Raw genomic sequence first — 112481 nt, 5'->3', positions numbered from 1 at the left:
TCCTCGGCTTCTGCCTCTACGTCCCGCTGGTGCTGCTCGCCCGCTGGTACGTGCGCCGCGCCGAGCGCAACGAACGCGACTTCGTCCACCTCGTCGAGGACCGCTGAGCGAGTGACGGGCCCGTGAACTCCGCCTACACCGTCCCCGCCGTCGCCCTCGTCGTCGTGGCCACCGTCCTCGTCGGCGCCTTCGGCCTGCGCATATCCCGTACCACTTCGGACTTCTACGTCGCCTCCCGCACCGTCGGCCCCCGCCTGAACGCCGCCGCCATCAGCGGCGAGTACCTCTCCGCGGCCTCCTTCCTGGGCATCGCGGGCCTCGTTCTGGTGCAGGGCCCCGACATGCTGTGGTACCCGGTCGGCTACACGGCCGGCTACCTGGTGCTGCTGCTGTTCGTCGCGGCCCCGCTGCGCCGCTCCGGCGCCTACACCCTGCCCGACTTCGCCGAGGCCCGGCTCGCCTCCCAGGGCGTCAGACGGCTGGCCGGCGCCTTCGTGGTCGGGGTGGGCTGGCTGTATCTGCTGCCCCAGCTCCAGGGCGCCGGACTGACCCTGGCCGTGCTCACCGGGGCGCCCGACGCGCTCGGCGGTGTGATCGTCGCCGTCGTCGTGGTCGCCACCGTCGCCGCCGGCGGCATGCGCAGCATCACCTTCGTCCAGGCCTTCCAGTACTGGCTGAAGCTGACCGCGCTGCTCGTCCCCGCCCTCTTCCTCGTCCTCGCCTGGCAGGGCGACGGCGCGCCCCGGCACGCCTTCGACGAACCGGCCGCCTTCCGCGCCCAGCGCACCGTCCGCGTCGACCACACCCTCGACCTCACCCTGAACGGCCCGCTCACCGTCACCGTCGACGGCACCGTCGACGGCCGGACCCTGCACGGCCGGCTCACGCACCTGGCGGCCGGCACCCACCACGTGGCCGGCGGCACCCGGCTGACCTTCGCCGAGGGAGCCGCCGTCCCCACCGCGCGGCGCGCCGGCGCCGACGGCATGTCCGCCTCGCAGGCCACCGGCCGCGAGGACCGCCCGCTGTACGCCACCTACGGGCTGATCCTCGCCACCTTCCTCGGCACCATGGGCCTGCCGCACGTCGTCGTCCGCTTCTACACCAGCCCCCACGGCGTCGCCGCCCGCCGCACCACGGTCGCCGTGCTCGGCCTGGTCGGCGGCTTCTACCTGCTGCCGCCCCTGTACGGCGCCCTCGGCCGGCTCTACGCCCCGGAACTGACGATCACCGGCAACGCCGACGCCGCCGTACTGCTGCTGCCCGACCGGGTGATCGGCGGCCTCGGCGGCGACCTGCTGGGCGCGCTGGTCGCGGGCGGCGCCTTCGCCGCGTTCCTGTCCACCGCCTCCGGCCTGACCATGGCCATCGCCGGAGTGCTCACCCAGGACGTGCTGCCCACGCGGGGCGTGCGCCACTTCCGGCTCGGCACGGCACTGGCCATGGCCGTACCGCTGGCCGCGAGCGTGCTGGTCGGCGGGCTGCCGGTGGCCGACGCCGTCGGCCTCGCCTTCGCGGTGTCCGCCTCCTCCTTCTGCCCGCTGCTCGTCCTCGGCATCTGGTGGCGGCGGCTGACCCCGCCCGGCGCGGCGGCCGGGATGCTCACCGGAGGCGGCGCCGCGCTCGTCGCCGTCGCCGTGACCATGGCCGGCCTGCCCGGAACCGGCCCGCTGCACGCGCTGCTCGCCTGGCCCGCGCTGTGGTCGGTGCCGCTCGGCTTCCTCACCATGACGCTGGTGTCCCTGGCCACGCCCGGCCGGGTACCGCCCCGGACCGCGGCCATCCTGGCCCGGTTCCACCTGCCGGAGCAGCTGCGGTCGGAGGTGAAGGCGTGAGCGGCTTCCTCGCCGGCCTGTGCGCGGCGGCCCTGCCGCTGCTGGCCGCCGGCTACTGGCTCGGCCGGCGCACCGCCCGCCCGCGGCAGCTGGGCGGGCTCGGCAGCCCCGTCGAGCACGCCACCTTCCAGACCCTGCACACCGCCTCCCTGGCCGCGCCCCCGCTGCGCGCCGGACTGACCGAGGAGACGGCCCGCAAGTCCGCCCGCCGGCTGCGCTCCCTGCTCGGCACCGACGCCCTGTGCCTCACCGACCGCCGGCAGGTCCTCGCCTGGGACGGGGTGGGCGCCCACCACCGCGCCGAGATCATGGACCGGCTCGCCGGGCCCCTGGACAGCGGCCGGGGCGAGGCCTTCCGGCTCACCTGCGAGGTGCCCGACTGCCCGGTGCGCTGGGCCGTCGTCGCCCCGCTCACCGTCGACGACCGGGTGCACGGCGCCCTCGTCGCCTGCGCGCCCCGCGAGTCCGCCGTCCTGGTGCGGGCCGCGGCCGAGGTGGCCCGCTGGGTGTCGGTGCAGCTGGAGCTCGCCGACCTCGACGACTCGCGCACCCGGCTGATCGAGGCGGAGATCAAGGCGCTGCGCGCCCAGATCTCCCCGCACTTCATCTTCAACTCGCTCGCGGTGATCGCCTCGTTCGTGCGCACCGACCCCGAGCGCGCCCGGGAGCTGCTGCTGGAGTTCGCCGACTTCACCCGCTACTCGTTCCGCCGGCACGGCGACTTCACCACGCTCGCCGACGAACTGCACGCCATCGAGCACTATCTCGCGCTCGTCCGCGCCCGCTTCGGCGACCGCCTGGCCGTCACCCTGCAGATCGCGCCCGAGGTGCTTCCGGTCGCCCTGCCCTTCCTGTGCCTGCAGCCGCTGGTGGAGAACGCCGTCAAGCACGGCCTGGAGGGCAAGACCGGCACCTGCCGCATCCGGATCACCGCGCAGGACGCCGGCGCCGAGGCCCTGGTGGTCATCGAGGACGACGGCGCCGGCATGGACCCCGCCCTGCTGCGCCGCATCCTGGCCGGCGAGGTCAGCCCCTCGGGCGGCATCGGACTGTCCAACGTCGACGACCGGCTCCGGCAGGTCTACGGCGACGACCACGGCCTGGTCATCGAGACCGCCCCCGGCGCCGGTATGAAGATCACCGTCCGGCTGCCGAAGTACCAGCCCGGGGTGCACTCGGCCGGCCGGCTGCGGGCACAGTGAGCGGCCGCCTGCCTCTCAGGTGGTGCCGCGGGTGGCGATCATGCCCAGGGTGATCAGTCCCAGCACGACCCAGCCGAACCACAGCCAGCCGTTGCCGCCGAGGGCCACCGTGTAGCCCGTCACCACCACGAGGGCGCCGATGGTCAGCGCCCCCATCGCCTTGATGGAACCGTCCGTGGAACCGGGCATCGCGACACCCTCCTCGTGGTCCGCCGGACTCCATGGTGCCCCGGACGGGCCGTGAGGGACAGACGGTGAGGGTGCGCGGCGGTTCAGTTGCCGCGGGCGTTGAGCGAGGCGAGGTAGGCGTTGTAGGCCTCGAGCTCCTTGTCGCCGTCGCGGTCGGCGGCCCGGTCCTTGCGGCGGGCCTGCCGCTGCTCGGAGCCGTACCACTGGTACAGCAGGGCGAGCAGCACCAGCACGGACGGGATCTCGCTGAACGCCCAGGCGATGCCGCCGGCCGCGCTCTGGTCGGACAGCGCGTCGATGCCGAGCGAGGCGGGCGGGTGCAGGAACGTGTCCACCATGGGCGTGGACGCCATCATCAGCGCGATGCCGAAGAACGCGTGGAACGGCATGCCCGCGAACAGCTCCAGCATCCGCATCAGATGGCCCGGCCGGTTGGGGCCCGGGTCCACGCCCATGATCGGCCAGAAGAAGGCCAGGCCCACCGCGAGGAAGTGCACCATCATCGCGACGTGGCCCGTCCTCGACCCCATCAGGAAGTCGAACAGCGGCGTGAAGTACAGCGCGTACAGGCTCGCGATGAACATCGGGATGGTGAACGCCGGGTGCGTCACGATCCGCAGGTAGCGGCTGTGCAGCAGCGCCAGCAGCAGCTCGCGCGGCCCCTTGCGGCCCCGGCCCGCCGGCGGCAGCGCCCGCAGGGCCAGCGTGATCGGCGCGCCGAGCAGGATCAGGATGGGCGACAGCATGCTGATCACCATGTGCTGGACCATGTGCACGCTGAACATCACCATGCCGTAGTCGTTCAGCCGGGTGCACATCACCAGCATCACGGTCAGCACCCCGACGGTGTACGCCACCGTGCGGCCCACCGGCCAGGAGTCGCCGCGCCGCAGCAGCCGTGCCACGCCCCAGCCGTACAGGCCGAGGCCGAGCAGACAGGCCACGAGGAAGAAGGGGTCGGGGGACCACTCCAGGCCGTGTCCCAGCGTGAACGGCGGCAGGTCCGTCGTCATGCCGTGCCCGCTGTGATCCATCCGCCGGCTCCTGATTCGTGGGGGTGTGCGCGGTCCGGTGCCGTCTGCCGTGTCCGGCCCCGTCTGTCCGCAGCTGTCGTGCGCACCCAGACTAGAACCGCCCCCGGTCGCGGTCGCGACCGGGGGCGGTTTTCAGCGGGGGGCGTGTCCGCCGGGGGAGGGGTCCCTACAGCACGCACTCCGCCTCGGCGTAGCGGTCCGCGGGGACCGTCTTGAGCGTCTCCACCGCGTCGGCCAGCGGCACCATCACGATGTCCGTGCCGCGCAGCGCGGTCATCCGGCCGAACTCCCCGCGGTGCGCCGCCTCCACGGCGTGCCAGCCGAAACGGGTGGCCAGCACCCTGTCGTACGCCGTCGGCGTGCCGCCGCGCTGGACGTGCCCGAGGATGACCGGCCGGGCCTCCTTGCCGAGGCGCTCCTCCAGCTCCACGGCGAGCTGGCGGGCGACACCGGCGAAGCGCTCGTGGCCGTAGACGTCCGTGCCGCCCTCGTCGAAGTCCATGGTGCCCGGCCGCGGCTTGGCGCCCTCCGCGGCCACCACGATCGCGAACCGCTTGCCGGCCGCGAACCGCTCGCCGACCTTCCGGGTCAGCTCCTCGATGTCGAAGGGACGCTCGGGGACGACGACGGCGTGGGCGCCGGCCGCCATTCCGGACTGCAGCGCGATCCAGCCGGTGTGCCGGCCCATGACCTCCACGATCAGCACCCGCTGGTGGGACTCCGCGGTGGTCTTCAGCCGGTCCAGGGCCTCGGTGGCGACGGTCACGGCCGTGTCGAAGCCGAAGGTGACGTCGGTGACCGCGATGTCGTTGTCGATGGTCTTGGGCACGCCGACGATGGGCAGGCCGGCGTCCGACAGCAGGCGGGCCGCCTTCAGGGTGCCCTCGCCGCCGATCGGGATGATCGCGTCGAGTCCCAGCTCCGCGACATGGCCCCTGGCCCGTGCCACACCGTCGCGCAGATGCTCGGGCCGGACCCGGGAGGAGCCCAGGATGGTGCCGCCGCGGGCCAGGATCCCGCTGACCGCGTCGAGGTCGAGCTTGAGGTAGTCGCACTCCAGGAGGCCCTTCCAGCCGTCCCGGAAGCCGATGACCTCGTCGCCGTGGTCGACGACGGCGCGGTGCACGACGGACCGGATGACGGCGTTCAGGCCGGGACAGTCGCCGCCGGACGTGAGGACACCAATGCGCATAGCCCGAAAAACCTTCTCCACCTGGGCACGGGACCGGACCGCGCTGTCCGGCTCGATCACCGCCACCCTAGCGGCACCACGGGGGGCCGGCGCACGGTGCGTCCGCCTGCTGGACGTGGCCGCTCACCTGTGCGGACGGCCCGTCAGACGGGCCGTCCGCACAGGCCGCCGGGCCGGTGGACGGGCGCGGCCCGAGGGCGTCCGCAGAACCGTTCCCGCCGGTGTCCGCGCCTTCGGCCGCCCGGTCGGCGGCGGGTGTTCAGGCGGGCTGCTGGGCCGCCGCGATGCGCTCGCCGCGCAGCGCCTCGTACCAGCGGTCGTCGATCGGCGGCAGTGCGTTCACGTCGAGCGCCAGCTTCAGCAGCAGGTCCGCGATCTGCGGATTGCGGGCGAGCACCGGCCCGTGCATGTAGGTGCCGAAGACGGTGTCGTTGTACGCGCCCTCCGTGCCGTCGCCGGTGCCGTTGCCCCGGCCGAGGCGGACCTGGGCGAGGGGACGGGCGGTGGGGCCGAGGTGGGTGACGCCCTGGTGGTTCTCGAAGCCGGTCAGCTGCGGCAGGCCGAGCCGCGGGTCGATGTCGGCGAGCACGTCGCCGACGCACCGCTCGCCCTCGCCGCGCACCGAGACCACGTCGAGCAGGCCCAGGCCGGCCTCGCGCTGGCCGAGGTCGTTGATGAACTCGTGGCCGAGGATCTGGTAGCCGGCGCAGACGGAGAAGACGATGGCGCCGTTGCCGACGGCCCGGTGCAGACCGCCGTCGCGGCGCAGCCGCTCCGCCGCGAGCCGCTGCGGGCGGTCCTCGCCGCCGCCGATCAGGTAGATGTCGCCGGAGGTCGGGATCGGCTGGTCGCTGCGCACGTCGAGACGGGCCACGTCCAGGCCGCGCTGCCGGGCCCGGCGCTCCACGACGAGCGCGTTGCCCTGGTCGCCGTAGGTGCTCAGCAGGTCCGGGTAGATCCACACCAGCCGCAGTTGGTTGTCGCTCATGCAGTGATCGCCCTTCGGGGAAGGTGGCCGTGGTTCAGTTGCCGACGCGGCGGCGCAGGTCCTGGAACGCGGTGTAGTTCGCGATGACCTCGATCCGGCCGGGCGGGGCCTGCTGCACCGCCTGGTCGAGGTTCTCGCAGACCTGGAAGTGCTGGTTGGCGACCTCCAGACGCACCGCGAGGTCCAGCTTCCGGTCGCCGATCACGAAGAGCGGGTGGCCGGTCAGCCGGGTGTAGTCCACGTCCCACAGCCAGGAGGTGTCGGTGCCGTCCGCGCCGCGCGCGTTCACCGACAGGATCACCGGGGTGGGCGGCGGGTCGATCAGCGAGAACGTCTCCAGCCAGCCGGCCGGGTTCTTCGCCAGCAGCAGCCTGAGGTCGCGGCCCTGGAACTGGACGACGTCGTAGCGTCCGGCGACCGCCTGCACCTGGTACATCCGCTCCAGCGCCACCTGCGGCGGCACCCCGAAGACGGCGGCGACGGCGGCCGAGGAGGCGGCGTTGGCCTTGTTGGCGCGGCCCGGCAGCTGCAGGTGGATCGGCCAGGCCGAGCCGTGCGGGTCCAGCACGTGGTCGCCGTTGAGCGCCCAGCTCGGGGCGGGCCGGCGGAAGCCGCACTCGTTGCAGAACCAGTCCTCGCCCGGACGCTGCATCACACCGCCGCAGGACGGGCAGGACCAGGCGTCGTCCTTCCACATCTGCCCGGCGGCCACCCAGACCACGTTGGGGGAGGAGGAAGCGGCCCACACCACCAGCGGGTCGTCGCAGTTGGCGACGATCACGGCCTTGCAGCCGGCCAGGCCCTCGCGCCAGTTCTCGGCGAGCATCCGGGTCTCGGCGGCGCGGTCGAGCTGGTCGCGGGAGAGGTTGAGCAGCGCGATGCACTTGGGGTCGGTGTCCCGGGCCACGCCCGCGAGGTACTTCTCGTCCACCTCGATCACGCCGTACCGGGCGTCCGAGCCGCCCGCCAGCGCCGAGGTGATGCCGGCCGGCATGTTGGCGCCGAGGGCGTTGGAGACGACCGGGCCGGCGGCCCGCAGCGCCTCGGCGATGAGCCGGGTGGTGGTGGTCTTGCCGTTGGTCGCCGAGACCAGCACGACGTCCAGGTTCTGCGCGAGCCGGGCCAGGAGGTCGGGGTCGAGTTTGAGCGCCACCCGGCCGCCGATCACCGAACCGCTGCCGCGCCCCGCGGCACGCGATGCCGCCGCGACCGCCTTGCCCGCGGTCACGGCCAGCTTGGCCCGCGGCGTGAGCGGGTCCGAGTTGCCTGCCATCAGTTCTCGATCCTCCTTGCGTACGCGCCGCGCCTGAGCCATCCGGCAACGTGGTGTGGACCTCAGCCTATCGAGATCCACTGGTGCTCCGAATCCCGGCACCGGTCACGGCGCCCGCGCGCCCTTCGCGCGTTCAGGAGGACCGTACCCTTGCCGCCATGCGACACGGCTCGATCCCGGGCGCCCGCGGGCGCGTGCGGCCCCTGACCCTGCTCGGCGACCCGGTGCTGCGCGAGCCGTGCCGGGAGGTCGCCGACTTCGGTCCGGAACTGGCGCGGCTCGTGGAGGACTTGTTCGCCACGATGTACGCCGCGCGGGGGGTGGGGCTGGCCGCGAACCAGGTCGGCGAGGCGCTGCGCGTCTTCGTCTACGACTGCCCGGACGACGAGGACGTGCGCCACCTCGGCCATGTGGTCAACCCGCGCCTGGTGACGGCGGACGGCGTGGTGGTCCGCGGCCCGGAGGGCTGCCTGTCCCTGCCCGGTCTGGAGGCGGGCACGGAGCGCTACGACCACGCGGTCGTCGAGGGTTTCACGGTGGCCGGGGAGCCGGTCACCGTGCACGGCACGGGCTTCTTCGCCCGCTGCCTCCAGCACGAGTGCGACCACCTGGCGGGCGGCCTGTACCCCGACCGCCTGACCGGCCTTCGCCGCCGCAGGCTCCTGCGCCGGGCGGCGAAGGCCCCCTGGGCCGCGCGCGGCTGAACCGCGCGGGCCGCTCCGGCCGTCCGGGCGCCGGCCCGGGGGAGGCACGCGTCGGGACGGCGCCGGCGGGCCGGTCGTGCGCGGCGGGGCGGGCCGGTCGTGCGTGGCGGGGGCGGGCCCCGGCGGGGCGGGCGGGTCGTACCCCGGCGGGGGCGGCCCCCGGTGGTGCCCGGCGGGCGGGCCGTCAGAAGCCGGGACCGCCCATCTTGTCGCCGGCCGCCGCCAGCCGGCCCCAGAGCAGGTCGGCCAGACTGCGCACCAGGTCCGCGCGCGAGCACGGGCGTTCGCCCAGCCACCAGTCGCCGGCCGCGTGCATCATGCCGACGATGCCGTGGCCCCAGACCCGGGCCAGCTGCTGGCTGTCCGGACCGAGGTCCAGCCGCTCCTCGATGACCTGGGCCAGCTCCTCGCCCATGCGGCGCAGCAGCGGTGCGGAGTGCAGGCCGACGTCGAAGCCCTGGTCGGCGCTCTGGCCGCCCTCCGCGGGGTGCATCAGGAACCGGTACACCTGCGGACGGGCCTCGATCGCCGCGAGGTAGGTGTCCAGCGTCGACTCCACCCGCTCGCGCCGGTCCGCGGGGGCGTCCAGCGCGGCCCGCAGCGAGTCGAGCAGGGCGTCGGTGTGCCGCTTGGCGAGTGCGGCGTACAGGCCGCCCTTGTCGCCGAAGTGGCGGTAGAGGATCGGCTTGGTGATGCCCGCCTCGGCGGCGATGGCGTTCATCGAGGCCTGCGGGCCGTCGCGCAGCACCACCCGGTCGGCGGCCTCCAGCAGCTCGCGCCGTCGGCGGTCGGCGGACCGCTGCTGATCGGTCCGCTGCGTGGTGTCCATGATCTCTCCCCACCCATGCTGTGTCGGTGACGCCTGCGCAAACTAACACTGCCAGGCCCGTCCGCATCGAACGGGCTGCCGAGCGATCATGAGGAGTTGACATTTCCTACTGGTCGGTAACACAGTAGTGTTACCGCAAGTAACATGCATGTGTGCCGCTGGAGGGGACATGGCCGAGTTCACCATGGAGCTCAACGACGAACAGAAGGAGGTCCGGGACTGGCTGCACGGCTTCGCCGCCGACGTCATCCGCCCCGCGGCCGCCGAATGGGACGAGCGTGAGGAGACTCCCTGGCCGGTCATCCAGGAGGCCGCGAAGGTCGGCATCTACTCCCTCGACTTCTACGCCCAGCAGTACTTCGACGCCACCGGCCTCGGCATCCCCATGGCGATGGAGGAGCTGTTCTGGGGCGACGCCGGCATCGCCCTGTCCATCGTCGGCACCGGCCTGGCCGCGGTCGGCGTCCTCGCCAACGGCACCGAGGAGCAGATCGGCACCTGGATCCCGCAGATGTACGGCGACGCCGACGACGTCAAGGTCGCCGCCTTCTGCTCGTCCGAGCCCGACGCCGGCTCCGACGTCGCCTCTCTGCGCACCCGCGCGGTCTACGACGAGGCCAAGGACGAGTGGGTGATCAACGGCACCAAGACCTGGGCGACCAACGGCGGCATCGCCAACGTCCACGTGGTCGTCGCCTCCGTCGACCCGGAGCTGGGCTCCAAGGGCCACGCCTCCTTCATCGTCCCGCCGGGCACCCCGGGCCTCGCCCAGGGCCAGAAGTTCAAGAAGCACGGCATCCGCGCCTCGCACACCGCCGAGGTGATCCTCGACAACGTGCGCGTCCCCGGCTCCTGCCTGCTCGGCGGCAAGGAGAAGCTGGACGAGCGCCTCGCCCGCGCCCGCGAGAAGGCCAGGAAGGGCGGCGAGCGCGTCAAGAACGCGGCGATGGCCACCTTCGAGGCCTCGCGTCCGGCGGTCGGCGCGATGGCCGTGGGCACGGCCCGCGCCGCGTACGAGGTCGCCCTCGACTACGCCAGGACCCGTGAGCAGTTCGGCCGGCCGATCATCGACAACCAGGGCGTCGCCTTCCAGCTCGCCGACATGCGCACGCAGATCGACGCCGCCCGCCTGCTGGTGTGGCGCGCCTCGTGGATGGCGGTCAACGGCAAGCCGTTCACGGCCGCCGAGGGCTCGATGTCCAAGCTGTTCGCCAGTGAGACCGCGAAGAAGGTCACCGCCCAGGCGATCCAGATCCTGGGCGGCAACGGCTACACCCGGGAGTACCCGGTGGAGCGGATGCACCGCGACGCGGCGATCTACACCATTTTCGAAGGGACCAGCGAGATCCAGCGGCTGGTGATCGCCCGCACGGTCTCCGGGATGCCGATCCGCTAGGCCGGCGGGTCGCGCGGGCCGCCGGCCCGCGCGACCCGGCGCCAGGCGGTGACAGCGGTGCCGGGTGCCGGTCACGGCCGTGCCGGGTGCCGGGGACCGGCGGTGCCGGACCCGCCCTGCGCGGGCCCGGCGGCGCGTCGCGTGGCGTGTCCGGTTCAGCGATGTCTGAGCGGCGTCAGCTGCTCGATGTCGTACCGCCTGCGCAGCGCCTCGATCGCCGCGTGGTCCGGCGGGCCGCCGTCGCCGAGGATCTCCAGCAGCTCCTCGAAGTACCGCTCGTGATCGGGGGGCGGGGACGCCTGGAAGAACATCTTCGCCGGGGCGTCGGTGGGGTTGGCGAAGGCGTGCGGGCAGCCCGGGGGCACCACGATGACCGTGCCCGGGCCCGCCCGCACCACCCGGCTGCCGGAACGGGACTCCCATCGCTGCCAGCGGTCGGGGGTCCGCACCCGGGGTTCGAAGGCGAGCACGTCCAGCTCGCCCTCGAGCACGTAGAACAACTCCTCGCTGCGCGTGTGCACATGCGCGCCCACGTCGAAGCCGGGCGGGACCTCCACCTCGAAGGTGGAGGCGAACCGCGAGTGCGAGCCGGTGACCTTGAAGGTCACGCGCTGGGCCGGAGTCTCGACGACCCGGCCCCGGCCCGGCGGCACGAGCAGCCCCTCTGTCCGGGCGATCCGGTCCGGGCCCGGCGGTACGAGCAGCCCCTCGGTGGTCATGGCGGCCTCACCACGTCACGGGAAGGGCCTCGGGCCCGCGGATCAACGCGCCCTTGCGGAACGGCACCCGACCGGGCGGCACCGCCAGCCGCAGTCCGGGCAGACGGTCCAGCAGGGCGTCGACCAGCAGGTTCGACTCCATCCTGGCGAGCTGGCCGCCCGGGCAGTAGTGCGGGCCGAAGCCGAACGCCACATGGGGGTTGGGGCTGCGCGAGAAGTCGATCGTCTCCGGGTCCGGGAAGACGTCCGGGTCGCGGTTGGCGGCCAGGTACGACACGTAGACCGCGTCGCCCGCCCGGATCCGCACCCCCTTGATCTCCACGTCCTCCAGGGCGATCCGGGACAGCCCCACCGCGTTGCGGTGCGGGATGTAGCGCAGCAGTTCGTCGATGGCCTGCGGCCGGATCCCCGGGTCGGCGCGCAGCCGCGCGGCCAGTTCGGGGCGGGTCAGCAGGATGTAGAACATCTGCCCGCAGTTGTTGGTCACCGCCTCGCCGCCGATCTGCAGCAGCACCGCGAGCCCGACGGCCTCCTGCGGGGTGATCTCGCCGCGTCCCACGGCCGCCCCGAGCAGGGAGGTGACGTCCTCCTCGGTGCTGTCCGTGCGCGCCTCGACGAGCTCGGCGAAGTACGCGCCCATCTCCTCCTTGGCCTGCTCGCTGACGTCGGCGCCGTGCGCGGAGGACAGGATGAGCTGCGTCCAGGTGTGCATGGCGTGCCGGTCGGCGGCGGGGACGCCCATCAGCTCGCAGATCACCGCGATGGGGAACGGGCTGAGCACCGCCGCGGTCAGGTCGGCGGGCGGCCCGTCCCGCAGCAGTGCGCGGACCAGTTCGTCCAGCGTGCGCCGGGCTCCGGCCCGCACCCGCTGGACGCCCCGCGCGGTGAAGGCGGGAGCGACCGCGCGGCGCAGCCGGGTGTGGTCGGGCGGGTCCAGGAAGCCGACCGCGCCCCGGGTGGGGATGAAGTGCGGGGCCAGCCGGGTGACCTGGCGGTCCATGACGGCCGCCCGGCCGAACCGGGGGTCGTTGGTGACGAACCGCACGTCGTCCATGCGGGTCACCAGCCAGGCCCAGCCCTCGCCGTTGGGCAGTTCGACGCGGGTGACCGGGCCCTCCTCCATCAGCTCGGCCAGGACCGGGTCGAAGTCGACGCCGGGGAGGTCGGGCACCGGCCAGTGCCGCACCGGGGGCAGGGTCTCGGTGAGCGTCTCCTCGCTCATGCCCCCTCCCCGGATTGCCAGCGGCCCAGGGACATCTCCGCGGTGATGCCCGGACCGAACCCGGCGAGCAGCCCGCGCGCCTGGTCCGCGGCGCCGCCGTCGTCGAACAGCCGGCGCAGCGCGTCCAGTACGACGGCGCTGGCGATGTTGCCGTACTCGGTGAGCGTGGCCCGGCTGAACCGGAAGGCGTGCGGGTCGACCTCCAGGAACTTGCTGAGGTCGTCCAGGATCCGGGGGCCGCCGGCGTGGATGACGTAGAAGTCCAGGTCGGTGGCGTCCCAGCCGTGCACTCCGGCCAGGTCCTTCAGGGCCGGGGCGAGCGGCTCCATGGTGGCGGGCACCCGCTTGTCCAGCAGGAAGTGGAAGCCGGTGGCCCGGACGTCGTACGCGATCCAGTCCTCGGTCTTGGGGATCAGGTACGAGCCGTTGCGCTCGAGCCGGACGCCGGTGCCGCCGGTGCCGCGTACCGCGGCGGCCGCGATGCCGTCGCCGAACAGCCCGTTCGACAGCAGCGAGCCGACGCCGAGGTCGGTGGGCTGGTAGCACAGCGAGCAGAACTCGCAGGCCACGATGAGCGCGTTGGCGTCCGGGTAGGCCGAGCAGAAGTCGTGGGCCCGGTTGATCGCCGCGCCGCCGGCCGCGCAGCCCAGCTGGGCTATGGGCAGCTGGCGGGTGGTCGAGTCGAAGCCCATCTCGTTGATCAGCCACGCCGTGAGCGAGGGCATCATGAAGCCCGTGCACGAGACGTAGATGATGACATCGATGTCCGTGGTCAGGAGTTCGGCGTCGTCCAGCGCACGCTGGACGACCGCGGGGACGCGGGCCTTGGCCTCGCGCTCGTAGAGCTTGTTGCGGTCCTCGAAGCCCGGGTGCTTGAGGGTCTCCTCGATGGGCTGCACGATGTGCCGGGTGCGCACACCGGTGTTCTCGATCAGCCGGAGGGCCAGCGGGAGTTGCGGATGGTCCGCGTGGCGGGAGCGTGCGAGCTCCAGCGTTTCCTCCATCGTGATCACGTGCTCTGGAACGGACACCGAGGGTCTGCACAAAGTCGCCATGAGCCGTGCCTGCTTTCGCCTTCCGGAAGGCCGGTAGCCCCCCGGTCAGAGGGTGTTGCACCCAGAAGGGTGGTCCACCCACGATCGCCCGGGAGGGCGACGATCTCGCGCCGGACTACTCCAATCCGGCGACACGCGGCCGGGCTCGCGCGGTGCCCGACGGGGCCCGCGAGCGAGCGGCGCCGGACCCTCGGCGTCAGGAAAGACGCAGGTCAGCGGCGTGCGTGCGAACGGACCGCCGTCCCGTGCCGGGTGGGCCGGACCGGTACGCGCCGCAGCACGCCGAACCGCCCGGCGCGCGCCGCGCCCGGCCCGTGGACGGGGCCGTTCGCGCGATCGCCGTCGACGGGCGGGCCGCGCGGAGGCCACGGGGGCACCGCCGCGCGGGGCCGGAGGGCACCATCGCGTGGGCCCAGCGGGGGCCCTCGGGCGGGGACGCACACCTTCGGGCGAGGCCACCGGGGGCCGCCGCGCGAGGGCCGCTGCGGAGGTGCCCGCGCTCGCCGCGGCACGGGCGGCGGCGGGCCGGCCGGGCCGGCCGTGGGGGCGGAGCCGAGCCCGGGAGCCGGGGGAGCCGGTCCGGGCCGACGAACCGGCCTTCGGTGGCCTGCCTGGGGGCCGTGGCGGTCGAGATCGGGCCTACGGGGCGGACGGGGGCCCGGGGGCCGGCGGGCGCCGCCTCCTTCCGGGCCGCTCGGCCGGGCGCGCGTGCACGGGCTGTGCGGAGGTGACCGGAGGCCGGTGCCCACCGGACCGGTGACAGCGCCGGCGGTGACGGGGACGGCGGGACCGGTGACAGCGCCGGCGGTGACGGGGACGGCGGGGGCGGTGACGGCGGTGACGGGGACGGCGGTGACGGGGACGGCGGGGGCGGTGACGGCGGTGACGGGGACGGCGGTGACGGGGACGGCGGGGGCGGTGACAGTGACGGGTCACGGAAGGAACGCCCCCGCGCGTGCGGCGACGGCGGGTCCAGGCGCACCGTGCCGTCGTCCTCTTCTGAACGCCCCAGCGCGTGCGGCGACGGCTCAACACACATACGGCCGGGGCCACTTGCGGTCGGCTCGCCCCGGCCGGGCCCGGCCGCGCGAGGGACCCGGCGGACTCGCGGCGGCCCCGGAGGACGGGCACCGCCGCGGCCGCTCACCCGGAGGCCGCCCCGCTGCTGTGGGCGATGCACGCGACGTCGATGCGGTCCGCCAGCTTGGCCAGTTCGATCGTCAGGGCGGCCACCGTGTCCTCGTCGAGACCCTCCTGGCCGGCCTCGACCAGACGCAGCCACCTGCCGCCCACCGTCCGCAGCAGCTTGCTCACGTCGGCCGCGGCCACCTGCAGGGCACCGCGGTCGTCGACGATCAGAGGCAGAGTCACTTCGCGGTTCACAAAAAGGATCGTAGCCGCGGAAGCCTCACGCTCCGTGCCATACCGTGGTGATGTTGCAGAACTCGCGGATTCCGTGCCCGGACAGCTCACGCCCGTACCCCGAGCGCTTCACCCCGCCGAACGGCAGCGCCGGATGGGAGGCGGTCATCCCGTTGAAGAACACCCCGCCCGCCTCCAGGTCCCGTACGAACCGGTCGACCTCGGCCCCGTCCCGCGTCCACACGTTCGAACTCAGGCCGAACAGCGAGTCGTTGGCGATCAGCACGGCCTCGTCCAGGTCGCCCGCGCGGTACAGCGTGGCGACCGGCCCGAAGGCCTCCTCCCGGTGGATGCGCATCTCCCGGGTGACGCCGGCCAGCACGGTCGGCGGGTAGTACCAGCCCGGCCAGGCGGGCCGTTCGCCGCCGCACAGCACGCTCGCGCCGGCACGCCTGGCGTCGTCGACCAGCTCCTCCAGATCGGCACGCCCGCGCTCGCTGGAGAGCGGCCCGATCTCGGTGTCCTCCTGCATCGGGTCGCCCATCTTCAGCGCCTTCATACCGGCCACGAAACGCTCGGCGAAGGCGTCGTAGACGTCCGTGTGCACGATGAACCGCTTGGCCGCGATGCACGACTGCCCGTTGTTCTGCACCCGTGCGGTCACCGCCACCGCGGCGGCCCGGTCGACGTCGGCCGAGGGCATCACGATGTACGGGTCGCTGCCGCCCAGCTCCAGCACCGTCTTCTTGATCATCTCCCCGGCGGTGGAGGCGACCGCCCGCCCGGCCGGCTCGCTGCCGGTGAGCGTGGCCGCCCGCACCCGCTCGTCGCGCAGGATGTCGTCGACCGCACCGGAGCCGATCAGCAGCGTCTGGAAGCAGCCCTCGGGGAATCCGGCCCGGTGGAAGAGGTCCTCCAGGTACAGGGCGGTCTGCGGCACGTTGGAGGCGTGCTTGAGCAGGCCGACGTTGCCGGCCATCAGCGCGGGCGCCGCGAACCGGACGACCTGCCACAGGGGGAAGTTCCAGGGCATCACGGCGAGCACCGGGCCGAGCGGCCGGTAGCGGACCAGGGCACGGGAGGCGCCGGAGTCCTTCACGTCGGACTCGGCGGGCTCCTCGTCGGCGAGCAGTCCCTCGGCGCGCTCGGCGTACCAGCGCATCGCCTTGGCGCACTTGGCCGCCTCCGCGCGGGCCTGCTTGACCGGCTTACCCATCTCCGTGGTCATGACACGGGCGATCTCCTCCCGGTCCTCGTCGAGGAGGTCGGCGGCCCGGTTCATCAGCCGGGCGCGCTCGTCGAAACCCGTGGTCCGGTACGTACGGAAGGTGGCCTCGGCGAGCTGGAGCCGGCGCTCGACCTCCTCCTCGTCCATGGCCTCGTACGTCTTGAGCGTCTCGCCGGTGGCCGGGTTCACCGTGGCGATGGACATGGCTGACCTCCCCTTCGAGCGGGCTGTGCTTCGACCTTCGCGCGCCGCGGTGCCGAACGCAACGCGTGCGGCCTCCTCAGAGCGAGTGCTCAGCCAGTCGGTCGAGAAACGCGGCCTGGGCCGTGACGATCACCTGGCGGGCGCGGTCGAGCCCGAACCACGCCACGCGGTCGATCTCCGGGAACTCCCGCACGTTCCCGGACCGGGGCGGCCACTCCATCCGGAAGGTGCCGGGGACGATCGACTCCGGGTCGAGGTCGCCCTCGACCGCCCAGGCCGTGACCACCTTGCCGTTGCGCTGCCGGACCTCGCCGAGGGGCAACGGCTCGCCGTCGGGCGGCGCCAGCCCCAGCTCCTCGCGGAACTCACGGCGGGCGGCGTCCCAGGCGGGCTCGTCCGGCTCGTACTCGCCCTTGGGCACCGTCCACGCCCCGGCCTCGCGCCTGGTCCACAGCGGACCGCCCATGTGCCCGAGCAGGACCTCCAGCCCGTCGCCGGCGCGCCGGTACAGCAGCAGGCCGGCGCTGCGCCTGCCGCGCCGGTCCCGCCCCGCGCCCGTCACGGCCGCACCTGCGGATGGGCGGCCAGCACCTGCTCCACGGTGTCCGCGTCCTCGGGGCGCTTGTCCTCGCGGTAGCGCACGAGGCGGGCGAAGCGGAGGGTGACCCCCGCCGGGTAGCGGCTGGAGCGCTGCAGGCCGTCGTAGGCGATCTCGGCGACGAGTTCGGGCCGTACGACGACGCCCCAGCCCCGCTCCTCGACGGCCAGCTCCCGCAGGCGCCCGGTCTGCCAGGCCAGCAGCGTGTCGGTCATGCCCTTGAAGGTCTTGCCGAGCATGGCGAAGCCGCCGTCCGCGGTCCGCGCGCCCAGGTGCAGATTGGACAGCCGGCCGGTGCGCCGGCCGTGGCCCCACTCGGCGGCCAGGACCACCAGGTCCAGGGTGTGCACGGGCTTGACCTTCAGCCAGGAGGCTCCGCGCCGGCCCGCGCTGTACGGCGCGTCGAGCGCCTTCACCACGACGCCCTCGTGGCCGCGCTCCAGGGTCGTGGCGAGGAACTCCTCGGCCCGCCGGGTGTCCGCCGGGCCGCCGACCAGGGCACGGGCGACCCGCATCGGCTCCGGGACCAGCCGGGCCAGCTCGGCGTGCCGCTCGGCGAACGGCAGGTCCAGCAGGTCCCGGTCGCCGACCGCGAGCGCGTCGAAGAACACCGGGGAGACCGGAACGGCCTCGGCCGCCGCCGCCACGTCCAGCCGGGACCCCACACGCCCGGCCGTCTCCTGGAACGAGCGCGGGCGCCCGTCCGCGGTGAAGGAGATCACCTCGCCGTCCAGCACGAACCGGTCCCCGGCCAGCTCCAGCGCGGCCGCGGTGACCTCCGGCAGCCGGGCGGTGATGTCGTCCAGCGTGCGGGTGTGGACGCGTACGCTGCCGCCGTCCCGGTGCACCTGCACCCGGATGCCGTCCAGCTTCTCCTCGACGGCGCACGCGCCCAGCCTCTCCACCGCCTCCGCCACCGAGGAGGCGCTCTGCGCGAGCATCGGCAGCACCGGACGGCCCACGGTGAGCCGGAACCGCTCCAGCGCCGCCGGTCCCTCGGCCAGCAGCGCCCGCGCCACCGTCTGCAGCGACCCGGCCAGCATCACCGCCCGCCGCACCTGCGCGGGCGGCGCGCCCGTGGCCTCGGCCAGACCCTCGACGGCGATGGCGTCCAGCGCCCCCTGCCGGACCTCCCCGGTGAGCAGGCCCCGCAGGAAGCGCTGCTCGTCCTCGGTGGCCGCGCCCATCAACTCGCCCACGATCCCGGACCGTTCGGCCTGCGAGCCGGGCCCTGACACCTTGCCGAGCTCGGTCAGCCGGGCATCCACCGCCCGTACCGTGAGCGTGGCCTCGGCGGCCGGCGCGACCTCGCGTCCCAGCACCTTCCAGCCCACGCCCAGCCGCCCCTGCGGCAGCCGTCCCGCCAGGTACGGAATGACGACCGGCACGTCGTCCGCGTCCGCGTCCCGGAACAGCTGCGCGAGCAGCGCGATCTTCCGGGACCGCGCCGAAGTGGCCGCGACCTCCCGTGACACCTGTGCCAGCCGGGCGAGCAGCATGCAGTCATGGTGCACCGGAGGGGACCGCTCCACACCTGCGCGGCACCCCGGGAGGGGCCCGGCTCCGGGAGGGGCCCGGCCTCGGGAGGTCCCCGGCTCCGGGTCCCGGGCTGTGGGACGGCACTGTGGGAAGCCTGCCGGGCTCTGGAACGGCCCGGACCCCGGGAGGCGGCCGCCGTGCGGGGGAGTGCGGTCAGGCGTCCTCGCCGTCCGCGCCGTCCGCTCCCTTCGCGCCGTCCGTGCCGTGCACGCCGCCGTCCCTCGCGGCCGCGCGGGCGGCGACGGCGGCGTCCAGGTCGGCGAACAGCAGTTCGCCGTTGATCGCCGCGCCCGCCCGGTAGCCACGGCTGGCCGCGTTGATCACCTGCTCGGCGAACCCGCTCGCGTTCCCCGCCGCCCACAGTCCGGGCACGGTGGTCAGGCCCCGCTCGTCGACGACGGGGTACGCGCCGAACGGGGTCTCGGTCAGCTCTGCGCCCAACTGTTCGAGCAGGCCGGTCCGCGGGACCGCGCGCGGGGCCACGAACAGCGCCTCGCAGGGGTGCACCGCACCCTGCCCGGAGGCGGTGTCCCCGGCCAGGCGCACGCCCGTGAGCCGGTCGTCCTCGACGACGAGTTCCGCCACCTCGCCGGGCACCACCTCGACCCCGGCCGCGGCCAGCCGGTCCAGGTCCTCGGCGGACAGTCGCTCCCCGGCCACCTCGTGCAGGAAGAGCGTCACGTCCTTGGACCACTGGGTCACCATCAGCGCCTGGTGGACGCTCGTCGGCGTGGTGGCCAGCACGCCGAAGGCCCGGTCGCGGACCTCCCAGCCGTGGCAGTAGGGGCAGTGCAGCACATCCCGGCCGAAGCGCGCGGCCACGCCCGGGACCCGCGGCAGTTCGTCCTGCAGACCGGTGGCGACGACCAGGTGGCGGGCGCGGACCGTGTCGCCGCCGGCCAGGGTCACCTCGAACCGCCCCTCCGCGTCGCGTCCGGCCCGCACCGCCCGGTCCCGTACCAGTCCGACCCCGTACCGGGCGATCTCCGCGCGGCCGGTGGCGAGGAACTCGGCCGGCGGCATGCCGTCCCGGGACAGGAACCCCTGCATGTGCGCGGCGGGCGCGTTGCGCGGCTCGCCCGCGTCGACGACCAGGGTGCGCCGCCGCGCGCGGCCGAGGACCAGCGCGGCGGACAGCCCCGCCGCGCCGCCCCCGACGACGACCGCTTCGTACCCGTGCCCGTCGGGTGCCCTCCGCACCGCTTCCGCCTTCTCCGTCGCCGTCTTCCCCGTCGTCGTCTTCCGCGTCTTCCCCGTCGTCCCGGTCGTCTCCGTCTTCCCGGTCATGGCCGACCACCTCCGCCGCCGACCATCGCCCGCGCCCTGCCGGATTGACAAACGTCTTTGCCGAACCTGCAATGTCGACATGACGACGGACGACGTACTGGCGGGTGTGGGGCCGAGGCTGCGGCGCATCCGCAAGGAGCGGGAGGTCACCCTCGCCGCCCTCTCGGAGACGACCGGCATCTCCGTCAGCACGCTCTCGCGGCTGGAGTCCGGGCTGCGCAAACCCAGCCTGGAGCTGCTGCTGCCCATCGCGCGGGCCCACCGGGTGCCGCTGGACGAACTGGTCGGCGCGCCTCCGGTGGGCGACCCGCGGGTGCGGGCCAGGCCGTTCGTGCGCGGGGGCCGCACCCACTGGCCGCTGACCCGGCAGCCGGGCGGCCTGCAGGCCTTCAAGGTGCTCGAACCGCGGCGCAGGCAGGAGCCGGACCCGCGCACCCACGAGGGCTACGAGTGGCTGTACGTGCTGTCCGGGAGGCTGCGCGTCGTGCTCGGCGAGCACGACGTGGTGCTCGGCGCGGGGGAGGCGGCCGAGTTCGACACGCGCGTGCCGCACTGGTTCGGCTCCACGGGAGAGGGGCCGGTGGAGTTCCTCAGCCTGTTCGGACCGCAGGGGGAACGCATGCATGTGCGCGCGCGGCCGTCGCGGCGTGGCGAGGACGACTGAGACCGGGTGTTCCCCGATGGGCAAGCGACCGCTTAGTATGCGATCCGTTCCAGTCCGGTGAAACGCGGTCCCCTGGAGGCGGCGCATGCAGGCATGGCGAGTGCACGAGAACGGCGAACCGGGCGAGGTGATGCGCCTGGAGGAGACCGCGCCACCCGTCCCCGGCGACGGCCAGGTCGTGCTGAAGGTGCGCGCCGCGAACATCAACTTCCCGGACGCGCTGATGTGCCGCGGCCAGTACCAGGTCAGGCCGCCGCTGCCGTTCACCCCCGGGGTGGAGATCTGCGGCGAGACCGAGGACGGCCGCCGGGTGATCGCCAACCCCGCGCTGCCGTACGGCGGTTTCGCCCAGTACGCCGTCGCCGACGCCGCCGCCCTGCTGCCCGCGCCCGACGCCCTCGACGACGCCGAGGCCGCCGCCCTGCACATCGGCTACCAGACCGGCTGGTTCGGGCTGCACCGCCGTGCGCACCTCCAGGCGGGCGAGACGCTGCTCGTGCACGCCGCCGCCGGGGGAGTGGGCAGCGCGGCCGTGCAGCTCGGCAAGGCGGCCGGCGCCACCGTCGTCGGCGTCGTCGGCGGGGCCGCGAAGGCCGACGTGGCCCGTGGGCTCGGCTGCGACGTCGTGATCGACCGGCACGCCGAGGACGTCGTCGCCGCGGTCAAGGAGGCCACCGGCGGCCGGGGCGCCGACGTGATCTACGACCCGGTCGGCGGCCAGGCCTACGCCCAGTCCGCCAAGACCGTCGCCTTCGAGGGCCGGATCGTGGTCGTGGGCTTCGCGAGCGGCACCATCCCCAGCCCCGCCCTCAACCACGCGCTGGTCAAGAACTACTCCATCCTGGGCCTGCACTGGGGCCTGTACAACACCAAGAACCCGAAGCTGGTCCAGCACTGCCACGAACAGCTCACCGAGCTGGCCGACCGGGGCGCGATCAGGCCGCTGGTGAGCGAGCGGGTGCCGCTGGGCGGCGCCGCCGACGCCGTCCAGCGGGTCGCCGACGGCGTCACCACCGGCCGTATCGCCGTGGTGCCCGCGCTGGAGAACGGAGCCGCCGCATGACCGACCACCCCATCGACGCGGCGGAACTGCGCCGCCGCACCCGCGAGTTGCTGGCCGCGCACCCGCCCGCGGCCACCGACCGCCTCGACTTCCTCAGGGCCCGCTTCGACGCCGGACTCGCCTGGGTGCACTACCCCGAGGGTCTCGGCGGACTGGGCGCTCCCCGCTCGCTCCAGGCCGTGGTGGACGCCGAACTCGAGGCGGCCGGCGCGCCCGACAACGACCCGCGCCGCATCGGCATCGGCCTGGGCATGGCCGCCCCGACCATCCTGCGCTACGGCGCCGAGGAGCAGAAGCAGCGCTTCCTCAGGCCGCTGTGGACCGGCGAGGAGGTCTGGTGCCAGCTCTTCAGCGAGCCCGGCGCCGGCTCCGACCTGGCCGCCCTGGGCACCCGCGCCGTCCGGGACGAAGGGGGCGCCTCCGGACCGGGCGAAGACGGGGGCGGGGGCGGGGGAGACTGGATCGTCAACGGGCAGAAGGTGTGGACGTCAAGCGCCCACGTCGCCCGCTGGGCCATCCTGATCGCCCGCACCGACCCGGACGTGCCCAAGCACGCCGGCATCACCTACTTCCTCTGCGACATGACCGACCCCGGCGTCGAGGTGCGGCCGCTGCGGCAGATCACCGGCGAGGCCGAGTTCAACGAGGTCTTCCTCACCGACGTCCGCATCCCCGACTCCCGCCGCCTCGGCGCGGTCGGCGACGGCTGGCGGGTCGCGCAGACCACCCTGATGAACGAGCGCGTGTCCATCGGCGGCATGCGGCTGCCCCGCGAGGGCGGCATGATCGGCCCGGTGGCCAGGACCTGGCGCGAGCGCCCGGAGCTGCGCACCCACGACCTGCACCAGCGGCTGCTGGGGCTGTGGGTGGAGGCCGAGGTCGTCCGCCTCACCGGCGAGCGGCTGCGCCAGCAGCTCGTCGCCGGCCAGCCCGGCCCGGAGGGCTCCGGCATGAAGCTCGCCTTCGCCCGCCTCAACCAGGAGATCAGCGGCCTGGAGGTGGAACTGCGCGGCGCGGAGGGACTGCTGTACGACGACTGGACCATGCGCCGCCCGGAGCTGGTCGACTTCACCGGCCGGGACGCGGGCTACCGCTATCTGCGGGCCAAGGGCAACAGCATCGAGGGCGGGACCAACGAGGTCCTGCTGAACATCGTCGCCGAGCGCGTCCTGGGCCTGCCCCCCGAGCCGCGCACCGACAAGGACGTCGCCTGGAAGGACCTCGCCCGATGACGGATCTGCTGTACTCCGAGGAGGAGGAGGCGCTGCGCTCCGCGGTGCGGGACCTGCTCACCGACCACTGCGACCCGGCGGGCGTGATCGCGCGGGTGGAGTCGCGGACTCCGCACGACCTCGCCCTGTGGACGTCGCTCGCCGACGGGATGGGCCTGGCCGGCCTGCTGGTGCCGGAGAAGCTGGGCGGCCACGGCGCCACCCACCGGGAGGCGGCCGTCGTCCTGGAGGAGCTCGGCCGGGCCGTCGCCCCCGTGCCCTACCTCACCAGCGCCGTCGTCGCCACCGAGGCCCTGCTGGCCTGCGCCGACGAGGAACTGCTGGGCGCCCTCGCCTCCGGGCGCACCCGGGGCGCACTCGCCGTAGGGCTGCACGCGGCGCCAGGGGCCGCGTTCCCGGCGGCACGGCTCGAGGGCGGCGCCCTGCACGGCGAACTGACCGGCATCGCGGACGCGGCCGCCGCCGACGTCCTGCTCGTGCCCGCCGACGACGGCGGGCTGTACGCCGTGGACGCGCAGGCGGTGACCGTCACCCCGCAGGTGTCCCTCGACCTCACCCGCCCGCTGGCCGCCGTACGGCTGGACGGCGCGTCCGGCCGCCGGCTGGGCGCCGCCGAACCCGCCGTACGGCGGGCCCTGCGCGCCGGGGCCGGACTGCTCGCCTCCGAGCAACTGGGCCTGGCCGACTGGACGCTGACGGAGACGGTCCGCTACCTGAAGGAGCGCAAGCAGTTCAACCGGCCCGTCGGCGGCTTCCAGGCGATCAAGCACCGGCTGGCCCAGCTGTGGCTGGAGGTCGCCGGGCTGCGCGCCGCCGCCCGCAACGCGGCCGACGCGCTCGCCCGCGACGAGGACGTCGACGTGGCGGTCGCCGTCGCGCAGGCCTACGCCGCACCCGTCGCCGTCCACGCCGCCGAGGAGGCGCTGCAACTGCACGGCGGGATCGGCATGACGTGGGAGCATCCGGTCCACCTCCACCTCAAGCGGGCCAAGGCGGACTCGATCGCGTACGGCACGGCGGGCGCCCATCGCGAGGCGCTGGCCGGGCTGGTCGACCTCCAGGCGCCCTGATCCCGGCGCAGGCGCCCGACCCGCCCGGCTCCCGGACACCGTCCGCCCGACGGTGTCGGGGGCGGGCCCGCCCCTGCACGGACGGGCCCGCCCCGCCGCCCCGGACCGGCGTTTCCGCCACGCACACCGACGGCGCACAGCACAGGAAGGTCTGCGGGACGGCACGCAGGACGTCGCGGGCCGTCCGGCTCGACGACGGATCCTCCCCGGGAGCCGGGAGCCGGGAGCCGGGAGCCGGGAGCCGGGAGCCGGGAGCCGGGAGCCGGGAGCCGGGAGCCGGGAGCCGGCCCCCGGGCCCCGGGCCCCGGGCGGCCCGCGGTGCGCGCCGCGCGGTCCCGGCGGCCGGGCGCGCGTGGTCGGCGGGTGCGGTTGCGGCCGCCGTACCCGACACGCCCGGCCGGGCCCGTGCGGAACCACACGAACGGCGGACACGTCTGCCGCCCGGTCCGCTCCTCCACTGCGCCACACTTGCGGCCGAAAGCCGCGAAGCGGGCGCGGCGGAGGAGGATGACGATGGCCATTTCCATCTCGGTCGTGCTGCTGCTGGCGATCCTCGCGATCATCTTCGTGCGCAACGGCGCGCTGAAGTTCTCCCACGCGCTGGTCTGCGTGCTGCTCGGGTTCTTCCTGGCCGGCTCCAGCATGGCGCCCACCATCCACGAGGGGCTGGTGGCCACCGCGCAGATCGTCGGCAGCCTGCGGCCCTGAACCCGGCCCGCCGGCCCGCCCGGCACGCCCGTCCCGAAGGCCCGCGAGACGCCGCCCCCGCTCGGACGGCCGGGAACGCGGCCGTCAGCCGCTGTCCGCAAGCGCCTGTTCGGTCCAGACGGTCTTGCCCTCGGTGGTGAACCGCGTGCCCCACGCCTGGGCGAGCTGCGCGGCGATGAACAGGCCCCGGCCGCCCTCGTCCGCCACCCGGGCGTGCCGCAGGTGCGGGGCGGCCGGTCCCGAGTCCCGCACCTCGCAGGTCAGGTTGCGGTCGTTGATGAGGCGCAGCTCGATGGGCGGGGCGCCGTGGCGGACCGCGTTGGTGACGAGCTCGCTGACGATCAGCTCCGTGTTGAAGGCGGTCTCGGGGTCCACGTTCCAGGCGGCGAGCTGGGCGCGGGTGCGGCGCCGGGCGGTCGCCACCGAGGCGGGGTCGGCGTCGAGCCGCCAGGCCGCGAAGCCCTCCGGCGCGAAGGAGCGGGTGCGGGCCACGATCACCGCCGCGTCGCCCGACCAGACGCCCTCCGGCAGGGAGTACACGATGGCGTCGCACAGCTCCTGCAGCCGCCGGTCGGCGTAGTCGGGCGCCGTCTTCAGCGGCTGGGAGGCGTCGGCGAGGTAGGCGGTGAGGACCGGATCGCTGGTGAAGACCAGCACGCTGCCGTCGGGCACCTTGAACTCGACGGTCGCGAACGGCGCGTCCTCGGTCGTGCCCAGGCACGGCCCGGCGGGGGCGTCCGGCATCGTGACCGTGTGGTCGGGGTGGACCACGACGGCCGCCAGCCGGCCGGCCGACGCCATCACGCAGGTTCCGGTCAGGGGGTCGTGGATGGCGTACACGCAGTTGGCGGTGAGCGCCTCACGGCGCACGGGGTCGCCCAGCGGCAGATTGGCCCGCTCGAAGGCGAGCTCGCCCGCCGTGTCGTGCAGCCGGGCGAGCAGCTCGTCGGGAGCGAGGTCGAACGCCGACAGGGACCGTATGACCGTCCGCAGCTGGCCCATGGTCGCGGCGGCGTTCAGCCCGCGCCCGGAGACGTTGCCCACCACCAGCGCGGTACGGGCGCTGGACAGCGCGACGGTGTCGTACCAGGCGCCGGGGTCCGCGCCCGTGACCGACAGGTAGGCCGTCTCCAGGGAGGCGTGGGTCTCGGGGCGCCGGGGCAGCAGCTGGCGCTGGACCGTGGCGGCGACGGTGTGCTCGCGGATGAAACGGCGGGCGTTGTCGATGCACAGCGCCGTGTGCGCGGCCAGCTCCACCGCCAGTTGCCGGTCGCCCGTGTCGAACGGCGGGGACTGGCCCGCACGGTACAGACTGACCAGGCCGAGCGCGGTGTCGCGCAGGGCCAGCGGCACCACGAGCAGGGTGTGGGACTGCGACTGGTGGATCGCCTCGGCGCGGTGCGGGTCCACGGACATCCACTCGGCGGACGGGCCCAGCGGCACCACGCGGGGGCGCAGGTCGGTCAGGGCCTGGGTGTAGGGCGTGGGCGCCGGCAGGCGGCGTATGTCACCGACCGGGTGGGCCTGCGGCGGTCTCGGGTGGCTGCTGGCGAACGCGGTGCGCATCAGGGGGGTGCCCGGCGGCAGCGGGGCCAGCGGGGGCTCGTCGCCGCGGATCACCGAGTCCACCACCTCCACGACCGCGATGTCGGCGAAATCGGGCACCACCGCGCCGACGAACTCCTCGCCGGTCACCGCCGGATCCAGCGTCCGCCCCACCCGCCGGCGGATCGCGTCGAGCACGCGGGTGCGGGCGCGCGCCTGTTCGCGCTCGGTGACGTCGATCGCGGTGATCGCGAGGCCGAGCACCTCTTGCCGCGGGTTCTCCAGGCGCTGGGCGGAGACCTCGAAGTGGCGCTCCTGCGGAGGGTCACCCCGGATGCGCGCCCGGACGATGCGCTTCGACAGGGGAGTACCGGTGTGCAGAACCTCCCGCAGGACGCTCTCCACGTCGTTGTCCTCGACCATGCGGTAGGCCTCGCGCACCGGTCGCCCGACGAGATGCGACAGCGGCACCCCCTGCATGGCGGGTGTGGCGGTGTTGAGCCGGACCACCCGCAGGTCGGTGTCCACCAGGTGCAGCCCGATCGGTGCGCTGGTGAAGAGGGCCTCCAGCATGGAGACCGACCTCTCGTCCAGGCGCTGCCCGGGGTCGCCGTCCGCCACTGGTCCCTCCTCACGGCCCGGCCGTCCCGTCCGGCCCGCCGCACGCGTACCGCTCACGGGGAACACGTCCAGATTGCGCCGCCCCGGGGCCCTCCGCACTCGCAGGGCCGGCCCGGCCCCGCGCGCCCGGGGTGAGCGGCACGCCGTCCAGGCCCCGTACACCCGGTGGGAGCGGCGCGCCGGTCGGGCTGGGTGTGCGGCGGGGGCCGGTCCGGCCGGGCGCGCGCGGGGGGCCGGTGACTCCGGCCGCGTCGCCCGCACACGGGGCCGGGGACGGCCACGTCACCGCGCAGGGCCGGTGACCGGCCGCGTCACGACGCGGGGGCCGGTGACCGGCCACCTCACCGCGCGGGCCGGTGACCGGCCACCTCACCGCGCGAGCCCGGACGGGATGGCGCACCGGCTCCTTCCGCAACGCGCGCGCCCCGCGAAAGCCTGAGATCCTGAGCGAGGTGAGCGCTGCCCAGGACATGACGGACAGTGGTGGTGAGCGCGGTGTCCGATTCCGGTGACCCCAAGCCCGGGAGCACGGCCGAAGGTGTGGATCCTCTGGGCGACCCCTTCCTGCGTACCCGGTTCGCCGTACCGGTGCGGCCCGCCACCTTCCTGCGCCGGCAGCGCCTCCTCGACCATCTCGACCAGGCGCTGGACACACCGCTGACGATGGTCAACGGCGGCGCGGGCGCGGGCAAGACGCTGCTCGCCGCCGACTGGGCGGACCGCCAGGCCCCGCCGGTCGCCTGGCTGACCTGCGACACCACCGACCAGGCGCCCGGCGTCTTCTGGGCCTATCTGCTGGAGGCCCTGCGGGCCGGCGGGGTGCGCGAGGCCGGCGAGATCGGCTCCCCGGCCGACGCAGGCGCGGTGGACCACGCGCTGCTCGCCCGGCTCGCCGCGGAACTGAACGGGCGGGAGCGGCCCGTGACCGTCGTCCTCGACGAGTACGACCGCGTGACCGCCCCCGAGATCGCGGAACAGCTCGGGTTCGTCCTGCAGCACGCCGGACGGGGCCTGCGCCTGGTCCTCGTCACCCGCAGCGAACCCCTGCTTCCCCTGCACCGGTACCGCGCCGACGGCACCCTCACCGAGATCCGGGACGCCGAACTCGCCTTCACCCCCGAGGAGGCGACGACGCTGCTGGAGCTGCACGGCCTGCGCCTGGGCGAGGCCGCCGCCCGCGCGCTGGTGGAGCGCACCCGGGGCTGGGCGGCGGGCCTGCGGCTGTGCGCCCTGGCCGCGCGGGAGAGCAGCGACCCCGAGACCTACCTCAAGGAGTTCGAGGCCGGGCAGAGCACCATCGCCGACTTCCTGCTGGCCGAGGTGCTGCGGCGGCAGCCCGCCGAGACCCAGGACCTGTTGCTGCGCGTGAGCGTCCTCGACCGCTTCTGCCCGGACCTCGCCAACGCCCTCGCCGGCCGCCGCGACGCCGAGCCGATCCTGACCGGACTGCACCGCGCGAACGCCTTCGTCGAGCACCTGGGCCACTCCTGGTACCGCCTTCACCCGCTCTTCGCGGAGATCCTCGGCGCCCACCTCCGGGTGCGCTGCCCGGGTCTGGAGACCGAACTGCACCGCAGGGCCGCCGAGTGGCTGCGGCACGCCGGGCCGCTGCCCGAGACCCTCGCCCACGGCGCGGCCGCGGGCGACTGGGAGTTCACCGCTCGCGCGCTCGTCGACGACCTGGCGATCGGGCAGTTCTTCACCGGCCTGCGCTCCGGCAACCTGGACGGGCTGTTCGCCCGCATGACCCCCGACGTCGCCGGTCCCGAGGCGGACCTGGTGCGCGCGGCGCGCGAGCTGTCCGGGCGCGACCTGGACCGCGCCCGGTTCCATCTGGAACACGCCCGGCGGGAGCTGGACGGGCCCGGAACCGGGCGGGAACCGGACGGCCGGAACGCGCCGGGCACCGCGGCGGCCCGGCTGAGCTGCGCCCTGCTGGACGTCCTCACCGCCCGGCTGACCGGTTCCCCCGGCCTGGCCGAGCACGCGGCGGAACGGGCCAGGCGGCTGCGGCACGACCTTCCGCCCGCACTGCTGGACCAGCACCCCGAACTCGCCGCCCTGCTGCAGACCCACCTGGGCTCGGCGCGGCTGTGGGCCGGACGGTTCGACGACGCCCGCGCCGCCCTGCGCGTGGTCGCGGAGCCCTCGGGCGGGGCGGCGACGGCGCTGCCCCGGGAGGACTCCCTCAGCCAGCTCGCGCTCATCGACCAGCTCACCGGCCGGCCCGCCCGCGCCGAACGCGGGGCCCGGGCGGCCCTGGCCGACGCGGAGCGCTTCGGCCTGTCCGAGGAGACCGGCTCGGGCCTCGCGCACCTGGTCCTGGCAGCGGTGGCCGTCGAACGCGACGAGCTCGACCAGGCCCAGGCCCTGCTGGACCTGGCGACGGCCGGCCGGCCCGGGCCGCCGGACCCCGTGACCGCGGCCTGCCTGCTCATGGCACGGGCCCGCCTGCAACTGGCCCGCGGCCGGGTCCGGGCCGCCCTGGAGACCGCCGGGACGGCCGTGCCCGCGGCGGTGGCCTCGCCCTGGGCCGAGGACCACACGGCGCTGATCGCCTCCGCCGCCCATCTGGCCGAGGGCCGTCCCGAGACGGCCGTGAAAGTGGTCCAGGAGGCCGCCGGGCGGGACACCGGCTGCGCCGTGGCCGCCGCCCGCGCCCAACTGGCCGCGGGGAACCGGGAGGCCGCCCTCGAACTGCTGGAGAGCCTGGACGCCGGGGAGCACGCCGGTCCCGCGGTGACGGTGCGCGCCCTGCTGGTCCGGGCCGAGGCCGCCGACCGGGCGGGCGACCACGCCACCGCGCACCGGCTGGCCTCGCGGGCGCTGCTGGAGGCCCGCCGGGACCGGCTGCGGCGGCCCTTCCTCGAGGCCGGCCCGTGGCTGCGCCGGCTGCTGCGCGCCGACACGCCCCGGGAGCCCGGCCGGGACTGGCCCTTCGGGCACACCGCCGCCGGGCCCGGCGCCGCGCTCCACGCGGAGCGGCCCGCCGCGCCGGTCGTCGAGGAGCTGAGCGGCCGGGAGCGCGACGTGCTCCGGCGGCTCGCGCAGATGATGTCGACCGAGGAGATCGCCGCGGACCTCTTCGTGTCGGTGAACACGGTCAAGACCCACCTCAAGAGCGTCTACCGCAAGCTCGGCGTCAACCGCCGCAACGAGGCGGTCCGCCGGGCCCGCGAGCTGGAGCTGCTGTGAGCGCCGTGTCCCGGGCCGGGGCCGGCGGCACCGGAACCCCGGCGCGCGCGGCCGGGCGCAGGGCCCACACCGACTACACGGGCGGCGTGTACGGCTCGATGCTCGCCGCCTCCGTGGTGGTCGGCGCCGGAGCGGTGGGCGAGTTCCCGCGCATCCAGCTGGCCGTGCTGCTGCTGCTCACCGGGGTGGTGTTCTGGCTGGGGCACGTGCACGCCGAGCTGTTCGGTGCGCGGCTGGCCCAGCACGGGCTGGACCGCCGGATGGTGCTGCACGTGTGCCGCGACGAGTGGCCGATCGTCAAGGCCGCCGTGCCGCCGGCCGTCGCGGTCGCCGTCAGCCCGCTGCTCGGCCTGGACCTGGCCGGCGCGGTGTGGCTGGGACTCGCCGTGGCGGTCGCCGGGCAGGTGGGCTGGTCCATGGCCGCGGCCCGCCGCGCGGGCGCCTCCTGGCGCCTGGTCGCGCTCAGCGCCGCGGTCAACCTGGTGATCGGTCTGCTGATCCTCACGTTCAAGATCGTGCTGACCCACTGACACCCGCGCGCCGCGCCGCCGGGCCCGCCGCGCCGCCGGGCCCGCCCGGCGAGCCGTATCACCTGTGCCGGGTGAGGCCCGTACGTCCCCCAGGGCGCAGGCTCACACAGGGGGCGTGGCACGCCCGTTCCCAGGCACCGCGGGAGAGCAGCTGATGCGCTACGAGATCCGCGTCGACGGGCACATGTCGGAGACGCTGACCAAGGCCTTCCCGGAGCTGGACCACGTGATGATGTCCGGTCAGACCGTCCTGTTCGGTCCCGTGGTGGACGACGCGCATCTGTACGGACTGCTGGCCCGCTGCCAGTCGCTGGGCCTGCGCGTGCTGGAACTGCGCCGCATCCCCGAGTGAGCGGCGCGGCCCGGGCCTTCGGGCAGGCGGGCCGGCGGGTGTACCGGAGCGGGCCGTCCCGCTGGTGTCCGGTGCGGGCCGTCCCGCTGGTGTCCGGTGCGGGCCGTTTCGCAACGCTTTCCGGGGTGAGCCGCACCGCAAAACCCCCTACCGGGGCGGCCGGTCCCGGTGCTGCTGGCGCAGGCCCGCCTGGATCGCGCTGGTCAGCACCCGCGCTGCGACGCCCACCAGCAGCAGTCCGCCCGCCATCTGCAGCATGGCCAGCACCCGTCCCGTCTGGGACCGCGCGGTGATGTCGCCGTATCCCACGGTGGTGAACGTCGTCAGGGTGAAATACAGGGCGTCCGTCCTGGTCAGCCGCTCGGTGAAGGAGCCGGGGACGGCGTGGTCCAGGAGGTAGTACGCGCTGGAGAACAGCAGCAGGAACAGCGGCAGGGTCGTCGCCAGCGCCTCGACGGCCTTGAGCCGGGGGTGCGGCGACCGCGTGATGACCAGGACCTCCCAGGTGAACACCAGGCCCACGCCCACCAGCCCGCTCGCGAGCACGGCCGACGTGCCGGCCGTGCTGTGCGAGTCCAGCGGCAGCAGGTAGTAGGCGAGGACGAGCCCGGTGGTGATGAGCAGGGAGCGGGCGAGGACCATGAGGGCCTCCCCCCGCCGGGCACGCGGCCAGGGGTCCCGGCGCGGCCGGGGCGGTGCTGGTTCGCTCATCTCGTGTCCCTTCCGCTCCGGGCCGGGAGAGCGTGCACGAGTCCCATCCCAGGCCACCGCGGGAAGGACGGAAACGGATCACCCGTGAGGGGTGACCCGGCGGCGGCCGCGGCGCGGGACTCTGGCCTCGGGTCCTCGCACACCGTCCCGCCGGCGGTCCGGCGACGACCCGCAACCGATCCCGCGAGGAGGAGCCATGACCGTATCGCGTGGTTCGGCGGCACATGCCGGATCGGACAGCGAGCCCGGCGGGACGGCCCCCGGCACGCCCGGGGACGCCACCGACGTACTGGCCGGACTCGGCAGCTCCTGGACCTGGATCCTGGCGTCCGCGCTGGCCACCCTGGTGCCCGGAATCATCGTGCTCGTCTGGCCGGACGAGACGCTGCACGTCCTGGCCGTGATCGTCGGCCTGTACCTGCTGGTCGCCGGAGCGTTCAAGTTCGTCGCCGCGTTCTCCCGGGAGGGGCACGGCGAACGGCTGCCGCGGCTGCTCGTCGCGGTGCTGTTCGTCCTCGCCGGAGTGCTGTGCCTGCGGCATCCGCTGCAGACCGTCGCCGCGCTCTCGCTGATCGTCGGCATCGTCTGGCTGCTGACCGGCATGCTCGGCGCCTACACGGCCCTCGCCGTGAAGGACCTGGCGCACCGGGGCGTCGTCCTGGGCGCCGCGGCCCTCGGCATCGTCGCCGGCATCGTGGTGCTGGCGCTGCCCGCCCAGTCGGCCCTCTTCCTGACCCGGCTGCTCGGACTGTGGCTCGTCCTGCTCGGCCTGGTCGAGCTGGGCGTCGCCGTCGCCTGGCGGTCGGCGCTGCGCAAGGCGCGCACGGCCCGCCTTTCCGGACCCACCACCACGGTCTGAGGCCCGGGTCCGGGCACCGCCCGAGCCGCGAGTCCGGGCACCGCCCGAGCCCGAGCCGGGCCACGGCCCGAGCCCGAGCCGGGCCACGGCCCGAGCCGCGAACCCGAGCACGGTCCGACTCCCAGGAGGATCCATGGCATCGACCGGTGCCTCCGTCCCGCCCACGCCCGACGCCGCTCCGGAGTCCGGGCACGCCCTCAGCGCCGCCCAGTTCGAGGAGTACCAGCGGTTGCGCAGAGCGGCCGCGGTCAAGCACCGCAGGCTGCGCCGCGCGGGCGCCGTGGTCCTGCTGGTGGTCACGCTGGTGCTCGCGCCCCTGGCCGTCGTCGCCGCCTGGGTGCACAACACGGTCACGGACACCGACCGTTACGTGCAGACGGTCGCCCCCCTCGCCTCCGAGCCCGCCGTGCAGAACGTCGTGATCGACCGCCTGACCAACCGGGTGGTGGACAACATCGACGTACAGGCGCTCACCGCGTCCCTGACCAAGGCGCTGCAGAACGCCGGTGCCCCGCCGCGCGTCGTGGACGGGTCCACCGCGCTCACCGGCCCGCTGCGCGGCGCGATCACCGACGCGGTGCGCGGCATCGTGGGCCGGGTCGTCACCAGCGACGCCTTCAAGCAGGTCTGGGTGGCCTCCAACCGGCAGGCGCAGACCGCTCTGGTGAACGTGCTCACCGGCGACCAGAGCGGTGCCCTGCGCGCCCAGGGCGACGATGTGCAACTGGACATCGGCGTCGTCGTCGACCAGGTCAAACAGCGGCTGGTGGCCGCCGGCTTCGAGAAGGCCTCCGCCATCCCCGCGCCCGACCGGACGGTCACGCTGTTCGAGGCCGACAAGCTGCACGAGGCCCAGGGCGCCATGCGGCTGCTCGACGTGGTGGGCACCTGGCTGCCGGTGATCACGCTCCTGTTCGCCGCGCTCACCGTGTGGGCCGCGCCCTCGCACCGGTTCATGCTGCTGGTCACGGCCATCGGCATCGGCGTGATGATGGTGGTGCTGCTGATCGCGCTCGCCGTGGCCCGCCGGATCTACCTGGACTCCGTGCCGCCGGCCACCCTGCCCCCGGACGCCGCCGCGGTCGTCTACGACACGCTGGTGCGGTTCCTGCGCAACAGCACGCGCACCCTGCTGGTGCTCGCCGTGATCACCGCCGTGGCCGCCTACCTGTACGGCCCCGGGCGGCTGGCCCGCGCGGTGCGGAAGCTGGCCGTACGGGGCACGACCGCGGCCGGCCGTGCGCTGGAACGCGCCGGTCTGCACACCGGCTCGACGGGACGCTGGCTCGACGCCCACCGGTCCTGGACCACCGGCATCGTCATCGGGGCCGGAGCCCTGGCCCTGCTGCTCTGGAACTACCCGACCGCGGGCGTCGTGGCCCTGATCCTGTGCCTGGTGCTCGCCGTCATGATCATCCTGGCGGTGCTCGCCTCCGCCGCGGGACCGGCCCGGCCGGGCCCGGGCGCGCGGGCCGACGACGCGCACCCCGCGGCCGGCTGACCGGACCGCGGCGGGCCGACCGGACCCGGCCGCGGGTGCGGCCGGGGCGGCGGCCACCACGCTCACCCGCCTCGGGTGAGGCGCCCGGCGCTTGCCGTGCGCACGCTGAGAGACGCCGGAGTGCGGCAGCCGGGCGAAGGCCCGGAACGAAGGAGAGAAATGAGCACGCAGATGAACCTCGCGTACGACTATCCGCTGCTGAGCGCCTTCTGGACGATGCTGTGGTTCTTCCTGTGGATCATGTGGTTCGTCCTGCTCTTCCGGGTCGTCGTCGACATCTTCCGGGACGACGGCATGAGCGGCTGGGCGAAGGCCGGCTGGCTGGTGTTCTGCATCGTGCTGCCGTTCCTCGGCGTCCTCGTCTACGTCATCGCCCGCGGCAAGAGCATGAGCAAGCGGGAGATCGCGCAGGCGCGCCGGCAGCAGGAGGCGTTCGACTCCTACGTCCGCGAGACCGCCGGCGGAAGCAAGTCCCACGTCGACGAACTCGCCCGGCTGTCGGAGCTGCGGTCCCGGGGAGACATCTCGGACGAGGAGTTCGCCCGGGCCAAGGCGATGATCCTCTCCGGCGGCGCCCCCACGGGAGGTACGGCCCCCGCGGCCCCCGCTCACGAGGCCCCCGACCCCTCCGTCACCTCCACACCCGGCCGCCGCTGAGCCGCCGGACGAGACGAAACGAGGCAGAAGATGGCATCGACCCACACCGCACGTCCGCACACGGCGAAGCAGGCCTGGGCCACCGGACTGACGGCCTTCGCAGCCGTCATGCTGATGATCGCCGGAGTGCTCGACATCTTCCGGGGCATCATGGGCATCGCCCAGGACGACGTCTTCGTCAACACGCGCAACTACGTCTTCCAGTTCGACCTCACCGGCTGGGGCTGGACCCACCTCATCCTCGGGGTGATCGCCGTGATCGTCGGCCTCGGGCTGTTCCAGGGATCGACGTGGGCGCGCGTGGCCGGCGTGACCATCGCGGGGCTGATCATCCTCGCGAACTTCCTCTCGCTGCCGTACTACCCGGTGTGGTCGGTCGTCATGATCGCGTTCTCGGGGTTCATCATCTGGGCCCTGTGCGTGATGCGGCCGGAGGAGATGCCCACGTCCTCGCCCAGAACCACCCCGCGCGGTCCCTGACGTGAGGGGAGGACCCGGCCCGGGCACACCACCGCCCGGGCCGGGTCCTCGGCATGCCGGCGCGGGCCGTGTCCGGGAGCCGTAACGGGCCGCGAGTTCCGGGCCGGTGGCGTGGCGGGGGGCGGGCGGTTCACAGGACGCGTGTCATGAGAAGCCGGTGCTCGCCCGGGCCGAAATAGTCGCGGTGGCAGCCGCCCGCGGAGGTGAACCCCAGTTCGCCGTAGAGCAGGACGGCCGGACGGTTGCCGGGCTCGACCGACAGCCGCACGGTGCGCGCGCCGGCCGCGCGCAGCCGCCCGAGCAGCTCGGTCATCAGCCACCGGCCCAGCCCCCTGCGGCGCATGCGGGGCGTCACGCACAGGCTGAAGACCCAGCTGACCCCCTGGTGCGCCGGAGTGGCCAGGACGTAGCCGCACAGGCCCCGTCCCCCGTCCTCCTCCAGCACGAGGAAGCCGTCCGCGAACGCGTCGACGTACTGCCGCAGGACGAAGTAGGGGTACGGATCCCCGGGGAAGGCCTCCGCGTCGAGCCGCCGGATCTCGTCCAGGTCGTGCTCGGTGGCCTTCCGTATCCGTACGGGCAGGCCGTCCCCGGTGGTGTTCCGTACCCGTACGGACCGGCGCGTCGCTGGCATCCGAACAGAATCGCCCGGTCACCGGCGGCGGTTCAAGGCCCCTGAAACCGCCCTGGGCGGCGAATGCTGCCGTGCGCCCCCCGTGCTTCCGCTCCGGCCGGCAGATCAATTACGAGCCGGCCGGGAAAGAGGAGGCGTTGATACGGTGGGGCATGCCTTTGGGACCCCCGGTTGGCCAGGCGCAGTTGAACACCGACGCTCGGTGGGACGAGTTCGATCCCCTGGACTACGTCTGGCGCAACTACCGCACCGTTCTCGACGTCGACGCGCATATCATGAGCCTCGTCCGCACCCACTTCACTGATCATTTCCGTCGTTTCCCCGGACGGCGGGTCCGCGGAATCGACGTCGGCGCCGGAGCCAATCTCTATCCGAGTCTTCTGATGCTGCCCTGGTGCGACGAGATCACCCTGCTGGACCGGTCCCGTCCGAACGTGGAATACCTGCGCCGGCAGCTGGCGGGGGACGCGTGCGACAGCGGCTGGGACGCCTTCTGGAGCGAACTGCGCACGGACGACGCCTACGCCGGTGTACCCGGGGGGCCGTGGGCCGCACTGTCCCGGATCGCCCGCGTCGAGCGGGGAAACCTCTTCCACCTCCTCGGCCGGGCGGCCCAGTGGCAACTCGGCACCATGTTCTTCGTGGCCGAATCCATATCCGGCTCGCCGGCGGAGTTCGACCGCTCGCTCGAGTGCTTTTTCGGCTCCCTCCAGCCCGGGGCGCCTTTCGCCGCGGCGTTCATGGAGCATTCCACGGGATACGAGGTGGGCGGACTGGCCTTTCCCGCGTACGACGTGAGCGAGTCGCAGATCACGGCCGGTGTCGCACGCCACGCCAGGGAAGGCGACCTGCGGATCCACCGGATCGGAAAACCGGAGGAAGTGCGTCCAGGCTATGCGTCCATGATCCTTGCTTGCGGTTTCCGCGGCGGGGGTAACCCCTGAGAAGTCCCTCCGCGGGGGCGGAGTGATCTGTGAGGGGGCACAGAACAGGGGGCACACCATGCTGATCAAGCCGCGCCAGCACCTGCTGAGCATCTGGCAGGCGATGGCTCGTCACTCCTTCGCGGACGGAGCGTGGTCCTGGGACACACCGGGCGGGCTCAGCACGGTGGCGGACGCGGAGCGGCTGCTCTGCCTCATGTACCCGGCCACCGAGATCCCCTCGCTCCGGCTGGACGACCCCGACATCACCCCGGGCGACGTCGAGCGGGCACTGAGGGCCGTGGGCGACGCCACCGGAATCCCGCGCACCCTCGTGGCCGTCCTGTCCGAGTTCATGGAACGGCACGGCAACGCGGGCCCGTCCTTCGCCGGCGGCAGCTACTTCGTCCCCGCCGACTCCGGACGGGAACTCACCCGGGAACAGCGGGAGGTACCGGTCGTCGACTCCTACTCGATGTCGGTCACGCTGTGCCTGGCCACCCTCGGCTTCCTCCGGGTCTACCGGGGCAGGACACAGCGGGCGAGCACCCGCAAACAGATCGACGCGCTGTGGGAGGCGGCCAGCACCCGGCTCACCGCCGCCATGGTCGGCCTGCTGCGCTCCTACACCGTCAACGTCGTCGACACCGGCTCCGCGCAGGGACGGGCCCTGATCCGGCTGCTCGGCCGCGGACGCCTGTCCGAACGGCATGTCCTGCAACGCTTCCAGGACCGGTTCCGGGCGCTGCGCGCCGTCATGGCGGAAAGCGTCACCCTCGGCCTTGACGCCGACGTCATCGACGAACTGCGCAACGAGAACCGGCTGTTCGAGTGCGGCTGGGCCTGGAGCCTGGTGCGCGGCGCACCCGAGGTGGAGACCGCCGAGCCGATCGGCAAGCAGGCCGACGGCATCGCCCCGCCCGTTCCGTACCTGTACTTCACCGTCGTCGCCCTGGACGGCATCCTCGACCTGTTCTCCGAACGCACCCTCGTCCTCGGCCTGCTCAGCCCCGAACAGCAGAAGCTCGCCGAGGCGCTCCGGCTGCGCTGGGAGATCACCCAGCAGTACTGGTCGGGCATCGCCCGCTTCGGCGAGGGCACCTGGCCGCTGGAGGAGATCCCCTGGCGGACCACGCTCGAGCCGCTGGAGTCCGAGTACTTCTCCCTGTCCGTCGCCGCCATCCTGGTCCACGACCTGGTGCGCCGGCGCGCCACGGACGACGATCTCACCCGCACCGTCTCGGTCATGGAACGCCTCGCCGAGCGCGGCCGGATCACCAGCGGCACCACCCGCGAGGACCCCGCCGTGGCCCTGCACAACCCCGGTGTGTCCCTCCCGCTGCTGGGCAGCGAGACCCTGGGCCCGCCCATGCAGTGGACGATGACGGACTTCTCCGCGCAGCTGCTGAAGCGGACCGTCCAGCTGTGCGCGCTGTCCCGGAACATCGCGGCGCAGGACCGCCTGCTGAAGCTCGCCGAGAGCACCCTCGACCACCTCTGGCAGCGCCGCATCGCCGACGGCGACGGCGACGGCCTGTGGGACAACGTGCACGCCGTCTACCCCGAGTCCCCGCCCCACCGGGGCCCGGTGTCCTGGAGCGTCACCGAGCGCGTCACCGAGTGCATGGTCGCCGCGCACGCCCTGTACTCCGAGCCGCCCATCCGCAGCACGGAAGTGGCATTCCTGGCCCGGGAACTGCTCAACGAGTCGGCCCACCTCTTCGGCAAGGAGCTGATGGAGCAGCCCGCCCCCGCCGCCAAGAGCCGGCAGGGGGAGGAACTCAAGGGCATCGAGGTGGACCTGCGGCGTGCCCGCCGCCTGGTCGACGAACAGCCCGGTACCGCCTACGTCCTCGCCCTCGGCGTGCTCGCCCGGCTCGACTCCCTGGCACGCGCCCGGGAGCACTCCGGTACGGGGGTGTGAGGGTGCTGGTGTTCGCCGCCTCCGACAAGGGGGGCACCGGCCGCTCGGTCACCAGCGCCAACCTGGCCTACCACCGGGCGCTGGACGGGGACGACGTCTGCTACCTGGACTTCGACTTCGGCTCGCCCACCGCGGCGGCCGTCTTCGACCTGCCCGACGTGCTCGCCGGGTCCGAGGGCCCCGGACTGCACTCCTACCTCCAGGGCAGGACCGGCGAGCCGCCGTGGGTGAACGTCTGGAACCGCACCGAACACCCCGTGCTGAGGCACCGGCCCGCCGGCTCGGGCCGGCTGGTGCTGCTGCCCGGCGACCGCACCGGCGGCGAGTTCGTCACCAGCGAGGAGAACCTGCACCGCTGCATCGATCTGCTGCTGCGCCTCAAACGCGAATTCGACGTCATCATCGTCGACCTGAGCGCCGGACGCAGTTACGCCATGGACCTGGCCCTGGCGGCCACCGCGCCCCGCAACGGGCTGTCGCGGATCAGGACCCGCTGGCTCGTCTACCACCGCTGGACCCGTCAGCACGTCATGGCGGCGGCCGAACTGTTCGCGGGGGAGCAGGGCATCCTGCGGACCGGCGCCGCCATGGGCCACGACCCGGACCGGCTCGCGGGGTCCCTGCGGTTCGTCCGCGCCGCCGTGCCCGACCTGCAGTCGCCGCTGTGGTCCCAGGCGCCACCGCAGCAGGCCGCCTGGATGCACCAGGGCGACCGCCAACTGGAGGCGCTGGCCGCCGCCCTGGGCATCGGCAAGACCCGGGTCCTGGCGTCCATCCCGCTGGAACCCGTCCTGATGTGGCGCGAACAGCTGATCACCGACGAGGACGTCCTCGACAGCCGGATCGCCGGCCTCCAGACCTGGCAGGCCATGGGGGAACTCGCCGCGCGGCTGACCGACGACAAGTACTGGGGGGAGCTGTGAGTTCCCTGAGTCAACCTCTATGCCGCCAGAGGCGTGTCCGGGTCCTGCTTGGTCTTGTTGCTGCCGCGGTGGATCTCGGGGTCGTAGCAGGTGCCGGTGCGCCAGCACGCCCAGATCACCCGCAGCCAGGAGCGGGCGAGGACGCGGGCGGCGTGGGGGTGGCGTTTCTTGGCGGCCCGGGCGTCGTTGTAGATCTTCGCGGCCCAGTCGCTGCCGTGTCTGCTGTTGTCGGCGTAGCCGACGATGGCCGGCCGGGCGCGGCGGTTGGCCGCGTAGCGGAAGGTGACCACGCGGGACTTGCCGGAGGCCCGGGTCACGGGGACAACGCCGGTCTCGGCGATGAATTGTTCGCTGGTCCTGGAGCGTTCCAGGATCGGGCCGATCTCGCCGGTGATCTGCCCGGGATTGATCTTCCCGATGCGGGGCATGGTCGCGAACAGCGGTGCGTAGGGGTGGGTTTCCACGGCGCTTGCGATGGCCTGGTCCAGGGTGCGGACGGTGGTCCGGATGCTCCGCGCGAGCTGGACCTGGACGCGGACCAGCTGCTCGATGACGGTATCGCCGAGGCGGGAGGCAGGCGCCGGCGCGGAGCGCACGCGCTCGATCAGGACGTCGCCGGGTTTGCGGCCGGGGTAGCCATGGCGTCCGCACCAGGCTTCCAGCCGTCCGGCGGTGAGCCTGGCGGCGGAGGCCGCGGTGGGATATCGCTCCAGGAAGGCCAGGGCGATGTCGCTGTCGAGGCTGGAGAAGACGGCCTTGCCGCCGGGCCAGTGCGCGTCCAGCAGGGCGGCGAGCTGGTGGACGGCGGCGACGCGGGCCGCGACGTGGTCGGCCCGCTGCCGGGTCAGGGCCTGGATCTCCACGGTGGCCCGCTCGGTCGGTTCCAGGCGGGGCAGGAAGTGCCCGTCGATGCGCAGGTAGTCGGCGAGTTTGAGGCTGTCGCCCGCGTCGGTCTTGGCCTTGGAGGCGCCCCAGCGCGGGCGCATCGCGTGGAAGGCGTTCGGGTGTACCGGCACCACCGGGTGCCCGGCGGCCGGCAGCCGGTCCACGACCAGGCCGCGGGTGGTCCCGATGGCCACCGGCAGATCCGCCGGACTGCCGTACTTCGCCAGTTCGGCCAGGGTCCGGGCGATGCCCTCCTCGGTGTGCGCGAACTCCCAACGGGTCACTCGGGCACCGGAGTTGTCCATGACCGTCACGTCATGGGTCTCGGTCGCCCAGTCCCATCCGATGTACACGAAAGAAGTACTCCTGTGTCGTGCGCGGAGCACCTGCCCGATGGTGAGGACGTCTGCCGGGAGCTCATCAACCGGCCCTCTGCGGGGCGTGTCCCTGATACCGATCAGACGGCCTCGGCCCGGCGGGGCTGGCACAACTCACAGTGGCCGTCGAGCAGCTCGCGACACAAGCCATGCACCCACCGGGACCGAGAGGTCACAACCCTACCGAAGAGGGCCGCAGAAGGGGTGGTCCTCTAATGAGCGACGCCGGCACCGCCTTCCGGGAGACCAGCGCGCAGCCGCGCACCGAGTCGGTGCCCTTCTCCCACCTCTCGCTGGAACTCGGCCATCTGTACATGGAGGACTTCGCCGACGGCCCGGGGCGGCTGGCCCGGCACTTCACCGCCGTACGCCCGTGGGTGGAGGCCGTGCGGGCCGGGGCCGTCCCGCCGGCGCCGGGCCGGCGTCCCCGCATCAGCACCTGCTTCCTCGTCGACGACTACTTCAGCCGCCTGTCCACCCCCGCCGAACTGATACCGCCCCTGCTGGACGCCGCACGGGCGGCGGGCCTGACGATCGACTACCTGGCCCGCGAGTCGGGCTGTGCCACCACCGCGGCACCCGGCCACCAGGACCCGTCCGCGCTCGCCGAGTCCGTGCTGCACCGGCTCGTCGAGTCGCCGCCGCCCGGCAGCACCGGCTACCGGCCGCCCGTCGGCCGCACCGGCTGGCTCAGCAACGGCCGGCGCACCCCCTCCCAGCGCGTCTCGCCGGCCCTCGACGCCTCCGACGTGTGGCAGCCGCCCCGCGAGACCCTGGCCCGCGGCCACTCCGTCTTCCTGGACGTCGAACTGTGGGACGGGCCGGAGGAACGGCGCACCTGGTCCTGCGCCTTCCTCGCCTCGGTGTGGCAGCTGGCCCGGCTCGGCCTGCTGCGCGACAACGGCAGGGCCGTGCCGGTCCCCGTCCCCTGGGAGTCCGGCGTCTTCCCCGCCGACTGGGACGCCCTTCCGCCGGTCCTGCGGCTCGACCCGCGGGCCGCGCCCTTCACCGCGTACGGCACCTGCAGCGTGCTCCCGGCCCGCTTCCTGCCCGTGGAACACGCCGTACGCGTCGTCCTGGACCAGGTGCAGATCGAGGCCGCCGTTATTGAGCAGGTCACCGAGCGCTCCGCCCGCGAGGGCGTGACCGTGCCCGCGGCCGTCGCCGAGCGGGTCTCCTACGTCTTCCCGCCGGGGCTCTGACATGGGCGACGGCACGGGGGCCCCGGGAGCGGGCGGGCGGTTTGCCGTCGTCTGCGGCGAGGTGCGCACCTGTCTGCTGCCCACCCGGGACGCCGTCGACGAGCGCACGGCCGAGCGGCTGCTGCGGCTGCGCGCCGACGAGCGGGTCCGCGTCTCCCGCCGCCCCAACCGGTGCGCCGTCTCCCCGGACGTCCTCACCGGAGTGGACTGCCGGCTGCCCACCGCCACGGGCGCCAAGGTGCGCGCCGTCGGCACCGTGACGGCCGGCGCCGTCCTCGTGGAGGGCCGGGTGCTGCAGGCGACGGCCCACTTCCACGCCCCGGGCACCGGCCCCGACCGCCGGCCATGGGGCTGGTACCTGGTCCGTCCGGGCGTCCTGGTTCCCGTGGGCCGGCTGCCCGCGCCCGCCGTCGCCGAGGGCTTCCTCGCCGGGAACGGGCCGGACGAGCTGGACGTGGGCGCCGTCGCCGAGAGCCTGCTGGCCCGGATCGAACGCCGGCACGAACTCCTCGACTACGACGCTCCGCTCACCTCCGCCGGCACCCGGCTGCGCTGGGCCGCGCTGCCCGCCGCCGGCGAGCGGCCGTCCCTGCGCTTCACCGTGGGCGAGGAGGGCCTGCGCACGGTGGAGCTGCGGCTGCCGGAGGGGACCCGCCCGGCCGCGGCGGCGGCGCTCTGCGAGGACCTCGCCCTGCACGACTGGCTGCTGACCACGGTCGGCGACAAGCTCGACGGCCTGCGGCTCGGTGCCGCCGACGGGGCCACCGCGCTCAAGGTGCTGCGCCCGCTCGTCGACCACCTGCTCCACCTGTGGATGCCGAGGGCGCGCGTGGAGCCGGAACTGGCACCGCTCTGGGAGTCCCTGGAACGGCAGCCCGGGTTCACCCGGCAGTGGCGGAACCTGGTCCAGCGCATCCGGGACCAGCTGGCCGTCCGGGCCGTCCCGGCGGCACACGACGAGGTGCTGAACGCACGCTGACCCACACCACCCACAACGACAGGAGCACCGACACCACGAGCACGGACACCACAGGCACGGACACCACAGGCACGGACACCACAGGCACGAACACCACGAGCACGGACACCACGAGCAGGGACACCACGAGCAGGGACACCCCAAGCACCGACACCACGAGCACAGACACCACCGGCACCAACACCAAGAGCACCAATCGGCACATGACCCGACGAAGACCTGCCGACGAGAGGTGGACATGGACGGAGAGCGGGGCACGCCGGATTCGGCCACGACGCGGGAACCGCGCATTCCACCCGTCGTACTGAAGACGCTGGTCACGATTGTGGTGGGCACGGTCGCCTACGTGATCACCAACATGATCAACCAGTCCCAGGACGAACTGTGGAAGCTCGCGATGTCCGTCGTCATCGGCGGGGCGGCGCTGATCGTGCAGTACATGGTCGACTTCGAGCAGCGGCTGGCGTCGGTGGAGACCGGGCAGCGCACCCACACACAGCGGATCCTCGACGACTTCACGCGGGTCGACGAGGTCGGCGGGCTGCTGAAGGGGCTCGACGAGTCGGGGATGAGCGCCGAGGACGTCACCCGCCTGGTCAGGAGCGCCACTCAGGTGGGGCTGCAGGGGCCGCCCATCGTGAAGGCGTTCACCCGCGCCGAGATAGCCAGCCTGTCCTCCGTCCTCGCGGCGCTCACCGGAATGACCGCCGTCTGGGAGCGGGACAACATCGAGTGGCTCATCAGGCTCACCGGATGCGCCCGCAAGACCATCGACGCCACCAGCAGCTCCGTCGACCGCGCCTTCTGGAACACCGATCCGGCGGGGCACTACATGGACGCGCAGCGGGCGGTGATGCGCGAGCACGACGTGCGGATCCGGCGCCTGTTCATCGTGGAGGCCGGCGAACAGCCCGACGACCTGGACGCGCTGTGCGAACAGCAGCGGGCCCGGGGCATCGAGGTGCGTGTGCTGCTGCTGTCCGCCTCGCTGGCCCGGGCGATCGGCGCCACCAGGGATGTGGTGATCTTCGACGACGAGCTGTTCCTGGAGTTCGTGCCGGACGTGCGCCAGCGCTATGTGAAGACCTCGCTGGACGCGGACGCCGGCCGGGTGGGGGAGCAGGTCAGACGCTTCGACGACCTGTGGGCCGCGGCCGCCGAGCCCGCCGGCCCCCGCACCCCGGCCGGCGGGGCGGGGCCGTGAACGGGAACCCAGCCCCGCCTCACCGGTCGCCCAGGCCGTCGGAGTCGCGGAGCGTGCGCCAGATGTGGGTGCGGTGCAGGACGTAGAGGGCGGCGAGCAGCACACCGGCCTGCAGGGCGACGGCCAGGAGCCAGAAGACCGCCTTGCTCTCCATCTCGTCGGTGAGGTAGGTGAAGTTCATGCCGAAGTAGCCGGTCAGGAACGTCAGCGGAAGGAAGATCGTCGACACGATCGCCAGCCGGTTGATGACGCCGTTCTGCTCCCCCGACACGAGTGAGGAATAGCTGGCGAAGGCCCGCCGCGTGGCCTCCTGCAGGGACTGGATGTCCGTGAGCACCAGCCGGCCGGTGTGCTGGAACTCCCGGGCGAGGCGCCGGCGCTCCTCCGCGAAGTCGCGGTTGAGCTGCCTGCGCGTGAACAGCTCGTCCGTCGCCTGGAGGTAGGGCAGGAGGTGGTGGTGCAGGAGCGCGGCACTCCGGCGCAGCCGGGACAGGCGGTAGACCTGGTCGGGGCTGCGCCGCTCGAACATCTCGTCCTCGAGGTCCTCCACCGTCAGCAGGTCCGCCACCGCGGCGCGGCGGAAGGTGTCCAGGGCCTCCTGGAGCAGCAGGAACAGCATGGCCGCGGTGTCGGGAGGGTTCTCCTGCCCCAGCCGTTCGACGAGGCTCTCCACCGGCTGGGCCGGTCCCCGGTGCAGCGTGACCAGGTGGCGTTCCGTCACCAGCACGTGCAGATGGGCCACCTGGCCGTCCGCCACGACGGGGACGACGAACCCGGCCCTGTCGGTGAGGAACTCGGCCCGTGCCGGCTCGCCCGCCCGGCCGAACCAGGGCGGGCACTCGGCCGCCAGACCGAGCCCGGCGGCGGGCGGCGGGACCTCGGCCGACGGATCGTCGGGCAGCTGGACGTCGACGAACAGGAAGCCGGACGCGGCGAGGCGCGCACGGGCCCCGGCCAGGTCCGTGCGCACGGCGATCCCTTCGGGCATCGACACCACCGATACGATCATCTTCCCTCACTGTCCGTCCCGGTCCCGCGTCCCACGGTGCGTGCCGCTCCCCGTCCCCGGGCCCGGACACACACAGGGACCCGGCCGGGTAGCTCGGACGGGTGAGCGCGGCCATGGGACGAGGGGCACCCGCGGGAGGTGCCGACGCGGGGCACCCGCTGGGTTTGCCGGCGCGGGGGTGCGGTCGCCGCTCCCGCGTTCGAACCACCTGGTCCGCACGGTTCACATGACCCGACGTCGGTTCGGGACTGCGGCCGGGTACGTCAGCCCGTGGCGTCGGACCGGCCCGGCTCATCGCGCACGCCGGTCCGGTCCAGGACCGCGGCGGCCAGCAGATCGCGGAACCAACGATGCCCCGGATCGGCCGTGTTGCGGGGGTGCCAGGCCATCCCGAGGTCCAGGGGCGCCACGTCGAGGGGGATCGGAAAGGTTCGCAGGCCCAGCGCGGAGATGGTGCCGGGGATCCAGTCGGGCAGGGTGAGGGCGATCAGGTCGGTGTCCCGGGCGAGCATCATCGCGGCCGTGTGGCTGGGCACGACGACCGCCGTCCGGCGCCGCAGTCCGAGGTCCGCGAGCGCGCGGTCGATCGGCCCGGTGCGCTTGCCGAGCCGGGAGACGCCGATGTGGCCGGCCGCGGCGAAGCGCCGGGCGTCGATCCGTCCGGTGAAGAGGGGATGGCCGCTGCGGGCGACACCGAGCAGCCGCGCGCTCATGAGGTCCCGGGTGTGGATCTCGGGGTCCAGATGGTCGAGGACGCCCAGCTCCACGTCGACCAGCCCCTGCCGCAGCGCGGGGCCGCCCTCCATCGCCTCCGGCAGGAAGGCCACGTCCACGTGCGGGGCCTCCGCGTGGATCCGGTCGACCAGCGCACCTGCCAGACCCGTCAGCAGCAGATCGGTGGCCTGCACCGTGAAGGAGCGGCGCAGATGCACCGGGTCGAAACCGGCGCCCGGCCGCAGCACGTCGTCGCAGCCGCGCAGCAACACGGCGACCTGGTCCCGCAGTTCCAGCGCCCGTGGTGTCGGCACCATCCGCTGACCCGCGCGGACCAGCAGCGGATCGCCGACGGCACGGCGCAGCCGGGCGAGCGCACGGCTGGCCGCCGCGGGCGAGGTGCCGAGCCGCTCGGCGGCGCGGGTCACGCTGTTCTCCTGGAGCAGGGCGTCCAGCACGCGCAGCAGGTTGAGATCCATCACCGCAGCGACCGCTCCTGAGCTTGGTTTTTGCGTGCCAGGCAAGTATTGGCTGCCGATCTTTGCATTGCTGCGGAAGTCTCCCACGCGGAGAGTGGAGCCGTCCACGACAACCGCTCGAGGAATCAATCGAGGAGCCACCTGTGCAGCAGTCACCCCGGGCCGGCCGAGAAGGCGACGTGCTGGCCGTCGTCAGCCAGAGCGGGCCCACCGTCTCGTTCCACGACGCCGCCACCGACCGCCGTATCGGCGAGATCGAAGTCCCCGCCGAGCCTCATGAGTTGTGCTTCGACCCGACACAGCGGCTGCTGTGGTGCACCACGGCGTACCGCTCGGGGTACTACCACGCCAACAGCGGCCGTGGCACCGAGCTGACCGCCATCGACCCCGACACCCGCCGCATCGTGGAGGTCGTCGACCTCGCCCCCGAACACGGCCCGCACGGCTTGGCATTGGATCCGGCGCGCGGCCGCCTCTACGTCAGCGTGGAGGGCTCGGCGGACCGCCCCGGCGGCGTGGTGGTCGTCGACACCACCGGCCGCAAGCCCCTGGGCAGGATCGACACGCAGGCACCCGGACCGCACTGGTTCGCCATCGATCCGGCCGGGCGGACGGGCTACGCGACCAACAAGGAAGCGCCGTTCGTGTCGGTCGTCGACCTCGAACAGGGCGTGCTCACGGCGAAGATCGAGGTGCCGGGCAGCGAGGGACTGGCCGTGTCGGCCGATGGGGCTTCGGTCTTCGTCGCCGCGCCGTACGCCGGCGCACCGGAGAGCGGGCCACACGGCATCCGGGTCATCGACACCCGCACGCTGTCCGTGACCGGGATCCTCCCCACGGAGGACGTCGTCGTCCCCGTGCACCTGACGTCGACGGGCAGGCTGCTCGCCGGCCAGGCCGGCCTGGTGCCCGGCCCCTCCTCCGGGCCTGGCCGCACGGTGCCGGGCCGCCTCGTCGTGTTCTCGGCGGCCACCCGGGAACGCCTCGGCGAACTCGAGGTCGGTCTCTTCCCGTTGACCGTCCACTCCTCACCGGACGGCCGCCTCGCGTATGTCTCCTGCGTCTTCTCCTCCACTCTCGACGTCATCGACCTGGAGACGCTCACGCCGCTCGCCAGGCTGGACATCGCCAAGCGCGGCGAGCCGGGGGCGCACGGCCTGGCATACATCCCGCGCCCGTCCTGACCGCCACGAGACGGCAGAGAGACACCGGGGGATCTTCATCACCGCTTCCGCCGGTGCCATCGGCCGTCTGCTCGTGACGACCTGCTCGCGGGCGACGTCCCGGCACGGCCCGTCGCCCGCGCCTCCGGCGCACGCGAATGAGGCGCTCTCGGCGGAAGAGCTCAGGTCGCGTACAGCCGGAACGGATACCGCCCGCGCGAGCGGCGTGTCCACCCGCCGTGTCGCAGCGCCGCGGCGAGCACGTCCCCGTCGCTCAGGACCGGTGATCAGGGCCTGGGCGGGGTTGTGGGGATCTGCGTCGCCCCTCGGCCGGTCGACCATGCCAGGGCAGCACGGGATCGGCAGTCGACCCGTGCAACAGAGCAACCCCAGGCCGCTGACCTGGGGTTGTCGGGTGTTGGTTTTCAGACCTGGTCTGTCGATTTCAGGACCGATCCGGGTGAAAGGAGACCCATCGCTTGGCGGATCGCGTCTTTACCGATCGACAATGGGTTGCAAGTGGAGAGGTTCGAGTCATTGCTTGGTGCTGCCGAGCAGGCCGCTCACGTTCAGGACCTCGTGACAGCCCTTTGCCCGAAGGCCGGTGGCCGGGGTGCCGGGCTTGTTGCAGGTCACCTCGATGGAGACGGCGTCGCCCTCGGGGATCTTGATGGGGGTGACCCAGTGATAGTCCTGGTTGCGGAAGGTCTCCATCGCGATAGTGGTGATCTTGCGGTCGCCGAAGGAGATCGTCAACACCCCTTCGTCGCCCTGGAAGTTGGCGACGACGATGTCCGTGACCCCGAGGATGCTGTCCTTGGGCACCGTGTAGGTGCCCGCCTTGGTCTCCCCGCTCGCCGCCTGCACGTCGATGGTCTGCGAGCTCTGCTGGCCGCTGCCGTTGCCGGTCGAGGTGCCGCCGCCACCGCCGTCCGAGCCGCCGCCGCCCGCTCCGGCCGACGCGCCCGGCCCCTGGGTGCCGGGACCGGCCGAGCCGGCGCCGCTGCCGGGAGTCCGCTGTCCGGCGGGCGTGGGCCGTGCCTGGACCGCCTCGTCGGCCGCGTCCTTGGCTGCGCTGCGCACCGCCGGACGGACCAGTGCGAACCAGGCGATCAGCAGTGCGAGCAGCGCGGCAAGCAGTGCGAGCAGCCACTTGGGGAAGATCGGGATCTGGACGAACTCGGCGTCCAGCGGCGTCCGGACAGCGGTGTCGTACGAGCCGGGTTGTTCGTCCTGGTCCCGGTCGTCGGTGGTGTCGACGGTGAACGGCCACACCACCGGGGAGCCGAACCACACCGGTTTGCCGGTGCGGACGCGCAGTCCGGCCTCCGCCGATTCGCCGGGCTCCAGCTTCGGCTTCGCCGGGTTGAAGGCGAACGCCAGCTCCTCGCCCGCCTGGCCGGGGGTGAAGCACACCTGCGCCGGGGTGTTGCCCTGGTTCTGGACCGCCAGCCGGTAGCGGCCGCGCAGCCAGCCGCGCCGGCGGCGCGGGGCCAGCTCGGTGCGCAGCTCGCGGAACTCCTTGATGTGCACGGTGGTTTCGAGGACCTGCACCGCGTCGGGGTGCTCGGCCGGCAGGACCCGCACACCCAGCGGCATCTCGCCGGCCCGGATCTCCGGGGAGCGCGGCGGCTCCAGACGGAGCGTCACCGTTTCGGAGGTGCCGGGGTAGAGCGAGACCCGGGCGGGTTCGACGGTGGTCCAGGAGGCGCAGTCCCCGACGACCTCCAGGCTGTACGCCTCGACGATGTCGCTGTCGTTGCGGACGGTCAGACTTGTCGTGGCGGTGTCACCCGGTGTCACGGTCACGGCAGGGATGTCGAGGCCGGGCGCACCAGGGCCGGAAGAGGCTGCGGAAGGCGTCACGCCTACCACCGTAGAAACACGTCCGGGCGTGCCGCGAGGAACGCGAGGGCAAGGTGCGGGCAGTCGCGATGCCCCGACAGTCACCGTCAACTCTCATGTATTCAGGGGGCATTGATGTTTCCCGTCGCAGCCCGCGCGTCGCCCTCAGGTGCTCGCCACGCCCCAGCGCCCAGCCCCCTACGAATTCATGAAACAGGTAAAACTCCCATGTCCTGTGCACAAGACAAGAGCCTGCCCGGACACCGGAGCCGGGTGACGGTGGCCGTGTACGCCGCCGATCCGGTCCTGCGCGTCGGCGTCGTCCACCAGCTGCGCCAGCGCCCCGAGGTCGACCTGCTCGACGACGCCGACGCGGCGCGGGCCCAGGCGTCACTGGTGGTCGTGGACACCGTGGACGACCACGTGACGGCCCTGCTGGACCGGCTGCGGCTCAACACCGCCACCCGCACCGGCCTCGTGGTCGGCACCCTCGGATCCGGCGCGCTGCAACGCGTCATAGAGTGCGGCGTCGCGGCGGTGCTGCGGCGCTCCGACGCGCACCAGGACCAACTTCTCCAGCTGGTCCAGGCGATAGCCGACGGGGAGGGTGTACTCCCCGGCGACCTGCTCGGCAAGCTGCTCAGCCATGTGAGCAGCCTCCAGCGCTCGGCACTCGACCCGCGGGGCCTGTCGCTGTCCACGCTGACCACGCGCGAGGCGGACATGCTGCGCCTGGTGTCGGAGGGCTTGGACACGGCGGAGATCGCCCGCAAGACCTCGTACTCGGAACGGACCGTCAAGAACGTCCTGCACGAGATAATCACGCGCCTCCAACTGCGCAACCGAGCCCACGCGGTGGGCTTCGCACTGCGCAACGGACTGATTTGACACCGGCGTTGACGCCGCAGGGGCAACAAGCCGGGGGCGACCTACGGGAAACCCGCACTGCCCGAAAGCGCACCGCGCGTTTCCCTCGGGTACGGCCCCGCCGCCCTGCCGCGCCGCGCACGTCCGGTACAGGGTGGCGGAGGCGATCCGGATGGGCACATCGGGATGCCGCACCAGACTGCGAAGGGGACCGTGATGGGAACGGCTGACCCCGGCGGCCGGTACCGCCTGGGGAGACTCGGAACGTCGTTGCTGCTGCTGATCCCGCTGCTCGGGGTGACGGCGGCCTCCGGACAGAGCAGCGCCGCCTCCGCCCCGCGCGCGGCCGACGCCACGGACACCCGCGTCGCGTACGCGGGCACCCGGCACCGCAGCCTCGGCACGGTGGCCTCGACCACCTCCAGCACACCTCTGTTCGGCGACGGCCCCGTCCACAACGATGTGCAGCCGTCCGCGCTCGGTGACCAGATGGTCTTCGCGAGCCGCCGCGACGAGAAGAACCCGCAGGTCTACCTGCGGGCCGCGGACGGTTCGGTACGGCGTCTGACCACCGGCCGGGACGCGGCGCACCCCCGGCTGACGCCGGACGGGCAGTCCGTGGTGTTCGACTCGGCCGAACCCGGCGGCACGGGCGGCGGGACGCAGCGCGACCTGTGGCTGGTACGCACCGACGGCACCGGCCTGACGCGGCTCACCGACACCTCCGCCAACGAGGAGTGCCCGACGGTCTCCCCCGACGGGCAGCGCATCGCGTACGGCAGCGACAGCGATCCGCTGGCCGGCGAGCAGATCTACGTACGGCCCCTGAACGGCGGCACCGCCACCCGGATCACCTCCCCGGCGAACGGCACGGCCTCCGAGCCGTCGTGGAACCCGGTGAACGACGACGTGAACCGGGACTGGATCGCGTACACCTCCACCACCACCGACAACGGGCAGTCCGTGCCCCGGCTGCGGATCACCAACGGGACCAGTGACGAAGCGCTGTTCGCGGGCAATTACGCGGGGTGGCGTGCCCACGGGGCATCGTGGTTGCCCGACGGGGACCAGTTGGTGTTCCTCAGCCCCGAGATCACCTGCACGTGCGAGGGCGACTACGACCACGTGTTCAAGTCGACCGCACACGCGGACACCGAGCCCGGGCTGGTGCTCAACGAGAACCGGGAGGTCCTCTCACCCACCTGGCTGGGACCGGTCAACGGCGGCGGCGTGGTGGTGGAGCGCGACTCGGCGGCCACTTCGCACGTGGTGACGCTGCAGGACGCCCGCATCGACGGGTCCGACCCACGCGACCTGAACCTGACGATCCTCAACGAGGACCCGGCGGCCGACACCAACACCGATCCCACCAAGGACCCGCTGTTCCAGCCCGCCGCCGGCTCCGACCCGTGGACCGAGCGGCAGAACTACACACCCGACGGCCGCCGGATCGTCGTCACCCGCTTCGAGACCAACGCCGACAACCAGCGGATCGAACGGATCTGGCTCGCGGACGCCGACGGCACCGACGCGCAGGCCATGCCCCTCGCGGGACGCGGCGCGACGGACTGGGACACCGACCCGACGTTCTCCCCGGACGGCAAGTACCTCGCCTTCACCCGGACGTCGCCGGGCGGCGTCGGGGACGCCGCGGGCCCCAGCCGCATCCTGATCGCCGACGCGGCGACCGGCGCGATCACCGGCCGGATCACCCCGCCGGCCGGGCAGCAGCAGGGCGAGGACGCCCAGCCCACCTGGTCCTCCGACGGCACCACCCTGGCCTTCACCCGCAACGAGGTGATCGGCGGGAGCGGCGGCAACAAGCACATCTGGACCGCGCCGGTGAACCACCTGGACCGGCAGCGCGACCTGAGCGCCACGATCTGCCCGGGCAACTGCCAGGTCATCGACGACAGTCCGGCGTTCTCCCCGGACGGCCTCACCATCGCCTTCAACCGCAAGAGCGGCGGCGGCGCAGTCGACGAACGCGACGGCATCCTCCTCACGTCCCTGTCGGGCGACGACTGCAAGGTTCTGCTGCCCACCGCCGCGCGCAACGTCCCCGGCGCCTGCCAGACGGATCTGCCGGACACCTCGGCCACCGGTCCGTTCCAGCCCCGGGACGCCGCCTGGACGGCCGACGGCAAGGGCCTGGTGATCAGCTCCCGTGCCGAGGTTGCCGCCAACAGCCCTGAGAAACTGCGCTTGTTGGACGTCGCGTCCGGCGACCTCACCCCGCTCACCGCGGAGCTCGGGGGCCGGCAGAAGGAACCCAGCGTCCAGCAGTCCGTGGACCTCGCGGTGAACGCGCCCGGCACCGTCCCGGCGGTCACCGTCGGCAAGACCACCACCATTCGTGTCGATGTCGTCAACAACGGCCCCGCTGCCTCCCCCGGCACCGAGCTGACCGTCGCCCCGCCGACCGGCGTGCAGATCACCAGGCTGACCTATCCCGGCGGCACCTGCGACGCCGCCTCACTACAGTGCACCGTCGGTGTCGTGCCGCCCGGCACCACCGTGCCGGTGACCGTCACCGTCACCGGGGCCACCCCCGGCAACGCACCGATCGACTGGTCGGTCACCGGCACCGTCCTCGATCCGCAGCCCAGCGACAACACGGGCCGCACCGTGGTGCCGGTCGTCCAGGCCACGCCCCCGACGACCCCGACACCCACCCCGACACCCACGCCGACACCCACGCCGACACCCACGCCGACACCCACCTCTCGGCCCACCGTGCCCCCGGCTCCGGGTGAGCCCGATGCCGGGCCCGGTCTCCGCCTCACCGCCCAGCCGAACCCCGGATACGTCGGCGGGCGCGTCGTGGTCACGTACACCGTGCGCAACGGCCGCAACGCGCTGGCGACCGGACTGCGGCTGCACATCGGCCTGCCCAAGAGCATTCCGAACAACGGGCAGCCGGAGGGCTGCGACAAGAACTGGGTGTGCGCGCTGCCGGACCTGGACCAGGGCGCGAGCACCGTCGTGCGGGTCGTCCTCAGCCCCAAGAAGGCCCTGACCACCCACGTCACCGGCAAGCTCACCACCACCGGGACGGACGCCGACAAGGGCGACAACAGCGCCCGGGAGCGGCTGCGCATCCTCCAGCCGCGCATCATCGCGGTGCCGGCGATCGGCAGGCCCGGCTTCGTCACCTCGGTGCGCGGCAAGGACTTCCCGCCGGGCGTGCCGGTGCGGTTCACCTGGAAGCCGGGGATCACCGCGGCGGCGGCGCCCACCATTCCGCTGCCGAACGGCACCTTCACCGGCCAGCTGCTCATCCTCGCCAAGGACGAGACCGGGCCCCGGATCATCACCGCCAAGGGCCCCGGGTTCTCCCCGGTGACGACCGACTTCCTGGTGGTCACCGGCAGCGTGCAGCCGCCGGACGAGGTGACCCGCCGGTGATCCACGAGGTCGACGAGGGGCTGCGCCGGCTGCTCGGCGAGTCCGGCCTGGAGGCGTCGGGCGTCGACGTCGTCTTCGACGCCCCCACCCGGGACTGGGCCGCGCGCCGCAGCGCCCCGACGGTCTGCGTCTTCCTGTACGACATCCGGGAGGACGCCGTCCGGCGCGGCAGCGGCTCCGGAGAGGTGTACGACGAGGACGGCCAGCTCGTGGCGCGGCGCTCCCCGCCGCGCTGGTTCGAGCTGACGTACCTGGTCACGGCGTGGGCGACCCGCCCGCAGGACGAACACCGGCTGCTGTCACAGGTGCTCGCGACGCTGGTGAGCACCGACACGCTGCCCGCGCGGCTGCTCACCGGCACGCTCGCCGAACTCGGCCTGACCGTGGGCCTGGACACCGCCGGAACCGGGTCCGACGCACCGGCCGCCTCCGACGTGTGGTCGGCCATGGGCGGCGAACTGAAGGCCTCCCTCTCGCTGCGGGTGCGGGCGCCGCTCGCCGGCATCACCAAGGCCGTCGCACCGCCGGTCACCGAAGGCCTCGTCGTGCGCGCCACCTCCCGCGGCGAGGACGCGGGGCCGGGGCGCAGGCTGCGCTACACGGAAACAAGTGACCCGGGTCCGGACGGCGGCTGCGCCGGCCCGCGTGAACGCCCGCCCGCCCCCGCCCGTCGCCGCCGCAGGGGGGACCGCCAGCCGTGACGCACACTGCCGAGGCGGACGCCGAAGCGGGACACCTGTGGGTGCGGCTCCGCATGGTCGAGGAACGGGTGCGGCACGCGGTGGCCGTCCGGCGCGCCGCCGATCCCGATCCCGACGACCCCTACCGTGGCCAGTACCTCACTCCCGAGGCAGTCGCCCGCGTCCTGGACGAACCGGGCGGTCTCGACGTGCCCGCTCACGAACCCCCGCATCCCCCGGCCGGCTCCGTCCTCGGCGGTCTCGCCGCACGATTCGGCCTGTCCTCGCTGGATCTGGACCTGCTGCTCGTCGCGGTGGCGCCCGACCTGGACGCACGGTTCGAACGGCTCTACGGCTACCTCAACGACGACCTGACGCGTCGTCGGCCCACGGTCGGGCTCGCCCTGGAGCTGTGCGGGCTCGCGGGAGCGGCGTCCGCGCGCTTCCGGCTGACCCCCGATGCGGCGCTGGTCGCGAGTGGTCTGGTGGAGGTCACCGAGCCGGAACGACCGCCGCTGTCGCGGGTGTTGGTGGTTCCCGACCGGGTCACCGGACACCTCCTGGGGAGCGCGCAGCCCGATGCCCGCCTCGCCGGGGTGCTCGGCGAGGCCCGCGAGGACCCGACCGCCGAGGCGGCGGACGTCCACCGGGCCGCGGCCGCGGCCGGCACCGGCCTCGTCCAACTGCGCAGCCGGGGCGGCGACGCCGAGGGACTGGCCGTGGCAGCCCTGCACGCGGCCGGGCTGCGCCCGCTCGTCCTGGACGCAGCGGCACTCGCCCGGCGCCCGGGCGACGTACCGGCGCTCGCCCGCGTGGCCGCGCTCGAAGCCCGCCTGACGGGTGCCGGGGTCGTCCTCGGTCCCCTGGAAGCACTGCCCGGGGAACCCGCCGAACGGGCCCGCACGCTGGGGGCGTTGTGCTCGGCGCTGCGCGGGATTCCCCTGCTCACGCACGGCACCCCCGGCTGGGACCCGCTGTGGGCTGCCGACACCCCCGTGGTCCTGACCGTGCCGGCGCCCACTCCCGAGCGGCAGGCCGCGCGCTGGCGGCACGCTCTCGACCGGGCCGCCGGTGACAGCCCTGGCCATGGCCTCGCCAACGGCTCCGGGACCGGCGACGCCGATGAGCTCGCCCGCGCGGTCGCCGCGCACCGCCTGGATTCCGGGCAGTTGCGCCGCGCCGCCGACGTGGCGGTCCGCATGGCCACCCTCGCGGGCCGCCCGGTCCTCCCCGACGACCTGCGCACCGCCGTACGGGCCCAGAACGGCGCCGGGCTCGACCGGCTCGCCCGCCGCGTGGAGCCGGGAGTCGGCTGGGACGACCTCGTGCTGCCCCCGACCACTCACCGGCGGCTGCGCGAACTCGCGCTGCGCGCCCGCCATCGCGAGCAGGTGCTCGGGCAGTGGGGGATGCGGCCCGGCGGCGGCCGGGGGCGCGGCGTGATCGCGCTGTTCGCCGGCGAGTCGGGCACCGGCAAGACCATGTCCGCCGAGGTCGTCGCGGCGGACCTGGGCATGGACCTGTACGTGGTGGACCTGTCCACGGTCGTCGACAAGTACGTGGGGGAGACCGAGAAGAACCTTGAGCGGATCTTCACCGAGGCGTCCGCGGTCAACGCGGTGCTGCTCTTCGACGAGGCCGACGCGATCTTCGGCAAGCGCTCCGAGGTGAAGGGCGCGCACGACCGGCACGCCAACATCGAGTCGGCGTACCTGCTGCAGCGCATGGAGTCGTTCGACGGGATCGCGGTGCTGACCACCAACCTGCGAGCCAACCTGGACGAGGCCTTCACCCGCCGCCTGGACGTGGTGGCGGACTTCCCGGTGCCCGACGCCGGCCAGCGTCTCGCCCTGTGGGAACGGTGCCTGGGCGACCGGCTGCCCCGGGCCGAGGACCTGGACCTCGCCTTCTGCGCGGCCCGCTTCGAACTGGCCGGCGGCTCCATCCGGGCCTGCGCGGTGACCGCGGCCTACCTCGCGGCGGAGTCCGGGAGCCCGCTCAGCATGCGGCAGCTGGTGAGGGCGGTCGCGCAGGAGTACCGCAAGCTGGGACGGCTGGTCCTGGAGGGCGAGTTCGGGCCTTACCTGGCGGACGCCCTCGACGCCTGAGACGCGGGCGGCGGGGCCCGAAGACGGCGGAACCGTCTCCCCCCGGTCTCGACACGGAAGACCTCAGACCTTCTTCCACTTGGCGCCCACTTTCTTCCACCGTTCGAGGGCGGGCGGGGAGAGTATCGCGCCTCCGTACTCTTTTTCGTGAAGGCGCTGCGCCTCCCTCAGCTTGTCCGCAACGGCCCCCCAGTCGACGGCGGGCGCGTTCGCCAAGCTCAGTGCGTCCTTCAACTCGCTCGACCGTGGCGTCATCGCGCCCTCAGGCGTGTAGTTGAAGTCGCTTCCGGACCCCGGGTCGCCTGTCCTCGTGTCACTCGCCGGTCCTATTTCCAGGTTGGCCGGCATGTTGTGCAGGGCTTTTTTGTTCGCCGCGGTCGAGTCGAGTACCGTCCGTACCTCGTCCAGGAACTCGAACAGCGGTTTCGCGTTCGCCCTGTCCCTCTCGGCCGAGGCGAGTACAGCGTCCAACTCGCTACGGGAGATCTTGTGATGGAGGGTCGTCCTGTCGCCCCAGGTCCGATGGTCCTTCCGCATGTCCGCATGTGCCGAAGTGACCGCGCTCGCCGCCCAGTCACTGCTGCCGCCGCCCGTACCCGCGAACCCGGACGCGTGTTTCGCGGTTTCGATCTCCGCGAGAAGATCCTCCAGCATCGATTCGTCATTCTTTACTTGGTCGAGCGTGAAAAGATCCCTTCCGGGTTCGATTCCGATCTGTTCGAGGATGTACTCCTTCTCGTTCTGCTTCTTTGCCTTGAATTCTTCGCTGCGTCCCTCGAAGTACTCCATTATTTCCTCGAACACGGTCTTCGAGGAAGTGGCAGCCGCGGCGGGTGGGTTGTCTCCCGCCGGCTTTTTCGTCTTCTTCTTCTTGGGGGGCATGCGCTGCACCTCGGCCGACGCCTCGGTCGTCCGGTGCGCGGCGTCGGCGGTGTGGTCCTCGACCGAGCGCTGGACCTCCGCTCCGCCCCGCATCACCTGCTCGGCCCTGCGTTCGGCCGACCTTTCGAACCGGTCGGAGGGGTCGCTGATGCTCAGGCCGCTGCCGTCATCGGTACCGGCCACGGCTCCTGTCCGCTGCTGGCGGACGTGCTCCAGTTCATGCGCGAGGGTCTTCTTGTCGATCGCGCCGCGCAACACGATGTGACGGGTGCCGGTGGTGTACGCCTCGGCCCCGACCGCCTCAGCGGAACGCCGGGCAGCGGCGCCGGTGTGGACCGCGACGTCGGAGAAGTCCTCGCCCGAGAAGCGGGCTTCCATCTCCCGCTGCAGCGAGGCGGGCAGTCGGCTGCCGGCGGACCGCACCACGGAGTTCACCGCGTCGGCGGCGCCTGGCTGCGCCGCGGCTTCCCGGTCGTGTCCCGCGCCGTGCTGATGCGCCGAGTGAGCGTCCTCGTGCACCTGGGCGGGCGCGCGTCGGGCGCGGCGGGCGATCATGCCGGTCACCGCGGCGTTGCCCGCGCCGCCCTGCGCCGCCCGCAGCACGTCGGCGCCGAGCGGGGGCGGGACGGCGGCGCCGGCCGAGGACGTCTCCCGTCGGGCGGCGGCTACGCCGCGCACAGGCTGCTCGGCCTCGGTCTTCCCGGTACGCCGTCCGGACCTCTGCATCTGCTGCCTCCTCGTCGGCGCACTTCTGCTGCAGCCCCAGTCGACAGCACAAGCCGACCGGGCGTCCAGGTCCGCACGGGCAGTGCGAGGGCAAAGGCGGGTGATGTCCGGACGGTCCGTGCGGGAGGTACGGAAAGGCAGCGGGCCTGCCCCCAACCAGGTCCCCGGGTCCCTGCCGCCCGCCGCACCCGCCCCGCAGACTCGGCCTGGACACAGGTGCCCCGCAAGGACGTGAAGGAGCAAGCATGCCGACGTACCTCACCCCGGGTGTGTACGTGGAGGAGGTGCAGTCCGGTGCCCGACCGATCGAAGGGGTCGGCACCGCCGTCGCCGCGTTCGTAGGGTTCGCCGAGCGCGGCCCCTTCCACGCGCCGACGCTGGTCACCAGCTGGGACCAGTACTCCCAGACGTTCGGTGGTTTCACCGAGGGCACCTACCTCGCCCACGCGGTCTACGGCTACTTCGCCAACGGCGGCGGCGCCGCGTACGTGGTGCGCATCGGCGGCTCCGCCGAGGACGCCTCCGCCCCGTCCGCGGCCAGCGGCCGGCGGCGTCAGGGCATCAAGGCCGTGGAGTCCGTAGAGCTCGGCGGCTTCCTGGTCGCGGCCAAGCCGGGCGTCTCCGGCGTGTCGGTGGAGATCGCCGACGCGGACGGCGAGAACCCGCCGGAGGACCGCTTCAAGGTCCTGGTCCGCCAGGGCGACCAAGTGGCGGAGACCTACGAAGCCTCCACCCGCAAGAACGTCAGGGGGTACCTGGTCAACCAGGCCCGCGCCTCCAAGCTGATCGAGGTCACCGAGCAGCGGGGCGCCGCCCAGAGCAAGCCCGCCGCCCAGACCGTGGCCCTCCCCGACGCCCCGGACGGGCCCGCCGCGAACGGCTCTGTCGAGGTGGTCCGCCTCGACCCCGCCGAGTACGTCGGCGACGCCGCGGCCCGCACCGGGTTCGCCGGACTGGAGACCATCGACGAGATCACCATGGTCGCCGTGCCGGACCTGATGAGCGCCCACCAGCGCGGCGACATCGACGCCGAAGGCGTACGCACCGTGCAGCTCGCCGTCATCTCGCACTGCGAGCAGATGGGCGACCGGGTGGCCGTCCTGGACACCCCGCCCGGGCTCTCCGCCCAGCAGGTGCGCACCTGGCGCAACGACGAGGCGGGCTACGACTCCCGCTACGCCAGCCTCTACTACCCGTGGGTGCGGGTCTTCGACCCGGCCGCCGGGCACAACACCACCGTCCCGCCGAGCGGTCACATCGCCGGTGTCTGGGCGCGCAGCGACGCCGAACGCGGCGTGCACAAGGCGCCCGCCAACGAGGTCATCCGCGGCGCGGTGGACCTGGAGGTCCGGCTCAGCAAGGGCGAGCAGGACCTGCTGAACCCGATCGGCGTGAACTGCGTACGGGCCTTCCCCGGCCGGGGCATCCGGATCTGGGGTGCCCGCACCCTCTCCTCCGACCCGGCCTGGCGCTACCTGAACGTGCGCCGCCTGTTCAACTACCTGGAGGAATCCATCCTCCTGGGCACCCAGTGGGTGGTCTTCGAGCCGAACGACGACCGGCTGTGGTCCAGCATCCGGCGCAATGTCACCGCGTTCCTCACCGAGGAGTGGCGCCGGGGAGCCCTGTTCGGCCGTACCGCCGAAGAGGCGTTCTACGTGAAGTGCGACCGCGACAACAACCCGCAGGAATCGATCGACCAGGGCCGCGTCGTGTGTGAGATCGGCGTCTCGCCGGTCAAGCCCGCCGAGTTCGTGGTGTTCCGGCTGGCCCAGTTCTCCGACAGCACCAGCCTCATCGACGAGTGACCTGCGGGTCAGCAAGGAAAGGTGACAGACAGTCATGGCAACGGGCGATGCTCTTTCCACCCACGTCTTCGGCGTGCAGCTCGGTGGCTACCTGGTCGAGTCGATCCAGGAGATCAGCGGGCTGACCGTCGAGGAGGAGGTCGTCGAGGTCAAGCAGGTCAGCGCCGAGGGCAAGCAGATCATCCGCAAGCAGCCCGGAGCACGGCAGGCCGGTGAGATCACGATCACCCGGGGACTCGACCAGAGCAGCGAGTTCACCAAGTGGATCAAGGAGACCCTGAACAACGGGGCCGTCAACACCGCGCGGCAGAACCTCACCATCGAGATCAAGGACACCGAGGGCAACACGGTCCGCCGCATCCAGCTGATGCAGGGCTGGGCCTCCAAGTGGGAGGGCCCGTCGCTGAAGGCGGGCGAGTCCGCCCCGGCCACCGAGTCCGTCACGATCACGTTCGAGGAGATCGTCGTCGAATGAGGCGCCGTACGGTCACGGCGGGCAACCTGGAGGAGATCCTCCAGGCGACGGCGCCCGCCCAGACGTCGGAGCAGCAGGCGGCGGCCACCCCGGCCGCCGCCCCGCCGCGCCGGGAGGACCACGGGCTGCGCACGGAGTTCGAGTTCGAGCTGCCGCGTGGGTACGTGGACGACGACGGCACGGTGCACCGGCACGGCTCGATGCGCCTGGCCACCGCCCGGGACGAACTGCGGCCCCAGATCGACCTGCGGGTCAAGGAGAACCCGGCGTACCTGAGCGTGGTGCTGCTGAGCCAGGTGATCACCCGGATCGGCTCGATCACGGACGTGCACGCCGGGGTCGTGGAGCGGATGTACGCCACCGACGTCGCGTTCCTCCAGGACTTCTACCGCCGGGTCAACAGCGAGGGCCACACCCGCGCCGCGGTGACCTGCCCGCACTGCGAGGGCGGCTTCGAGGTCGACCTCTCGGGTGGGCGCCTGGGGGAATCGTGACGTACGCCCTTCCCCGGCTCCGGGAGGAGATCGCGTACATCGCCTACCACTTCCACTGGCAGCGCGAGGAGATCCTCGACCTGACCCACGACGAGCGCCGACAGTGGGTCGCCGAGATCGCCCGCATCAACACCCGCGTGAACGAAGGCGGTTGAACGCATGGCATGGCGGGACAGACTGCGCCGTCGGGCCGCCGCGCCGGACACCGCACGCCGTCCGGGTGCGGACCGCTCCGGCGCCGCGGGGAACGGTCCGGCCGGCGACGGCCCGGACCAGGGCACATCCGGCGACGGTACTGACCGCGGCGAGTCCGGCGGCCGGGGTTCCTCCGTGCCCGGCGACTGGGACGGCGGCTGGCGTGGCACCGCGCCGCCGCAGCTCACCGTGGCCCGCTCCCCGCTCGGGGTGAGCGACGGGCTCGTCTTCCGTGCGGGCCTCGCCTCCTGGCAGAACCCGTCGTTCGACTCGGGTCTCGGCCACGCGGTGCTGTCCGCCGCCCCGACCGGTCTGGTGCGCGGCGTCGCCCGTCCTGCCACCCCGCGGGCCACCCGGGCCGGCGGGGGTCCACTGCTGCTCCGGGCGCTGCGCCCCGAGGGGGCGGGTGGCGAGGCGGACGGTGCGTTGGATGCCGGGAGTCCGGCATCCGTCGCCGCACGGTCTTCTCGTAGCGGTACTGGAGCGGCGGACGCAGGATCCGGGCGAAAGCCCGCGGTGGCGCGCCCTGGGGGCAACAGCCCTGTGGCGAAGAGAAGTTCGGGCGTCACCCCCCAGACCCGCGGCCTTGCGTCCGCCGAATCCCCAGCCGCGCTCCCCGCGTCCTCGCCGCCCGTCCAGCGTGCCGTGCTGCCGGGTGCCGATCCGGTCGTGACCCCCGCCGACCCGGACCATCGGACGACGGCCGCTCCGGCGATTCCCCTGGTACGGCGTGTGTCGGTGCTCCCGGGCGCAGCCGCGGGCGGTGGAGCGACCCGGCCCGTGTCGCAGGCGTCGTCCGGTTCCGGGGGCCGTACGCCTTCCGGCCCGGCCGTCCGGGCCGTCCCGGTGGCACCTTCCCTGACTGTCGCCCGGCGCATGTCCGGACCGTTACGCCGCGTCACCGCGCTGCGGCCCGCTGCCACTCCGGCACCCGGCAACGCCACCACCACCGCCGCCGTACAGCGCGCCGCCACGAGCGAGCCAACCGGCAACGCCACCACCGCCGCCGTACAGCGCGCCGCCACGAGCGAGCCAAGCCGCGCGCCTCTCGGCGCCCCGACACGCGAACTGCGCTCCCCAGCCGCGCCGTTGACGGAGGAAGCTCCGGCGCCGCACACCGCGTCCGGCCCGGCGTTGCCTGTCGTCCAGCGTCAGGCGGAGGGCTCGGACGTGGCCGGTGCGCAGGGGACGGAGCCGGCTGCCTCCGGCGGCGCCCGGGTGCGCGGTGGTCTGGGTGCGCCGCTGTCCGCGTTGCCGCCGAGTGCCGAGCTGCCCGGTGCCCCCGCCCCCAGTTCAGGCACCTCGCCCGGTCCGACGCTGCCCGTCGTCCGGCGCCAGGCGGACGACGTGGCCGACACGCCGCGCCTGCACGACAGCGGCGCGCAGAATGCCCCGGACGGCGCCCGGGTGCGCGGTGGTCTGGGTGCGCCGCTGTCCGCGTTGCCGCCGAGTGCCGAGCTGCCCGGTGCCCCCGCCCCCAGTTCAGGCACCTCGCCCGGTCCGGCGATGCCCGTCGTCCAGCGCCAGGCGGACGATGTGGCCGACACCTCGCGCCCACACGAGTACGGCGGCGCCCAGGGGACGGCCGACCGCGCCCCCAAGGGCGCCCGCGGCGGCCTCGGCGCTCCGCTGTCCGCGCTGCCGCCCAGCGCTGATGTGCCCGGCGCCACCGCATCCCGCGCTCCCGCCGTCCAGCGCGCTCCGGCACAGGGCGGCAAGCCCCACACAACTCCTTTGCCAAATAAGGCAGTTGGCGACCGGACGCCCTCCACCGCCGGAGCGGAGGTGCCGCTGCTGGGGGCAGGCGACGTAGTCCAGCGCCGTCCTGCGGACGACTCCTCTGCCGGGGGCGCCGCGTCGCCGGGCGTCGTGCACCACGGGAGCGGGTCGGCAACGCCGTTGGTGATGTCGTCCGCAGCGGCACCCGCGGCTGCCGTAACCCCGGAAAGCCCGGCAGGAGACGTACGACTGCCCGGTACGAGGTCCGGCGGTCAGGCCTCGTCCGGCGGGCAGCGGCCCCGGGCCCCCGGTTCGCCGAGCCCGGTCGTCGTCGCCCGAGCCGTAGCCGGGGCGACCGGAGGCGCTCAGCCGCACCGTGCGGCCCCGCTCACCGTCACCCGCCCCGGCGCGCCCTCCGGCCCGGCGGCACCCCGCACCCTCCAACTGCTCCCCGCCCGCCCGCTCACCCTGAGCACCCGCGCCACTGAAGGCGCGGCACCGCCCGTCGCCGCCCGCTCCGGCGGCCGTCCCGTGGTGGCGGCGCGCCGGCCGGGCGTACCGGCTGCCCCGCCGGCTGACCCCGGGCGTCCGACGCCAGGGCCGTCCCCGGTCGCCCCGGCGACCCCGCAGGTCCGGCGGGCCGTGGCCGCGCCGCCCGCCGGACGGGAGAACTCGGGCGTACGAAGCGCCAACTCGGCAGGTCCGGCAGGTTCCCCCAGCCCCGTCCAGCGTGTCCCGGTCGTCCGGCCCGCACCGCCGGGTCAGGGGCCGGTCGGCTCGGCCCCCGCCGTCCCGGCCCGATCCCTGCCGGTCACCGCCGCGCAGGCGCCGCAGCTCGCGGACCGCCCGGCGAACGTCCCGGCATCGGCTCAGCCCGTCCCCGTGGTCCTTCCGGTGACCGGCGGGAGCGGCCGGACGGCGACCCCCGTCCAGCGCGACATCACCGACACCACCGGCGCCGGCCTGCTCATGGGCGCAACGACGAAGGCGGAACGGGACCGGGCACGCGAACGTTCGCGACCGGCCGCCACGCCGTCCGCCGCCGGCCTGCTCATGGGCGGCACGGCGAAGGAAGTTCCGGCGCACGGCCGTTCGCGCTCGTCCTCCACCTCGTCCGCCTCCGGCAAGAACGCGGAGCAGCGCGCCGAGGCACCGAAGGACCCTGGTCTCGACCTGGACGACCTCGCGCGGCGCCTGCTCGACCCGATGGCCCGGCTGCTCCGCACCGAGCTGCGGCGCGGCCGGGAGCGCACGGGCCGCCCCTACGACGGACGCCGCTGAGGGCGTGGAACGTGAGCGCACGGAACGGATGACGGACGCATGACCGACAACATCTTCGCCACGAGCGTGTTCTTCAAGCTCGCCATCGGCGGCAACGACCTGGGCGCCTTCCACACCTGCTCCGGCATGGGCGCCGAGGTCGAGATGGAGAGCTACGCAGAGGGCGGCAACAACGGGTTCACCTGGCAACTGCCCGGCCGCGTGACCTGGTCGAACATCACGCTGAGCCGGCCGGTCACGGCCGATACGGCGAAGATCGCCCGCTGGCTCGACGAGACGCTGAAGCGGGTGACGCCCAAGGACGGCGAGATCGTGGCGCTGAAACCGGACCTGACCCGGATCATCAGCTGGCAGGTGTCCGGGATCGTCCCGGTGCGCTGGCAGGGACCCTCCTTCGACCCCGCCAACTCCGAGGCGGCGGTGGAGACCCTGGAGATCGCCCACCAGGGGCTGCGCCCGTCCTGACCCGCCGGCACGCACCGCTCCCACCCGCCGCCGCCCCTGAGACTTACCCCCACGCCCCCGGAAAGGAGGTCCCGACATGTGTGCAGCGCTCCGCTCCAGTCGGACCAGGGCCCAGCTGACCCTGAAGGAGCCACCGACCTCCGTCGGCGCGAAGCCCGGCGGGACGATCACGCAGCTCAACCTCCAGTTCAACCCCTCCACGCTGCAGTTGAGCAAGACCACCGAGTGGCGGCGCACCCCGTCCCGGATGGCGGGGGAGTCCGCGCTGCCCGAGTTCGTCGGCAGCGGCCCGCGCACGCTGAGCCTTGAGGTGTTCCTGGACGCCACCGCCACCCACGACAACTCCGTGGAGAAGGCGGTGGAGAAGCTGATGAAGGGGTGCGTGCCGACCAAGGCCAGCCTGGGCCGCAAGAAGCCGGCCAGCCCCTGGGTGCGGTTCGAATGGGGGACCGCCCGGACGACCTCCTTCGACGGGGTGCTCTCCAGCCTGTCGGTGTCGTACACGCTGTTCGACGTGGACGGGAAGCCGCTGCGGGCCACCTGCTCGCTGTCCATCGAGGAGGCGAGTGTCGATCCGCCGGGCCAGAACCCGACGTCCGGCGCGCGCACCGCCCGCAGCACGCACATCGTCGTGGCGGGCGACAGCCTGGCCCTGCTGGCCTGGCGGGAGTACGGCGACGCGACGGCCTGGCGGCTCATCGCGGAGGCGAACGACATCGACGACCCCATGGCGCTCGAACCCGGCACCGAACTGGTGGTGCCGGGGCTCAGCGACGCGGGCGCTGAGGAGGAGCGGTGACCACACCCGAGGCACGGGGGGGCCGGTCTTTCGCGGCGGACCCCGTCGTTGAGACGCCCGGCGAACTTCCGCCGATCTGGGCCGCCCAGCTGGTGAGCTGCGTGGTCGACGAGAACGTGGGCCTGCCCGACGCGGCGGTGCTCACCTTCCGCGACCCCGACCACGAGTTCCTGCAGTCGACCGGCATCACCATCGGCACCCCGCTCAAGGTGTCGGTGGTCACCGTGTCCGGGCAGGCGCGCGAGCGGCTGTTCAACGGCGAGGTGACCGGCATGGAGGTCGACCGGGACAGCACCGGCTCGTTCACCGTGGTGCGCGCCTATTCCAAGGCGCACCGCCTGCAGCGGGGCCGGAAGGTGGTGGCGTACCGGAACATGACGGCGTCGGCGATCGTCCGCAAGGTCGCCGCCGGGGCCGGGCTGACCTGCGGGACCGTGGAGGCCGCGCCGGTCACCTACAAGCAGCTCTCGCAGGCGAACGTGTCCGACTGGGACTTCCTGCAGTTCCTGGCGGACGAGAGCGGCGCGCAGGTGCGCGTCGACGACAAGGGCGTGCTGCAGTTCACCAAACCCGAGAAGGCGTCCGGCGCGCCCGCGCCCTCGACCCCGGCCACGCGGAACCCGATGGTGCTGGAGTACGGGCGGAACCTGCTGGCGCTGCGGGCCTCCCTGTCGGCCGCGGACGGGGCCTCGCAGGTGGAGGTGCGCGGCTGGGACGTCACCACCAAGAAGCCGCTGGTGGCCCGCAAACCGTCGGTGAACAGTGACACGGTGGTGCCGGGGCTGAGCCCGGCGCTCGCCGCCCGGTTCGGCAAGTCGTCGAAGCTGACCGTCACGGACACCCCGTACCGCACCCAGGCCGAGACGACCGCGGTCGCCGACGCCGTGGCCGATCAGGTCAGCGCGCGGTTCGGCGAGTTGGAGGTGCTGGCCGAGGGCAACCCCCGGCTGCGGGCGGGCAAGCCCGTGGCGCTCGGCAACGTCGGGCAGGCGTTCTCCGGCAAGTACACGGCGACGGCGGTGCAGCACGTCCTGGAGCCGCACGGCGGATACCGGACGACGGTGTGGGTCAGCGCCAGCCCGGACCGCTCCCTGACGGGCCTGGTGACCGGTGCCAACGCGCCGGGCCGCGGCCCGCGCATGCCGGGTCTGGCGATCGGCGTGGTGACGGACGTACGCGAGCAGGGCGGCGCTCAGAACGGCGGGGTGCGGCTGAAGTTCCCCTGGCTGGACGACACTTACGTCACCGACTGGGTGCGCACCGTGCAGTGGGGCGGCAAGGGCGGCGGGGGAGTGGTGAGCCCCGAGGTCAACGACGAGGTCCTGGTGGGCTTCGAACAGGGCCTGCTGGACAGCCCGTACGTCATCGGCGGCCTCTACAACGGCGTGGACAAGCCGTCGCCGCACGACATCCCGCTGGTCGACAAGACCACCGGTAAGGTCAACCGCCGCTCCATCGTGTCGCGTTCGGGGCACCGGGTCGAGTTGCTGGACGCGAGGGCTCCGGGCAGGTCGGGCGTCCGGCTCAGGTCCGCCGACGAGCGCCTCGAAGTGTTCCTCGACAACCGGCGCGACCGGATCGAGCTGACGGTGTACGCCGCGAAGGGCGGTACAAAACCCCTCTCCTCCGTCGTGCTCGACAAGAAGGGCATCACCCTGGACGCACGACAGGGCGAGGTGAGCGTGTCGGGCCGGAACGTGGACATCAACGGCAGGGTCGGGGTGAAGATCGGCGGCCGCACCGTGGACGTCGACGGCAGCCAGTACGTGAACATCAAGGGCCGCACGGGCGTCACCGTCGACGGTGGTCTGCTCGGCGTCCTCAAGGCCAAGCTCATCCGGATCAACTGACCTCAGTCCCCTACCTGCCGCAAGGAGCACCGCATGCCAGCCGCAGCCCGTACCGGTGACCCCACCAACCACGGCGGTGTGATCGCCACCCCGCCGCCCGGCGCGGCCCTGAAGGTGGCGACCGTGCTGATCGGAGGCCGCCCCGCCGCGGTCGTGGGCAGCGTGCACACCTGCGCCGTGCCCCCGCACCTGGCCCTGGGGCCGGGCAACGTGATCATGCCCAACCCGGCCGCTGTCACCGCGGGCATGGTCCTCATCGGCGGGCTGCCGGCCGCACGCGCACGCGACCAGACGTCGTGCGGCGCTCAGATCGTGACCGGCGCCATGAACGTCCTGATCGGGGGCGTGTGATGAGCGAGCGGTTCATCGGACGGGGCTGGGGCTTCCCGCTGCGGGTCGGGCCGACCGGCGGCATCGGCATGGTCGAGCGGGAACAGGAGATCGAGGAGGCGATCCGCCTCGTGCTCGGCACGGCACCCGGCGAACGCCCGATGCGCCCCGAGTTCGGCTGCGGCATCCACGACTACGTCTTCGCCCCCGGCGACGGCGCCACCGCCGGACGTATCGCGCAGCAGGTGCGCGAGGCCCTGGAGCGGTGGGAGCCGCGCATCGCGGTGGACGACGTGGTGGTCGCCTTCGACGCGATCGAGGACGGCACCCTCTACATCGACGTGCACTACACCCTGCGTTCCACCAACGACCGGCGCAACCTGGTCTTTCCCTTCTACACGATCCCCTCCGAGGAGGGGGCCGAGGAATTGGTCGCCGACTGATGGCCCTGCCCTCCCCCAACCTGGACGACCGCCGGTTCCAGCAACTCGTCGACGAGGCGAAGCGGTACGTGCAGCAGCGTGCCCCGGAGTGGACCGACCACAACGTCTCCGACCCGGGCGTCACCCTGATCGAGACGTTCGCCTATCTCGTGGACCAGCTGCTGTACCGGCTGAACCGGGTCCCGGACAAGAACTACACCGCGTTCCTCGACCTGTTGGACATCCGGCTGTTCCCGCCGGCCGCGGCCGCCGCCGAGGTCGACTTCTGGCTGTCGGCGCCGCAGCCCGACACAGTGGTGCTGCCCGCGGGCACCGAGGTGACGACCGTGCGCGGCGGGAGCGACGAGCCCGTGGTGTTCGCGACCACGGACGAACTGCACGTCGTGCCCAGCGAGTTGACGCGTCTGGTGACCGCGCCCCGGACCGGCGAGCAGACCGACCGGACCAGGGAGATCAACGAGGGCAGCGACGTGCCCTGCTTCCAGGCGGCACCGGAGCCGGGCGACGCGCTGCTGTTCGGCCTGCCGACGGCGGTGCCGCGCTGCGTCGTCGCGGTGCACCTGGACAGCCGCGTCGAGGGCGTCGGCGTGGACCCGCGCCAGCCCCCGCTGGTGTGGGAGGCGTGGGACGGCGGCGGCTGGCGGGTGTGCGAGACCGGCGAGGACACCACCGGCGGCCTGAACCGGCCCGGCGAGGTCATCGTCTACGTACCGGCCGGGCACACGGCGTCGGTGATCGGCGGCACCCGGGCCGGCTGGCTGCGCTGCCGCGTCACCGAGGCGGAGCCGGGCCAGCCGTTCTACTCGGAGTCCCCGACGGTGCGCGAGGCGGCGGTGTTCACCGTGGGCGGCACCATGTCCGTCGAACACGCCGAGACCGTGACCGACGTGCTGCTCGGCACCTCGGAGGGGGTCGCCGGGCAGACGTTCCGGCTCGGCCGCCCGCCGGTCCTCCTCGACGGAGAGCCCCCCGTGGTGGAGGTGTCCTCGGCCGAGGGCTGGCAACGCTGGGAGGTCGTCGAGCACTTCGGCCGCTCCGGGCCCGACGACCGGCACGTCCGCGTGGACGCCACCAACGGCGAGTTCGGCTTCCCGCCGGTGCTGCGCGAGCCCGACGGCACGCTGCGGCAGTGCGGCGCCGTACCGCCCAAGGGCGCCCAGATCCGGGTGGCCCGCTACCGCACCGGTGGCGGGCCGGCGGGCAACGTCGCGCGCGGCGCGATCTCCGTGCTGCTCAGCTCCGTTCCGTACATCGCCCAGGTCACCAACCGGGAGGCGGCGCGCGGCGGCGTCGCCGGCGAGACCCTCGCCAACGCCAAGCTGCGGGCTCCGGACGCCCTGCGGATGCAGGAGCGCGCGGTGACCGCCGAGGACTACGAGGTCATCAGCCGCCAGGCGGCGCCCTCGGTGCGCCGGGTCCGCTGTCTGCCCGCCGCGCAGGGCGGCGCGGGTGCGGTACGGGTCCTGGTGGTGCCGGACGCGGTCGCCGACGAGGGCGACGACCGGCTCCGCTTCGAGCAGCTGATCCCCTCCGACCAGGTGCTCCAGGCGATCACCGCGAGCCTCGACGAGCGACGCCTGATCGGCACCCGCCTCGTCGTCGAGCCGCCGGTCTACCAGGGCGTCACCGTCGTGGCCCGGCTCGCGGCGGCACCGGGCGACACCGCCAGAGTGCGCGACGCGGCGCTCGCCGCACTGTTCCACCACCTCAACCCGCTGCACGGCGGACCGGACGGCACCGGATGGCCGTTCGGGCGGCCGGTGCAGTACGGGGAGGTGTTCGGCGTGCTGCAACGCGCCACCGGCAACGCGCTGATCGAGGAGATCCGGCTGTTCCCCGCCGACCCGATCACCGGGCGGCGCGGCGCTCCGGTGGACCGCATCGACGTGGCCGCGGGCGCGCTGGTCTTCTCCTACCAGCACCAGGTGGTCGTCACGGCCGTCGAGCCGGAGGCGGGGGGATGAGCCGGGCCGCCGTACCCGACCTGCCGAGCCGCCACCCGATCGGCGGGCAACTGCCCGCCCTGTACGCCGACGACGACTTCGCGCAGCGCTTCACCGCCGGCCTCGACACCGTCCTCGCCCCGGTGTTCGCGACCCTCGACAACCTGCCCGCCTACCTCGATCCCCGGGTCACCCCGACGGACTTCCTGGCCTGGCTGGCGTCCTGGGTGGGCGCCGGCCACGACCCGCAGTGGCCCGTGGAACTGCGCCGCGAGGCGGTCGTCCGCGCGGTGGAGCTGCACCGGTGGCGCGGCACCAGGCGTGGCCTGGTCAAAGCCCTGCACCTCGCGCTCGGCGTGCACGCCGAGGTGACCGACGACGGCGGCGCGTGGTGGTCGAACACCGCCGGAGCCGACCTGCCGCCCGAGCCCGCCGGCGAGCCCCTGGTCCGGGTGTGGCCGGACCGCGAGGCGCAGGTGGACGTGCACCGTGTCCGCGAGATCGTCCGGGCCATGTGCCCGGTGCACACCGTCTGCCGGGTGGAGGTCCTGCCCGGCCCACCCGCCGACGAAGGGAGGTGACGTCATGCGCGCATGTCCCGCCTGCGGGGCGTCCAACAGTCCCGGGGACGACTTCTGCGGCAACTGCGGCGCGTACCTGGGCTGGTCGGACGATCCGCCGGCCGCGAGCACGCCAACGGCCACGTCGCCGGAACCGGAGCGGCCGGAACCGCGACCGAGCACACCCTCGCAGCCCCCGGCCGCCCCGGATCCCGCCCCGGCCCCCGCATCGCCTGCGGCGGACGCGTCCCCGTCCGCCGCACCTCCCCGCACCTCGTCATTGCGCAACCGGCTGACCGGCCGGGCCCGTAGCGAGGCCGGCGGGCCGAGCGCGACGCGGGCCCCTGCCCCACATTCCGGCGCCGACGAGCGTCCAAATGGCGGGCCTGGCCAGGACGACACGACGAGCCCTCCGCCCCAGGCCGGACCCGCCGACGCCCGCACCGAGCCCTCCATCCCCGAACACCGCCCGGCGAGCGGCGACGAGGAGACCCCCGAGACCGCCGAGACCCCCCGCACCGACGAAGCCCGGGAAGCTCCCCCCACCACGCCACCCGTGCCGACGACGCCCGCGCCCACGGCGGCACCCGTGTCCGCCCGCGCGGGAACGGCCGACGGGTCCGCAACCTCCGTACGCACTCCGGGAGATGAGCCCGCTCCCGACGTATCCGTTGCACCGCCACGACCCCTGCAGCCCCCGGCCGCACCCCCGCACCGCCCCACCGCACCCCCTCCGAGCACCCGGGAAGGGACAGGCCCCCGGCCTCCGGCCGCCCCCGAGGCACCGGCGCCGGAGCCCATCGTGGCGGTACAGCCCGCGAAGCCGCAGGCTCCACGCCCCGTAGTACGGCCCGCAGCGGTGACGGAGGAAGTGGAGGGGAGGCCCTGTCCCTCCTGCGGCACGCCCAACCAGCCGGACCGCCGGTTCTGCCGGCGCTGTGCGACCCCGCTGAAGCCCGCCGAGAAGGCCGACCCGCTGCCGTGGTGGCGGACCGTGTGGCCGTTCCGCCGTCGGGTGCGGGCGAGTTCGGGCCGGGGGGTGCGGCTCCTGGTGATCCTCGCCGTGGTGCTGGCTCTGTGCGCGGGCGCCGTCCTGCTGCTGCCGGCCGGACGCGCCCTGTTCGAGGACACCCGGGACAAGCTGTCCGACCCCCAAGCCCGTGACCCCGGCACGCACCAGGGCGAGCGCCGAGGTCCCCGGGCACCCGGCGAAGAACACCACGGACGGGCTGGCCAACCGCTACTGGGGCGCGCCCGCGCCGGGCGCCTCGGTGACGTACACCTTCGACAAGCCGTTCCGGATGGTCGACCTGCTCATCACCAACGGCGCGTCCAAGGCACCGGAGGAGTACGCCCGCGAGGGACGCGCACTGCAGATCGGCCTTGAGGTGACGACGCAGGACGGCGAGCGGTACGACAAGCGGCTGACCCTCAGCGACAAGCCGGGCTCGCAGCCGTTCCCCACCGGAATCAGCGACGTGAAGACGGTACGCCTGATCCTGCGCTCGGCCACCGGCCTGGCACCGGGCCGCCATCTGGCTCTGGCGGAGGTGGAGTTCTTCCAGCGGTCCTGATCGAGCGATCTCGAGCGGCACGGAGGCCAGGACTTCTTCCCCGGCAGGTGGCCCGTCCCAGCCCGGTCACGGACCACCGGTCCGGGCGGACGGAGGAGGCCCACAGCTGCGTCGGCGCGGACGGCACCCTCAACGTCGCGTACCAGGGGCAGGTCCCGTTGCGGCCGGCGGCAAAACTCGGCCTGGCGGTCGAGGACGCCCAGGGCAAGCGGGGAGGTCGTTCCCTGCGGGCTGGATGATCCGTCAGAGCTGTTCAGGAAGAGCCTACGACTGGTGGTCGAGCAACTCCTACCCCACCGACGAGTGCTTCTGGTGGGCCAACAACGCTCTGGGTGGGACCCTCAAGGATGGCAAGAAGTACTACGCATGGACCGCGCTCGGCCACGTGGCCGTCATGTCGGACCGGCTTGCTGGTCGGCTTCCGTCCAGGTGCCTCTATGAAGTCACTGGTGGGAGAGCGGTCGAGCCGGGTCTTGGTGATCTGCTTGCGTCGGTCGGCCAGCGTCATGGCCTTGGGCGGCTTGGGCAGGTCTGCGGCGGTGCGGGTTTTGGACTGGGCCACCGCAGTGGTCGACATGGAGGGCGGGTGTTGCTGGGGGGCTGCCCAGGACGGCACCACACCCGCCACAGCCAGTAAGGCCATGGCGAGGACAGCCCCGATCGCGTCTTTCGGCGCCCGCTGATACTTCGGCGGCGCGTCGTCCGCGATCACCCTGCGGACCGTGTTTCGCGATCCCAGCTTCCTCGCGATCGCCCGCACCGGCATCTGCTCGGCCCGATGAAGCCGACTGACCTCCGCCCAGTCCTCCACGCTGATTACCACTCCTCCCGGCCTGACTCAACGAGCCAGACCCGTGGAGAGGGTCAACTTCCAAGCGCCGTCCATGGTCCACTTTTCTCAGGCATTGCCGACAGGGGGCGAGGTCCCTCGCGGTGGCCTTCTTGCGCGGCCCGTTCCTGGCTGCTGTCCTCTTCGTGGTCTTCGGCAGCTCATGGGACATCGGTACGCCCGTTCCGGCCGCGAGGAGCCTTCGCTCGCGATACGGATTCGTTCAAGACGACTATGAGACGGAAGAACTCTCCCGGTGCTGCCGGCGGTTCGGGCGCTAATAAGGCGTATTTGGCGGGTCGCTGCGCTCATGAGCGGGCGGCCCGTGGAGTGATGTCCTTCGATGCCATTGGTCCGCGGCTGGTCCGGCGGTAACTCCTATGGATGTCAGAAAGTAACTCGAAGGCCCCAATTGATTACGGCGGGTACCTACCGTGTCGGGTTGCCTGGAGCGCAACGATGCCTCCAGGCAATCCGAGTTCAGGCTCTAGAAGAAGCCAAGTCTCTGAGGGCTGTAAGAACAAAGAATGTTCTTCGTCTGCTGGTAGTGGTCGAGCATCATCTTGTGCGTCTCGCGGCCGATGCCGGACTGCTTGTAGCCGCCGAAGGCGCTGTGCGCCGGGTAGGCGTGGTAGCAGTTGGTCCAGACGCGGCCGGCCTGGATCGCGCGGCCCGCCCGGTAGGCGGTGTTCATGTCCCGCGTCCACACGCCGGCGCCGAGGCCGTACAGGGTGTCGTTGGCCATCTTGATCGCGTCGTCGAAGTCGTCGAAGGAGGTCAGCGAGACCACGGGGCCGAAGATCTCCTCCTGGAAGATCCGCATCCGGTTGTCGCCCTCGAAGACGGTGGGCTGGACGTAGTAGCCGCCCTTCAGCTCCCCGTCGTACTCGACGCGTTCGCCCCCGGTGAGCACCCGCGCGCCCTCCTGCCGGCCGATGTCGAGGTAGGAGAGGATCTTCGCCAGCTGCTCGCTGGAGGCCTGGGCGCCGATCATCGTGTCGGTGTCCAGGGGGTGCCCCGGCTTGATGAGCTCGGTGCGGGCGACCGCCGCCCGGACGAACTCCGCGTAGTGGCCGCGCTGGACCAGCGCCCGGGACGGGCAGGTGCACACCTCACCCTGGTTGAGCGCGAACATCGTGAAGCCCTCGAGCGCCTTGTCCAGGAAGTCGTCGTCGGCGGCGGAGACGTCGTCGAAGAAGATGTTCGGCGACTTGCCGCCCAGCTCCAGCGTGACCGGCTTGAGGTTCTCCGAGGCGTACTGCATGATCAGCCGCCCCGTCGTCGTCTCCCCGGTGAACGCCACCTTCGCCACCCGCGGGCTGGACGCGAGCGGCTTGCCCGCCTCGACGCCGAAGCCGTTGACGATGTTGACCACACCCGGCGACAGCAGATCGGCGACCAGGCTCATCCAGTAGTGCAGGGAGACCGGCGTCTGCTCGGCGGGCTTGATGACGACCGCGTTGCCGGCGGCGAGCGCGGGCGCGAGCTTCCACGCCGCCATCAGGATCGGGAAGTTCCACGGGATGATCTGCGCGACCACCCCGAGCGGCTCGTGGAAGTGGTACGCCACCGTGTCCGGGTCGATCTCGCCGAGCGAGCCCTCCTGGGCGCGGATCGCGCCCGCGAAGTACCGGAAGTGGTCGATGGCCAGCGGGATGTCCGCGGCCAGGGTCTCCCGGACCGGCTTGCCGTTCTCCCAGCTCTCGGCGACGGCCAGGGGCTCCAGGTACGCCTCCATCCGGTCGGCGATCCGCAGCAGGATGTCGGACCGCTCGGACGCCGGCGTCCGGCCCCAGCCAGGTGCGGCGGCGTGCGCCGCGTCCAGCGCCCGCTCCACGTCCTCCGCGGTCCCGCGCGCGACCTCGGTGAACGGCTGCCCGTTCACCGGGGACGGGTTGTCGAAGTACCCGCCGCGGGCCGGGGGCACGTACTCGCCGCCGATGAAGTGGTCGTAACGGGACTGGTAGGAGACGATCGCGCCCTCGGTGCCGGGCGCCGCGTAACGAGTCATCCTGGTCTGCCTCCCTCAGCGGGCCGCCCGCCGTCGGGCGGCTCTCGGCGCGAGGGTAGGGACGCCGACGTTGCAACGACGTTGCGTTGCCCGGGCGGTCGTCAGCGGGTGGCCGGGCGGGGCCGGCCGGATGGGGCCGCCAGTTCCGCCTCCAGCGCGGCGAGACGGGAGCGGACCGCCGGGGTGGGCCGTACGGCGGCCAGGGCGCGCCACACCTCGAGGTCGTCCTCGCCCCACGGCGCGTGCGCCCAGTCCGCCAGCAGGTCGGGGTCGCGCCGGGCGATCAGCGCGTCCCGCAGGCCGTCGGCGAGGCGCCGGCGCAGCCGCACCACCGCCGGAGCCCGCGAGGAGGGCAGCAGCGGGCCCGCGTAGGCCGCCGCCGCGGCGGCGACCGCACCCGTCTCCAGCCGCCGTTCCACCACGGCCAGGTCCGGTTCGAGGGGAACGGTGAGCCGGTACGGGCGCGAGGCGAGCACGCCCCCGCCGAGCACCCGGCGCAGCCGGGCCATCTCGGCCCGCAGCGTCACCGGGGTCACCGAGTCGTCCTCGTACAGCGCGCACAGCAGCTCGTCCCCGGTCAGGCCCTCCGGGCGACGGGCCAGCAGCACCATGATCTCGCTGTGCCGGCGGCTCAGCGAGACCGCGCGGCCGTCGATCACCAGCCGGGCCTCGTCACGGCCGAGCACCGTCAGCCCGGGCGGCCCCGCGGCGGGCCGGCGCGGGGCGAGCAGCGCCAGGTGGGACTCGGCGGCCCGGGCCACGGCCTGTACGAGACCGAGGCTGTGCGGGTGCGCGAGTCCGTCGCCGCCCGTGATGTCCACGGCGCCCAGCACCCGCCCGGTGCGCGGATCGTGCACCGGGGCCGCCGCGCAGGTCCACGGCTGGACCTGCCGGATGAAGTGCTCGGCGGCGAAGACCTGGACCGGCCGGTCCACGGCCACCGCGGTGCCCGGGGCGTTCGTGCCGACCGCGGACTCCGCCCAGCGGGCGCCGGGCACGAAGTTCATCCGCCCGGCCCTGCGCCGGGTCGTCGGATGGCCCTCGACCCACAGCAGCCTGCCGTGCGCGTCGCACACGGCCAGCAGGTGCTCCCCGTCGGCGGCGAAGCCGCCCAGCAGCTCCCGGAACAGCGGCATCACCGGCGCCAGCGGATGCTCCGCCCGGTAGGCGCCCAGGTCCGCGTCGGCCAGTTCGACGCTGGCTGCGCCGTCCGGCCCGACACCCGCCCGGGCGGAGCGCCGCCACGAGTCCGCCACCACCGGGCGCACCGGCCGCGGCACCGTGCCCACCGCGGTGAACGTCTCGTGCGCACGGCGCAGCACCCGGACCCGCTCGGCTGGGTCCGCCCCCGGTTCCAGGGCCACCCATGGTTCGGTCAACTCGGCCTCCCGGACGGCGATGCGACTGCAGGACATCGTCACGCCGGGTGCGCGCCCGGACAACCTCCCGGACCGGGCTCGTTCCGACGAGGGCCGGGGCCCCGGCCGCCGTCAGGCGAAGTTCACCAGTCTGATGTAGCGGACCCAGTCCCAGTACGGTCCGGGGTCGGTGTGGTCCGTCCCGGGCACCTCGGCGTGCCCGATGATGTGCGCGCGGTCCTTGGGGATGCCGTAGCGGTCGCAGACCGCCGCGGTGAGCCGCGCCGACTGCTCGTACAGGGCGTCGGTGAAGTAGGCCGGCCGGTCCACCCACCCTTCGTGCTCGATGCCGATGCTGCGTGTGTTGTAGTCCCAGTTGCCCGCGTGCCAGGCGACGTCCGCCTCGCGGACGCACTGGGCGATGTGGCCGTCGGCGGAGCGGACGACGTAGTGCGCGGACACCTTCTTCAGCGGGTTCTGGAAGATGGCCAGGGTGCTCGCGTACGTCTCCTGTGTGACGTGAATGATCACCCGGTTCAGCGAGTAGCTCGTGGGCCGGTTGGACGCCGTGTAGTTGGAGGTGCTCGCGGGCAGCCACTCGGTGGGCGGGTAGTCGGCGAACCGGGGCAGCGCGCCGGCCCGCGCGGGCGGGAGTAACGCGTGGGGGACCGCGGCGAACGCGGCGCCCTTCAGGATCCGTCGCCTGCTGGGATGAGGTCTGAGCCCGTCCATGGGGGTGCCTTTCCTGTGGGGGAGGTACTCCTGTGCGAGGTGTCGGCTGCTCGGACGTCCGTAGCGGTCGCGGTGAGTCTCGCGCACGGGCGGGCACTCCTCGCGGAGCCGGGCCGGGAGGGGAGAGCCGGTGTCGCGCGGGCCCGGCCCGTCGCACCCGGGCCCATGCCGTGCGGTGGTCCGGCATCGGTTTCCGGCGTGCTGACTTCCCGTCAGCGTCCTCCGTCCGCCCGGCACATGGAGTCTCGAGCCGGGGGACAGTCAACGCCTCGCGTGCATCACGGTACGGCGACGGCGGGGCGGGCAGAAGGGAGCGGCCGGACTCTGTGGACGCGCGGGCGGTTGTGGACAACTTCGTCACCCACGCGGGTGAACGCGGGCGAACGCGGCTGAACGGAACCTGGATGCGGGGGAGTTCTGGTGGACGCGGGCCAGTTCGGCCCGGTGGCCGACGCTGCGTGGCCGACGCAGACGTCAAGGCCGAAGCGGATGCCGAGGCCGACGCTGCGTGGCCGACGCCGACGTCAAGGCCGAAGCGGATGCCGAGGCCGACGCTGCGTGGCCGACGCCGACGTCAAGGCCGAAGCTGATGCCGAGGCCGACGCCGGAGCCGACGCCGAGCCCCGACGCCGGAGCCGAAGCGTCCGAAGCCGGCGCGGCCCGGATGTCAGGCGCGCTCGGCCACCGCCGCCGGGTCGTCCAGGACGCCCCGCACCACGGCGTGGGCGGCACCCAGCAGCGGGCCCTGCGGGCCCAGCCCCGAGACGGAGACGGGGCAGGCGGGTCCGGCGGTCCGCCGCGCCAGCTCGGCCTCCAGCGAGGGAAGGAGCCAGGGTGCGAGTCCGGCCAGCGCGCCGCCCAGCACGACGGCCTCGGGATCGATCAGGTTGACCGCGCCGGTGAGGGCGACGCCGAGCGCCGTGCCGGCGTCGCTCAGGGCGCGCCGGACCCTCTCGTCGCCCGCGGCGGCGCGTGCGGCGAGGACTCCCACCCGGTCCTCGCCCGGCTCCAGTCCGGCCGCGCGGAGCACGGCCTCCTCGCCCGCGTACTGCTCCAGGCACCCGCGCCCGCCGCACGGGCACGCCGGCCCCTCGGGCTCGACCGGCACGTGTCCCAGCTCGCCCGCGAAACCGCGCGTTCCGCGCAGCAGGCTCCCGTCGACCACGACCGCGGCGCCGATGCCGATCTCCGCCGACACATGCAGGAAGTCGCGGGGCGTGGCGGTGCCGAGCCACAGTTCCGCGAGCCCGCCGAAGTTGGCCTCGTTGTCCACGGTCAGCGGGAGCTCGGCCGGCAGCAGCGCGCCCAGGTCCGTGTCCTGCCACTCGAGGTTGGGCGCCCGCACCACCGTACGGCCGTCCCGTGCGATCAGACCGGGCACAGCGACCGCGAGGCCGACCGGCCACAGGCCCTGCTGCTCGGCCTCGGCGACCACCTGGCGTATGAGTGCCGTCAGGTCCCGCGCCACCGGTCCGGGCCGGCGGCCCCGGTTGGTCCCGTGACGCACGGCCCGGGCACGGACCTCTCCGCGCAGATCGACCACGCAGGCCGCGAGGTGGTCCACGCCGACCTCCGCACCGACCCCGGCCGGGCCGCGCCCGCTGACGGCGAGCGCCGAGCCGGGACGTCCCACCCGGCCCGGCCGCTCCGGGCCCAGCTCCTCCAGCAGTCCGGTGCGGATCAGCTCGTCGACGAGGGTGGACACCGCCGCCCGGGTCAGCCCTATGCGGGAGGCGACGGCCGCTCTGGACAGCGGACCCTCGGCCCGGACCGTGTGCATGACCCGGGCGAGGTTCCGGCGGCGCATGCCCTGCTGGGTGTCGGGCAGCGCGCGGCCGGATGCGGCGGGGCGGGTCGTGTGCGGCGGTGCGGTCATGCCTGGGTCGTCCTCGGTGGTGTCGTCGGCGGGTGTCCGGCGTTCGGCGTCCGGCGTCCGGTGCGGTCCGCGGGCTCCGGGCCGCCGGTGCCTCGCGGCCGACGTTCCGCGAAGGGCCGGGATCCCGGTCCGTCCGCGGACGCCCGCCCCGCGGTCCGCGTCAGCGGCTTGCCGTACCCCTTTCCAGCAGCGGGGCCGCGTCGGAGAGTACCCCGGAGATCCGGGCGAGGGTCTCCTCGTCCCGCTCCACGGACTCCAGCACCGGCCCGTCGGCCGTGCGCCAGCGGCGGGCGACCGCGGCCGGGTCCTCGCCGGTCAGCACCCCGGCCGCCTGGGCGGCTGCGCCGAGCGCGACCAGTTCCCTGGCGCGGGGCACCTGGACCGGCCGTCCCGAGAGCCGCCGAACCGTCTGCTGCCAGGCCGTGCCGCGGGCGCCGCCGCCGATCAGCAGCAGGGGAGCGGAGCGGTCGGCGTCCTCGTCCAGGACCAGGTCCAGCGCGCCGAGCAGGGCGTGCACCGCGCCGTCGTAGGCGGCCTGGAGCAGCTGTCCGGGCGTGGTGTCGTGGCGCAGGCCGTGCAGCAGCCCGGAGGCGTGCGGCAGGTTGGGGGTGCGCTCGCCGTCCAGGTAGGGCAGCAGGGTGACCGTGGTTCCGGGCTCGACGGCCTCCCGGTCCAGGCCGAGCAGGGCGGCGACGCGGTCGACGGCGAGTGTGCAGTTGAGGGTGCAGGCCAGCGGCAGCCAGTCGCCGCGCGCGTCGGCGAAGCCGGCGACCGTGCCGGAGGGGTCGGCGGGGCGGTTCTCCGACACCGCGTACACCGTGCCCGACGTGCCCAGGCTGAGCACGGGTGTGCCGGGGCGCAGTCCGAGGCCGAGCGCGGCGGCGGCGTTGTCGCCGGTGCCGGCCGCCACCAGGGTGCCCTTGGAGAACGGCAGGTCGTGGCTGTCGCGAACGGTGCCGGCCACCTCTCCCGGACGCACGACGCGGGGCAGCAGGGCGGGATCGAGCCCCACATGGGCGAGGATCTCCTCGTCGTAGGACTCCGTGGCCGACGCCCACCAGCCGGTGCCCGAGGCGTCACCGCGGTCGGTCGTGCCGAGACCCGTCAGATGCCCGGTGAGGTAGTCGTGCGGCAGGCGCACGGCCGCCGTCGCGCGCGCCGCCTCCGGCTCGTGCTCGGCGAGCCACGCCCACTTCGTGACCGTGAAGGACGCGCCCGGCACGCTGCCCGTGCGCTCCGCCCACGTCTTCGGCCCGCCCAGCTCCTCGACCAGGCGTGCGGCCTGCGGGGCCGAGCGCACGTCGTTCCACAGCAGGGCGGGGCGCACCGGCTCCCCCCGGCCGTCCAGGGTGACCAGGCCGTGCTGCTGGCCCGCGACCGACACCGCGGCGGCCTCGTGGGCCGCGTCCCCGCACTGGCGCAGCGCCGCGCGCAGCGCGTCCCACCACTGGCGCGGATCGCTCTCGCGGCCCTCGCCCGACGACACGGTGTGGGGCGCCTGGCCGCTCGCCACCACGCGCCCCGTGGCCGCGTCGACGACGAGCACCTTGGTCGACTGGGTGGACGAGTCCACACCGACGACGAGCGGACCCTCGGCTGCTGACATCGGCTCTCCCTCTTTCCGCGGCTCACGGGCTCTGACCTGCTGCTTTCCCGGTCTCCCGGGTGGGACTCCCCGGGACTCGGCCCGGTCGGGACCCTCTTGTCCCTTCCCAGGGATGCGTCGGCATACTAATTTGTAAATCGCCATGACGAAATAGTCGTAAGCAAGGAGCCGCGGCATGAGCTACCAGCCCACCCCCGAGGACAGGTTCACCTTCGGCCTGTGGACCGTCGGCTGGCAGGGACGGGACCCGTTCGGCGACGCCACGCGCCGCGCCCTCGACCCGGTCGAGACGGTGCAGCGCCTGGCGGAGCTCGGCGCCCACGGAGTGACCTTCCACGACGACGACCTGATCCCCTTCGGGGCCTCGGACACCGAGCGCGAGTCGCACATCAAGCGCTTCCGGCAGGCCCTCGACGCGACGGGCATGACCGTGCCGATGGCCACCACGAACCTCTTCACCCACCCCGTCTTCAAGGACGGCGCGTTCACCGCCAACGACCGCGACGTGCGCCGCTACGCGCTGCGCAAGACCATCCGCAACATCGACCTGGCGGTGGAGCTCGGCGCGAGGACGTACGTGGCGTGGGGCGGCCGGGAGGGCGCCGAGTCCGGCGCCGCCAAGGACGTGCGCGCCGCCCTCGACCGCATGAAGGAGGCGTTCGACCTCCTGGGCGAGTACGTCACCTCCCAGGGCTACGACATCCGCTTCGCCATCGAGCCGAAGCCGAACGAGCCCCGCGGCGACATCCTGCTGCCCACCGTCGGGCACGCGCTGGCCTTCATCGAGCGCCTGGAGCGCCCGGAGCTGTACGGGGTGAACCCCGAGGTGGGCCACGAGCAGATGGCCGGGCTGAACTTCCCGCACGGCATCGCGCAGGCGCTGTGGGCGGGCAAGCTCTTCCACATCGACCTCAACGGCCAGTCCGGCATCAAGTACGACCAGGACCTGCGGTTCGGCGCCGGTGACCTGCGGGCCGCCTTCTGGCTCGTCGACCTGCTGGAGAGCGCCGGCTACGACGGCCCGCGCCACTTCGACTTCAAGCCGCCGCGGACCGAGGACCTGGACGGCGTGTGGGCCTCGGCCGCCGGCTGCATGCGCAACTACCTGATCCTCAAGGAGCGTGCCGCCGCCTTCCGGGCCGACCCGGAGGTGCGGGAGGCCCTGCGCGCCTCCCGGCTCGACCAGCTGGCGCAGCCCACCGCCGCGGACGGCGTGCAGGCGCTGCTCGCCGACCGCTCGGCCTTCGAGGACTTCGACGTGGAGGCCGCCGCCGCGCGCGGCATGGCCTTCGAGCGGCTCGACCAGCTCGCGATGGACCACCTGCTGGGCGCGCGCGGCTGACACCGACCGCGCGATCGGGGGGCACGCGCGCGTGCCCCCCGATCGTCGTGTGTCCGTCCGCGCCGGTTCGCGTCCGTCCGCGTCGTGAGTGTCCGTCCGCGCCGGTTCGCATCCGTCCGCGTCGTGAGTGTCCGTCCGCGACCGCTTCCGTCCGCCCATGGCCGGAAACGGTCCAGGAGCGCGCCGTCCGCGGCCTGAGCCGTGGTCGGTATCCGCGCGCGGGTCGCGTGCCCGGCGGTCCGGCTGCCACCCTGGACGCCATGGCCGTTCCGCCCGTCCCGCCGGGGCCGCCCGCGCCGCCCCGGCCGCCAAGGCGCAGTCCGCTCTTCGTCCTCCTCACCCTGATCGCGGCGGCCGGTGCGGTCGCGGTCATCCTGGTGATGGCCTTGTCCGGCCGGGACTCACCGGACGGCGAGGAGCCCGCCGGGGGCGGACCGAGCGAGAGCCGGCTGCCGGGTCCCACGCTGAGCCTTCCCACCGGACTGCCGACCCGGCTTCCCACCTCCCTGCCGACCTCTCTGCCCTCCGGCCTGCCGACCGGTCTGCCCAGCGGCATCCCCAGCGGCCTGGAGTCGCTGCTGCCCTCCCTGGGCGACGGCGCGTTTCCCTGACGATCCCACCGGGCCGGGCGGACCGGTGGGGCCGAGGGCTGAACGGGCCGGGCAGGCCGGGCAGGCCGGGCCCGGACGGATTGTGACCACCGCCCCCGACCCCCCATCCCCTAGGGGAACGCCCTAAGGGGCTCGCACGGCCCGGCTCGGGGAAGACTCAGGGCTGTCTGCGGGCGGGGTCCGGAACCGCCACGAGCGTGGGACCGTTCTCACGGCAGAGAGCGGCAGTGGCCGCGAAGGAGGCGACAGATGTCGAAGAACGCGAAGATCGCCGCAGGTGGTGTGGCCGTCGGTCTCATCCTGCTGATCTGGCTGCCCTGGTGGGCCGCCCTGCTGATCGTGCTGGGAGTCCCGGCCGCCGCGTACCTCGCGCTGGATCCCTCCCAGCGCCGCCGGCTGCGGCGCGTCACCCGCAAGGAGCTGGGCCGCTGAGTCACGACCGCCCGGGCGCCCTCCCGGCCAGGTCGCACGAGTCGACCACGTCCCCGCCCGCGGGCCTGCCGACGGTCCGGTCCGCGGGCGGGCGGACGCCGCGCTCCACCCAGGCCACCAGTGCGTCGAACGCCGACCGGTAGCAGGGCAGGATCGGCCGCAGCCGGTCCGGGTAGGTGTCGTACAACCCGTCCACGTGGGTACCGCCCTGGATCATGTAGTACCGGTGCAGTGCGCCCCGGCCCCTGGCGTCGACCATGCGGGTGTAGACGTCCGAGTCGGCCGCCTTGGGCAGCAGCGTGTCCAGATCGCCGTGCAGGGTGAACAGGGGCCTGCCGATCCGCCCGGTCAGCGCCACCCGGTCCACCGCCCGGTGGACGGACGCGGGACGCGAGGCGAGGTCGTACGCCCCGTCGGACGCGCACGGGGACAGGATCTGCTGGGGCGTGGTACCGGCCGAGGCTCCGGGGCAGGCCGTGTCGTAGGCGGGGTCGAACTCGGCCCGGTAGATCTTCTGCGTCACCCCCCAGTACGCCTGCTCGTGGTACGGCCACAGGAACTCCGAGCCGCGCGCGAAGCCGGCCGCGTACATGTCCTCCGCGCCCGCCTTCCCCAGCGTCCACGCCACCGCCGTGGGCAGCGAGGTCAGCAGACTCGGGCCGCCGTCGGTCCACAACGCGCCCTCCCAGTCGACGCCGCCGTCGTACAGCTCCGGGTGGTGCTCCAGCTGCCAGCGCGTGAGGTAGCCGCCGTTGGAGATGCCGGTCATGTAGGTGCGGCGCGGGGCGTGGCCGTAGCGCTGGGCGACCGCGCGTTTCGCCGCGCGCGTGAGCTGGGTCGTGCGTGTGTTCCACTCCGCCACCGCGTCGCCGGGCCGGGTGCCGTCGCGGTAGAAGTCGGCCGAGCTGTTGCCCTTGTCGGTGGCGGCGTAGGCGAAGCCCCGGGCCAGCACCTGGTCGGAGATCGCCTTGTCCGTCGCGTACTGCTTGCGCGTGCCGGGCGCTCCGGTGACCACCAGTCCGCCGTTCCAGTGGTCGGGCAGCCGGATCACGTACTGCGCGTCGTGGTTCCAGCCGTGCGTGGTGTTGAAGCCGGAGGAGTCCGGGAAGTAGCCGTCGATCTGCACGCCCGGCACCCCGGAGGGCGTGTGGGTGTCCCGGGCGGTGAGCCCCGCCTGGTCCGCGGTGTCCGTGTACGGCGTCCCGGCGAGCCCGGTGGTCGTCAGATCGGGCAGGCAGGCCGTCCGCTGGAAGGCGGCGCCCGGCACTCGCAACCGCTCCTGGTGGACGCAGTGCGCCCCGTCCCCGTCCTCTGCCCCGGCCGCGGCCGAGGACGGGGACGGCGACAGCACGATCGCGGCCATCACGGCGGCGGCGACGGGCGGGACACCTAGCGACAGGCGCATGACAGCCTCCAGGGCAGGACGGGACGGGGGCTCCGCACGACCGCGGAGTCCGCAGCGCCCCATCGTGCTGGGGTGACACCGCGTCATCCATGGGGTGGCACCACATGGAGAGCGGACCCGGCATAGGGAGGAAGAACATGCCGCGCAGGCCACGACCCGTTCACTGGAAGCACGGCACGCGCCGCCGGGCACTCAGAGCGGGCGTACCGCCAGCTTGTCGAGCGCCTCCAGCAGGCCGGGCAGCTCCGGACCCCGCCCGATGGGCAGGACCTCGCCGGGCTCCTCGTCCAGGAGCACGAAGGCGATGTCGTCGGTGCGGGCCACCATCGACCAGCCGGGACCGTCCGCCCGCAGCGTCCGCGCGTCGCCCGGCGCGAACGAGGACCTGACCCTGCCCAGTGGCGGCGGCGAGTCCACGTACCCGCGGGCCTCGGCCAGGACACGCCGGATGCCGCGGTGCTTCGGGGCCGCCTCGTCACCGGGTCCGGCGGACGTGCCCGACGCACCCGGGGTGCCCGCCTGCTCCGCACCGTCCGGCGAGGTCTCGCCGGACCGGGCGCCGCCGCCCGGAGCGATGAAGGAGGAGTCGTCGATCTGCTCCCGCCACACCGCCCACTGCAAGGCGATCTCGTCCGCGCCGAGCCGGCGCTGGGCCGGCCCCCAGACGCTGGTGTCCGGCGGTGTCAGCCGCGGCCCGTCCGCCGCGTCGGGGGCCGGGTCGTGCGGCGCGGGCACCCCGGGCGCCGCGACCGCGACCGCGAGGGGCCAGCCGGGCAGGGCGGCGACGACCGAGCGCTCGTCGGGCGACAGGTCGTACTCCATGCCGCAGTCCCAGGACGCGATCGCCACGGCGACCAGGGACACGTCGTCGACCACGACCGTCCACCGCGCGCCCTCGCCGTCCTGACCCAGCACCAGGCCGTATCCGTCGGCCAGCGGCGCCAGACCGAGCGCCGCGCAGGCCTCCGGATAGTCGTCGCCCAGCACGCTCGGGAACTGCGCCGGCGTCAGCAGCACCGCCGTGAGCACATAGAGCGCGTCGTCCGCGGCGGCGACGGCGTCCTCGTCCGTCCCGGCCATTCGTGCCTCCCCATCGGTTCGTCCATCGGCGCGCACCCTAGTGCGAGTGGAAGGCGGTTGTCACGACTCGTGTGACCGGCCGGACCTGCAGTTTTCCACCTGGACGGGGGCGAAACGACCGTACGGCGCCGACCACCTCACACCACCGGCAGCCCCAGCAGCGCCCGCGCCACCGCCCGCGGCGACTCGTCGCGCTCCCGGGCGAGGGCGATCACGGCACGGCACGCCAGCTCGTTCACCCCGAACGAGAGCGCCTCGGGCGACACCCAGGCCGCGGCCTCGTCGATCCGGTCCTGGTCGTCCTCCGCGCAGGCCGACACATAGGCCGCGGCGGCCTCGAACAGGTTGGGCGTGCGCTGGTCACGGCCGCCGTCCGCCTTCCCGCGGACGGAGACGGCGACTTTGGCGAAGGACGTGCGGAGTCTGCCGAACATGCGGACACCTTCCCCCTTGACTGCCGACGCGGAGCGTTCATGTGCTGCCACTCAACGTAGAGTTGCAACGCTGACGACAGAAGGGGGACGACGTGGCCAAGCGGTTCGAACGGCTCGAGCGGATCCGCCGCATGGACCCGGTGCGGCAGGCCTCGGAGATCTACCGGCTCACGGCCGCCTACGAGTTCCCGTGGGACATCACCAGGGCACTCGAACTGGCCCTCTACCGCACCTACGCCGTCCCGGGCATCGGCCGGCTGCTCGCCGAGACCGCGGAACTCACCGACCGCCCGCAGAAGCGCTACGACGACACCTCGCTCCTCCTCGACACCATCGTGGAGCACGGATTCGGCAGCCCGCAGGCCCGCACCGCGATCCGCCGCATCAACCACATGCACCGCGGCTACGACATCGGCGACGACGAGATGCGCTACGTCCTGTGCACCTTCGTGGTGATGCCCAGGCGCTGGATCGACGCCTACGGGTGGCGCCGGCTCTCCCGGCACGAGATCGTCGCGTCCACCGTCCACTACCGCACCCTCGGCCGGCACATGGGAATCAAGGACATCCCCGAGTCGTACGAGGAGTTCGAGGCCCACCTCGACGCCTACGAGGCGGCCCACTTCGGCTGGGACGAGCAGGCCCGGCGGGTCTCCGACGCCACCCTCGACCTGATGGCCTCCTGGTACCCGCGCCCCCTCGCCCCCGTCCTGCGCCGCGCCACCCTGTCCCTGCTCGACGAGCCGCTGCTGCGCGCCTTCCGCTACGAGCCCCCCGGCCCGCTCACCCGGACGCTCGTGCGCCGCGCGGTCCGGGCCCGGGGACGCGTCGTGCGCCTGCTGCCGCCGCGCCGTTCGCCGCATTTCGCGCGGCAGAATTGGGAGATCAAGAGCTACCCGAACGGCTATCGCGTGGCCGACCTGGGGACCTGGCCGGTGCCCGGCCTCCGCGGCTGCCCGGTACGGCGGGGCGGGGAACCGGCCGGCGGCCCCCTGCCGTGAGGCGGACGCGCGGGTCCTCTCGTCGTCAGTCCTCTCGCCGTCAGTCCTCTCGCACGGCCAGCGCCAGGAAGCGGGCGTCCTCGTCGACGTACGACGTCATGCGCCACCCCGAACCGGCCAGCAGCGGGCGGAGGTTCGCCTCCGCACGCAGGTCGTCCGGGGTGATCCGGCGTCCCTGACGCGCCGCGAGCGCCGCCCGGCCGATCGGATGGAACAGCGCGAGGGTCCCGCCGCGCCGCACCACGCGGCGCAACTCCCGCAGGTCGTCCGCCGGACGGGGCAGGTGGGCGATGAGCCCGGCGGCGAACACGGCGTCCAGCGACCCGGACCTCAGCGGCAGCGCCGAGACGTCGGCGCGCAGCAGCAGCCCGTCCCGGTCCCGGCCCGCCCGCACGGCCTCCCGCAGCATGGCCGGGGTCAGATCCGCGCCCACGACGACACCGGAGCGGCCCACGGCCGCCCGCAGCGGCGGAAGCGCCCGCCCGGTGCCGCAGCCCGCGTCGAGCACACGGTCGCCCTCGCGCAGCCCGAGTTCGGCGACGGCGGCGGCGTAGGCGGGTCCGTCGTCGGGGAACCTGCTGTCCCAGTCGGCGGCCCGGGCGGTGAAGAACTCCTGCACATGCGTGTGGTCGTCGCTCATGCTCCGCATGATTCCTCACCGGGCCTGTCGGTGTGGCCGCGAACACCGGTGTGCCCCTTGCGCACCGGTTCGGCCATGGAACGGACGCCCAGAGGCCGCATCGGAGAAATAACGGTCGAATCCCCCGAACGAGTGCCGTACTTGTCATCATGCTGACTTCGCGCTCCGCACACCGCACTCAGCGTCCCTGTGCACGGGCTGCCCGAGAACGGCGCACCGGTGCGCGGCGGACCCGGACCGGCGCGAATCCGTGCCGCCCCTTTCGAGAGAAGTGATCCATGGTCTTCGAGCACTCCGACGCGACGGCGCACGCGCAGGCCGGCGAGACGGCGAACCTCGCGTTGAAGATTCTCGTCGCCGGCGGGTTCGGCGTGGGCAAGACCACCCTGGTCGGCGCGGTCAGCGAGATCCGGCCGCTGCGCACCGAGGAGCGGCTGAGCGAGGCCGGACGGCTGGTGGACGACACCGAAGGGGTGGGGCACAAGACCGTCACCACCGTCGCCATGGACTTCGGGCGCATCAGCATCCGCTCCGACCTGTCCCTCTACCTCTTCGGCACGCCGGGCCAGGACCGGTTCTGGTTCCTCTGGGACGACCTGGCGCGAGGGGCGCTGGGCGCCGTGGTCCTCGCGGACACCCGGCGGCTGGAGGACTGCTTCCCCGCGGTCGACTACTTCGAGCACCGCCGCATTCCGTTCGTGGTGGCCGTCAACCGCTTCGCGGGCGCGCGCGCCCATCGCGCCGACGACGTGCTGGAGGCCCTGGACCTGGACCCGGGGACACCCGTGGTCCCGTGCGACGCCCGGGACCGGGACTCGGGCAAGGAGGTGCTGATCCGGCTGGTCGAGTACGCCGGGCGGATGCACACCGCCCGGCTGCTCGACTCCGTCGGCTGACGCACCGGCCGGCACCCAGGGAGGACGGGGCGAAGGGAGGACCGGCGCGAGGGGAGGACCGGGGCAGGGAAAGGACCGGGGCAGGGAAAGGACCGGAGCGACGGGGAGCGGCCACCCGGGCGGGCGCGCCGCTCCGCTCACTCGGCGAGGTCCCTGACGGCCACCACCTTCTCGACCCGGACCCGCACCAGGAGTTCACCGGGGACGCCGTTGCGCGCGCCGAACTCCTCGGCCCGGTCCTCGCCCATGTAGCGGCCTGCGATGCGGGCGGCCCAGTGCCGCACCTCGTCCAGGTCCTCGGACAGCCGGGCGCGGCCCTCCAGCACCACGAACGAGAACGGCGGCCGGTCGTCGTCCACGCACAGGGCCGCCCGGCCGTCCTGGGCCAGGTTGCGGCCCTTCACCGTGCCGGCGCCGGTGTTGAACACCACGTCGTCCCCGTCGAGCAGGAACCAGACCGGTGCGACATGCGGACTCCCGTCGGGGCGTACCGTCGACAGCTTGGCGGTGCGGGTGCCGTCCGAGACGAACGCCCGCCATTCCTCATCGGTCATCTTCTGTGCCATGCCATCATCCTCCTTGCCCGGACCGCGGCCGTGGGGAAGGCTGGCGGGAGACCCTCCGGGCATGGGGAAGACGTCACACGGGGAGACCGCATCATGGCGCAGAACCAGACACTGGGCTGGCTGCTCGACGACCTGACGGAGCGGGTGGAACACGTACGCCACGCCCTGGTCCTGTCCAACGACGGCCTTGTCACCGGTGCCAGTACGGGATTGCGGCGCGAGGACGCGGAGCACCTGGCCGCCGTCTCCTCCGGACTGCACAGCCTGGCCAAGGGGTCGGGGCACCACTTCGGGGCCGGCCGGGTGCGCCAGACGATGGTCGAGTTCGACGACGCGGTGCTGTTCGTCACGGCCGCCGGTGCGGGCAGCTGCCTGTGCGTGCTCAGCGGGGCGCAGGCCGACATAGGCCGGATCGCCTACGAGATGACCCTGCTCGTGAACCGGGTCGGCGAGCACCTCGACGTGGACGCCCGCCGCCCCGAGGGGCCGTCGCCCACAGAGCTCTGACCTGCCCTTTTTTCACTCTCCGAGGAGTTATCCACAGGCCCGGGCCGGATGTCGCGCGAGCGTCTACGGTTTTTCGCAGGCGAGCGCACCCGGCGCGAGCCGCACTCCACGGGGGAGAGACCATGTCCGCAGGCACCCTCACACATCAGGACACGTTCACGGCCGGCCCGGCCGCGGTGAGTCCGGGGACGGCACTCACCGAGAGCCGGGCGGCACGGGAACTGGGACTGAGCAAGCGCGAGTTCGAAACGGCCGTCCAGCTCGGCCACGTCCGCACCGTCCCCGGCGAAGGCCAAGGGGGACGGGCAGGCGAAAGGGGAGGCGAAGGCGGAGGGGGAGGGGGAGGAGTCCGGCGGGTCGCCCGCGCGGAGATCGAGCGGTTGCGCGGGCTGGAGGGCTTCCCCGAAGACCTGCGCAGCCGGGTGGAGATGGCGGGCACCAAGGCAGGGGCGCAGATGCTGGGGGTGGCCACCGCCAGGTTCACCCGGCTCGCCCGCCTCGGGCTGCTGGTACCGGCCGGCTTCTACCTGAACCGCTACCGGACCGTGGTCTGGCTGTACCTGGCCGGCGAACTGAGGGAGTTCGCCGCCGACGCGAAGAACACGGACCTGCTCAAGCGCCCTCTGCCCGAAACGGCGCGGGCCCAGCTGGACGAGGGCCTCGACCTGCGCGCCCGCAACTGGCGCGGACGGCGTCTGGACGCTCTGCTGCGTCTGGCCGGCGATCCGTGGGAGCGGGCGGCCGCCGTCGCGTCGCTGCTCGACCCGCTCCAGCTCCCGGACATCGCCGCGGACCCCTGGGAGCACGCCCAGCTCCACCGGCTTCGTCCGCGTCCGCCCGCACAGGCCGCACCGGATTCACCCGCCGCCCGCGTCCTCGAGCGGATCACGACGGCGCAGGACGCCGACGAGACGGCCCGGCTCCGCGCCGACCTGGCCCGCGCGATGCGCGAGGCGCGGACCCTGCGTCCCGCGCCCCGCCCGCTTCCCGTCCCGGCCGAACCCCCGTCCGGGCATCCGGGCCGCTCGGCTCACGGCCACCGCTCCGGGCGCGCCCGCCGCTCCGGGCTCCGCTCCCGCCCGCACGGAGCGCCCGCCCCCGCGCGGACCCGCGGCCTGCTGGGCAGGTTCTTCGGCTCAGGCGCCTGAACCAGCCGGGCGGGCGCCGGTCCACCCGGCCGTGCCGGGGGCGGCCGGTCACACCGCGCGGAACAACCCCTCCTGGACCACCGACACCAGCAGGCGCCCTTCGACGTCGTAGATGCGCCCGCGGGCCAGACCGCGGCCGCCGGTCGCGATCGGGGACTCCTGGTCGTACAGGAACCACTCGTCCGCGCGGAACGGGCGGTGGAACCACATGGCGTGGTCCAGCGACGCCATGTCGAAGCCCCGCGGCCCCCACAGCGGCTCCACCGGGAGCCGCACCGCGTCGAGCAGCGTCATGTCGCTCGCGTAGGTCAGCGCGCAGGTGTGCACGAGCGGGTCGTCGCCGAGCGGTCCCACCGCGCGCATCCACACGGCGCTGCGCGGCTCGGCGCCGCGCACCTCGTCGGCGGTCCAGCGCAGCCGGTCGACATAGCGGATGTCGAAGGGCTGACGGCGCGCCATGCGCTCCAACTGCTCCGGCAGAGCGCCCAGATGCTCCCGGACCTCGTCCGTCACCGTCGGCAGCGACCCAGGGTCCGGGACCTTCCGGGCCGGCGGCAGCTGATGTTCAAAACTCCCCTGCTCGGGCTTGTGGAAGGAGGCGGTCAGATTGAAGATCGTGCGGCCCTGCTGCACCGCGGTGACCCGGCGGGTCGTGAAGGACCGCCCGTCGCGCACCCGCTCCACCTGGTACACGATCGGCACCCCCGGACGGCCGGGGCGCAGGAAGTACGCGTGCAGCGAGTGGACCGGGCGCTCGCCGTCCGTGGTGCGGCCCGCGGCGACCAGCGCCTGGCCGGCGACCTGGCCGCCGAAGACCCGCTGCAGGGACTCCTGCGGGCTGTGGCCGCGGAAGATGTCGACCTCGATCTGCTCCAGGTCGAGCAGGTCGACGAGGCTTTCGGCGGGGTTCGTCATGGCTGGGCGTCTCCGGGGCTCACAGCTGGCCGACGTCGGTCACCCGGACCACCGCGCGGCCCTCGGCGTCGGAGGCGGCCAGGTCGACCTCCGCGCTGATGCCCCAGTCGTGGTCGCCGTTCGGGTCGTCGAAGATCTGGCGCACACGCCACAGCCCGTGCTGCGGTTCCTCCTCGATCACCAGCAGCTTGGGGCCGCGGGCGTCGGGACCCGTGCCGAGGTCGTCGTACTCCTCCCAGTACTTGTCCATCGCCTCGCCCCACGCCTCGGCGTCCCAGCCGGTCTCGCCGTCCAGCTCGCCGAGTTCCCCGACCTGGTCGAGCGCGGCGAGCTCGACACGGCGGAACATCGCGTTGCGCACCAGGACGCGGAAGGCACGCGCGTTGGCGGTGACCGGCTTGACCTGGTCGGCCCGCTCCTGGGCCTCCTCGGCGGTCACCTCCTCCGGGTTGGCCAGCTGCTCCCACTCGTCGAGCAGGCTGGAGTCGACCTGCCGCACCATCTCCCCGAGCCAGGCGATCAGATCCTGGAGGTCCTCGGACTTCAGGTCGTCCGGGACGGTGTGCTCCAGGGTCTTGTAGGCGCCGGCCAGGTAGCGCAGCACGATGCCCTCGGTGCGGGCCAGCTCGTAGAAGGAGACCAGCTCCGTGAACGACAGCGCGCGCTCGTACATGTCGCGGATCACGGACTTGGGCGACAGCGGGTGGTCGCCGACCCAGGGGTGGCTCTTGCGGTACGTGTTGTACGCGTGGAAGAGCAGCTCCTCCAGGGGCTTGGGGTAGGTGATGTCCTGGAGGCGCTCCATGCGCTCCTCGTACTCGACACCGTCGGCCTTCATCGCGGCCACGGCCTCGCCGCGCGCCTTGTTCTGCTGGGCCACGAGGATCTGGCGGGGGTCGTCCAGCGTGGACTCCACCACGGAGACCATGTCCAGGGCGTAGGACGGCGACTCCGGGTCGAGCAGTTCGAACGCGGCGAGCGCGAAGGTGGACAGCGGCTGGTTGAGCGCGAAGTCCTGCTGGAGATCGACCGTGAGCCGGACGATGCGACCCTCGGCGTCCGGCCGGTCCAGCTTCTCCACGATGCCGCCGTCCAGCAGCGAGCGGTAGATGGCGATCGCCCGCCTGATGTGGCGCAACTGCTGCTTGCGCGGCTCGTGGTTGTCCTCCAGCAGGCGCCGCATCGCCTCGAACGCGTTGCCCGGGCGGGCGATCACCGACAGCAGCATCGTGTGCGTGACGCGGAAGCGGGACGTCAGCGGCTCCGGGTCGGAGGCGATGAGCTTCTCGAAGGTGGTGTCCGACCAGGCGACGAAGCCCTCCGGCGCCTTCTTGCGGACGACCTTGCGGCGCTTCTTCGGGTCGTCGCCCGCCTTGGCGAGCGCCTTCTCGTTCTCGATGACGTGCTCGGGCGCCTGCGCGACGACGAAGCCCTCCGTGTCGTAGCCCGCGCGGCCGGCGCGCCCGGCGATCTGGTGGAACTCGCGCGCCCGCAGGGTGCGCACCCGGCTGCCGTCGTACTTGGTGAGCGCTGTGAACAGCACGGTGCGGATGGGCACGTTGACCCCCACCCCGAGGGTGTCCGTACCGCAGATCACCTTCAGCAGACCGGCCTGGGCGAGCTTCTCCACCAGACGCCGGTACTTCGGCAGCATGCCGGCGTGGTGGACGCCGATGCCGTGGCGCACGTAACGGGACAGGTTCCGGCCGAACTTGGTGGTGAAGCGGAAATTGCCGATCAGCTCGGCGATCTGCTCCTTCTCCTCGCGCGAGCACATGTTGATGCTCATCAGCGCCTGGGCCCGTTCCACGGCCTGGGCCTGGGTGAAGTGCACGATGTACACGGGGGCCTGGCGGGCCTGCAGCAGGTCGGTGAGCGTCTCGGTCAGTGGGGTGCGGCGGTACTCGTAGGACAGCGGAACCGGGCGCGTCGCCGAACGGACCACGGCGGTGGGCCGGCCGGTACGGCGGGTGAGGTCCTTCTCGAAGAAGGAGACGTCGCCGAGCGTGGCCGACATCAGCACGAACTGCGCCTGCGGCAGTTCCAGCAGCGGGATCTGCCAGGCCCAGCCGCGGTCGGGTTCCGCGTAGAAGTGGAACTCGTCCATCACGACCTGGCCGACGTCGGCGTCCTTGCCGTCGCGCAGGGCGATCGACGCCAGCACCTCGGCGGTGCAGCAGATGACGGGCGCGTCGGCGTTGACGGAGGCGTCACCGGTGAGCATGCCGACGTTCTCGGTGCCGAACAGCTTGCACAGCTCGAAGAACTTCTCCGAGACCAGCGCCTTGATCGGAGCCGTGTAGAAGGTGACCTCGTCCCGCGCCAGGGCGGCGAAGTGCGCACCGGCGGCGATCATGCTCTTGCCGGAGCCGGTCGGCGTCGACACGATCACGTTGGCGCCGGAGACCACCTCGATCAGCGCCTCCTCCTGGTGCGGGTAGAGGGTGAGACCGCGCTCCTGGGCCCAGGACTCGAAGGCTTCGTACAGGGCGTCGGGGTCGGCGGTCGGCGGCAGCTGATCGATGAGGGTCACGCCTCCATCTTGCCTGGCCTTGCCGCCGAGCCGGGAATCGGATGCCGGACGGAAGATCACGACCGCTACGCTGTGTCGCCGGCGCGGCATCGGAGCCACCGGCCAACTGGACAGCGGCACACGAGGAATGGGGCGGGGAACGGCCATGATGGGACCAGCACACTCACTGTCGGGCGCCGCGGCCTGGCTGGGCGTCGGAGCGGCGGCCGCGGCGGCCGGGCACCCGATGCCCTGGCCGGTGCTGCTGTGCGGCGCGCTGATCTGCGCCGGCGCCGCGCTCGCACCGGACCTCGACCACAAGGCCGCCACCATCTCGCGCGCCTTCGGACCGGTCTCGCGGTGGCTGTGCGAGATCGTCGACAAGCTCTCCTACGCCGTCTACAAGGCGACGCGCAAGCAGGGCGACCCGCGCCGTTCGGGCGGCCACCGGACGCTCACGCACACCTGGCTGTGGGCGGTGCTGATCGGGGCGGGCACCTCCGTGGCCGCGATCACCGGAGGTCGCTGGGCGGTCCTGGCGATCCTCTTCGTGCACATGGTGCTGGCCATCGAGGGCCTGCTGTGGCGGGCGGCCCGCGGCTCCAGCAGCGACGTCCTGGTGTGGCTGCTGGCCGCGACGACCGCGTGGATCCTCGCCGGCACCCTCGACAAGCCCGGCAACGGCTCGGACTGGCTGTTCACGGCGCCTGGCCAGGAGTACCTCTGGCTGGGGCTGCCGATCGTGCTGGGCGCGCTGGTGCACGACATCGGGGACGCGCTCACGGTCTCCGGCTGCCCGATCCTGTGGCCGATACCCGTGGGCCGCAAGCGCTGGTACCCCGTCGGCCCGCCGAAGATGATGCGGTTCCGGGCGGGCAGCTGGGTCGAGCTCAAGGTGCTGATGCCGGTGTTCATGGTGCTCGGCGGTGTGGGCTGCGCGGCGGCGCTCAACGTCATCTGAGGCGTCCGGCCGGCGCGCTCACCCGGTCAGGCCGCTCCGTCGCCGCCCGGACCCTGGCCGCCGTAGCGCCGCTCGAAGCGGGCGACGCGGCCCTCGGTGTCCACCGTGCGGGCCTTGCCGGTGTAGAAGGGGTGGCTCTCCGAGGAGATCTCCACGTCCACGACCGGGTACGTCTTGCCGTCGTCCCACTCGATGGTCTGCTCGCTGGAGGCGGTGGACCGGGTCAGGAAGGCGTAGCCGGCGGCCCGGTCCCGGAAGACGACGGGGTGGTAGTCGGGGTGCTTGTCCTGCTGCATGGGTGCTCCTTGTGCGGCGGGGAAGGGGGCCCGGGCGGGCGTCCTGCGGGGACGGCTCTACAGGCTGTCCTCGTCCACGACGTGCATCGCTGCCTCCTCGGCGGTGGCGGCGGCACCGTCGATGCCCACGTCACTGGCGACCAGTGCGCTCTCCTCGTCCTCGTGCGCCCCCTCGTCGGGCGCGACCAGACGGCCGGAGCGGGCGGCGCCGACCTCGTTGTCCAGGAGTTCCCCGTCGCTGCCCGTGCAGTCACCGATGCCGTCGCCGTCGGGCGCGGCGAGGTCGGGCAGCTCCTCGGCGAGCCGCTGGTCCAGGGACTCGCCCCGCCGCCGCTCCGCGGCGGTCACGCCGACGTGCTCCACCGCCCACGGCCGCTCCGGAGGGGACCAGCCACGGTCCAGGGGATCGTCGACACCGTCGTACTCCAGCGTGTCCTCCGAGTCGAGGACCCCCGTGTCCTCCTTGATCTCGGAGTCGTCATCGGGCTGGTAGACGTCATCTCCCCAGCCGTCGGCGCTGTCCACGGGTACCTCCAGGTGGTGGGGACGGGCCCGTTCTCACCGCGGCCGGCGGGCGGCCGCCGGTGCGCGGGGCACGGCTGTCACCCGGCACCAACCGGACGGTTCCCGGGCGCTCCCCGAGCCGCTGCCTCATTCCAGCCTTCCACCCCTGTTCGGCACCGCGCAACGGCACGGCCGGGGCATCCGACCGCCGCGTCGCCGGCGGTCACGGGTGCCCCAGGCGTCCCGGGCTCACCCGTGCCAGGACCGCCACAGCGCCGCGTAGGCGCCGTCCGCCGTCACCAGTTCGTCGTGGCTGCCCATCTCGGTGATCCGGCCGTCCTCGACGACCGCGATGACGTCCGCGTCGTGGGCGGTGTGCAGCCGGTGGGCGATGGCGACGACGGTACGGCCGTCGAGGACCCGGGCCAGGGACCGCTCCAGGTGCCGGGCCGCCCGGGGATCGAGGAGCGAGGTGGCCTCGTCCAGGACCAGGGTGTGCGGGTCGGCCAGGACCAGGCGGGCCAGGGCGACCTGCTGCGCCTGGGCGGGGGTGAGGGCGTGGCCGCCCGAGCCCACCTCGGTGCCGAGGCCGGCCTCCAGGGCGCGGGCCCAGCCGTCGGCGTCCACCGCGCGCAGCGCCTCCCACAGCTCCGCGTCGACGGCGTCGACGGCGCCCGCGGGGTCCGCCGGCTCGGCCGCGGGGTCCGCGGGCGAGCCGGTCCGGGGGTGGGGCAGGGCGAGCAGGAGGTTGTCGCGCAGGGTGCCCACGAAGACGTGGTGCTCCTGGTTGACGAGGGCGACGTGGGAGCGGACGCGTTCGGCGGGCATCCGCGACAGCTCGGCGCCGCCGAGGGTGATCCGGCCCTGCCGGGGCGCGTAGATCCCGGCGAGCAGCCGGCCCAGGGTGGACTTGCCGGCGCCGGAGGGGCCGACCAGGGCGAGCCGGGTGCCGGGCGCGACCCGCAGCGACACCCGGCGCAGCACGTCGACGCCCTCGCGGTAGCCGAAGCGCACCCGGTCGGCGTGGACGTCGCGCCCGGCGGGGGTGAGGCCGGGGTCCCCCGCCTCCGGTTCGATGTCGCGGACGCCGACCAGCCGGGCCAGCGACACCTGGGCCACCTGCAGCTCGTCGTACCAGCGCAGGATCAGCCCCACCGGGTCCACGAGCATCTGGGCGATGAGCGCGCCCGTCGTCAGCTGGCCGATGCTCACCCACCCGTGCAGGACGAACGCCCCGCCGGCCATCAGCACGGAGCCCAGCACGGTCACATGGGTGACGTCGACCACGGGGAAGAGCACCGACCGCAGCCACAGCGTGTAGCGCTCCCAGGCCGTCCACTCCTTGATCCGGCGGTCCGACAGGGCCACCCGGCGGTCGCCGAGGCGGTGGGCCTCCACGGTGCGTCCGGCGTCGACCGTCTCGGCGAGCGCGGCGGCGACGGCGGCGTAGCCGGCCGCCTCCGAGCGGTAGGCGGACGGCGCCCGGCGGAAGTACCAGCGGCAGCCGAGCACCAGCACCGGCACGGCGAGCAGCACGGCCGCGGCCAGCGGCGGCGCGGTGACCACCAGTCCGCCGAGCAGCAGCGCCGCCCACACCACCCCGATCACCAGCTGCGGCACGGCCTCGCGCATCGCGTTGGACAGCCGGTCGACGTCGGTGGTGATGCGGGAGAGCAGGTCGCCGGTGCCCGCCCGCTCCAGCACGCCCGGCGGCAGCCCCACCGAGCGCACGAGGAAGTCCTCGCGCAGGTCCGCCAGCATCCGCTCGCCCAGCATCGCGCCGCGCAGCCGGACCTGGTGGACGAAGCCGGCCTGGAGGAGCAGCGCGAGCACGAACAGCGCGACGGTCCGGCCGGCGTGCAGCTCCCGCGCCCCGCTCGACAGCCGCGCGACGAGATCGCCCAGCAGCCAGGGGCCCGCCATGGAGGCGAGCACCGCGAGCGTGTTGACGGCGACCAGGAGCAGGAAGGCGCGCCGGTGGCGGCGCAGCAGTTCGGTCACATAGGCGCGCACGGTCGCGGGGGCGCCGACGGGCAGGGTGCTCGCCGTCGTCGGGGCCGCCGGGTCGTGGGCGGGCGGGGCCACACCGATCATGCCGTCTCCTCGATCTCCCGCAGCGTGCCCCGCAGGGCCGCCTCGCCGTCCAGAACGTCGCCGGCGGGGCCGTGGCCCGCCCGGCCGCCGTCGGGTACGCCGCTCAGGGCGCGCTCCTCGTCGGTCTCCCGGGTGACCACTGACCGGTACCGGGCGTCGGTGCGCAGGAGTTCACGGTGCGCACCGACGGCCGCGACCGTGCCGTCGTGCACCAGCAGGACCCGGTGGGCGTGGTCCAGCAGCAGCGGTGAGGAGGTGAACACCACGGTGGTGCGCCCGGTGCGCAGTCCCGTCAGGCCGCCGGCGATGCGTGCCTCGGTGTGCGAGTCGACCGCGGAGGTCGGCTCGTCGAGGACGAGCACCTCCGGGTCGGTGATCAGGGACCGGGCCAGGGCGAGGCGCTGGCGCTGGCCGCCGGACAGCGACCGGCCCCGCTCGGTGATCCGGGCGTCCATCGGGTCGCCGGCCCCGAGCGAGGTCTGGGCGAGCGCCTCGAGCACGTCCCCGCACTGCGCGGCGGCCAGCGCGTCCGGCGCGCGGACCTTCCCCGAGGCGGGCACGTCGAGCAGTTCGCGCAGCGTTCCGGACAGCAGCACCGGGTCCTTGTCCTGGACCAGGACGGCCTTCCGGGCGTCGGCGAGGGGGAGTTCGTCGAGCGGTACGCCGCCCAGCAGGACCGACGGGCCCGGTTCGGCGGGGTGCCCGCCGAGCCGTTCGGCCAGCCGGCCCGCCGCGTCCGGGTCGCCGCACACCACGGCGGTCAGCAGCCCGGCGGGCGCCAGCAGACCGGTCGCCGGGTCGTACAGGTCACCGGACGGGGTCCTCGCCGCGCGGACGCCGGTGGTGGCCGTAGGGCGTTCCAGCGACAGCACCCGGGCGGCACGTTTCGCGGACGGGCGCGAGAAGGAGTACGCCATGGCGATCTCCTCGAAGTGCCGCAGCGGGTAGGTGAGGACCATGACGGAGCTGTAGACGGTGACCAGTTCGCCCACGGTGACGCGTCCCTCGAGGGCCAGGCGCACGCCGTACCAGACGACCGCGACCAGCAGCAGGCCCGGCAGCAGTACCTGGACGGCGGAGATCAGGGACCACATGCGGGCGCTGCGGACGGCGGCCTGCCGCACGTCCTGGGAGGCGCGGCGGTAGCGGTCGAGGAACAGCTCCTCGCCGCCGATGCCGCGCAGCACCCGCAGTCCGGCCACGGTGTCGGAGGCCAGTTCGGTGGCGCGGCCCGCCTTCTCCCGCTGGACGTCGGCCCGGCGGGTCGCGTGCGGCAGCAGTGGCAGCACCGCGAGCGCCACCGCGGGGACGCCGGCGGCGACGAGCACGCCGAGCTCCGGCTGGTACAGCAGCAGGGCGACGCAGACCAGCACGACGGTGAGCGCCGCCGCGGTGAACCGGGAGACCGCCTCGACGAACCAGCCGATCCGCTCCACGTCGCCGGTGGAGACGGCCACCACCTCGCCGGCGGCCACCCGCCGGGTGAGCGCGGAGCCCAACTCGGCGGCCCTGCGGGCCAGCAACTGCTGGACGCGGGCGGCCGCGGTGATCCAGTTGGTGACCGCGGCGCGGTGCAGGAAGGTGCTGCCGAGGGCGATGCCGGCGCAGGTCAGCGCCAGCAGCGCGCCGGCGGTGGCGAGGTGTGCGCCGGAGCGCTCGACGACCGCCTGGACGGCCAGTCCGACGCAGAAGGGCAGCGCGGACACGGCGGCGAAGTGCAGCAGTCCCCAGGCCAGTGCCTTGAGCTGACCGTCCAGCTGGTTCCGTCCCAGCCACCACAGGAGCCGGGGACCTGAGCGTGCGTCGGGCACGCCCGGGTCGGGATACGGGAGGCCGTGAATCTGCATGACGTTCCAGGGGGGCTCGTGGCAGGGGGAGGGGCCGCGGCGGGCGGCGACAAGCCGTGACAGGGTCGCGTCGCAGCGTGGTGGAAAGCAAGCGGTTTTCCCCTGCCGGGGGAGGGGCCGGCCACAGGGGCTTTCGCGCCGTCAATGCACGGCGACACGCCCCGAAAAGGCTGAGATAAGGCCATGTGGACCAATCTCGAGTAGATCGTCAGGGATGTGCTGGCCACCATGAGGACATGCGAAGTGGCGGTAGTAAACGTGCGATGGCCGCTGCGGCGGCCTGTTTCATGGCGACGGCGCTGGCCGGATGCGGCAGCCCGCGGACACAGGCTCACCACGGTGAGGTGCCCAGACCAGGTGGTCCCTCCGGGACCGCGCGGCCCAGCGTCCCGGTGGCGCCGCCCCGGGTCCCCGGGGTCGGAGAGCGGCTGTGGCGGAAGGTGCCGGCGGGCACCCGCCAGGTCGTGGCGGTCTACGGCGACCGCGAGGACTCCCCCGACTCCACGCTCGTGCTGTACGAGAAGCGAGGTGAAAGCTGGCAGAAGAAGGGCAGTTGGCCGGCCCACAACGGCAAGCGGGGCTGGACCACCGACCACCACGAGGGCGACGAGCGGACACCCGTGGGGGTGTTCACCCTCTCGGACGCCGGCGGACTGCTGGAGGATCCCGGGTCCAGGCTCCCGTACACCCAGGACGAGGACGCGTTCCTCTCACCGTTCTACTGGGAGGAGGCGCACTGGCACGACTTCGACTACGTGATCGCCATCGACTACAACCGGCTCCGGGGCACCCGTCCCGACGACCCGACCCGGCCGCAGGGGCAGTCGAAGGGCGGCGGCATCTGGCTGCATCTCGACCATGGCGACGGGACGTTGGGCTGTGTGAGCGTTCCCGGGTCGGCGATGGAGTATCTGCTGCGCACGCTCGACCCCAGGGACAAGCCCGTCGTGGTGATGGGGGACAGGGCCAATCTGAGGGCGTAGCGGCGGAGTTGGTCGGCGCCCGCGCCGCGCCGCCGGCCGGCCCGGGTCCACCAGGCCCGGCGGACACGGCGGTCAGCAGTGTTTTCGGTTTCCCTGTGCGGGCACGGCGCCCACCAGCGTGTCCAGCAGTCCGCCGAGCGTCTCGCGCTGTTCCTCGCTCAGCGGCGCCAGGATCTCCTCCGCGGCGGCCCGGCGCGCGCCGTGCAGCACGCGCAGGGCGGCGCGCCCGTCGTCGGTGAGTTCGATGCGGATCACCCTCCGGTTGGCCGGATCGGGGACGCGGCGCACCTTGCCGCTCGCCTCCAGGCCGTCCACGAGCGTGGTCACCGCGCGGGGCACCACCTCCAGCGACTCGGCGAGATCCGCCATCCGCGGCGGCTCGCCGAAGTGCGCCAGGGTGCGCAGCAGCCGGGACTGGGCCGGTGTGATGCCGAGGGCGTGCTCCTGGAGATGACGCTTCTGGATGCGGTGCACCCGGCGGGTGAGCCGCAGCAGCTGCTCGGCGAGGAGGCCGTCGGGATCGGGGGTGGTCATGCGGGAACAATATCAGGACCCCGTTCATTGTGAGTATAGGTAACAATGAGCTAGGATCCGACAGTCGCCGCCGGCCGCCCGCACCGGGCCGGCGCCCGCCCCTTCCCGTAGGAGCCCATGCATCCCGACCACCAGCCCTCCTGGACCCCGCCCGCCGACGCCGGGGAACAACCCCGGCAGGTGCGCCGCATCCTCGGACTCTTCCGGCCCTACCGGGGCCGTCTCGCGGTCGTCGGCCTGCTGGTCGGCGCCGCCTCCCTGGTCTCCGTCGCCACGCCCTTCCTCCTCAGGGAGATCCTCGACGTGGCGATCCCGCAGGGCCGCACCGGCCTGCTGAGCCTGCTGGCCGCCGGCATGATCCTCAGTGCCGTCCTCACCAGCGTCTTCGGCGTCCTGCAGACCCTGATCTCCACCACCGTGGGCCAGCGTGTGATGCACGACCTGCGCACCGCCGTCTACGGACGCCTGCAGCGCATGTCGCTCGCCTTCTTCACCCGCACCCGCACGGGCGAGGTGCAGTCCCGCATCGCCAACGACATCGGCGGCATGCAGGCCACCGTCACCTCCACGGCCACCTCGCTGGTCTCCAACCTCACCAGCGTGGTCGCCACGGTCGTCGCCATGGTCGCCCTCGACTGGCGGCTGACCGTGGTCTCGCTGCTGCTGCTCCCCGTCTTCGTGTGGATCAGCCGCCGCGTCGGCAACGAGCGCAAGAAGATCACCACCCAGCGGCAGAAGCAGATGGCCGCGATGGCCGCCACGGTCACCGAGTCCCTCTCGGTCAGCGGCATCCTGCTCGGCCGGACCATGGGCCGCTCGGACTCCCTGACGTCCTCCTTCGCCGCGGAGTCGGAACGTCTGGTCGGCCTGGAGGTGAGGTCGAACATGGCCGGGCGCTGGCGCATGGCCGTCATCACCGTCGTGATGGCAGCCATGCCCGCGGTCATCTACTGGACGGCGGGCATCGCCCTGCGATTCGGCGGACCGGAGGTGTCCATCGGCACGCTCGTCGCCTTCGTCTCGCTCCAGCAGGGACTGTTCCGGCCGACCGTGAGCCTGCTGGCCACCGGCGTCCAGATCCAGACCTCGCTCGCGCTCTTCCAGCGCATCTTCGAGTACCTGGACCTGCCGATCGACATCACCGAGCGCGACCGCCCGGTCCACCTCGACCAGGTCAAGGGAGAGGTCCGCTTCGAGAACGTGGCCTTCCACTACGACGGCAAGAGCGGGCCGATCCTCGACGGCATCGACATCACCGTCCCCGCGGGCAGCAGCCTGGCGATCGTCGGCCCCACCGGCGCCGGCAAGTCCACGCTCGGCTACCTGGTTCCCCGGCTGTACGACGTCACCGGCGGCCGGGTCACCCTCGACGGAGTGGACGTGCGCGACCTCGACTTCGACACCCTGGCCCGCGCCGTCGGCGTCGTCTCGCAGGAGACGTACCTCTTCCACGCCTCGGTGGCCGAGAACCTGCGCTTCGCCAAGCCCGACGCCACGGACGACGAGCTGCGGGCGGCCGCCGAGGCGGCCCAGATACACGAGCACATCGCGGCGCTGCCCGACGGCTACGACACGGTCGTCGGCGAGCGCGGCCACCGGTTCTCGGGCGGCGAGAAGCAGCGCCTGGCCATCGCCCGCACCATTCTGCGCGACCCGCCGGTCCTCATCCTCGACGAGGCCACCAGCGCCCTGGACACCCGTACGGAGGCCGCGGTGCAGAAGGCCATCGACGCCCTGTCGGCCAACCGGACCACCCTCACCATCGCGCACCGCCTGTCCACCGTGCGCGGCGCGGACCAGATCGTGGTGCTCGACGCGGGCCGGGTGGCCGAACGCGGCACACACCCGGAACTGCTCGAACTCGACGGGCGTTACGCGGCACTGGTGCGCCGGGACGCCCAACTGGAGCCGACAAGCTGAAGATATGCCGGGTTTGTCCGGCTGTGCGGGTTACCGTGCCCGCATGCAGAGGAACACTCCGTCACGGAAATCGATCCGACTGACGCACCGGGGCCGGCTGGCCCTCGTCGTGTCCGGGGCCGTGCTGGCCGGCGCCGCCGTGGCGGTGCCGCTGCTCACCCAGCACCACGACGACCGGCCACGGCCCCCCGCGCGTCCCCGCACCCTGGTGATCCAAGAGGGCTGGCGGGCGACCCAGGTGTACGCCGCCGTCGACAAGGCGCTCGCCCTGCCCGCCGGCACCACCAAGCTGTCGGTCACCAAGAGCGGCCTGAAACTCCCGGACGCCGCGGAGGGCAACCCTGAGGGCTACCTGTACCCCGCGGCGTACCCCATCGACGACCGGACGACCCCCCAGTCGCTGCTCGCCCGCATGGTGGCCACCGCCATGAAGAAGTTCGACGCGACCCCCGTCGCCGCCGGCGCCCAGCACGACGCCCTCAACCCGTACCAGGCGGTGACCATCGCGAGCATCGTGCAGGCGGAGTCCGCCACCAAGGCCGACATGCCGAAGGTGGCCCGGGTCGTGTTCAACCGGCTGGAGCACGGCATGCCGCTGCAGATGGACTCCACCCTCAACTACGCCCTCAACCGCTCCACCGTCCGCACCACCGCCGAGGACACCCGGCTGGACAGCCCCTACAACTCCTACCAGCGCATGGGACTGCCGCCGACACCCGTCGACAACCCCGGCCAGGACGCGCTGCGCGCCGCCACCCACCCGGCCCCGGGCGACTGGCTCTACTTCGTCACGGTCAAGCCGGGCGACACCCGCTTCACCGCCGACTACGCCGAGCACCAGCGCAATGTGGCCGAGTTCAACGCCTGGCACCGCACCCACAGCTCCCAGCCCTCCGCCAAGTGAGCGACCGGACGCGACGGCACCGGCGGGCGGCGGTCCACGGGGGCGGGCGGCGGTCCACGGCGGCGGTCCCGGGCGGCGGGACCCGATCTCACACGGCTGCGGGCTCGCGCGGCGGGCCGCGGCCTCGGACGGCGGCGGACAGTGGCCTCACGGGGAGGCGGACAGCGGTCTCACGGGGAGGCGGGCAGCGGTCTCACGCGGAGGCGGGCAGCGGTCTCAGGCGGCGGCCGGTGAGTGGGCGGGCGGGACCTCGCCCAGCAGCCGCCGGACGTCGCGGACGGCCGCGCGCCCGGCCCGGTTGGCGCCGACCGTGCTCGCCGACGGCCCGTAGCCGACCAGATGGACCCGCGGGTCGGCCACCGCCCGGGTGCCCTCCACGCGGATGCCGCCGCCGGGTTCCCGCAGCCGCAGCGGCGCCAGGTGGTCGAGCGCGGCCCGGAACCCGGTGGCCCAGAGGATGACATCGGCGGCCACCTGCCGCCCGTCCCGCCATGCCACGCCGTCGGGGGTGATCCGGTCGAACATGGGCCGCCGGTCCAGGACTCCGTCGCGCAGCCCCTGCCGGACGGCGTCGTTCAGCGGCAGCCCGGTGACGGAGACGACGCTCCGGGGCGGCAGTCCGCGCCGTACCCGCTCCTCGACCAGGGCGACCGCCGCGCGGCCCAGGTTCTCGTCGAACGGCCCCTCGCGGAAGACCGGCGGCCGCCGGGTGACCCAGGTGGTGGCCGCCGCGCGGGGGGCGAGTTCCAGCAGATGCTGGGTGCCGGACGCGCCGCCGCCCACCACGACCACCCGCTTGCCGGCGAACTCCTCGGGCCCCGCGTACTGCGCGGTGTGCAACTGCCGTCCACGGAAGGTCTCCTGCCCCGGGTAGCGCGGCCAGAACGGCCGGTCCCAGGTGCCGGTGGCGTTGATCAGCGCCCGCGTCGACCACACCTCGTCGGGGGTCTGCACGAGCAGCCGCCCGCCGGTGCCCTCCCGCACCGTCCGCACGTGCACCGGGCGCCGCACCCGGAGGCCGAAGACCCGCTCGTAGGCGGCGAAGTACTCGCCGATGACCTCCGCGGAGGGACGGGCCGGATCGGCGTCGTCGAGTTCCATGCCGGGCAGCGAGTGCATCCCGTGCACCCTGCCGTACGTCAGTGACGGCCACCGGAACTGCCAGGCGCCGCCCGGTGCGGGGGAGTGGTCGAGCACCACGAAGTCGCGGTCCGGCTCGAAACCGGTGCGCCGCAGATGGTAGGCGCTGGACAGCCCCGCCTGCCCGGCGCCGATGACGACCACGTCGACCTCGCGCGTCCTGTTCACGCCTGGACAACCGCGCCCAGGGCCCGGATCTTCCCCCGCGATCGAGGAGGATGGGGGTATGTCACATGCCTTCACCACCCGAGTGCTGAACGTGGCCTCCGGCTCCCGCGAGACGGTCGTCGACCTCACCCGCGAATGCGAGACCTTCCTGCGCGAGACCGCGGACGGCCGCGACGGCCTGCTCAACGTGTTCGTGCCGCACGCGACGGCCGGCGTCGCGATCATCGAGACGGGCGCGGGAAGCGACGACGACCTCCTCGCCGCGCTGCACACCCTGCTGCCCGCGGACGACCGCTGGCAGCACCGGCACGGCAGCCCGGGCCACGGCCGCGACCACGTCCTGCCCGCGCTGGTCCCGCCGCACGCCACCGTTCCGGTGCTGGGCGGCCGGCTGGAACTGGGCACCTGGCAGTCGGTGTGCCTGGTGGACACGAACAAGGACAATCCCCACCGCCAGGTCCGCCTCAGCTTCCTCGGCTGACACGGGCGGCGGGGCCGGCCCGCGGGTGGCGGAACCACAGCGCCGGGCACCGGCCGCTCCGCCTGCCTCTCCGGCCCCCTCCCGCCCGTCCCTCCCAGGTCCCGCCCGTCCGTCCCGGGTCCCGCCCGCCCCTCCGGTCCCCTCCCGGTCGCGCCCGGCCCCCTCCAGGTCGCGCCCGGCCCCCGGCTCCGGTCCTTGGGCCGGCACCGGGGATCGGGGCCGGGGCCGGAGCTAGGGGTCCCAGCCCTGCCCACGGCCCGCCCGCCCCCGGTCGGGATGCGCGGGAGATGCGCGGCGGGCGGGGCCCGGAGGCCGTCCGCCGGCTCTGGGCGAAGCGCCCGCCGGTGTTATTGAATGAGGTGAGCGGTCAGGGTTCCCGGGGCCCGTCGCAACAGGAGCACGGCCCCGGCACCGCGCCGCGGATTGCCGAGAGAGCCGCATGGACTCCACACCCTCTGCCTCACCGTCGTCGCCCTTCGACCTGGTCAGCAGCGCCTTGGGGCGCTACGCCGCGCGCGGCGGGGCGGTGGCCGGCGGGGGCGCCGAGGTGCCCGGGGCCCGCACGATCGGCCGGGACCTGGCCGACGAACCGGCGGCCGGCCGGCAGGACCGGATTCTCGGCGTGGTCAACCTGGACCGGGACCTGAGCGTCACCCGCTGCAATCTCGACGCCCCCGTCTTCGCGGGTGTGGACGCAGCGGCCGGCAGCCCCTTCGTCGATCTCCTGCCCCCCGGTGACGTACCCACGGTCACCCGGCGCCTGCGGCAGGTCCTCGACACCGGCGAGGCGCACGTCGCCCGCATCCAGCGGCTGCGGCGCGCGGACGGGTCGGAACTGGTCGTCTCCCTGAGCATCCTGCCCGCCGCGGCGCCCGACGACGGTCTGACCGTCTCCCTGATCGCCATGGCCAAGAGGCTGCACCTGTACGCCGCCGAGACCGCGATCGGCACCTCGCTGGACATCGGCGAGACCGCGCAGTCGCTGGCGGAGTCCCTGCTGGCCTGGGGCGAGGTCGCCGCGGTCGACCTCGACTTCGCCGTGTGGACGGGCGAGGGAGTCACGGGGCAGCCGCAGGGCCGCATCCGGCTGCGGCGGGCGGCCCTGGTGCCGGACCGCGCGTGGCCCGACGGCTATGTGACTCCCGGGGAGGACCTTCCCGGCGACGCGAGCCGCCTGCTGGCGCGGGCGATACGGCGGGACGACGCCCCGCAGATCATCGTCATACCGGACCGGGAGGCCCTCGAGCGGGTGCTCGGCAGTCCGCGAGTGGTGCGCGCCCTGGTACCGCTGGTACCGGGCGACCGGTCGGCGGGGGTGGCGTGCGTACCGCTGGTCCTGGAAGGCACGCCGCCCGTCGTGCTCGGCGTGGTGGAGGTCTGGCGGCGGGCGGACATCCCCTTCCGCGACAGCGAACTGCTCGACCTGCAGGAGCTGGTGGCCAGGACGGCCCACCACGTCGACCTGGCCCGCCGGCACCAGCGCGAGCACACGCAGGTGCTGGCCCTGCAGCGCAGGCTGCTGCCCCGGACGGGCGGCAGCACCATCGAGATCGCCAGCGTGTACCAGCCCACCACCCCGGACAGCGCGGGCGTCGGCGGGGACTGGGTGAACAGCTTTCCCCTGGCGGACGGCCGTACCGCGCTGGTGGTCGGCGACGTCGTCGGGCACGGCCTGGGGGCCGCGGCCACCATGGGCCAGCTGAGCATGGAGGCCCGGGCCCTGCTGTCGGCGGGGCTGGCGCCGGACGAGGTGCTGGAGCACCTGGACGCGACCGTGAGCCTGCTGGACGACGCGGAGTCCGGGCTGGCGGCCGGGTACAGCGCCCTGGGGTCGACCTGCTGCATCGCCCTCTACGACCCGGTCCGCCACCAGGTGACGCTGTCCAGCGCCGGCCACCTCCCTCCGGTCCTGGTGGGCCCCGACGGGCACGCGCACCCGCTCGCGATCCACCCGCACCCCGGGCTCGGGGCGGAGTTCGCGCTGCGGGAACCCTTCGACGTGCATGCGTTCGACGCGCCCCCGGGCTCCCTGCTCGCCCTCTACACCGACGGCCTGGTGGAGGACCCGGCCACGCCGATCGACGAGGGCATCGGCAGGCTGGTGGAGACAGTGGCCGCCGTGCACCCCTGGGACGCCCTCCAGCAGGCCGCGCGGCGTGTCGTCGCGGCGCTGGCGCCGGCGCGCCGGCGCGACGACGTGACCCTGCTGCTCGCTCGCCTGATCGGCTGCCGCAAGGGCGACACCGCGAGCTGGCGGCTGCCCGCCCGCGCCGACGCGCCCGCCCGTGCCCGCGCGCAGGTCTCCCCGCTGCTGCGGCGATGGCGCATCGCGGACGCCACGCGGGACGATGTGACGCTGCTGGTCAGCGAGCTGGTCACGAACGCGGCGCGCTTCGCCGCCGGGCCCATCACGGTACGGCTGGTCAGGGCCGGACGCGGGCTGCTGTGCGAGGTGGGCGACTCCGGTGACGGCAGGCCACGTCTGAGGCGGGGCGGTCTCCTGGACGACGACGGTCGCGGCCTGTACGTCGTGCACGGGCTCACCACCCGGTGGGGGGTGCGCTGGACGGACACCGGCAAAGTGGTCTGGGCGGAAGTCGCACGGTGACGGGGTCCCGGGCACCCGGGGGGAAACCGCTCCGCCGAGGAACTCCCGTACGAACTCCCGTGCTCCTGAAGCCGGGTGAACAGGGGCCCCGGCAAGGCCATACTGAGGCACGGTGTCACAAGGGGGAGGCGTGCAGCGGATGGGAAACGACGCGGACCTGCCACGGCGGATCGGTGTCTACACCATTGAGCGGGTCCTGGGCGCGGGCGGCATGGGGACGGTCTACCTGGCGCGTTCGCGCGGCGGCCGGGCCGTGGCGGTCAAGGTCGCGCGCCCTGAGCTGGCCGCCGACCGCAGGTTCCGCGAGCGGTTCCGCGCCGAGGTCGAGGCCGCCCGGGCCGTCGGCGGATTCCACACGGCTCCGGTGGTGGACGCCGACCCGGACGCGGAAGCGCCCTGGCTGGCCACCGCGTACGTGCCGGGCCCCACTCTGTCCGAACTGCTCGCGGAGCAGGGGCCGATGGACGAGAGCCGGCTGAGGCTGCTGGGCGCCGCCCTGGCCGAGGCGCTCCAGGCCGTGCACGCCTGCGGTCTCGTGCACCGGGACCTGAAGCCGGGGAACGTCATCATGGCCGCGGACGGCCCCAGGGTCCTCGACTTCGGCATCGCGCGGGCCATGGAGTCCACCCGGCTGACCACCACCGGGACGGCCTTCGGCACGCCCGGCTACCTGGCGCCCGAACAGGCGCAGGGCCTCGAAGTGGACGGCGCCGCCGACGTGTTCGCGCTCGGCGCCGTCCTCGTCGCGGCGGCGGGCGGCAGCGCGTTCGGCGCCGGCACCCCCATGGGGGTGATGTACCGGACGGTGCACGAACCGGCTGACCTCTCCGCGGTGCCGGACAACCTGCGCTCCCTGGTCGCCGCCTGCCTGTCGAAGAACCCCGGCGACCGGCCCGCGCCCGGGGAGCTCCTCGACCTGCTCATGCCGGACCCGGCCCGGACGGAACCCGTCCCGGTTGCCCCCGGGACACCGGGACCGACCGTCCCCCTCCCCGCCCCCGCTCCGCCCGCTGCCCCTGCTCCCGCGTCGGCCGCCGCGTCGGGTCCGCCCGCGGCCCCTGTCCCCGCCGATGCCGCCGGTGCCGCCGGGGACGGCGAGGGCCCGCGCGGGGCCGGCGGCGCATCCGGCGGTCCGGCCCGGCGCCCTCGCACGCGGATGATCGCCGTGGTGCCGGCGGCCGCCGTCGTGGTGGCCGCGCTCGCCGGCGGCACCTATTACCTCACCCACCACCGGGACGGCCAGGGAACACCCTCCGCGGCCGCGTCGCAGTCCGGGCACGCCTCCTCGCCGAACCTGAACCCGAACCCGAACTCGAGCCCGAAGTCGGACCCGAAGGCGAACCCGGCTTCGAGCCCTTCCGCCGGAAACGGCGCGGCGGCGGCGCCCGCGAACCAGGTCACGGTAGTGATCAGCGGCAAGGAGGAAGGCAGCTGGATCTCGGCCAAGGGCTCCGGCGGACAGGTGCTCTTCGAGGGCGTCCTCTCCCCGGGCGAGCGGAAGACGTTCACGGACAGGACGAAGGTCGACCTGATCCTCGGGAACGCGGGCGCGGTCCGGCTCGTGGTCAACGGCAAGGAGGTCCGGGACGGCCTCCCGCCCGGCCAGGTCGTCCGCCTCACCTACACAAGGAGCGACTAGCCTCCCGCGCGCGGTCCCGGCCGCCGCGCCGTCCGGGCGGCGCCGCTCACCCGCGCGTCCAGCGGACGGCCGTCGCGCGCCCCTGCGCCCGGCCCGCCTCGGCGGCCGGGCGGCGCGTGGCAGGGTCCAGGGGGTTGGCGCCCACGGCGGCCCTCGACGCCTCGTCGGGCTCGATCACCGCGACCTCGGCGCCCCGCGCCCGCAGGTCCGCCACGCACCGCTCCAGCGGCGCGTCGCTCGGGAACGGCTCGGCGGCCCCCATCGGCACGATCACCAGCACGCGCGAGGCGCCGTCCGCGTAGTCGGCGTTGGCCGCGGAGCGGACGCCGCCGTCGACGTAGCGGCGTCCCTCGATCGACACGGGCGGCCAGACGCCGGGAACGGCGCAGCTCGCCGCCACCGCGTCGACCAGGCTCACGCCCGAGTCGTTGCCGAACACCCGGGGCTCCCCGGTCCCGGCGTCCACCGCCACGATCCTCAGCGCCCGTGCCGGCCAGTCGTGCGCCGGCAGCCGCGACTCGATCACCGCGCGCCGCTCCGGCTCGGACACGGTCGCGGCCGAAAGGGCCAGCTTCCCCACGGCTCGGCGTACTTCGGGACCGGTGGCCCCGCTTCCCAGCACCGTGCCGAGCTCCGCGGCGAAGGCCTCCAGGTCCATCTCGGCCATGATCTCGTCTGCCTGCAGCGCGGGCTCGACCTGCCGGGCGTACAGCTCCTCCAGGCTCAGCCCGCTGCCCAGCTGGGCCGCGACGGCTGACCCCGCGGAGGTGCCCACGATCACATCGGCGCCGGTCACGTCCTGTCCCGCGTCCGCGAGTCCCGCCAGCAGCCCCGTCAGCCACGCGATGCCTCCGACACCGCCACCGCCGAGCACCAACGCCTCCGCCATGCCTGCCCCCTCGATCGTTCGATCGTCCGTTCGGCGACGTGCCGGGGCAACCCTACTCGGCGGCGCGTCCCCGGGCTCCGGCGCGCAGCCCGTCCATGACCAGATCCAGCAGCCTGTTCGCGCGCTCCTGCCAGTCGCCCAGCGGGTCCAGCTGCCACAGACCCGAGATGGCGAGGACGAAGTCGTCCGCGGTCACGCCCGGACGGATGGTGCCGGCCTCCTCGTTGGCGCGCAGCAGGAGTTCGGCGGCGGAGGTGATCGCGCCGTGCTGCGGCTTCGCCGGGCTGCCCGGAGCGCTGGTGGCCTGCCGGATCGCCTCCGCCAGACCGGCCTTGGTCATGGCGAACCGGGCCAGGTGGTCCATCCACTCGCGCAGCGCCGTGTCGGGTTCCCGGCAGGCCAGCAGCTGGGCCGCGCTGTCGGCGACCTGCTGCATCTCGTGCCGGTAGATCTCCAGGACCAGGGCCTCGCGACTGGGGAAGTTGCGGTAGAGGGTGCCCTGGCCGACGCCCGCCTTCTTGGCGATCACGCTCAGCGGGGTGTCGGCGGAGCGGGTCAGCTCGGCCACCGCCACGTGCAGGATGCGCTCGCGGTTGCGCTGGGCGTCCGAGCGCAGAGGGGGTTCGGCGTCCTTCTTGTGCTGCACTCGTCCTCCTGGCGGCGCGCCACCGAGCCCGCTCTTGCTAAGCGGACAGCTGTCCGGTAGCTTTCTGAGAACGGACAGCTGTCCGGTTGGCTCCCACCATAGCGGTGACCGGCGCCTTTTCGCACGTCGGCCTGCTTCCTCGTGCACATGCCCGCAACGGCTCCCTGTCCGTACCCCCCTGTCGTACCCCCTGTTCCGCAGACGCCTGCTTCTCAGACGCCTGCTCGTCCGATGCCCGCCTCATCGGCACCTGCCTTTTCGGTGTCCGCTCCTTCGATGTCCGACTTTTGACGTCCGCATCTCCGATGCCCTCCTTCGAATCCGGCGTGTCCCGGTTACCCGAAAGAAGCTGATCATGGACCCATCGACGTCCAGCGCCGTCACCTTGAACATCAACGGCGAGAAGCACACGCTGTCCGTCGACCACCGCACCACGCTGCTCGACGCGCTGCGCGAGCGCCTCGACATGACCGGCACCAAGAAGGGCTGCGACCAGGGACAGTGCGGCGCCTGCACGGTGCTGGTGGACGGCCGCCGTACCGTGTCCTGCCTGCAGCTCGCGGTGGCCGCCGAGGACCGCGAGATCACCACCGTCGAGGGCCTGGCCGAGGGCGGCCGGCTCCACCCGGTGCAGCAGGCGTTCCTCGACCTCGACGGCTACCAGTGCGGCTACTGCACGCCGGGGCAGATCTGTTCGGCCGTCGCCGTCATCGAGGAGCACGCGGCGGGCTGGCCGAGCGCCGCCACCGACGACGTACGCCCGGAGGCGGGACCGCCGCCCCTCGGCCCCGAGGAGATCCGGGAGCGGATGAGCGGCAACCTCTGCCGCTGCGGCGCCTATGTGTCGATCGTCCAGGCGGTCGCCCGGGCGGCGGCGGAGCGGACCGCGGCCGGCCGCGCCGCCGGCCGGGACGAGACCGCACCGGCCCGGCCGGCACGCGCGGCCGCGCACGGCGAGGAGGCCGCTGCCTAATGCTGAAGTCAAGCCACGAGGTTGAGTTGTGGTCGGTCCTGGTAGGGCCGGCGGTCGCGCAGGATGGCGTAGAGCACGTTG

Annotated in this window: 98 protein-coding genes and 2 pseudogenes (1 of these 100 running past the window's edge); 57 read left to right on the top strand and 43 right to left on the bottom strand. The window is 73.5% G+C overall.

Features of this window, described 5'->3' with window-relative positions:
• The 3 genes in view from ACI2LW_RS11130 to ACI2LW_RS11120 are tightly spaced (at most 15 nt apart) and all read left to right on the top strand, a layout consistent with a single transcriptional unit that may run on beyond the window.
• Positions 1-107, top strand: the 3' portion of a protein-coding gene (locus ACI2LW_RS11130; protein ID WP_404730904.1) for a hypothetical protein. The gene continues 253 nt to the left of window position 1, outside the view; only the last 107 of its 360 coding nucleotides appear in the window; its start codon lies off the left edge, out of view; the stop codon is at positions 105-107.
• Positions 108-122: 15 nt separating this feature from the next.
• Positions 123-1835 (top strand): cation acetate symporter, encoded by a 1713-nt coding sequence (locus ACI2LW_RS11125; protein ID WP_404730903.1) that lies wholly within the window; start codon positions 123-125, stop codon positions 1833-1835.
• On the top strand, positions 1832-3037 hold the full coding sequence (locus tag ACI2LW_RS11120) for a sensor histidine kinase (RefSeq protein WP_404730902.1): 1206 nt from the start codon (positions 1832-1834) through the stop codon (positions 3035-3037). The genes ACI2LW_RS11125 and ACI2LW_RS11120 overlap by 4 nt, the downstream gene beginning before the upstream one ends.
• Positions 3038-3052: 15 nt before the next feature.
• Here the strand turns inward: ACI2LW_RS11120 and ACI2LW_RS11115 are convergent, their stop codons facing one another.
• The 5 genes from ACI2LW_RS11115 to ACI2LW_RS11095 form a co-directional block, all read right to left on the bottom strand.
• Positions 3053-3226, bottom strand: a complete 174-nt coding sequence (locus tag ACI2LW_RS11115) for a hypothetical protein (RefSeq protein WP_404730901.1) — start codon at positions 3224-3226, stop codon at positions 3053-3055.
• An 83-nt stretch (positions 3227-3309) separates the two neighbouring features.
• A complete protein-coding gene (locus ACI2LW_RS11110; RefSeq protein ID WP_404730900.1) occupies positions 3310-4260 on the bottom strand; it encodes a cytochrome c oxidase assembly protein in 951 nt (316 codons plus the stop codon).
• A 166-nt stretch (positions 4261-4426) separates the two neighbouring features.
• Entirely contained in the window at positions 4427-5452 is a 1026-nt protein-coding gene (locus ACI2LW_RS11105; protein WP_404730899.1) for a 6-phosphofructokinase, read from the bottom strand.
• Positions 5453-5711: 259 nt separating this feature from the next.
• Entirely contained in the window at positions 5712-6440 is a 729-nt protein-coding gene (locus ACI2LW_RS11100) for a type 1 glutamine amidotransferase (RefSeq protein ID WP_404730898.1), read from the bottom strand.
• A gap of 34 nt (positions 6441-6474) precedes the next feature.
• Positions 6475-7713, bottom strand: a complete 1239-nt coding sequence (locus ACI2LW_RS11095; protein ID WP_404730897.1) for a MurT ligase domain-containing protein — start codon at positions 7711-7713, stop codon at positions 6475-6477.
• Between the two features lie 158 nt (positions 7714-7871).
• Between ACI2LW_RS11095 and def the strand changes: the two genes are divergently transcribed.
• The gene (def, locus tag ACI2LW_RS11090) at positions 7872-8417 is read left to right on the top strand and encodes a peptide deformylase (RefSeq protein ID WP_404730896.1); all 546 of its coding nucleotides are present in this window, start codon (positions 7872-7874) and stop codon (positions 8415-8417) included.
• A gap of 184 nt (positions 8418-8601) precedes the next feature.
• On the opposite strand, the gene ACI2LW_RS11085 is transcribed toward def, so the two are convergent.
• Complete coding sequence (locus ACI2LW_RS11085) at positions 8602-9246, bottom strand: TetR family transcriptional regulator (protein WP_404730895.1); 645 nt, start codon at positions 9244-9246, stop codon at positions 8602-8604.
• A gap of 169 nt (positions 9247-9415) precedes the next feature.
• Between ACI2LW_RS11085 and ACI2LW_RS11080 the strand changes: the two genes are divergently transcribed.
• The gene (locus ACI2LW_RS11080) at positions 9416-10642 is read left to right on the top strand and encodes an acyl-CoA dehydrogenase family protein (RefSeq protein ID WP_404730894.1); all 1227 of its coding nucleotides are present in this window, start codon (positions 9416-9418) and stop codon (positions 10640-10642) included.
• 155 nt (positions 10643-10797) lie between these two features.
• Here ACI2LW_RS11080 and ACI2LW_RS11075 read toward each other — a convergent pair whose 3' ends face one another.
• From ACI2LW_RS11075 to ACI2LW_RS11040, 8 genes and pseudogenes are all read right to left on the bottom strand, one after another.
• Positions 10798-11361, bottom strand: coding sequence for a cupin domain-containing protein (locus ACI2LW_RS11075; protein ID WP_404730893.1), 564 nt, complete (start codon positions 11359-11361; stop codon positions 10798-10800).
• Between the two features lie 7 nt (positions 11362-11368).
• Positions 11369-12583, bottom strand: coding sequence for a cytochrome P450 (locus ACI2LW_RS11070; protein ID WP_404730892.1), 1215 nt, complete (start codon positions 12581-12583; stop codon positions 11369-11371).
• A pseudogene (locus ACI2LW_RS11065) lies at positions 12580-13647 on the bottom strand (type III polyketide synthase); the annotation flags it as partial. The pseudogene ACI2LW_RS11065 and the gene ACI2LW_RS11070, both read right to left, overlap by 4 nt.
• 1134 nt (positions 13648-14781) lie before the next feature.
• Positions 14782-15021, bottom strand: coding sequence for a DUF6213 family protein (locus ACI2LW_RS11060; RefSeq protein ID WP_404730891.1), 240 nt, complete (start codon positions 15019-15021; stop codon positions 14782-14784).
• A 25-nt stretch (positions 15022-15046) separates the two neighbouring features.
• Positions 15047-16432 carry an NADP-dependent succinic semialdehyde dehydrogenase gene (locus ACI2LW_RS11055; RefSeq protein ID WP_404730890.1) on the bottom strand — a complete coding sequence of 462 codons (1386 nt, stop codon included), beginning with the start codon at positions 16430-16432 and terminating at the stop codon, positions 15047-15049.
• A 76-nt stretch (positions 16433-16508) separates the two neighbouring features.
• On the bottom strand, positions 16509-16994 hold the full coding sequence (locus tag ACI2LW_RS11050) for an NUDIX domain-containing protein (protein ID WP_404730889.1): 486 nt from the start codon (positions 16992-16994) through the stop codon (positions 16509-16511).
• Positions 16991-18529: an ATP-dependent DNA ligase gene (locus ACI2LW_RS11045; protein WP_404730888.1), complete on the bottom strand. Its 1539-nt coding sequence runs from the start codon at positions 18527-18529 to the stop codon at positions 16991-16993. The genes ACI2LW_RS11050 and ACI2LW_RS11045 overlap by 4 nt, the downstream gene beginning before the upstream one ends.
• A 193-nt stretch (positions 18530-18722) precedes the next feature.
• A complete protein-coding gene (locus ACI2LW_RS11040) occupies positions 18723-19856 on the bottom strand; it encodes an NAD(P)/FAD-dependent oxidoreductase (RefSeq protein ID WP_404730887.1) in 1134 nt (377 codons plus the stop codon).
• A 79-nt stretch (positions 19857-19935) separates the two neighbouring features.
• Between ACI2LW_RS11040 and ACI2LW_RS11035 the strand changes: the two genes are divergently transcribed.
• From ACI2LW_RS11035 to ACI2LW_RS11015, 5 genes are all read left to right on the top strand, one after another.
• Positions 19936-20520, top strand: a complete 585-nt coding sequence (locus tag ACI2LW_RS11035) for a helix-turn-helix domain-containing protein (protein ID WP_404730886.1) — start codon at positions 19936-19938, stop codon at positions 20518-20520.
• Between the two features lie 85 nt (positions 20521-20605).
• Positions 20606-21583, top strand: a complete 978-nt coding sequence (locus ACI2LW_RS11030; RefSeq protein WP_404730885.1) for an NADPH:quinone oxidoreductase family protein — start codon at positions 20606-20608, stop codon at positions 21581-21583.
• Complete coding sequence (locus ACI2LW_RS11025) at positions 21580-22815, top strand: acyl-CoA dehydrogenase family protein (protein WP_404730884.1); 1236 nt, start codon at positions 21580-21582, stop codon at positions 22813-22815. The genes ACI2LW_RS11030 and ACI2LW_RS11025 overlap by 4 nt, the downstream gene beginning before the upstream one ends.
• On the top strand, positions 22812-23885 hold the full coding sequence (locus tag ACI2LW_RS11020) for an acyl-CoA dehydrogenase family protein (RefSeq protein WP_404730883.1): 1074 nt from the start codon (positions 22812-22814) through the stop codon (positions 23883-23885). Before ACI2LW_RS11025 ends, ACI2LW_RS11020 begins: the two co-directional genes overlap by 4 nt.
• Before the next feature lie 513 nt (positions 23886-24398).
• The gene (locus ACI2LW_RS11015; RefSeq protein WP_404730882.1) at positions 24399-24593 is read left to right on the top strand and encodes a hypothetical protein; all 195 of its coding nucleotides are present in this window, start codon (positions 24399-24401) and stop codon (positions 24591-24593) included.
• Between the two features lie 84 nt (positions 24594-24677).
• On the opposite strand, the gene ACI2LW_RS11010 is transcribed toward ACI2LW_RS11015, so the two are convergent.
• The gene (locus ACI2LW_RS11010; protein WP_404730881.1) at positions 24678-26759 is read right to left on the bottom strand and encodes a SpoIIE family protein phosphatase; all 2082 of its coding nucleotides are present in this window, start codon (positions 26757-26759) and stop codon (positions 24678-24680) included.
• A gap of 486 nt (positions 26760-27245) precedes the next feature.
• Between ACI2LW_RS11010 and ACI2LW_RS11005 the strand changes: the two genes are divergently transcribed.
• The 3 genes from ACI2LW_RS11005 to ACI2LW_RS10995 all read left to right on the top strand — a co-directional run bounded on the left by ACI2LW_RS11005 (position 27246) and on the right by ACI2LW_RS10995 (position 30836).
• Positions 27246-29954, top strand: a complete 2709-nt coding sequence (locus ACI2LW_RS11005) for a LuxR C-terminal-related transcriptional regulator (protein ID WP_404730880.1) — start codon at positions 27246-27248, stop codon at positions 29952-29954.
• On the top strand, positions 29951-30484 hold the full coding sequence (locus ACI2LW_RS11000) for a hypothetical protein (protein ID WP_404730879.1): 534 nt from the start codon (positions 29951-29953) through the stop codon (positions 30482-30484). Before ACI2LW_RS11005 ends, ACI2LW_RS11000 begins: the two co-directional genes overlap by 4 nt.
• A gap of 154 nt (positions 30485-30638) precedes the next feature.
• Entirely contained in the window at positions 30639-30836 is a 198-nt protein-coding gene (locus ACI2LW_RS10995) for a hypothetical protein (protein ID WP_404731005.1), read from the top strand.
• Between the two features lie 147 nt (positions 30837-30983).
• Here ACI2LW_RS10995 and ACI2LW_RS10990 read toward each other — a convergent pair whose 3' ends face one another.
• Positions 30984-31547 carry an ion channel gene (locus ACI2LW_RS10990; protein WP_404730878.1) on the bottom strand — a complete coding sequence of 188 codons (564 nt, stop codon included), beginning with the start codon at positions 31545-31547 and terminating at the stop codon, positions 30984-30986.
• A gap of 196 nt (positions 31548-31743) precedes the next feature.
• Between ACI2LW_RS10990 and ACI2LW_RS10985 the strand changes: the two genes are divergently transcribed.
• The 4 genes from ACI2LW_RS10985 (at position 31744) to ACI2LW_RS10970 (ending at position 35044) form a co-directional block, all read left to right on the top strand.
• Complete coding sequence (locus ACI2LW_RS10985; RefSeq protein ID WP_404730877.1) at positions 31744-32406, top strand: HdeD family acid-resistance protein; 663 nt, start codon at positions 31744-31746, stop codon at positions 32404-32406.
• Between the two features lie 133 nt (positions 32407-32539).
• Positions 32540-33907 (top strand): hypothetical protein, encoded by a 1368-nt coding sequence (locus ACI2LW_RS10980; protein WP_404730876.1) that lies wholly within the window; start codon positions 32540-32542, stop codon positions 33905-33907.
• Between the two features lie 159 nt (positions 33908-34066).
• Positions 34067-34564, top strand: a complete 498-nt coding sequence (locus tag ACI2LW_RS10975) for an SHOCT domain-containing protein (RefSeq protein ID WP_404730875.1) — start codon at positions 34067-34069, stop codon at positions 34562-34564.
• Positions 34565-34594: 30 nt separating this feature from the next.
• Positions 34595-35044: a hypothetical protein gene (locus ACI2LW_RS10970; protein ID WP_404730874.1), complete on the top strand. Its 450-nt coding sequence runs from the start codon at positions 34595-34597 to the stop codon at positions 35042-35044.
• Between the two features lie 130 nt (positions 35045-35174).
• Here ACI2LW_RS10970 and ACI2LW_RS10965 read toward each other — a convergent pair whose 3' ends face one another.
• Positions 35175-35678, bottom strand: a complete 504-nt coding sequence (locus tag ACI2LW_RS10965; RefSeq protein WP_404730873.1) for a GNAT family N-acetyltransferase — start codon at positions 35676-35678, stop codon at positions 35175-35177.
• A gap of 185 nt (positions 35679-35863) precedes the next feature.
• Between ACI2LW_RS10965 and ACI2LW_RS10960 the strand changes: the two genes are divergently transcribed.
• The 3 genes from ACI2LW_RS10960 to ACI2LW_RS10950 are packed head-to-tail and all read left to right on the top strand — an operon-like array spanning position 35864 to position 39448.
• Complete coding sequence (locus tag ACI2LW_RS10960; protein ID WP_404730872.1) at positions 35864-36622, top strand: SCO2525 family SAM-dependent methyltransferase; 759 nt, start codon at positions 35864-35866, stop codon at positions 36620-36622.
• A gap of 58 nt (positions 36623-36680) precedes the next feature.
• The gene (locus ACI2LW_RS10955) at positions 36681-38525 is read left to right on the top strand and encodes an SCO2524 family protein (protein ID WP_404730871.1); all 1845 of its coding nucleotides are present in this window, start codon (positions 36681-36683) and stop codon (positions 38523-38525) included.
• Between the two features lie 2 nt (positions 38526-38527).
• Complete coding sequence (locus tag ACI2LW_RS10950) at positions 38528-39448, top strand: SCO2523 family variant P-loop protein (RefSeq protein WP_404730870.1); 921 nt, start codon at positions 38528-38530, stop codon at positions 39446-39448.
• Positions 39449-39465: 17 nt separating this feature from the next.
• On the opposite strand, the gene ACI2LW_RS10945 is transcribed toward ACI2LW_RS10950, so the two are convergent.
• Positions 39466-40686, bottom strand: a complete 1221-nt coding sequence (locus ACI2LW_RS10945) for an IS110 family transposase (protein WP_404730869.1) — start codon at positions 40684-40686, stop codon at positions 39466-39468.
• Positions 40687-40925: 239 nt separating this feature from the next.
• Between ACI2LW_RS10945 and ACI2LW_RS10940 the strand changes: the two genes are divergently transcribed.
• The 3 genes from ACI2LW_RS10940 (at position 40926) to ACI2LW_RS10930 (ending at position 44095) form a co-directional block, all read left to right on the top strand.
• Entirely contained in the window at positions 40926-41912 is a 987-nt protein-coding gene (locus tag ACI2LW_RS10940) for an SCO2522 family protein (RefSeq protein WP_404730868.1), read from the top strand.
• Between the two features lies 1 nt (position 41913).
• The gene (locus tag ACI2LW_RS10935) at positions 41914-42891 is read left to right on the top strand and encodes an SCO2521 family protein (protein ID WP_404730867.1); all 978 of its coding nucleotides are present in this window, start codon (positions 41914-41916) and stop codon (positions 42889-42891) included.
• Positions 42892-43129: 238 nt separating this feature from the next.
• Entirely contained in the window at positions 43130-44095 is a 966-nt protein-coding gene (locus ACI2LW_RS10930; RefSeq protein WP_404730866.1) for a hypothetical protein, read from the top strand.
• Positions 44096-44114: 19 nt separating this feature from the next.
• On the opposite strand, the gene ACI2LW_RS10925 is transcribed toward ACI2LW_RS10930, so the two are convergent.
• The gene (locus tag ACI2LW_RS10925) at positions 44115-45104 is read right to left on the bottom strand and encodes a CorA family divalent cation transporter (protein ID WP_404730865.1); all 990 of its coding nucleotides are present in this window, start codon (positions 45102-45104) and stop codon (positions 44115-44117) included.
• A gap of 263 nt (positions 45105-45367) precedes the next feature.
• A complete protein-coding gene (locus ACI2LW_RS10920; protein WP_404731004.1) occupies positions 45368-46297 on the bottom strand; it encodes a LysR family transcriptional regulator in 930 nt (309 codons plus the stop codon).
• A gap of 143 nt (positions 46298-46440) precedes the next feature.
• On the opposite strand from ACI2LW_RS10920, the gene ACI2LW_RS10915 reads away from it, so the two are divergent.
• Positions 46441-47481 carry a YncE family protein gene (locus ACI2LW_RS10915; protein WP_404730864.1) on the top strand — a complete coding sequence of 347 codons (1041 nt, stop codon included), beginning with the start codon at positions 46441-46443 and terminating at the stop codon, positions 47479-47481.
• 513 nt (positions 47482-47994) lie between these two features.
• Here the strand turns inward: ACI2LW_RS10915 and ACI2LW_RS10910 are convergent.
• On the bottom strand, positions 47995-49278 hold the full coding sequence (locus tag ACI2LW_RS10910; RefSeq protein WP_404731003.1) for a hydrolytic protein: 1284 nt from the start codon (positions 49276-49278) through the stop codon (positions 47995-47997).
• Positions 49279-49533: 255 nt separating this feature from the next.
• Between ACI2LW_RS10910 and ACI2LW_RS10905 the strand changes: the two genes are divergently transcribed.
• From ACI2LW_RS10905 to ACI2LW_RS10890, 4 genes are all read left to right on the top strand, one after another.
• Complete coding sequence (locus ACI2LW_RS10905) at positions 49534-50193, top strand: LuxR C-terminal-related transcriptional regulator (protein WP_404730863.1); 660 nt, start codon at positions 49534-49536, stop codon at positions 50191-50193.
• Between the two features lie 195 nt (positions 50194-50388).
• Positions 50389-53580, top strand: coding sequence for a hypothetical protein (locus tag ACI2LW_RS10900; protein ID WP_404730862.1), 3192 nt, complete (start codon positions 50389-50391; stop codon positions 53578-53580).
• Positions 53577-54281 (top strand): DUF4255 domain-containing protein, encoded by a 705-nt coding sequence (locus tag ACI2LW_RS10895; RefSeq protein ID WP_404730861.1) that lies wholly within the window; start codon positions 53577-53579, stop codon positions 54279-54281. The genes ACI2LW_RS10900 and ACI2LW_RS10895 overlap by 4 nt, the downstream gene beginning before the upstream one ends.
• A 53-nt stretch (positions 54282-54334) precedes the next feature.
• On the top strand, positions 54335-56368 hold the full coding sequence (locus ACI2LW_RS10890; RefSeq protein ID WP_404731002.1) for an AAA family ATPase: 2034 nt from the start codon (positions 54335-54337) through the stop codon (positions 56366-56368).
• Between the two features lie 63 nt (positions 56369-56431).
• On the opposite strand, the gene ACI2LW_RS10885 is transcribed toward ACI2LW_RS10890, so the two are convergent.
• Positions 56432-57976, bottom strand: a complete 1545-nt coding sequence (locus ACI2LW_RS10885) for a DUF4157 domain-containing protein (RefSeq protein ID WP_404730860.1) — start codon at positions 57974-57976, stop codon at positions 56432-56434.
• Between the two features lie 245 nt (positions 57977-58221).
• On the opposite strand from ACI2LW_RS10885, the gene ACI2LW_RS10880 reads away from it, so the two are divergent.
• From ACI2LW_RS10880 to ACI2LW_RS10815, 14 genes and pseudogenes are all read left to right on the top strand, one after another.
• Entirely contained in the window at positions 58222-59784 is a 1563-nt protein-coding gene (locus tag ACI2LW_RS10880; protein WP_404730859.1) for a phage tail sheath family protein, read from the top strand.
• A 34-nt stretch (positions 59785-59818) separates the two neighbouring features.
• Positions 59819-60259 (top strand): phage tail protein, encoded by a 441-nt coding sequence (locus ACI2LW_RS10875; protein WP_020938519.1) that lies wholly within the window; start codon positions 59819-59821, stop codon positions 60257-60259.
• Complete coding sequence (locus tag ACI2LW_RS10870) at positions 60256-60753, top strand: zinc-ribbon domain-containing protein (RefSeq protein WP_020938518.1); 498 nt, start codon at positions 60256-60258, stop codon at positions 60751-60753. Before ACI2LW_RS10875 ends, ACI2LW_RS10870 begins: the two co-directional genes overlap by 4 nt.
• Entirely contained in the window at positions 60750-60908 is a 159-nt protein-coding gene (locus ACI2LW_RS10865; protein ID WP_020938517.1) for a DUF6760 family protein, read from the top strand. Before ACI2LW_RS10870 ends, ACI2LW_RS10865 begins: the two co-directional genes overlap by 4 nt.
• A 2641-nt stretch (positions 60909-63549) precedes the next feature.
• Positions 63550-63948 (top strand): hypothetical protein, encoded by a 399-nt coding sequence (locus tag ACI2LW_RS10860; RefSeq protein WP_404730858.1) that lies wholly within the window; start codon positions 63550-63552, stop codon positions 63946-63948.
• A gap of 39 nt (positions 63949-63987) precedes the next feature.
• Positions 63988-64413 (top strand): phage tail protein, encoded by a 426-nt coding sequence (locus ACI2LW_RS10855; protein WP_317441981.1) that lies wholly within the window; start codon positions 63988-63990, stop codon positions 64411-64413.
• Between the two features lie 76 nt (positions 64414-64489).
• Positions 64490-65212 carry a LysM peptidoglycan-binding domain-containing protein gene (locus ACI2LW_RS10850; RefSeq protein WP_404730857.1) on the top strand — a complete coding sequence of 241 codons (723 nt, stop codon included), beginning with the start codon at positions 64490-64492 and terminating at the stop codon, positions 65210-65212.
• The gene (locus ACI2LW_RS10845) at positions 65209-67062 is read left to right on the top strand and encodes a VgrG-related protein (RefSeq protein WP_404730856.1); all 1854 of its coding nucleotides are present in this window, start codon (positions 65209-65211) and stop codon (positions 67060-67062) included. Before ACI2LW_RS10850 ends, ACI2LW_RS10845 begins: the two co-directional genes overlap by 4 nt.
• A gap of 33 nt (positions 67063-67095) precedes the next feature.
• A complete protein-coding gene (locus tag ACI2LW_RS10840; RefSeq protein WP_404730855.1) occupies positions 67096-67413 on the top strand; it encodes a PAAR domain-containing protein in 318 nt (105 codons plus the stop codon).
• Positions 67413-67835, top strand: coding sequence for a GPW/gp25 family protein (locus ACI2LW_RS10835; protein ID WP_020938511.1), 423 nt, complete (start codon positions 67413-67415; stop codon positions 67833-67835). The genes ACI2LW_RS10840 and ACI2LW_RS10835 overlap by 1 nt, the downstream gene beginning before the upstream one ends.
• On the top strand, positions 67835-69799 hold the full coding sequence (locus ACI2LW_RS10830) for a putative baseplate assembly protein (RefSeq protein WP_404730854.1): 1965 nt from the start codon (positions 67835-67837) through the stop codon (positions 69797-69799). Before ACI2LW_RS10835 ends, ACI2LW_RS10830 begins: the two co-directional genes overlap by 1 nt.
• Positions 69796-70359 carry a phage tail protein gene (locus ACI2LW_RS10825; RefSeq protein ID WP_404730853.1) on the top strand — a complete coding sequence of 188 codons (564 nt, stop codon included), beginning with the start codon at positions 69796-69798 and terminating at the stop codon, positions 70357-70359. Before ACI2LW_RS10830 ends, ACI2LW_RS10825 begins: the two co-directional genes overlap by 4 nt.
• 4 nt (positions 70360-70363) lie before the next feature.
• A pseudogene (locus ACI2LW_RS10820) lies at positions 70364-70426 on the top strand (zinc ribbon domain-containing protein); the annotation flags it as partial.
• Positions 70427-71498: 1072 nt separating this feature from the next.
• Positions 71499-71912, top strand: a complete 414-nt coding sequence (locus ACI2LW_RS10815) for an NADase-type glycan-binding domain-containing protein (protein ID WP_404730852.1) — start codon at positions 71499-71501, stop codon at positions 71910-71912.
• A 253-nt stretch (positions 71913-72165) separates the two neighbouring features.
• Here the strand turns inward: ACI2LW_RS10815 and ACI2LW_RS10810 are convergent, their stop codons facing one another.
• The 6 genes from ACI2LW_RS10810 to xylB all read right to left on the bottom strand — a co-directional run bounded on the left by ACI2LW_RS10810 (position 72166) and on the right by xylB (position 80324).
• Complete coding sequence (locus tag ACI2LW_RS10810) at positions 72166-72723, bottom strand: hypothetical protein (protein ID WP_404730851.1); 558 nt, start codon at positions 72721-72723, stop codon at positions 72166-72168.
• Positions 72724-73228: 505 nt separating this feature from the next.
• Positions 73229-74752 (bottom strand): aldehyde dehydrogenase family protein, encoded by a 1524-nt coding sequence (locus tag ACI2LW_RS10805; protein WP_404730850.1) that lies wholly within the window; start codon positions 74750-74752, stop codon positions 73229-73231.
• Positions 74753-74853: 101 nt separating this feature from the next.
• Positions 74854-76131 carry a GAF domain-containing protein gene (locus ACI2LW_RS10800; protein ID WP_404730849.1) on the bottom strand — a complete coding sequence of 426 codons (1278 nt, stop codon included), beginning with the start codon at positions 76129-76131 and terminating at the stop codon, positions 74854-74856.
• A gap of 111 nt (positions 76132-76242) precedes the next feature.
• Entirely contained in the window at positions 76243-76842 is a 600-nt protein-coding gene (locus ACI2LW_RS10795) for an N-acetylmuramoyl-L-alanine amidase (RefSeq protein WP_404730848.1), read from the bottom strand.
• Between the two features lie 667 nt (positions 76843-77509).
• A complete protein-coding gene (locus ACI2LW_RS10790) occupies positions 77510-78718 on the bottom strand; it encodes an ROK family protein (protein ID WP_404730847.1) in 1209 nt (402 codons plus the stop codon).
• Between the two features lie 160 nt (positions 78719-78878).
• A complete protein-coding gene (gene xylB / locus ACI2LW_RS10785) occupies positions 78879-80324 on the bottom strand; it encodes a xylulokinase (protein WP_404730846.1) in 1446 nt (481 codons plus the stop codon).
• 175 nt (positions 80325-80499) lie between these two features.
• On the opposite strand from xylB, the gene xylA reads away from it, so the two are divergent.
• The 3 genes from xylA (at position 80500) to ACI2LW_RS10770 (ending at position 82709) form a co-directional block, all read left to right on the top strand.
• Entirely contained in the window at positions 80500-81666 is a 1167-nt protein-coding gene (gene xylA, locus ACI2LW_RS10780; protein ID WP_404730845.1) for a xylose isomerase, read from the top strand.
• Positions 81667-81926: 260 nt separating this feature from the next.
• Complete coding sequence (locus ACI2LW_RS10775) at positions 81927-82277, top strand: hypothetical protein (protein ID WP_404730844.1); 351 nt, start codon at positions 81927-81929, stop codon at positions 82275-82277.
• Positions 82278-82526: 249 nt separating this feature from the next.
• Entirely contained in the window at positions 82527-82709 is a 183-nt protein-coding gene (locus tag ACI2LW_RS10770) for a hypothetical protein (protein WP_112467663.1), read from the top strand.
• A 1-nt stretch (position 82710) separates the two neighbouring features.
• Here ACI2LW_RS10770 and ACI2LW_RS10765 read toward each other — a convergent pair whose 3' ends face one another.
• The 3 genes from ACI2LW_RS10765 to ACI2LW_RS10755 all read right to left on the bottom strand — a co-directional run bounded on the left by ACI2LW_RS10765 (position 82711) and on the right by ACI2LW_RS10755 (position 85628).
• The gene (locus ACI2LW_RS10765; RefSeq protein ID WP_404730843.1) at positions 82711-84114 is read right to left on the bottom strand and encodes a tannase/feruloyl esterase family alpha/beta hydrolase; all 1404 of its coding nucleotides are present in this window, start codon (positions 84112-84114) and stop codon (positions 82711-82713) included.
• A 192-nt stretch (positions 84115-84306) separates the two neighbouring features.
• A complete protein-coding gene (locus tag ACI2LW_RS10760) occupies positions 84307-85194 on the bottom strand; it encodes a hypothetical protein (protein ID WP_404730842.1) in 888 nt (295 codons plus the stop codon).
• Between the two features lie 137 nt (positions 85195-85331).
• Entirely contained in the window at positions 85332-85628 is a 297-nt protein-coding gene (locus ACI2LW_RS10755; protein ID WP_404730841.1) for a hypothetical protein, read from the bottom strand.
• A 131-nt stretch (positions 85629-85759) separates the two neighbouring features.
• Between ACI2LW_RS10755 and ACI2LW_RS10750 the strand changes: the two genes are divergently transcribed.
• Positions 85760-86629, top strand: coding sequence for an oxygenase MpaB family protein (locus tag ACI2LW_RS10750; protein WP_404731001.1), 870 nt, complete (start codon positions 85760-85762; stop codon positions 86627-86629).
• Positions 86630-86669: 40 nt separating this feature from the next.
• On the opposite strand, the gene ACI2LW_RS10745 is transcribed toward ACI2LW_RS10750, so the two are convergent.
• Positions 86670-87269, bottom strand: a complete 600-nt coding sequence (locus tag ACI2LW_RS10745; protein ID WP_404730840.1) for a class I SAM-dependent methyltransferase — start codon at positions 87267-87269, stop codon at positions 86670-86672.
• A gap of 278 nt (positions 87270-87547) precedes the next feature.
• On the opposite strand from ACI2LW_RS10745, the gene ACI2LW_RS10740 reads away from it, so the two are divergent.
• Positions 87548-88165 carry a GTP-binding protein gene (locus ACI2LW_RS10740; RefSeq protein ID WP_404730839.1) on the top strand — a complete coding sequence of 206 codons (618 nt, stop codon included), beginning with the start codon at positions 87548-87550 and terminating at the stop codon, positions 88163-88165.
• 137 nt (positions 88166-88302) lie between these two features.
• Here ACI2LW_RS10740 and ACI2LW_RS10735 read toward each other — a convergent pair whose 3' ends face one another.
• Positions 88303-88731: a PPOX class F420-dependent oxidoreductase gene (locus ACI2LW_RS10735; protein ID WP_404730838.1), complete on the bottom strand. Its 429-nt coding sequence runs from the start codon at positions 88729-88731 to the stop codon at positions 88303-88305.
• Between the two features lie 93 nt (positions 88732-88824).
• Here ACI2LW_RS10735 and ACI2LW_RS10730 point away from each other — a divergent pair, with 93 nt between their 5' ends.
• Together ACI2LW_RS10730 and ACI2LW_RS10725 are read left to right on the top strand one after the other, a co-directional pair.
• Entirely contained in the window at positions 88825-89238 is a 414-nt protein-coding gene (locus ACI2LW_RS10730; protein ID WP_404730837.1) for a roadblock/LC7 domain-containing protein, read from the top strand.
• A 122-nt stretch (positions 89239-89360) separates the two neighbouring features.
• Complete coding sequence (locus ACI2LW_RS10725; RefSeq protein ID WP_404730836.1) at positions 89361-90386, top strand: DUF6397 family protein; 1026 nt, start codon at positions 89361-89363, stop codon at positions 90384-90386.
• 48 nt (positions 90387-90434) lie between these two features.
• Here the strand turns inward: ACI2LW_RS10725 and ACI2LW_RS10720 are convergent, their stop codons facing one another.
• Together ACI2LW_RS10720 and ACI2LW_RS10715 are read right to left on the bottom strand one after the other, a co-directional pair.
• Complete coding sequence (locus tag ACI2LW_RS10720; protein ID WP_404730835.1) at positions 90435-91301, bottom strand: acyl-CoA thioesterase; 867 nt, start codon at positions 91299-91301, stop codon at positions 90435-90437.
• Between the two features lie 19 nt (positions 91302-91320).
• On the bottom strand, positions 91321-93834 hold the full coding sequence (locus tag ACI2LW_RS10715; protein ID WP_404730834.1) for a DEAD/DEAH box helicase: 2514 nt from the start codon (positions 93832-93834) through the stop codon (positions 91321-91323).
• Between the two features lie 145 nt (positions 93835-93979).
• Here ACI2LW_RS10715 and ACI2LW_RS10710 point away from each other — a divergent pair, with 145 nt between their 5' ends.
• Positions 93980-94774: a metal-dependent hydrolase gene (locus ACI2LW_RS10710; RefSeq protein ID WP_404730833.1), complete on the top strand. Its 795-nt coding sequence runs from the start codon at positions 93980-93982 to the stop codon at positions 94772-94774.
• A 26-nt stretch (positions 94775-94800) separates the two neighbouring features.
• Here the strand turns inward: ACI2LW_RS10710 and ACI2LW_RS10705 are convergent, their stop codons facing one another.
• The 4 genes from ACI2LW_RS10705 to ACI2LW_RS10690 all read right to left on the bottom strand — a co-directional run bounded on the left by ACI2LW_RS10705 (position 94801) and on the right by ACI2LW_RS10690 (position 99515).
• Complete coding sequence (locus tag ACI2LW_RS10705) at positions 94801-95070, bottom strand: type B 50S ribosomal protein L31 (RefSeq protein ID WP_404730832.1); 270 nt, start codon at positions 95068-95070, stop codon at positions 94801-94803.
• Between the two features lie 57 nt (positions 95071-95127).
• Positions 95128-95595: a DUF5709 domain-containing protein gene (locus ACI2LW_RS10700; RefSeq protein ID WP_404730831.1), complete on the bottom strand. Its 468-nt coding sequence runs from the start codon at positions 95593-95595 to the stop codon at positions 95128-95130.
• A gap of 228 nt (positions 95596-95823) precedes the next feature.
• A complete protein-coding gene (locus ACI2LW_RS10695; protein WP_404730830.1) occupies positions 95824-97668 on the bottom strand; it encodes an ABC transporter ATP-binding protein in 1845 nt (614 codons plus the stop codon).
• A complete protein-coding gene (locus tag ACI2LW_RS10690) occupies positions 97665-99515 on the bottom strand; it encodes an ABC transporter transmembrane domain-containing protein (protein ID WP_404730829.1) in 1851 nt (616 codons plus the stop codon). The genes ACI2LW_RS10695 and ACI2LW_RS10690 overlap by 4 nt, the downstream gene beginning before the upstream one ends.
• A 236-nt stretch (positions 99516-99751) precedes the next feature.
• On the opposite strand from ACI2LW_RS10690, the gene ACI2LW_RS10685 reads away from it, so the two are divergent.
• Entirely contained in the window at positions 99752-100498 is a 747-nt protein-coding gene (locus tag ACI2LW_RS10685) for a L,D-transpeptidase family protein (protein WP_404730828.1), read from the top strand.
• Positions 100499-100570: 72 nt separating this feature from the next.
• Here the strand turns inward: ACI2LW_RS10685 and ACI2LW_RS10680 are convergent, their stop codons facing one another.
• Positions 100571-101032, bottom strand: a complete 462-nt coding sequence (locus tag ACI2LW_RS10680; RefSeq protein ID WP_404730827.1) for a MarR family winged helix-turn-helix transcriptional regulator — start codon at positions 101030-101032, stop codon at positions 100571-100573.
• Between the two features lie 117 nt (positions 101033-101149).
• Between ACI2LW_RS10680 and ACI2LW_RS10675 the strand changes: the two genes are divergently transcribed.
• Positions 101150-102952 (top strand): ABC transporter ATP-binding protein, encoded by a 1803-nt coding sequence (locus tag ACI2LW_RS10675; RefSeq protein WP_404730826.1) that lies wholly within the window; start codon positions 101150-101152, stop codon positions 102950-102952.
• A 43-nt stretch (positions 102953-102995) separates the two neighbouring features.
• Positions 102996-103856, top strand: a complete 861-nt coding sequence (mltG, locus tag ACI2LW_RS10670; RefSeq protein WP_404730825.1) for an endolytic transglycosylase MltG — start codon at positions 102996-102998, stop codon at positions 103854-103856.
• A 216-nt stretch (positions 103857-104072) separates the two neighbouring features.
• On the opposite strand, the gene ACI2LW_RS10665 is transcribed toward mltG, so the two are convergent.
• Positions 104073-105164 (bottom strand): NAD(P)-binding domain-containing protein, encoded by a 1092-nt coding sequence (locus tag ACI2LW_RS10665; RefSeq protein WP_404730824.1) that lies wholly within the window; start codon positions 105162-105164, stop codon positions 104073-104075.
• 58 nt (positions 105165-105222) lie between these two features.
• Between ACI2LW_RS10665 and ACI2LW_RS10660 the strand changes: the two genes are divergently transcribed.
• The 3 genes from ACI2LW_RS10660 (at position 105223) to ACI2LW_RS10650 (ending at position 109892) form a co-directional block, all read left to right on the top strand.
• Entirely contained in the window at positions 105223-105645 is a 423-nt protein-coding gene (locus ACI2LW_RS10660; protein WP_404730823.1) for a secondary thiamine-phosphate synthase enzyme YjbQ, read from the top strand.
• 439 nt (positions 105646-106084) lie between these two features.
• On the top strand, positions 106085-108253 hold the full coding sequence (locus ACI2LW_RS10655; RefSeq protein ID WP_404730822.1) for a SpoIIE family protein phosphatase: 2169 nt from the start codon (positions 106085-106087) through the stop codon (positions 108251-108253).
• A gap of 139 nt (positions 108254-108392) precedes the next feature.
• Positions 108393-109892 carry a RodZ domain-containing protein gene (locus tag ACI2LW_RS10650; RefSeq protein WP_404731000.1) on the top strand — a complete coding sequence of 500 codons (1500 nt, stop codon included), beginning with the start codon at positions 108393-108395 and terminating at the stop codon, positions 109890-109892.
• A gap of 46 nt (positions 109893-109938) precedes the next feature.
• On the opposite strand, the gene ACI2LW_RS10645 is transcribed toward ACI2LW_RS10650, so the two are convergent.
• Complete coding sequence (locus ACI2LW_RS10645; RefSeq protein WP_404730821.1) at positions 109939-110781, bottom strand: patatin-like phospholipase family protein; 843 nt, start codon at positions 110779-110781, stop codon at positions 109939-109941.
• A 52-nt stretch (positions 110782-110833) separates the two neighbouring features.
• Positions 110834-111427, bottom strand: a complete 594-nt coding sequence (locus ACI2LW_RS10640; RefSeq protein WP_404730820.1) for a TetR/AcrR family transcriptional regulator — start codon at positions 111425-111427, stop codon at positions 110834-110836.
• Positions 111428-111782: 355 nt separating this feature from the next.
• On the opposite strand from ACI2LW_RS10640, the gene ACI2LW_RS10635 reads away from it, so the two are divergent.
• Positions 111783-112400 (top strand): (2Fe-2S)-binding protein, encoded by a 618-nt coding sequence (locus ACI2LW_RS10635; RefSeq protein ID WP_404730819.1) that lies wholly within the window; start codon positions 111783-111785, stop codon positions 112398-112400.
• The last annotated feature ends 81 nt before the right edge of the window (positions 112401-112481 follow it).

The organism is Streptomyces sp. NPDC004065 (assembly GCF_044903565.1).
Lineage (GTDB): Bacteria > Actinomycetota > Actinomycetes > Streptomycetales > Streptomycetaceae > Streptomyces.
Note: the sequence above shows the minus strand (reverse complement) of the source record. Positions and strands in the feature narration are given on the sequence as shown.

Excerpts from the sequence above, each read along its gene's own strand:
- ACI2LW_RS11115 (WP_404730901.1), bottom strand. The coding sequence starts at position 3,226 with ATGCCCGGTTCCACGGACGGTTCCATCAAGGCGATGGGGGCGCTGACC.
- ACI2LW_RS11110 (WP_404730900.1), bottom strand. The coding sequence starts at position 4,260 with ATGGATCACAGCGGGCACGGCATGACGACGGACCTGCCGCCGTTCACG.
- ACI2LW_RS11105 (WP_404730899.1), bottom strand. The coding sequence starts at position 5,452 with ATGCGCATTGGTGTCCTCACGTCCGGCGGCGACTGTCCCGGCCTGAAC.
- ACI2LW_RS11100 (WP_404730898.1), bottom strand. The coding sequence starts at position 6,440 with ATGAGCGACAACCAACTGCGGCTGGTGTGGATCTACCCGGACCTGCTG.
- ACI2LW_RS11095 (WP_404730897.1), bottom strand. The coding sequence starts at position 7,713 with ATGGCAGGCAACTCGGACCCGCTCACGCCGCGGGCCAAGCTGGCCGTG.
- def (WP_404730896.1), top strand. The coding sequence starts at position 7,872 with ATGCGACACGGCTCGATCCCGGGCGCCCGCGGGCGCGTGCGGCCCCTG.
- ACI2LW_RS11085 (WP_404730895.1), bottom strand. The coding sequence starts at position 9,246 with ATGGACACCACGCAGCGGACCGATCAGCAGCGGTCCGCCGACCGCCGA.
- ACI2LW_RS11080 (WP_404730894.1), top strand. The coding sequence starts at position 9,416 with ATGGCCGAGTTCACCATGGAGCTCAACGACGAACAGAAGGAGGTCCGG.
- ACI2LW_RS11075 (WP_404730893.1), bottom strand. The coding sequence starts at position 11,361 with ATGACCACCGAGGGGCTGCTCGTACCGCCGGGCCCGGACCGGATCGCC.
- ACI2LW_RS11070 (WP_404730892.1), bottom strand. The coding sequence starts at position 12,583 with ATGAGCGAGGAGACGCTCACCGAGACCCTGCCCCCGGTGCGGCACTGG.
- ACI2LW_RS11055 (WP_404730890.1), bottom strand. The coding sequence starts at position 16,432 with ATGTCCATCGCCACGGTGAACCCGGCCACCGGCGAGACGCTCAAGACG.
- ACI2LW_RS11045 (WP_404730888.1), bottom strand. The coding sequence starts at position 18,529 with ATGCTGCTCGCCCGGCTGGCACAGGTGTCACGGGAGGTCGCGGCCACT.
- ACI2LW_RS11040 (WP_404730887.1), bottom strand. The coding sequence starts at position 19,856 with ATGACCGGGAAGACGGAGACGACCGGGACGACGGGGAAGACGCGGAAG.
- ACI2LW_RS11035 (WP_404730886.1), top strand. The coding sequence starts at position 19,936 with ATGACGACGGACGACGTACTGGCGGGTGTGGGGCCGAGGCTGCGGCGC.
- ACI2LW_RS11030 (WP_404730885.1), top strand. The coding sequence starts at position 20,606 with ATGCAGGCATGGCGAGTGCACGAGAACGGCGAACCGGGCGAGGTGATG.
- ACI2LW_RS11025 (WP_404730884.1), top strand. The coding sequence starts at position 21,580 with ATGACCGACCACCCCATCGACGCGGCGGAACTGCGCCGCCGCACCCGC.
- ACI2LW_RS11020 (WP_404730883.1), top strand. The coding sequence starts at position 22,812 with ATGACGGATCTGCTGTACTCCGAGGAGGAGGAGGCGCTGCGCTCCGCG.
- ACI2LW_RS11015 (WP_404730882.1), top strand. The coding sequence starts at position 24,399 with ATGGCCATTTCCATCTCGGTCGTGCTGCTGCTGGCGATCCTCGCGATC.
- ACI2LW_RS10995 (WP_404731005.1), top strand. The coding sequence starts at position 30,639 with ATGCGCTACGAGATCCGCGTCGACGGGCACATGTCGGAGACGCTGACC.
- ACI2LW_RS10990 (WP_404730878.1), bottom strand. The coding sequence starts at position 31,547 with ATGAGCGAACCAGCACCGCCCCGGCCGCGCCGGGACCCCTGGCCGCGT.
- ACI2LW_RS10985 (WP_404730877.1), top strand. The coding sequence starts at position 31,744 with ATGACCGTATCGCGTGGTTCGGCGGCACATGCCGGATCGGACAGCGAG.
- ACI2LW_RS10980 (WP_404730876.1), top strand. The coding sequence starts at position 32,540 with ATGGCATCGACCGGTGCCTCCGTCCCGCCCACGCCCGACGCCGCTCCG.
- ACI2LW_RS10975 (WP_404730875.1), top strand. The coding sequence starts at position 34,067 with ATGAGCACGCAGATGAACCTCGCGTACGACTATCCGCTGCTGAGCGCC.
- ACI2LW_RS10970 (WP_404730874.1), top strand. The coding sequence starts at position 34,595 with ATGGCATCGACCCACACCGCACGTCCGCACACGGCGAAGCAGGCCTGG.
- ACI2LW_RS10965 (WP_404730873.1), bottom strand. The coding sequence starts at position 35,678 with ATGCCAGCGACGCGCCGGTCCGTACGGGTACGGAACACCACCGGGGAC.
- ACI2LW_RS10955 (WP_404730871.1), top strand. The coding sequence starts at position 36,681 with ATGCTGATCAAGCCGCGCCAGCACCTGCTGAGCATCTGGCAGGCGATG.
- ACI2LW_RS10940 (WP_404730868.1), top strand. The coding sequence starts at position 40,926 with ATGAGCGACGCCGGCACCGCCTTCCGGGAGACCAGCGCGCAGCCGCGC.
- ACI2LW_RS10935 (WP_404730867.1), top strand. The coding sequence starts at position 41,914 with ATGGGCGACGGCACGGGGGCCCCGGGAGCGGGCGGGCGGTTTGCCGTC.
- ACI2LW_RS10930 (WP_404730866.1), top strand. The coding sequence starts at position 43,130 with ATGGACGGAGAGCGGGGCACGCCGGATTCGGCCACGACGCGGGAACCG.
- ACI2LW_RS10925 (WP_404730865.1), bottom strand. The coding sequence starts at position 45,104 with ATGATCGTATCGGTGGTGTCGATGCCCGAAGGGATCGCCGTGCGCACG.
- ACI2LW_RS10920 (WP_404731004.1), bottom strand. The coding sequence starts at position 46,297 with ATGGATCTCAACCTGCTGCGCGTGCTGGACGCCCTGCTCCAGGAGAAC.
- ACI2LW_RS10905 (WP_404730863.1), top strand. The coding sequence starts at position 49,534 with ATGTCCTGTGCACAAGACAAGAGCCTGCCCGGACACCGGAGCCGGGTG.
- ACI2LW_RS10900 (WP_404730862.1), top strand. The coding sequence starts at position 50,389 with ATGGGAACGGCTGACCCCGGCGGCCGGTACCGCCTGGGGAGACTCGGA.
- ACI2LW_RS10890 (WP_404731002.1), top strand. The coding sequence starts at position 54,335 with ATGGTCGAGGAACGGGTGCGGCACGCGGTGGCCGTCCGGCGCGCCGCC.
- ACI2LW_RS10885 (WP_404730860.1), bottom strand. The coding sequence starts at position 57,976 with ATGCAGAGGTCCGGACGGCGTACCGGGAAGACCGAGGCCGAGCAGCCT.
- ACI2LW_RS10880 (WP_404730859.1), top strand. The coding sequence starts at position 58,222 with ATGCCGACGTACCTCACCCCGGGTGTGTACGTGGAGGAGGTGCAGTCC.
- ACI2LW_RS10875 (WP_020938519.1), top strand. The coding sequence starts at position 59,819 with ATGGCAACGGGCGATGCTCTTTCCACCCACGTCTTCGGCGTGCAGCTC.
- ACI2LW_RS10870 (WP_020938518.1), top strand. The coding sequence starts at position 60,256 with ATGAGGCGCCGTACGGTCACGGCGGGCAACCTGGAGGAGATCCTCCAG.
- ACI2LW_RS10855 (WP_317441981.1), top strand. The coding sequence starts at position 63,988 with ATGACCGACAACATCTTCGCCACGAGCGTGTTCTTCAAGCTCGCCATC.
- ACI2LW_RS10850 (WP_404730857.1), top strand. The coding sequence starts at position 64,490 with ATGTGTGCAGCGCTCCGCTCCAGTCGGACCAGGGCCCAGCTGACCCTG.
- ACI2LW_RS10840 (WP_404730855.1), top strand. The coding sequence starts at position 67,096 with ATGCCAGCCGCAGCCCGTACCGGTGACCCCACCAACCACGGCGGTGTG.
- ACI2LW_RS10835 (WP_020938511.1), top strand. The coding sequence starts at position 67,413 with ATGAGCGAGCGGTTCATCGGACGGGGCTGGGGCTTCCCGCTGCGGGTC.
- ACI2LW_RS10830 (WP_404730854.1), top strand. The coding sequence starts at position 67,835 with ATGGCCCTGCCCTCCCCCAACCTGGACGACCGCCGGTTCCAGCAACTC.
- ACI2LW_RS10825 (WP_404730853.1), top strand. The coding sequence starts at position 69,796 with ATGAGCCGGGCCGCCGTACCCGACCTGCCGAGCCGCCACCCGATCGGC.
- ACI2LW_RS10805 (WP_404730850.1), bottom strand. The coding sequence starts at position 74,752 with ATGACTCGTTACGCGGCGCCCGGCACCGAGGGCGCGATCGTCTCCTAC.
- ACI2LW_RS10795 (WP_404730848.1), bottom strand. The coding sequence starts at position 76,842 with ATGGACGGGCTCAGACCTCATCCCAGCAGGCGACGGATCCTGAAGGGC.
- ACI2LW_RS10790 (WP_404730847.1), bottom strand. The coding sequence starts at position 78,718 with ATGACCGCACCGCCGCACACGACCCGCCCCGCCGCATCCGGCCGCGCG.
- xylB (WP_404730846.1), bottom strand. The coding sequence starts at position 80,324 with ATGTCAGCAGCCGAGGGTCCGCTCGTCGTCGGTGTGGACTCGTCCACC.
- xylA (WP_404730845.1), top strand. The coding sequence starts at position 80,500 with ATGAGCTACCAGCCCACCCCCGAGGACAGGTTCACCTTCGGCCTGTGG.
- ACI2LW_RS10775 (WP_404730844.1), top strand. The coding sequence starts at position 81,927 with ATGGCCGTTCCGCCCGTCCCGCCGGGGCCGCCCGCGCCGCCCCGGCCG.
- ACI2LW_RS10770 (WP_112467663.1), top strand. The coding sequence starts at position 82,527 with ATGTCGAAGAACGCGAAGATCGCCGCAGGTGGTGTGGCCGTCGGTCTC.
- ACI2LW_RS10765 (WP_404730843.1), bottom strand. The coding sequence starts at position 84,114 with ATGCGCCTGTCGCTAGGTGTCCCGCCCGTCGCCGCCGCCGTGATGGCC.
- ACI2LW_RS10760 (WP_404730842.1), bottom strand. The coding sequence starts at position 85,194 with ATGGCCGGGACGGACGAGGACGCCGTCGCCGCCGCGGACGACGCGCTC.
- ACI2LW_RS10755 (WP_404730841.1), bottom strand. The coding sequence starts at position 85,628 with ATGTTCGGCAGACTCCGCACGTCCTTCGCCAAAGTCGCCGTCTCCGTC.
- ACI2LW_RS10750 (WP_404731001.1), top strand. The coding sequence starts at position 85,760 with ATGGACCCGGTGCGGCAGGCCTCGGAGATCTACCGGCTCACGGCCGCC.
- ACI2LW_RS10745 (WP_404730840.1), bottom strand. The coding sequence starts at position 87,269 with ATGAGCGACGACCACACGCATGTGCAGGAGTTCTTCACCGCCCGGGCC.
- ACI2LW_RS10740 (WP_404730839.1), top strand. The coding sequence starts at position 87,548 with ATGGTCTTCGAGCACTCCGACGCGACGGCGCACGCGCAGGCCGGCGAG.
- ACI2LW_RS10735 (WP_404730838.1), bottom strand. The coding sequence starts at position 88,731 with ATGGCACAGAAGATGACCGATGAGGAATGGCGGGCGTTCGTCTCGGAC.
- ACI2LW_RS10730 (WP_404730837.1), top strand. The coding sequence starts at position 88,825 with ATGGCGCAGAACCAGACACTGGGCTGGCTGCTCGACGACCTGACGGAG.
- ACI2LW_RS10725 (WP_404730836.1), top strand. The coding sequence starts at position 89,361 with ATGTCCGCAGGCACCCTCACACATCAGGACACGTTCACGGCCGGCCCG.
- ACI2LW_RS10720 (WP_404730835.1), bottom strand. The coding sequence starts at position 91,301 with ATGACGAACCCCGCCGAAAGCCTCGTCGACCTGCTCGACCTGGAGCAG.
- ACI2LW_RS10710 (WP_404730833.1), top strand. The coding sequence starts at position 93,980 with ATGATGGGACCAGCACACTCACTGTCGGGCGCCGCGGCCTGGCTGGGC.
- ACI2LW_RS10705 (WP_404730832.1), bottom strand. The coding sequence starts at position 95,070 with ATGCAGCAGGACAAGCACCCCGACTACCACCCCGTCGTCTTCCGGGAC.
- ACI2LW_RS10695 (WP_404730830.1), bottom strand. The coding sequence starts at position 97,668 with ATGATCGGTGTGGCCCCGCCCGCCCACGACCCGGCGGCCCCGACGACG.
- ACI2LW_RS10690 (WP_404730829.1), bottom strand. The coding sequence starts at position 99,515 with ATGCAGATTCACGGCCTCCCGTATCCCGACCCGGGCGTGCCCGACGCA.
- ACI2LW_RS10685 (WP_404730828.1), top strand. The coding sequence starts at position 99,752 with ATGCGAAGTGGCGGTAGTAAACGTGCGATGGCCGCTGCGGCGGCCTGT.
- ACI2LW_RS10680 (WP_404730827.1), bottom strand. The coding sequence starts at position 101,032 with ATGACCACCCCCGATCCCGACGGCCTCCTCGCCGAGCAGCTGCTGCGG.
- ACI2LW_RS10675 (WP_404730826.1), top strand. The coding sequence starts at position 101,150 with ATGCATCCCGACCACCAGCCCTCCTGGACCCCGCCCGCCGACGCCGGG.
- mltG (WP_404730825.1), top strand. The coding sequence starts at position 102,996 with ATGCAGAGGAACACTCCGTCACGGAAATCGATCCGACTGACGCACCGG.
- ACI2LW_RS10660 (WP_404730823.1), top strand. The coding sequence starts at position 105,223 with ATGTCACATGCCTTCACCACCCGAGTGCTGAACGTGGCCTCCGGCTCC.
- ACI2LW_RS10655 (WP_404730822.1), top strand. The coding sequence starts at position 106,085 with ATGGACTCCACACCCTCTGCCTCACCGTCGTCGCCCTTCGACCTGGTC.
- ACI2LW_RS10650 (WP_404731000.1), top strand. The coding sequence starts at position 108,393 with ATGGGAAACGACGCGGACCTGCCACGGCGGATCGGTGTCTACACCATT.
- ACI2LW_RS10645 (WP_404730821.1), bottom strand. The coding sequence starts at position 110,781 with ATGGCGGAGGCGTTGGTGCTCGGCGGTGGCGGTGTCGGAGGCATCGCG.
- ACI2LW_RS10635 (WP_404730819.1), top strand. The coding sequence starts at position 111,783 with ATGGACCCATCGACGTCCAGCGCCGTCACCTTGAACATCAACGGCGAG.